The 112,395-nt window shown below is 70.3% G+C and carries 108 protein-coding genes (1 of these 108 running past the window's edge); 83 read left to right on the top strand and 25 right to left on the bottom strand.

What is annotated here, in order from left to right; translation table 11 throughout:
• Positions 1-30: 30 nt before the first annotated feature.
• The 5 genes from AB0O24_RS03860 to AB0O24_RS03840 all read left to right on the top strand — a co-directional run bounded on the left by AB0O24_RS03860 (position 31) and on the right by AB0O24_RS03840 (position 3,366).
• The gene (locus tag AB0O24_RS03860; protein ID WP_363372678.1) at positions 31-510 is read left to right on the top strand and encodes a hypothetical protein; all 480 of its coding nucleotides are present in this window, start codon (positions 31-33) and stop codon (positions 508-510) included.
• Positions 510-1,394, top strand: a complete 885-nt coding sequence (gene truB / locus AB0O24_RS03855) for a tRNA pseudouridine(55) synthase TruB (protein ID WP_363372676.1) — start codon at positions 510-512, stop codon at positions 1,392-1,394. The genes AB0O24_RS03860 and truB overlap by 1 nt, the downstream gene beginning before the upstream one ends.
• Positions 1,391-1,759: a hypothetical protein gene (locus AB0O24_RS03850; protein WP_307381957.1), complete on the top strand. Its 369-nt coding sequence runs from the start codon at positions 1,391-1,393 to the stop codon at positions 1,757-1,759. The genes truB and AB0O24_RS03850 overlap by 4 nt, the downstream gene beginning before the upstream one ends.
• A 246-nt stretch (positions 1,760-2,005) precedes the next feature.
• Positions 2,006-2,425: a hypothetical protein gene (locus tag AB0O24_RS03845; protein WP_307381955.1), complete on the top strand. Its 420-nt coding sequence runs from the start codon at positions 2,006-2,008 to the stop codon at positions 2,423-2,425.
• Positions 2,422-3,366: a bifunctional riboflavin kinase/FAD synthetase gene (locus tag AB0O24_RS03840; protein ID WP_363372744.1), complete on the top strand. Its 945-nt coding sequence runs from the start codon at positions 2,422-2,424 to the stop codon at positions 3,364-3,366. The genes AB0O24_RS03845 and AB0O24_RS03840 overlap by 4 nt, the downstream gene beginning before the upstream one ends.
• Before the next feature lie 30 nt (positions 3,367-3,396).
• On the opposite strand, the gene AB0O24_RS03835 is transcribed toward AB0O24_RS03840, so the two are convergent.
• The gene (locus tag AB0O24_RS03835) at positions 3,397-4,764 is read right to left on the bottom strand and encodes an MFS transporter (RefSeq protein ID WP_363372671.1); all 1,368 of its coding nucleotides are present in this window, start codon (positions 4,762-4,764) and stop codon (positions 3,397-3,399) included.
• 107 nt (positions 4,765-4,871) lie between these two features.
• Here AB0O24_RS03835 and AB0O24_RS03830 point away from each other — a divergent pair, with 107 nt between their 5' ends.
• From AB0O24_RS03830 to AB0O24_RS03815, 4 genes are all read left to right on the top strand, one after another.
• Positions 4,872-7,319: a heavy metal translocating P-type ATPase gene (locus AB0O24_RS03830; RefSeq protein ID WP_363372669.1), complete on the top strand. Its 2,448-nt coding sequence runs from the start codon at positions 4,872-4,874 to the stop codon at positions 7,317-7,319.
• Between the two features lie 321 nt (positions 7,320-7,640).
• Positions 7,641-9,800 (top strand): DEAD/DEAH box helicase, encoded by a 2,160-nt coding sequence (locus tag AB0O24_RS03825; RefSeq protein ID WP_363372666.1) that lies wholly within the window; start codon positions 7,641-7,643, stop codon positions 9,798-9,800.
• Positions 9,801-9,938: 138 nt separating this feature from the next.
• On the top strand, positions 9,939-10,994 hold the full coding sequence (locus tag AB0O24_RS03820) for a hypothetical protein (RefSeq protein WP_363372664.1): 1,056 nt from the start codon (positions 9,939-9,941) through the stop codon (positions 10,992-10,994).
• 151 nt (positions 10,995-11,145) lie between these two features.
• A complete protein-coding gene (locus AB0O24_RS03815; RefSeq protein WP_363372662.1) occupies positions 11,146-12,174 on the top strand; it encodes a 6-phosphofructokinase in 1,029 nt (342 codons plus the stop codon).
• Positions 12,175-12,446: 272 nt separating this feature from the next.
• Here the strand turns inward: AB0O24_RS03815 and AB0O24_RS03810 are convergent, their stop codons facing one another.
• Positions 12,447-13,340, bottom strand: coding sequence for a hypothetical protein (locus AB0O24_RS03810; protein ID WP_363372659.1), 894 nt, complete (start codon positions 13,338-13,340; stop codon positions 12,447-12,449).
• A gap of 267 nt (positions 13,341-13,607) precedes the next feature.
• Positions 13,608-15,722: a S9 family peptidase gene (locus AB0O24_RS03805; protein ID WP_363372658.1), complete on the bottom strand. Its 2,115-nt coding sequence runs from the start codon at positions 15,720-15,722 to the stop codon at positions 13,608-13,610.
• Between the two features lie 223 nt (positions 15,723-15,945).
• On the opposite strand from AB0O24_RS03805, the gene AB0O24_RS03800 reads away from it, so the two are divergent.
• From AB0O24_RS03800 to AB0O24_RS03785, 4 genes are all read left to right on the top strand, one after another.
• Positions 15,946-17,160 carry an inorganic phosphate transporter gene (locus AB0O24_RS03800; RefSeq protein ID WP_058597707.1) on the top strand — a complete coding sequence of 405 codons (1,215 nt, stop codon included), beginning with the start codon at positions 15,946-15,948 and terminating at the stop codon, positions 17,158-17,160.
• Positions 17,157-17,486 carry a peptidase gene (locus AB0O24_RS03795; RefSeq protein ID WP_275800051.1) on the top strand — a complete coding sequence of 110 codons (330 nt, stop codon included), beginning with the start codon at positions 17,157-17,159 and terminating at the stop codon, positions 17,484-17,486. Before AB0O24_RS03800 ends, AB0O24_RS03795 begins: the two co-directional genes overlap by 4 nt.
• 48 nt (positions 17,487-17,534) lie before the next feature.
• Entirely contained in the window at positions 17,535-18,434 is a 900-nt protein-coding gene (locus AB0O24_RS03790) for a phosphodiesterase (protein WP_275800049.1), read from the top strand.
• 253 nt (positions 18,435-18,687) lie between these two features.
• Positions 18,688-20,151, top strand: a complete 1,464-nt coding sequence (locus AB0O24_RS03785) for an aspartate ammonia-lyase (RefSeq protein ID WP_275800048.1) — start codon at positions 18,688-18,690, stop codon at positions 20,149-20,151.
• A gap of 55 nt (positions 20,152-20,206) precedes the next feature.
• On the opposite strand, the gene AB0O24_RS03780 is transcribed toward AB0O24_RS03785, so the two are convergent.
• Positions 20,207-21,073 carry a fumarylacetoacetate hydrolase family protein gene (locus tag AB0O24_RS03780; RefSeq protein WP_275800047.1) on the bottom strand — a complete coding sequence of 289 codons (867 nt, stop codon included), beginning with the start codon at positions 21,071-21,073 and terminating at the stop codon, positions 20,207-20,209.
• 83 nt (positions 21,074-21,156) lie between these two features.
• Here AB0O24_RS03780 and AB0O24_RS03775 point away from each other — a divergent pair, with 83 nt between their 5' ends.
• From AB0O24_RS03775 to AB0O24_RS03765, 3 genes are all read left to right on the top strand, one after another.
• Complete coding sequence (locus tag AB0O24_RS03775; protein WP_363372653.1) at positions 21,157-22,317, top strand: PrsW family intramembrane metalloprotease; 1,161 nt, start codon at positions 21,157-21,159, stop codon at positions 22,315-22,317.
• Positions 22,318-22,516: 199 nt separating this feature from the next.
• Entirely contained in the window at positions 22,517-22,882 is a 366-nt protein-coding gene (locus AB0O24_RS03770; RefSeq protein ID WP_013583439.1) for an FKBP-type peptidyl-prolyl cis-trans isomerase, read from the top strand.
• Positions 22,883-23,023: 141 nt separating this feature from the next.
• Entirely contained in the window at positions 23,024-23,584 is a 561-nt protein-coding gene (locus AB0O24_RS03765; RefSeq protein ID WP_307387015.1) for a YceI family protein, read from the top strand.
• 67 nt (positions 23,585-23,651) lie between these two features.
• Here the strand turns inward: AB0O24_RS03765 and AB0O24_RS03760 are convergent, their stop codons facing one another.
• The 3 genes from AB0O24_RS03760 to AB0O24_RS03750 all read right to left on the bottom strand — a co-directional run bounded on the left by AB0O24_RS03760 (position 23,652) and on the right by AB0O24_RS03750 (position 26,310).
• Positions 23,652-24,569, bottom strand: coding sequence for a DMT family transporter (locus AB0O24_RS03760; RefSeq protein WP_275799347.1), 918 nt, complete (start codon positions 24,567-24,569; stop codon positions 23,652-23,654).
• 218 nt (positions 24,570-24,787) lie between these two features.
• Positions 24,788-26,092 carry an MFS transporter gene (locus AB0O24_RS03755; protein WP_363372648.1) on the bottom strand — a complete coding sequence of 435 codons (1,305 nt, stop codon included), beginning with the start codon at positions 26,090-26,092 and terminating at the stop codon, positions 24,788-24,790.
• Entirely contained in the window at positions 26,089-26,310 is a 222-nt protein-coding gene (locus AB0O24_RS03750) for a DUF167 domain-containing protein (RefSeq protein ID WP_363372646.1), read from the bottom strand. The genes AB0O24_RS03755 and AB0O24_RS03750 overlap by 4 nt, the downstream gene beginning before the upstream one ends.
• A gap of 348 nt (positions 26,311-26,658) precedes the next feature.
• Here AB0O24_RS03750 and rpsO point away from each other — a divergent pair, with 348 nt between their 5' ends.
• Positions 26,659-26,928: a 30S ribosomal protein S15 gene (rpsO, locus tag AB0O24_RS03745; protein ID WP_013583433.1), complete on the top strand. Its 270-nt coding sequence runs from the start codon at positions 26,659-26,661 to the stop codon at positions 26,926-26,928.
• Positions 26,929-27,168: 240 nt separating this feature from the next.
• Here the strand turns inward: rpsO and AB0O24_RS03740 are convergent, their stop codons facing one another.
• Positions 27,169-28,185, bottom strand: coding sequence for a 2-oxoglutarate and iron-dependent oxygenase domain-containing protein (locus AB0O24_RS03740; protein WP_275797616.1), 1,017 nt, complete (start codon positions 28,183-28,185; stop codon positions 27,169-27,171).
• Between the two features lie 288 nt (positions 28,186-28,473).
• Here AB0O24_RS03740 and efeU point away from each other — a divergent pair, with 288 nt between their 5' ends.
• The 3 genes from efeU to efeB are packed head-to-tail and all read left to right on the top strand — an operon-like array spanning position 28,474 to position 32,071.
• A complete protein-coding gene (gene efeU / locus AB0O24_RS03735; RefSeq protein ID WP_275797614.1) occupies positions 28,474-29,505 on the top strand; it encodes an iron uptake transporter permease EfeU in 1,032 nt (343 codons plus the stop codon).
• Positions 29,502-30,731, top strand: coding sequence for an iron uptake system protein EfeO (gene efeO / locus AB0O24_RS03730; protein WP_363372642.1), 1,230 nt, complete (start codon positions 29,502-29,504; stop codon positions 30,729-30,731). Before efeU ends, efeO begins: the two co-directional genes overlap by 4 nt.
• Before the next feature lie 2 nt (positions 30,732-30,733).
• Positions 30,734-32,071: an iron uptake transporter deferrochelatase/peroxidase subunit gene (efeB, locus tag AB0O24_RS03725; protein ID WP_363372640.1), complete on the top strand. Its 1,338-nt coding sequence runs from the start codon at positions 30,734-30,736 to the stop codon at positions 32,069-32,071.
• Positions 32,072-32,377: 306 nt separating this feature from the next.
• Here the strand turns inward: efeB and AB0O24_RS03720 are convergent, their stop codons facing one another.
• On the bottom strand, positions 32,378-33,463 hold the full coding sequence (locus AB0O24_RS03720) for an acyltransferase family protein (RefSeq protein WP_363372638.1): 1,086 nt from the start codon (positions 33,461-33,463) through the stop codon (positions 32,378-32,380).
• A gap of 137 nt (positions 33,464-33,600) precedes the next feature.
• Here AB0O24_RS03720 and AB0O24_RS03715 point away from each other — a divergent pair, with 137 nt between their 5' ends.
• From AB0O24_RS03715 to AB0O24_RS03705, 3 genes are all read left to right on the top strand, one after another.
• On the top strand, positions 33,601-34,830 hold the full coding sequence (locus AB0O24_RS03715) for an LLM class flavin-dependent oxidoreductase (RefSeq protein ID WP_275798733.1): 1,230 nt from the start codon (positions 33,601-33,603) through the stop codon (positions 34,828-34,830).
• 1 nt (position 34,831) lies between these two features.
• Positions 34,832-35,476, top strand: coding sequence for a CE1759 family FMN reductase (locus AB0O24_RS03710; RefSeq protein ID WP_275798735.1), 645 nt, complete (start codon positions 34,832-34,834; stop codon positions 35,474-35,476).
• Between the two features lie 188 nt (positions 35,477-35,664).
• Entirely contained in the window at positions 35,665-36,267 is a 603-nt protein-coding gene (locus AB0O24_RS03705; RefSeq protein ID WP_275798737.1) for a class I SAM-dependent methyltransferase, read from the top strand.
• A gap of 180 nt (positions 36,268-36,447) precedes the next feature.
• Here AB0O24_RS03705 and AB0O24_RS03700 read toward each other — a convergent pair whose 3' ends face one another.
• Positions 36,448-37,230 (bottom strand): DNA/RNA non-specific endonuclease, encoded by a 783-nt coding sequence (locus tag AB0O24_RS03700; RefSeq protein ID WP_275796409.1) that lies wholly within the window; start codon positions 37,228-37,230, stop codon positions 36,448-36,450.
• A gap of 46 nt (positions 37,231-37,276) precedes the next feature.
• On the opposite strand from AB0O24_RS03700, the gene AB0O24_RS03695 reads away from it, so the two are divergent.
• The 4 genes from AB0O24_RS03695 to AB0O24_RS03680 are packed head-to-tail and all read left to right on the top strand — an operon-like array spanning position 37,277 to position 40,837.
• Entirely contained in the window at positions 37,277-38,038 is a 762-nt protein-coding gene (locus AB0O24_RS03695; RefSeq protein WP_275796407.1) for a fructosamine kinase family protein, read from the top strand.
• 41 nt (positions 38,039-38,079) lie between these two features.
• Positions 38,080-39,015: an AAA family ATPase gene (locus AB0O24_RS03690; protein ID WP_363372634.1), complete on the top strand. Its 936-nt coding sequence runs from the start codon at positions 38,080-38,082 to the stop codon at positions 39,013-39,015.
• A 46-nt stretch (positions 39,016-39,061) separates the two neighbouring features.
• A complete protein-coding gene (locus AB0O24_RS03685) occupies positions 39,062-40,360 on the top strand; it encodes a hypothetical protein (RefSeq protein ID WP_363372631.1) in 1,299 nt (432 codons plus the stop codon).
• Positions 40,361-40,363: 3 nt separating this feature from the next.
• Entirely contained in the window at positions 40,364-40,837 is a 474-nt protein-coding gene (locus AB0O24_RS03680) for a hypothetical protein (protein ID WP_363372630.1), read from the top strand.
• A 13-nt stretch (positions 40,838-40,850) separates the two neighbouring features.
• Here AB0O24_RS03680 and AB0O24_RS03675 read toward each other — a convergent pair whose 3' ends face one another.
• The gene (locus tag AB0O24_RS03675; RefSeq protein WP_307386996.1) at positions 40,851-41,489 is read right to left on the bottom strand and encodes a VTT domain-containing protein; all 639 of its coding nucleotides are present in this window, start codon (positions 41,487-41,489) and stop codon (positions 40,851-40,853) included.
• Between the two features lie 133 nt (positions 41,490-41,622).
• Between AB0O24_RS03675 and AB0O24_RS03670 the strand changes: the two genes are divergently transcribed.
• Positions 41,623-43,587, top strand: coding sequence for a glycosyltransferase (locus tag AB0O24_RS03670; protein WP_363372628.1), 1,965 nt, complete (start codon positions 41,623-41,625; stop codon positions 43,585-43,587).
• Positions 43,588-43,727: 140 nt separating this feature from the next.
• On the opposite strand, the gene AB0O24_RS03665 is transcribed toward AB0O24_RS03670, so the two are convergent.
• Complete coding sequence (locus AB0O24_RS03665) at positions 43,728-45,011, bottom strand: hypothetical protein (protein ID WP_275796397.1); 1,284 nt, start codon at positions 45,009-45,011, stop codon at positions 43,728-43,730.
• A 304-nt stretch (positions 45,012-45,315) separates the two neighbouring features.
• Between AB0O24_RS03665 and AB0O24_RS03660 the strand changes: the two genes are divergently transcribed.
• The 3 genes from AB0O24_RS03660 to AB0O24_RS03650 all read left to right on the top strand — a co-directional run bounded on the left by AB0O24_RS03660 (position 45,316) and on the right by AB0O24_RS03650 (position 49,533).
• Complete coding sequence (locus tag AB0O24_RS03660; protein ID WP_275796395.1) at positions 45,316-47,613, top strand: polyribonucleotide nucleotidyltransferase; 2,298 nt, start codon at positions 45,316-45,318, stop codon at positions 47,611-47,613.
• Positions 47,614-47,814: 201 nt separating this feature from the next.
• Positions 47,815-48,840: an aldo/keto reductase gene (locus AB0O24_RS03655; protein WP_275796393.1), complete on the top strand. Its 1,026-nt coding sequence runs from the start codon at positions 47,815-47,817 to the stop codon at positions 48,838-48,840.
• Positions 48,841-48,930: 90 nt separating this feature from the next.
• Complete coding sequence (locus AB0O24_RS03650) at positions 48,931-49,533, top strand: histidine phosphatase family protein (protein WP_058594935.1); 603 nt, start codon at positions 48,931-48,933, stop codon at positions 49,531-49,533.
• A gap of 40 nt (positions 49,534-49,573) precedes the next feature.
• Here AB0O24_RS03650 and AB0O24_RS03645 read toward each other — a convergent pair whose 3' ends face one another.
• Positions 49,574-50,209 carry a class I SAM-dependent methyltransferase gene (locus AB0O24_RS03645; protein ID WP_363372625.1) on the bottom strand — a complete coding sequence of 212 codons (636 nt, stop codon included), beginning with the start codon at positions 50,207-50,209 and terminating at the stop codon, positions 49,574-49,576.
• Positions 50,210-50,365: 156 nt separating this feature from the next.
• On the opposite strand from AB0O24_RS03645, the gene dapB reads away from it, so the two are divergent.
• Together dapB and AB0O24_RS03635 are read left to right on the top strand one after the other, a co-directional pair.
• Entirely contained in the window at positions 50,366-51,178 is an 813-nt protein-coding gene (gene dapB / locus AB0O24_RS03640; RefSeq protein ID WP_275796390.1) for a 4-hydroxy-tetrahydrodipicolinate reductase, read from the top strand.
• Positions 51,175-51,627, top strand: a complete 453-nt coding sequence (locus tag AB0O24_RS03635) for a hypothetical protein (protein WP_058613331.1) — start codon at positions 51,175-51,177, stop codon at positions 51,625-51,627. The genes dapB and AB0O24_RS03635 overlap by 4 nt, the downstream gene beginning before the upstream one ends.
• A 10-nt stretch (positions 51,628-51,637) precedes the next feature.
• On the opposite strand, the gene AB0O24_RS03630 is transcribed toward AB0O24_RS03635, so the two are convergent.
• The 4 genes from AB0O24_RS03630 to AB0O24_RS03615 all read right to left on the bottom strand — a co-directional run bounded on the left by AB0O24_RS03630 (position 51,638) and on the right by AB0O24_RS03615 (position 54,031).
• On the bottom strand, positions 51,638-52,552 hold the full coding sequence (locus AB0O24_RS03630; RefSeq protein ID WP_275796388.1) for a TIGR01777 family oxidoreductase: 915 nt from the start codon (positions 52,550-52,552) through the stop codon (positions 51,638-51,640).
• A complete protein-coding gene (locus AB0O24_RS03625; protein WP_058594930.1) occupies positions 52,545-52,970 on the bottom strand; it encodes an OsmC family peroxiredoxin in 426 nt (141 codons plus the stop codon). The genes AB0O24_RS03630 and AB0O24_RS03625 overlap by 8 nt, the downstream gene beginning before the upstream one ends.
• A gap of 133 nt (positions 52,971-53,103) precedes the next feature.
• Positions 53,104-53,601 (bottom strand): DUF4395 domain-containing protein, encoded by a 498-nt coding sequence (locus AB0O24_RS03620; RefSeq protein ID WP_275796386.1) that lies wholly within the window; start codon positions 53,599-53,601, stop codon positions 53,104-53,106.
• Positions 53,594-54,031 (bottom strand): thioredoxin family protein, encoded by a 438-nt coding sequence (locus AB0O24_RS03615; protein WP_058626618.1) that lies wholly within the window; start codon positions 54,029-54,031, stop codon positions 53,594-53,596. Before AB0O24_RS03615 ends, AB0O24_RS03620 begins: the two co-directional genes overlap by 8 nt.
• 155 nt (positions 54,032-54,186) lie before the next feature.
• Between AB0O24_RS03615 and AB0O24_RS03610 the strand changes: the two genes are divergently transcribed.
• From AB0O24_RS03610 to AB0O24_RS03600, 3 genes are read left to right on the top strand one after another with little or no spacing between them, the layout of a single operon-like run.
• The gene (locus AB0O24_RS03610) at positions 54,187-54,996 is read left to right on the top strand and encodes a thymidylate synthase (RefSeq protein ID WP_275796383.1); all 810 of its coding nucleotides are present in this window, start codon (positions 54,187-54,189) and stop codon (positions 54,994-54,996) included.
• Positions 54,993-55,490, top strand: coding sequence for a dihydrofolate reductase (locus tag AB0O24_RS03605; protein WP_363372619.1), 498 nt, complete (start codon positions 54,993-54,995; stop codon positions 55,488-55,490). Before AB0O24_RS03610 ends, AB0O24_RS03605 begins: the two co-directional genes overlap by 4 nt.
• Position 55,491: 1 nt before the next feature.
• Entirely contained in the window at positions 55,492-56,244 is a 753-nt protein-coding gene (locus tag AB0O24_RS03600; RefSeq protein WP_275796379.1) for an SDR family NAD(P)-dependent oxidoreductase, read from the top strand.
• Between the two features lie 6 nt (positions 56,245-56,250).
• Here the strand turns inward: AB0O24_RS03600 and AB0O24_RS03595 are convergent, their stop codons facing one another.
• Complete coding sequence (locus AB0O24_RS03595; RefSeq protein WP_275796377.1) at positions 56,251-56,787, bottom strand: NUDIX hydrolase; 537 nt, start codon at positions 56,785-56,787, stop codon at positions 56,251-56,253.
• Between the two features lie 83 nt (positions 56,788-56,870).
• Here AB0O24_RS03595 and dapA point away from each other — a divergent pair, with 83 nt between their 5' ends.
• From dapA to AB0O24_RS03545, 10 genes are all read left to right on the top strand, one after another.
• Complete coding sequence (gene dapA / locus AB0O24_RS03590; RefSeq protein WP_275796375.1) at positions 56,871-57,848, top strand: 4-hydroxy-tetrahydrodipicolinate synthase; 978 nt, start codon at positions 56,871-56,873, stop codon at positions 57,846-57,848.
• Positions 57,849-57,955: 107 nt separating this feature from the next.
• Positions 57,956-59,632, top strand: coding sequence for a ribonuclease J (locus AB0O24_RS03585; protein WP_275796373.1), 1,677 nt, complete (start codon positions 57,956-57,958; stop codon positions 59,630-59,632).
• Between the two features lie 62 nt (positions 59,633-59,694).
• Positions 59,695-60,186, top strand: coding sequence for a GNAT family N-acetyltransferase (locus AB0O24_RS03580; RefSeq protein ID WP_275796371.1), 492 nt, complete (start codon positions 59,695-59,697; stop codon positions 60,184-60,186).
• A gap of 50 nt (positions 60,187-60,236) precedes the next feature.
• Entirely contained in the window at positions 60,237-62,969 is a 2,733-nt protein-coding gene (locus AB0O24_RS03575; protein WP_363372615.1) for a DNA translocase FtsK, read from the top strand.
• Complete coding sequence (pgsA, locus tag AB0O24_RS03570) at positions 62,969-63,556, top strand: CDP-diacylglycerol--glycerol-3-phosphate 3-phosphatidyltransferase (protein ID WP_363372613.1); 588 nt, start codon at positions 62,969-62,971, stop codon at positions 63,554-63,556. Before AB0O24_RS03575 ends, pgsA begins: the two co-directional genes overlap by 1 nt.
• Entirely contained in the window at positions 63,553-64,080 is a 528-nt protein-coding gene (locus tag AB0O24_RS03565) for a nicotinamide-nucleotide amidohydrolase family protein (RefSeq protein WP_275796365.1), read from the top strand. Before pgsA ends, AB0O24_RS03565 begins: the two co-directional genes overlap by 4 nt.
• A 151-nt stretch (positions 64,081-64,231) precedes the next feature.
• Positions 64,232-64,540: a helix-turn-helix transcriptional regulator gene (locus AB0O24_RS03560; protein WP_058594918.1), complete on the top strand. Its 309-nt coding sequence runs from the start codon at positions 64,232-64,234 to the stop codon at positions 64,538-64,540.
• Between the two features lie 18 nt (positions 64,541-64,558).
• Positions 64,559-64,783, top strand: coding sequence for a DUF3046 domain-containing protein (locus tag AB0O24_RS03555; RefSeq protein WP_275796363.1), 225 nt, complete (start codon positions 64,559-64,561; stop codon positions 64,781-64,783).
• Positions 64,784-65,106: 323 nt separating this feature from the next.
• A complete protein-coding gene (gene recA, locus AB0O24_RS03550; RefSeq protein ID WP_058594916.1) occupies positions 65,107-66,162 on the top strand; it encodes a recombinase RecA in 1,056 nt (351 codons plus the stop codon).
• Complete coding sequence (locus tag AB0O24_RS03545) at positions 66,162-67,019, top strand: regulatory protein RecX (RefSeq protein WP_275796360.1); 858 nt, start codon at positions 66,162-66,164, stop codon at positions 67,017-67,019. Before recA ends, AB0O24_RS03545 begins: the two co-directional genes overlap by 1 nt.
• Positions 67,020-67,246: 227 nt before the next feature.
• Here AB0O24_RS03545 and AB0O24_RS03540 read toward each other — a convergent pair whose 3' ends face one another.
• On the bottom strand, positions 67,247-69,835 hold the full coding sequence (locus AB0O24_RS03540; RefSeq protein ID WP_363372608.1) for a helix-turn-helix transcriptional regulator: 2,589 nt from the start codon (positions 69,833-69,835) through the stop codon (positions 67,247-67,249).
• Between the two features lie 178 nt (positions 69,836-70,013).
• On the opposite strand from AB0O24_RS03540, the gene miaB reads away from it, so the two are divergent.
• The 4 genes from miaB to dapF are packed head-to-tail and all read left to right on the top strand — an operon-like array spanning position 70,014 to position 73,847.
• Positions 70,014-71,561, top strand: a complete 1,548-nt coding sequence (gene miaB, locus AB0O24_RS03535) for a tRNA (N6-isopentenyl adenosine(37)-C2)-methylthiotransferase MiaB (RefSeq protein ID WP_363372605.1) — start codon at positions 70,014-70,016, stop codon at positions 71,559-71,561.
• Positions 71,558-72,487 (top strand): tRNA (adenosine(37)-N6)-dimethylallyltransferase MiaA, encoded by a 930-nt coding sequence (gene miaA, locus AB0O24_RS03530; protein ID WP_275798657.1) that lies wholly within the window; start codon positions 71,558-71,560, stop codon positions 72,485-72,487. Before miaB ends, miaA begins: the two co-directional genes overlap by 4 nt.
• Positions 72,484-72,936, top strand: a complete 453-nt coding sequence (locus AB0O24_RS03525; protein WP_275798655.1) for a GNAT family acetyltransferase — start codon at positions 72,484-72,486, stop codon at positions 72,934-72,936. Before miaA ends, AB0O24_RS03525 begins: the two co-directional genes overlap by 4 nt.
• A 56-nt stretch (positions 72,937-72,992) precedes the next feature.
• Positions 72,993-73,847 (top strand): diaminopimelate epimerase, encoded by an 855-nt coding sequence (gene dapF / locus AB0O24_RS03520; protein ID WP_275798654.1) that lies wholly within the window; start codon positions 72,993-72,995, stop codon positions 73,845-73,847.
• A gap of 148 nt (positions 73,848-73,995) precedes the next feature.
• On the opposite strand, the gene AB0O24_RS03515 is transcribed toward dapF, so the two are convergent.
• Positions 73,996-74,640 carry a methyltransferase gene (locus tag AB0O24_RS03515; RefSeq protein WP_275798652.1) on the bottom strand — a complete coding sequence of 215 codons (645 nt, stop codon included), beginning with the start codon at positions 74,638-74,640 and terminating at the stop codon, positions 73,996-73,998.
• An 88-nt stretch (positions 74,641-74,728) separates the two neighbouring features.
• On the opposite strand from AB0O24_RS03515, the gene hflX reads away from it, so the two are divergent.
• Positions 74,729-76,246, top strand: coding sequence for a GTPase HflX (hflX, locus tag AB0O24_RS03510; protein ID WP_363372600.1), 1,518 nt, complete (start codon positions 74,729-74,731; stop codon positions 76,244-76,246).
• A gap of 224 nt (positions 76,247-76,470) precedes the next feature.
• Here hflX and AB0O24_RS03505 read toward each other — a convergent pair whose 3' ends face one another.
• The 4 genes from AB0O24_RS03505 to lexA all read right to left on the bottom strand — a co-directional run bounded on the left by AB0O24_RS03505 (position 76,471) and on the right by lexA (position 81,283).
• Positions 76,471-78,363, bottom strand: coding sequence for a prolyl oligopeptidase family serine peptidase (locus AB0O24_RS03505; protein ID WP_363372597.1), 1,893 nt, complete (start codon positions 78,361-78,363; stop codon positions 76,471-76,473).
• A 44-nt stretch (positions 78,364-78,407) separates the two neighbouring features.
• Positions 78,408-79,439 carry a hypothetical protein gene (locus tag AB0O24_RS03500; RefSeq protein WP_363372594.1) on the bottom strand — a complete coding sequence of 344 codons (1,032 nt, stop codon included), beginning with the start codon at positions 79,437-79,439 and terminating at the stop codon, positions 78,408-78,410.
• Positions 79,440-79,466: 27 nt separating this feature from the next.
• Positions 79,467-80,510, bottom strand: coding sequence for a hypothetical protein (locus tag AB0O24_RS03495; RefSeq protein ID WP_363372592.1), 1,044 nt, complete (start codon positions 80,508-80,510; stop codon positions 79,467-79,469).
• Positions 80,511-80,593: 83 nt separating this feature from the next.
• Entirely contained in the window at positions 80,594-81,283 is a 690-nt protein-coding gene (gene lexA, locus AB0O24_RS03490; RefSeq protein WP_013583385.1) for a transcriptional repressor LexA, read from the bottom strand.
• A gap of 258 nt (positions 81,284-81,541) precedes the next feature.
• Between lexA and AB0O24_RS03485 the strand changes: the two genes are divergently transcribed.
• From AB0O24_RS03485 to AB0O24_RS03460, 6 genes are read left to right on the top strand one after another with little or no spacing between them, the layout of a single operon-like run.
• Entirely contained in the window at positions 81,542-81,892 is a 351-nt protein-coding gene (locus AB0O24_RS03485; RefSeq protein WP_275799175.1) for a LysM peptidoglycan-binding domain-containing protein, read from the top strand.
• A gap of 39 nt (positions 81,893-81,931) precedes the next feature.
• A complete protein-coding gene (locus AB0O24_RS03480) occupies positions 81,932-83,017 on the top strand; it encodes a histidinol-phosphate transaminase (RefSeq protein WP_363372588.1) in 1,086 nt (361 codons plus the stop codon).
• Positions 83,014-83,628: an imidazoleglycerol-phosphate dehydratase HisB gene (gene hisB / locus AB0O24_RS03475; RefSeq protein ID WP_058594902.1), complete on the top strand. Its 615-nt coding sequence runs from the start codon at positions 83,014-83,016 to the stop codon at positions 83,626-83,628. Before AB0O24_RS03480 ends, hisB begins: the two co-directional genes overlap by 4 nt.
• Complete coding sequence (gene hisH, locus AB0O24_RS03470; RefSeq protein WP_058615274.1) at positions 83,625-84,275, top strand: imidazole glycerol phosphate synthase subunit HisH; 651 nt, start codon at positions 83,625-83,627, stop codon at positions 84,273-84,275. The genes hisB and hisH overlap by 4 nt, the downstream gene beginning before the upstream one ends.
• 46 nt (positions 84,276-84,321) lie before the next feature.
• Positions 84,322-85,068, top strand: coding sequence for a bifunctional 1-(5-phosphoribosyl)-5-((5-phosphoribosylamino)methylideneamino)imidazole-4-carboxamide isomerase/phosphoribosylanthranilate isomerase PriA (priA, locus tag AB0O24_RS03465; protein WP_058615273.1), 747 nt, complete (start codon positions 84,322-84,324; stop codon positions 85,066-85,068).
• Positions 85,052-85,870, top strand: a complete 819-nt coding sequence (locus AB0O24_RS03460; RefSeq protein ID WP_363372585.1) for an SseB family protein — start codon at positions 85,052-85,054, stop codon at positions 85,868-85,870. Before priA ends, AB0O24_RS03460 begins: the two co-directional genes overlap by 17 nt.
• A 257-nt stretch (positions 85,871-86,127) precedes the next feature.
• On the opposite strand, the gene AB0O24_RS03455 is transcribed toward AB0O24_RS03460, so the two are convergent.
• Entirely contained in the window at positions 86,128-86,544 is a 417-nt protein-coding gene (locus AB0O24_RS03455; RefSeq protein WP_275799195.1) for a DUF1844 domain-containing protein, read from the bottom strand.
• Positions 86,545-86,727: 183 nt separating this feature from the next.
• Between AB0O24_RS03455 and infC the strand changes: the two genes are divergently transcribed.
• From infC to cmk, 26 genes are all read left to right on the top strand, one after another.
• Positions 86,728-87,426: a translation initiation factor IF-3 gene (infC, locus tag AB0O24_RS03450; protein ID WP_275799185.1), complete on the top strand. Its 699-nt coding sequence runs from the start codon at positions 86,728-86,730 to the stop codon at positions 87,424-87,426.
• Between the two features lie 48 nt (positions 87,427-87,474).
• The gene (gene rpmI, locus AB0O24_RS03445; protein WP_058232311.1) at positions 87,475-87,669 is read left to right on the top strand and encodes a 50S ribosomal protein L35; all 195 of its coding nucleotides are present in this window, start codon (positions 87,475-87,477) and stop codon (positions 87,667-87,669) included.
• 29 nt (positions 87,670-87,698) lie between these two features.
• The gene (gene rplT, locus AB0O24_RS03440; protein WP_013583374.1) at positions 87,699-88,082 is read left to right on the top strand and encodes a 50S ribosomal protein L20; all 384 of its coding nucleotides are present in this window, start codon (positions 87,699-87,701) and stop codon (positions 88,080-88,082) included.
• Between the two features lie 103 nt (positions 88,083-88,185).
• Complete coding sequence (locus AB0O24_RS03435) at positions 88,186-88,983, top strand: RNA methyltransferase (RefSeq protein ID WP_275799187.1); 798 nt, start codon at positions 88,186-88,188, stop codon at positions 88,981-88,983.
• Between the two features lie 88 nt (positions 88,984-89,071).
• On the top strand, positions 89,072-89,833 hold the full coding sequence (locus AB0O24_RS03430; RefSeq protein ID WP_275799189.1) for an amino acid ABC transporter ATP-binding protein: 762 nt from the start codon (positions 89,072-89,074) through the stop codon (positions 89,831-89,833).
• A 124-nt stretch (positions 89,834-89,957) separates the two neighbouring features.
• Positions 89,958-90,878, top strand: coding sequence for a glutamate ABC transporter substrate-binding protein (locus tag AB0O24_RS03425; RefSeq protein ID WP_363372581.1), 921 nt, complete (start codon positions 89,958-89,960; stop codon positions 90,876-90,878).
• A gap of 82 nt (positions 90,879-90,960) precedes the next feature.
• Positions 90,961-91,611: an amino acid ABC transporter permease gene (locus AB0O24_RS03420; RefSeq protein ID WP_275797748.1), complete on the top strand. Its 651-nt coding sequence runs from the start codon at positions 90,961-90,963 to the stop codon at positions 91,609-91,611.
• Complete coding sequence (locus AB0O24_RS03415; protein WP_275797713.1) at positions 91,608-92,522, top strand: amino acid ABC transporter permease; 915 nt, start codon at positions 91,608-91,610, stop codon at positions 92,520-92,522. Before AB0O24_RS03420 ends, AB0O24_RS03415 begins: the two co-directional genes overlap by 4 nt.
• Positions 92,523-92,571: 49 nt before the next feature.
• The gene (gene pheS, locus AB0O24_RS03410; protein ID WP_307386939.1) at positions 92,572-93,612 is read left to right on the top strand and encodes a phenylalanine--tRNA ligase subunit alpha; all 1,041 of its coding nucleotides are present in this window, start codon (positions 92,572-92,574) and stop codon (positions 93,610-93,612) included.
• Positions 93,612-96,122, top strand: coding sequence for a phenylalanine--tRNA ligase subunit beta (gene pheT, locus AB0O24_RS03405; RefSeq protein WP_275797717.1), 2,511 nt, complete (start codon positions 93,612-93,614; stop codon positions 96,120-96,122). Before pheS ends, pheT begins: the two co-directional genes overlap by 1 nt.
• A 510-nt stretch (positions 96,123-96,632) precedes the next feature.
• Complete coding sequence (argC, locus tag AB0O24_RS03400; RefSeq protein WP_275797719.1) at positions 96,633-97,682, top strand: N-acetyl-gamma-glutamyl-phosphate reductase; 1,050 nt, start codon at positions 96,633-96,635, stop codon at positions 97,680-97,682.
• A complete protein-coding gene (argJ, locus tag AB0O24_RS03395; RefSeq protein WP_275797721.1) occupies positions 97,679-98,836 on the top strand; it encodes a bifunctional glutamate N-acetyltransferase/amino-acid acetyltransferase ArgJ in 1,158 nt (385 codons plus the stop codon). Before argC ends, argJ begins: the two co-directional genes overlap by 4 nt.
• Positions 98,833-99,735, top strand: coding sequence for an acetylglutamate kinase (gene argB / locus AB0O24_RS03390; RefSeq protein WP_058594888.1), 903 nt, complete (start codon positions 98,833-98,835; stop codon positions 99,733-99,735). Before argJ ends, argB begins: the two co-directional genes overlap by 4 nt.
• Complete coding sequence (locus AB0O24_RS03385; RefSeq protein WP_275797723.1) at positions 99,732-100,949, top strand: acetylornithine transaminase; 1,218 nt, start codon at positions 99,732-99,734, stop codon at positions 100,947-100,949. The genes argB and AB0O24_RS03385 overlap by 4 nt, the downstream gene beginning before the upstream one ends.
• Positions 100,946-101,869, top strand: a complete 924-nt coding sequence (argF, locus tag AB0O24_RS03380) for an ornithine carbamoyltransferase (protein WP_058594886.1) — start codon at positions 100,946-100,948, stop codon at positions 101,867-101,869. The genes AB0O24_RS03385 and argF overlap by 4 nt, the downstream gene beginning before the upstream one ends.
• Positions 101,848-102,969: a heparan-alpha-glucosaminide N-acetyltransferase domain-containing protein gene (locus AB0O24_RS03375; protein ID WP_363372575.1), complete on the top strand. Its 1,122-nt coding sequence runs from the start codon at positions 101,848-101,850 to the stop codon at positions 102,967-102,969. The genes argF and AB0O24_RS03375 overlap by 22 nt, the downstream gene beginning before the upstream one ends.
• A 254-nt stretch (positions 102,970-103,223) precedes the next feature.
• Entirely contained in the window at positions 103,224-104,654 is a 1,431-nt protein-coding gene (argH, locus tag AB0O24_RS03370) for an argininosuccinate lyase (protein ID WP_275797729.1), read from the top strand.
• A 77-nt stretch (positions 104,655-104,731) separates the two neighbouring features.
• Positions 104,732-105,235: a Pycsar system effector family protein gene (locus tag AB0O24_RS03365; protein WP_275797731.1), complete on the top strand. Its 504-nt coding sequence runs from the start codon at positions 104,732-104,734 to the stop codon at positions 105,233-105,235.
• A 90-nt stretch (positions 105,236-105,325) separates the two neighbouring features.
• Positions 105,326-106,639, top strand: coding sequence for a tyrosine--tRNA ligase (tyrS, locus tag AB0O24_RS03360; RefSeq protein ID WP_275797733.1), 1,314 nt, complete (start codon positions 105,326-105,328; stop codon positions 106,637-106,639).
• Position 106,640: 1 nt separating this feature from the next.
• Positions 106,641-107,435 (top strand): DUF4184 family protein, encoded by a 795-nt coding sequence (locus AB0O24_RS03355; protein ID WP_275797734.1) that lies wholly within the window; start codon positions 106,641-106,643, stop codon positions 107,433-107,435.
• 216 nt (positions 107,436-107,651) lie between these two features.
• On the top strand, positions 107,652-108,554 hold the full coding sequence (locus AB0O24_RS03350; RefSeq protein ID WP_275797736.1) for a ParA family protein: 903 nt from the start codon (positions 107,652-107,654) through the stop codon (positions 108,552-108,554).
• The gene (locus AB0O24_RS03345; protein ID WP_275797738.1) at positions 108,538-109,452 is read left to right on the top strand and encodes a ScpA family protein; all 915 of its coding nucleotides are present in this window, start codon (positions 108,538-108,540) and stop codon (positions 109,450-109,452) included. Before AB0O24_RS03350 ends, AB0O24_RS03345 begins: the two co-directional genes overlap by 17 nt.
• On the top strand, positions 109,442-110,047 hold the full coding sequence (scpB, locus tag AB0O24_RS03340; RefSeq protein WP_275797740.1) for an SMC-Scp complex subunit ScpB: 606 nt from the start codon (positions 109,442-109,444) through the stop codon (positions 110,045-110,047). The genes AB0O24_RS03345 and scpB overlap by 11 nt, the downstream gene beginning before the upstream one ends.
• Positions 110,044-110,847, top strand: a complete 804-nt coding sequence (locus AB0O24_RS03335; protein WP_363372571.1) for a pseudouridine synthase — start codon at positions 110,044-110,046, stop codon at positions 110,845-110,847. Before scpB ends, AB0O24_RS03335 begins: the two co-directional genes overlap by 4 nt.
• A 52-nt stretch (positions 110,848-110,899) precedes the next feature.
• The gene (locus AB0O24_RS03330; RefSeq protein ID WP_275797744.1) at positions 110,900-112,033 is read left to right on the top strand and encodes a prephenate dehydrogenase; all 1,134 of its coding nucleotides are present in this window, start codon (positions 110,900-110,902) and stop codon (positions 112,031-112,033) included.
• On the top strand, positions 112,026-112,395 hold the 5' portion of the coding sequence (gene cmk, locus AB0O24_RS03325; protein WP_275797745.1) for a (d)CMP kinase. The gene runs 368 nt beyond the window's last position; the window shows 370 of its 738 coding nt (coding positions 1-370); the start codon lies at positions 112,026-112,028; its stop codon lies beyond the right edge, outside the window. Before AB0O24_RS03330 ends, cmk begins: the two co-directional genes overlap by 8 nt.

Genomic DNA, 112,395 nt, shown 5'->3' with positions numbered 1-112,395 from the left:
GGGCACTCCGAGCGAACATAGGCTGGGAGCATGTCGTCGCCCGAGAACCCCGTCCAGACTCTGCAGCGGAGCCTGCGCGACCTGATGCGGCAGAACGCCCGCGCGGGCCGCGTCGTGGTGGCCGTCGACGGACTGGATGCCCACCAGACGCGGGCTTTCGCCAACGGGTTCGCCGCGGTGCTCGGCGAAGACGGCACACCCGTCGAGCGCGCGAGCGTCGGGGACTCCGAGCCCGACGTCCGTGAGAGAATCGTCGCGCCCTTCCGCGCGGGCGAAGGCGACGCCGTCCTCGTGGTCGACGGACGTTTCCTCCACGCGCCCGAGCGCCGGGGACTGTGGAACTACTCGGTCTGGCTCGAGAGCAATCCGCCGATCGGCTCGCCGCGCCCCGAGCTCCCCGATGCCGAGAAGCGCTACCTCGCGACCGCGCGGCCGAAGGCGGCCGCTTCGGCGATCGTCGAGAACTCCGACCCCGCGCACCCCGTGCAGGTCTTCGGGGACTTCTGCTGATGGTGCGTCCCGGCATCCTCCTGGTCGACAAACCCGGGGGCATCACCAGCCATGACGTCGTGTCGCGCGCCCGACGCGCGCTCGGGACCCGCAAGATCGGGCACGCCGGCACCCTCGACCCCATGGCGACGGGGCTGCTCGTGCTCGGTGTCGAGGGCGCGACCCGGCTGCTGACCTACATCGTCGGCGCTGACAAGACGTATGAGGCGACGATCCTGCTGGGCGTGTCGACCGACAGTGACGACGCCGACGGGGTCGAGACGTCGCGCACGGATGCCACGGCCGTCACCGACGACGCGATCGCCGCGGGCATCGCCGACCTCACCGGCGAGATCGAGCAGGTGCCGAGCACCGTGTCGGCGATCAAGGTGGCGGGGCGCCGTGCCTACGACCTCGCTCGCGCGGGCGAGGAGGTCGAGCTGAAGGCACGTCGCGTGACGGTGTCGCGGTTCGACGTCCGTGCCACTCGCCGGGGAGAGGCAACCATCGAGCTCGACGTCGTCGTCGACTGCACGAGCGGCACCTACATCCGCGCCCTCGCCCGCGATCTCGGCCGATCCCTCGGCGTGGGCGGGCACCTGACCATGCTGCGCCGGACGCGCATCGGCGCGTTCGACGTGGCCGCCGCGGCATCCGTCGACGACATCGCCGAAGAGCGGCTCGTGAATCCGGCGACGGCCGCCTCGGTCGTCGTGGGCGCCATCGCCGTCGGCGAAGACGAGGCCCGCGACCTGCGACACGGGAAGCGCATCGACGGGGGAGGGCGCCTCACCGGGCCCGTGGCCGCCGCGATCGATCCCGACGGGCAGCTCGTCGGCATCGTCGAGAAGCGGGGCGCACAGCTGAAGAGCGTCATGAACATGCCCGAGGAGGTCGCCCGATGATCCTGTGGTTCACGCTCGCGCAGGTGGGAATCGCCGTCCTCGCCGGGATCGTCGCGATCGTCGCGGGGCTCATCGGGCGCCGCCCGGGAGACGTCACCGTCGGCTCGCTCGCTCTTATCGAACTGCTGCTCATCGTGCAGATCGTGGTCGCGATCATCGCGCCGTTCGCGGGGAACCCACCCTCCGGCAGCCTGCTCGAGTTCTGGACGTACCTCGTCTCGGCCGCCCTCGTGCCGGTTGCGGGCGCCGCGTGGGCGCTCATCGAACGCAGCCGGTGGAGCACCGTGATCATGGGGGTCGCCGCCCTGGCGGTCGCCGTGATGGTCTGGCGCATGCACGTGATCTGGACGGTGCAGGTGGCCTGAGGACTCCGGATGCCGCGGCCCGAGGCTGCACGCCGGTATCGGTCCCTTCGACAGGCTCAGGGACCTGGGGCTCGACAGGCTCAGGGACCTGGGGCTCGACAGGCTCAGGGACCTGGGGCCCGACAGGCTCAGGGACCTGGGGCGAAGGTGGCCGAGCTCGTCGAAGCCATCGTTCGGGAGGTTCGACATCCGTCGACGGGGCCCCGCCGGGCGGAGACCGCGCGGGCCAACTAGAATCGTCGAGTCATGGCATCCACCACTCCCACCCGCACCCGGGGGATGACCGGCATCGGCCGTGTCCTCGTCGTCGTCTACGGCATCATGGCGCTCGCCGCCACCGGCCGTTCTTTCGTGCAGATCGCGCGCGAGTTCGACGACGCCCCGCTGGCGTACTCGCTGTCGGCGCTCGCGGCCGTCGTGTACATCCTCGCGACCCTCGCGCTCGTCTTTTCGGCGCGGCCGGCGTGGTACCGCGTGGCGTGGATCGCGATCGGCTTCGAACTCGTCGGCGTGCTCGTCGTGGGGACGCTGAGCCTCGTCGACCCCGCTCTGTTCCAGCATCCGACCGTCTGGTCGGTCTACGGCTACGGTTACCTCTTCATCCCGCTCGTCCTGCCCTTCCTCGGGCTCTGGTGGCTCATACGCCATCGCCGGGCGGCGTCGTGATCGTCTTCCGCGACGCGGCCGAGGTCCCCGCGGATTTCGGACCGTCGGTCGTCGCCATCGGCAAGTTCGACGGCGTGCACACCGGTCACCGCGCGGTGATCGATCGCGCCCGTGTCGACGCCTCCGACGGCGCGAAGGTCGTCGCGGTGACGTTCGACCGCAATCCGCTCAGCGTGCTTCGGCCCGACCGCTGCCCGCCGGATGTGATCGGCCCGCACCAGAAGCTCGACCTACTCGACCGGGCCGGAGTGGATGCCACACTCTTGCTGACCTTCGACGAAGCCCTCGCGGCGATCCCGGCTGAAGAGTTCGCGCGCCGCGTGATCGTCGACGCCCTGCAGGCGCGGACGGTGCTCGTCGGCCGGGACTTCCGCTTCGGCGCGGGGGGTGCGGGCGACCCGGACCTTCTGACCCGTATGGGAGCGGAGCACGGCTTCCGTGTCGACGTGGTCGACGATGTCCGTGCGGTGCACGCCGATCGGCGCGTGTCGTCGACGTGGATACGCGAGGCTCTCTCTGCCGGCGACGTCACCACGGCCGCGCGCCTGCTCGGCCGCGCCCCCTCCGTCTGGGGCGAGGTCGTGCACGGGCTCAAGCGCGGACGCGAACTCGGCTACCCCACGGCGAACCTCTCACCTGACCTCGAGGGATTCGTCCCCGCCGACGGCGTCTACGCCGGGGGGCTCGTCGACGTCGAGGGGGGACGCCGCATCAGCTATCCCGCCGCGATCAGCGTCGGCACCAATCCCACCTTCGATGACGTGCACGCGCGCCAGGTCGAGGCGTACGTCCTCGACGAGACCGGCCTCGACCTCTACGGCCATCACGTCGAGGTGCGTTTCGTGGAGCGCGTGCGCGGGATGGTCGCATTCGACGGCATCGACGCCCTGCTCGTGCAGATGGCCGACGACGTGGAGCGCACGCGGGCGATTCTGCGCTGACGCGCCGCGCCCTGACGGGCCGCGCGGGCGTCAGTCGCGACGCGACAGGTGATTCCGGATGCCGAGGAACGACGCCGCAGCACCGAGCAGCATCAACACGGCGGTGAACACCGCGGCCCGGTGGAATCCGTCCAGATCGAGCGAGCCGCCGACGACGGCCGAGACCGCCGCGATCGCGAGCAGTCCCGCGACGCGGGACACGGCGTTGTTCACCGCGGAGGCGATGCCGGACCGCTCGGTTTCGATCGCGCCGAGCACGGCGGCGGTGAGCGGTGACACGGTCGCCGTGAGGCCGAGACCGAACACGACGATGCCCGGAAGCACCTGCGTCCAGTAGTCGAAGTCCGTGCGCACGTTCAGCAGCAGGAGCGCTCCCGCCGCCATCACGAGCGGCCCGAAGGCCATGAACAGACGCGGGCCGTACCTGCCGGCGAGGGCGCCCATCCGCGAGCTCAGCAGGATCATCAGCACCGTGCTCGGGAGGGATGCGAGACCGGCGAGCGTCGCGGGCAGCCCCGCTCCCTGCTGCAGGTAGACGCTGACGACGAAGCCGTTGAGCGAGAGCGCGGCGTAGACGAAGACGGTGGCGAGATTACCGGCCCAGAAGTTGCGGGAGCGGAACAGGCCCAGCGGCATCATCGGTTGCCGAGCGAAGCGCTGGCGCACGAGGAACCCGGAGAACGACAGGATGCCGAGGGCGCCCGGCATCCAGATCGCGGGGGAGGACCACCCGAGGTCGGGCTGCTCGATGAGCGCGAAGACGATCCCGCCCAGGCCGGCGGCGCAGAGCACCGCGCCGAGGATGTCGACGCGTGCGTCCGGGCGCCGGTGGTCGGCGTGACCGAGGCGAAGCAGCAACCACAGCGTGACCGCGATCGGCAGCACGTTCACGAGGAACACCAATCGCCACGACAGCGTGTCGACGAAGAGGCCCCCCACGAGCGGACCTGCGAGCATCGCGATCGTGGTGGCACCGGTCCAGATGCCGATCGCCCGGGCCTGCGCGGTGCCGCGGAACGTCGAGGTGATCAGCGCGAGAGAGCTCGGCACGAGGAGAGCGCCGGCGACCCCCTGCAGGGCGCGCGCGACGATGAGGAACTCGGCGGTCGGTGCGGCTGCGATCGCGACGGAGGTGATCCCGAATCCGATCAGGCCGATCCGCAGGACGACCACCCGTCCCAGGACGTCGCTCAGCGAGCCCGCGACCAGGATGAACGCGCCGAGGGTCACGAGGTACGCGTCCACGACCCATTGCTGGGTGCTCAGCCCACCGCCGAGGTCGCGAGCGATAGCGGGCAGGGCGACATTGACGACGGTGCCGTCGAGGAACGACACGAACGACGCGAGCACCGCGATCGTCAGCACGACCCGTTGCTGCTTCGTCATCGTGTCGCTCATCCGTCCAGCGTAGGGTCGTGCGCCGCGGGAGCGTCCGATTTTCGTCCCGATCCTGGAATACCCCCAGGGGGTATCCTGTTCTGTGGGGGAGAACCCCGGGAGGAACCATGGACGGATCGAGGGATGCCACGACGTCGGGCGCCGATGTCGCGGAGGCGGTGCTCGACATCGAGGGCATGACCTGTGCGAGCTGCGTTGCGCGGGTCGAGAAGCGTCTCGGACGCGTCGAGGGAGTGCGAGCGGCGGTCAATCTCGCGACGGAGACGGCGCGGGTGCAGTACCCGGCCGGGCTCGACACCACGGCGCTCGTCGAGGCCGTGCGTGCCGCGGGGTACGACGCCACCGTGCGGACGCGGGCCGCCTCCCGAGCGACCGGCGAGCCCGTGGCATCCGTTCCGGTGCCCGCGCCCGGCGGAGAGATCGACGCCGTGACGGCGCAGAGCCTCGATGCACCCGACCACGGCACCGGTGCGCTCCCGCACGATGCCCACGGCGCCGACGGCGCTGGTCCCGTCCACGACCACGGCGCGCACGACCACGGCGCCCACGACCACGGCTCCGATCACGGGGGCCACGTCCACGACACCTCCGACGCGCCCGGGTCCACACCGCTGCGGACGCGTCTGCTCGCGTCGGCGGCGATGGCTATCCCGGTGGTCGCGCTGGGCATGGTGCCGGCGTGGCAGTTCCCCGGCTGGCAGTGGGTCTCGCTCGCGTTGACCACGCCCGTGGTGCTGTGGGGCGGGTGGCCGTTCCACCGTGCGACCCTCCGCAACGCCCGCCACGGTGCCGCGACGATGGACACCCTCATCACGCTCGGGACCTTCGCGGCCTACCTGTGGAGCGTCTGGGCGCTCGTCTTCGGAAACGCCGGGCGGATCGGCATCCGTCACGAGGTCATGCTCTTCGGGCCCGTGCACGACGCCAGCGCGGTGGTCTACTTCGAGGTCGCCGCGGCGGTGACGGTGCTCCTGCTGCTCGGTCGCTTCATCGAGCAGCGCTCGACCCGGCGGGCGGGCGCGGCGCTGCGCGCGCTCCTCGACCTCGGCGCGCGCGAGGCCGAACTCGCGGACGGCCGCCGCATCCCGGTGGACGAGCTCAGCGTGGGCGACGTGTTCGTCGTGCGTCCGGGTGCCGTGATCGCCACCGACGGTGTGGTCGTCGACGGGCGGGCCTCGGTCGACGAGAGCATGCTCACCGGTGAGTCCCTGCCGGTCGAGGCGGCCGCGGGATCCACGGTGACCGGCGGGACGATCACCGCCGGTGGCCGACTCACCGTCCGGGCGACCGGGGTCGGCGAAGAGACGCGGCTCGCCCGCATCGCGCGACTCGTCGAGGACGCGCAGCTCGGAAAGAGTCGCGTGCAGCGGCTGGCCGACCGCATCTCGGGCATCTTCGTGCCGGTCGTCATCGTGCTCGCCGTGCTGACTCTCGTCGCCTGGATCCTCGCGGGGCAACCGCTCGCCGCCGGCTTCACCGCTGCGGTGGCCGTGCTCATCATCGCCTGCCCGTGCGCGCTGGGTCTCGCCACGCCCATCGCGATCCTCGTCGGCACCGGGCGGGGAGCGCAGCTGGGCGTCCTCGTCACCGGACCCGAAGCCCTCGAGTCCGCCGAGCGCATCGACACGATCGTGCTCGACAAGACCGGTACCCTGACGAGCGGCCGCATGAGCGTCGCGAACGTCGTCCCCGCGGAGGGGGAGGATGCCACGGACGCGATCGCTCGCGCAGCCGCCGTCGAACGCGGCTCGGAGCACCCGGTGGCCGCGGCGATCGTCGCCGCCGCGGGGGAGGGGCGGACCGCGACCGATCTTGAGGCGATCGCCGGACGCGGGGTGATCGGCACGGTCGACGGTCTCCGCGTGTTCGCGGGGCGTCCGACGTGGATCGTCGAACGCGGTGGCGCGCTGACCCCCGAGCTGGAGGCGGCTGTCGACGCCGCCGAGGAGCGCGGCACGGTCGTGGTCGTGGGCTGGGCGGATGCCGACGGCGCACTCCGCGCCCGCGCCGTGATCGAGATCGCCGACACCGTGCGCGCGGAGAGCGCCGAGGCCGTCGCCCGCCTGCGCGAGATGGGTCTCGAGCCCGTGCTGCTGACGGGTGACAACGCGCGCATCGCGCGGTCCGTCGCGGCAGAGCTCGGCATCGAGCGAGTCCGCGCGGGGGTCCTCCCCGAGGGCAAGGTCGACGAGATCGCTGCTCTGCGGGCCGAGGGGCGCACCGTCGCCATGGTGGGTGACGGGGTCAACGACGCCGCCGCCCTGGCATCCGCGGATCTCGGGATCGCCATGGGCGGGGGAACGGACGCCGCGCTCCACGCGAGCGACATCGCGCTGATGCGCGACGATCCACGGGGCATCGTCACCGCGGTGGCGTTGAGCCGGCGCACGATGCGGATCATCCGCGGCAACCTGTTCTGGGCGTTCGCGTACAACGTCGCGGCGCTGCCGCTCGCCGCCCTGGGACTGCTGAACCCGATGATCGCGGGTGCCGCGATGGCGTTCTCGAGCGTGTTCGTCGTGCTGAACAGCCTGCGTCTGCGTCGGGCGTCCTGAGCAGGCGTCGCGGCGGGTCTGCTGTCCGGTTTGGGGCGCGTTCCGGCACTTGGGGCGGGGTATTTCGCGCCCCGAACGGCAGAACGCGCCCCGAACCACGTCGCGACCGGCTCAGCTCACGCGCTTCGGCTCTGCGCGCGCTAGAATGATGGCGACCCCGTCACCCGCTGTCTCGCGAGCCGTTCCGGTGTAGACGCGTCGCGGGTCGCCGGTACCGCCGCTCAGGCGGCGTGCCGAGCGACATTCTCCGGGGTCACCGATCCGCCGGCCTCGCGCCGGAACGTCCCGGACAGGTGTCCGGACGACACGCTCAGGAGGAGCATGCCGACCACGGCAACCGCGTCCCGAGGCTCGAGCCAGCGGCGCAGGAAGACCACGTCCTCGCGACGCGACGACGAAGCCCCCGTCATCCCGATCCTGGCGCGCAAGGTGCGCGAGGTCGAGGCCAAGGCCCAACGGGGCAAGCTCGGCCCGACCAACCGGGTGAAGTTCCAGGTGATCGCCTTCCTCGTCCGCGAGGAACGCGCGCGCGTGAAGGCCGACACCGAGATCACCGACGCCGCGCGCGCCGAGCTGCTCAAGCGCCTCGACGGGGTCGCGACGATCCTCGCGAAGACCGCCGCGCGCGACACCTCGCTCATCCAGTTGCTCGAAGTCGATGCGGCCACCTCGCCCGTCGCTCGACGCATGCGCCGGGATTGGCTGCTCGAGTCCGGCGCAGAGCTGCCGCCCGACGAGCTGATCATCACCGACACCGCTCCCCAGGTGGCGCCCGTCGTGCCCGCGGCCCTCGCCGAGAAGCAGGTCATCCCGCCGTCCATCGAGGCGCGGCAGATGGCGAACCCCTTCCTCGCGCCCGACCTCACCCCGCGCTCGACCGGTGACGCCCCGCGCCGCCGCCTCGACGGGTGGGAGCTCATGGGCCCGCTCTACAAGGCGTTCGAGACGGGCGCCGGTGGGTCGGCCGCCAGTATGGACCTCCCGCCCGTCCCCGAGTTCGATCGCGTCTCTCCCCGCGGGCTCGAGGTCATGCCGCACCAGTCGCGCTTCCTCGAGGCCGTGCGCCTGGGGCACCGTTCCTTCCTGCTCGCCGACGAGCCGGGCCTCGGCAAGACCGCCGAGTCGGTGCTCGCGGCCTCGGTCGCCGACGCGTACCCGCTGCTGGTCGTGGTGCCGAACGTCGTCAAGATGAACTGGGCCCGCGAGGTGCAGCGCTGGACGCCGCAGCGCCGCGCCACGGTGATCTCGGGCGGCGGTGCCGACATCGACGCCTTCGCCGATGTCTTCATCGTCAACTACGAGATCCTCGACCGGCACCTGTCGTGGCTCTCGTCGATCGGTCTCAAGGGCGTCGTCGTCGACGAGGCGCACTTCATCAAGAACCTCACGTCGCAGCGTTCGCAGAACGTGCTGGCTCTGGCATCCCGTGTCCGTCAGCAGACCCGTGACCCGCTCATGCTGGCCCTGACGGGTACTCCGCTGATCAACGACGTCGAGGATTTCGACGCGATCTGGCGCTTCCTCGGGTGGACCAACGGCGAGAAGCCCGGTCCCGAGCTGATGGAGAAACTGGATGCCACGGGCCTGACCCCCGCCGACAAGGCGTTCTACCCCGAGGCGCGCGAGGCCGTCATCTCGATGGGCATCGTCCGGCGGAAGAAGAAGGACGTCGCCGCCGATCTGCCCGACAAGCTCGTCGCCGACCTCCCCGTCGAGCTCGACGACGAGTACGGCCGGTCGATCCGGCAGGCCGAGCGCGAACTCGGCGCCCGCCTCGCGGCGAAGTACCGCCGTATCCTCGATGCGCGTGGCGACCGCGGCCTCGCCCCCGGCGAGATCGACGACGACATCGTCCGTCTCGTGGCGCACGGCGAGCTCGAAGAGAGCAAGGCCGCCGGCTCGGGCAGCGAGAACGTGTTCACGATGGTCCGCCGCATCGGTCAGGCCAAGGCGCACCTCGCGGCCGACTACGCCGTGCAGCTGCAGCGCTCGGTCGGCAAGGTCGTGTTCTTCGCCAAGCACATCGACGTGATGGATGCCGCGGAGGCCCACTTCAAGGCATCCGGGCTGAAGGCGGTGTCGGTGCGGGGCGAGCAGACCTCGACCGCGCGCCAGGCTGCGATCGACGCGTTCAACAGCGACCCCGACGTCGGGATCGCGGTGTGCTCGCTGACCGCCGCGGGCGTCGGCCTGAACATGCAGGCCGCCTCGAACGTCGTGCTCGCGGAGCTGTCGTGGACCGCCGCCGAGCAGACGCAGGCGATCGACCGCGTGCACCGCATCGGCCAGGAGGAGCCCGTCACCGCGTGGCGCATCATCGCCGCGCACACGATCGACACGAAGATCGCCGAGCTCATCGATTCGAAGGAGGGGCTCGCGGCGCGCGCCCTCGACGGCCAGGCGATCGAGCCCGGCTCCAGCGACTCGGTGCAGCTCTCGGCCCTCATGCACCTGCTGCGTCAGGCGCTCGGCACGGCCTGAGCCCGCTTCGACGGACGCCCCGGGGCTTCGGCCCCGGGGCATCCGCGCATTCGGCGTGGCCGCCATCGCGCCGCCATTGCCCCGCTGCGCTCGGGCGCGAGTCCGTTCGATGTCCGACGCCCTCGCTAAGGTCGGCAGATGACCCTCACCGCCGACACCCTGCTCGCGGGACCACGCGGACGCCGGCTGTGTCTAGAAGTCTTGCGGCTCGCCCCCGACGGGCCGGAGGCACGCGATGCGGCCTGGGCCGTGTCGTGGGCCGCGCAGGCCCTCGACGAGAATCCGGGGACGGTCGTCGCGATCGCCGGAGACGCCTCGTCGTTCACCGAACCCGAGGTGTCGCCCGCCGAGGCCGCCGCCGCGCTGGCACGGGTCGCGATCCCCGAGCTCACCGACGCGCTCCTCTTCACGGCCCTGTCTCTCGCTGTGGACCACGCCGCGTACTGGCAGCCGCCCTCCGGTGAGGACGTCCTGGCCGCGACCGAGGACCTGCAGCCCGTGCTCGAGCGTGTCGCCGCGGCGGTCGCCGGAGCTCCCGGAACCTCGTGGTGGGGGAGCGGGGTCGAGCGGGACACGCAGGCGATGGTGCGCTGGGAGAACTCTCCCGCGTCGATGGAGGCCCCCGAAGAGCTCTCGGCCCGGTGGCGAAGCGAGCAGGTCGAAGAAGAGGTGTCCTTCGCCCGACAGATTGACGACGTCCGTCTCTCCGGCTCGTGGTGGTCGACCCCCGCGTTCGCCCTTCCGCGCTCCACGCGTGTGCGCGGCACGGCGGGGCCGGTCGGCCTCACGCTCGTCGAAGACTCCTGGGGGTGGACCTCCGCACGCGTTCGACCTCTCGCCGCACCGGACGGCGAGGTCATCGAGATCGACGGCCCCGAAGCGTGGGCGGCGCTGTGTCGGCGGCATCCGTTCCCGGTCACCGCGAGCCGACGCAATGTGTGGGGGCGGACGACGGGGCGCGAAGGCATGTGGATGCAGCCCGACTGGGCGGCCGTCGCCGGTGAAGCCGCGGGGGTGCACCTGAGCGTGAGCGGGTACCTCGCCACGGCCGGTCGGGTCGTCGGCCTCGGCGACCTCGGTGCGAGCACCGTGGCCGGGTGGGGCCCCGACGAGACCTTCTGGTTCTCACCGGTCGAACAGTCGGCGCCCGAGCAGGAGTGGGTTCGCGACGGTGACACCTGGAACCGCGTGTGACGGTGGTCGCGTGCCTGCTCGAACAGGGCGGTCGGGCCGGGGTGCCGGCATCCGGGCCGCCGTGTGGCACCGTTCCCGCCCGCGGCGATAGGGTCGAAGACGGCAATGGCGCCTCCCTCCACCCGAACCACAGCACCAGAGGACTCTGCCCATGAAGATCGGCATCCTGACCAGCGGCGGCGACTGCCCCGGTCTCAACGCGGTCATCCGTGGCGTCGTGCTGAAGGGCACGACCAACTACGACATCGAGTTCGTCGGCATCCGTGACGGATGGCGAGGCGTGGTCGACGGCGACTTCTTCCCGCTGACCCGCCACGAGGTGAAGGGTCTGTCGAAGGTCGGAGGCACGATCCTCGGCACCAGCCGCACGAACCCCTACGAGGGCGTGCGCGGCGGTGCTGAGAACATCTCCAAGACGATGTACGGGCACCGGCTCGACGGCATCCTGGCGATCGGTGGCGAGGGCACCCTCGCCGCGGCCGACCGTCTGTCGAAGGACGGCATCAACGTGCTGGGTGTTCCCAAGACGATCGACAACGACCTTCGCGCCACCGACTACTCGTTCGGTTTCGACACGGCCGTGAACATCGCGACGGATGCCATGGACCGCCTCCGCACCACGGGTGACTCGCACCAGCGGTGCATGGTGGCCGAGGTCATGGGGCGTCACGTCGGCTGGATCGCCCTGCACGCCGGTATCGCGGCGGGCGCCCACGTGATCTGCATCCCCGAGGTACCGATGTCGATCGACGAGATCGTCGAACAGGTCACGCGCGCGCACGACCGCGGCCGCGCGCCCCTCGTCGTCGTGTCGGAGGGCTTCAAGCTCAAGGGCATGGACGAAGCGTTCAGCGACAAGGGCCTCGACGCCTTCAACCGCCCCCGCCTCGGCGGCATCGGCGAGCTGCTCGCCCCCGAGATCGAGCGTCTCACCGGCATCGAGACCCGCGCCACGGTCCTCGGGCACATCCAGCGCGGCGGCTCGCCCTCGGCGTTCGACCGTGTGCTCGCGACGCGCCTCGGCCTGCACGCCGCCGACGCCCTGCACGAGGGCGCCTGGGGCCAGATGGTCGCGATGCGCGGCACCGACATCGTGCGCGTGCCGTTCGCCGACGCGCTGGGTGAGCTCAACAGCGTTCCCCTGTACCGCTACGAAGAGGCTGCGGCGCTGTTCGGCTGAGCCTTTCGCCTCGACGCCCCGTCCCGCTTCGCGCGGGGCGGGGCGTCGCCGTTCGCGCAGCCGCCGGCCGCGACTGAGCGCCAACGCCCAGTCGTCGCTGCGCGGCGTCCCACCCGGGTGTCCCACTTTGTGCAGGTCTGATCGCAGATTCCTGCACAAAGTGGGACATCCCTGCGTGCGGGCTGCGGCGGCGGTGCACTCCCGCGCTCCACGCGTCCCACTTTGTGCGAGTTCGGGCGCAGGCTTCTGCGCAAAGTGGGACACCATGTGCGTCATGGCCGCCATCCGGCACGTGTGAGCGCCTCGCGCACCTTTCGGACCGCCACTGCGCCATCTCCTCGCGTGTGGTGGAACAGGATGCGGACGTGCTCCCAACCGCACTCCCGAATGGCATCCCAGCGGTCGGCGTCCCGAGCGAACTGGCGCATGTCCTCGGCATGGACGCGCCCGTCGTACTCGACGGCCACCCTCCACGAGGGATACGCGAGATCGAGCTCGGCGACGAAGGTCCCGCTCGCATCACGGAGAACCACGGAGATCTCGGGTTCCGGGAGAGAGTGACGGATCAGCAGCAACCGTAGCCGTGTCTCAGAGGCGGAGCGCGGACCGAAGCGACTGAGGCTGAGGGCCCGCGTGAGGAGGAGCTTCCGCGTGTCGCCCATGCGCGCGATCTCAGCGGCGAGTTCGTCCGCCTCGATTCGTGGCACGGCGTCCGTGAGGAGGAAATCCGCGGCTGCGACGAGGTCGTCGATTCTCCACAGCGTCCCGCATTGCCGCCACGCACGCACGGGATGCTCGACCGGCCAGCCACGCCGCGTCAGGAGCGTCGCGGCATCCCGTGCCTGCAGACGGTGTCCGAGGATGCCGTTCACGCGGGGCTCGCGAACTGGACGATGAGCCGACACGTGGATGCCGGGGACGAAAGGGAAAGGCGGAAGCGGCGCGCCGAGCAGCCCCAGCGCCGTTTCGTGGCTGAAGAACTGCCCGCTCCGGAGCAGAGGGACGTACTCCGCCGCGCGCGCCTCGAGGTCGTCCACTGCGGGCGGTGCAGCGGATGAGCGGACGCCACTGTACGGCGCCCTGACACCGACATGACGCAGCGCGAAGCGGGAGCGGCCCGAGGCCACGGCATCCCGAACGGAGAAGATTCGAGGTTCGTCGACCATCCGCCGAGCATGGCGGTGTTGCGCGTGCCGTTGCTCACCCGATCGCGTTATCCGTGGATGACCTCTTCTATCGCCGCGCGGGGGAGGAACAGCGGTTCCGACGGCTCATGTCCCACTTCGTGCAGAAAGGAGGCTCCGTATCTGCACAAAAGGGGACACGCTGAGCGCACTGTCAAAACCATGTCCCATTTTGTGCGGAAAGGAGGCTCCAGATCTGCACAAAGTGGGACATGCAGCCGCCGGACGCGGTCGCAGCGGTCGCCCCGCTTACTCGGCCAGCCCCAGCACGTCCAGCAGCCAGGCCAGCTCGAACGCGCGCTCGCGCCACGCGTTGTAGCGGCCGCTGACGCCGCCGTGGCCGGCGACCATCTCGCACTTCAGCAGGGCGTCGGCGCCGACCTCGCGCAGGCGCTGGACCCACTTCGCGGGCTCGACGTACAGCACGCGCGTGTCGTTGAGCGATGTGACCGCGAGGATGCGCGGGTACTCCACCCCCGAGCGCACGTTCTCGTACGGCGAGTACGACTTCATGTACGCGTACACGTCGGCGTCGTGCAGCGGGTCGCCCCACTCGTCCCACTCGATGACGGTGAGGGGGAGCGACGGGTCGAGGATCGTGGTCAGCGCGTCCACGAACGGCACGTCGGCGAGGATGCCGGCAAACAGCTCCGGCGCGAGGTTCGCCACCGCGCCCATGAGCAGGCCGCCGGCGCTGCCGCCCTCGGCGACGATGCGATCGGGGGTCGTGTAGCCCTCGGACACCAGATGGCGCCCCGCGGCGACGAAGTCGGTGAACGTGTTGCGCTTGGCGAGGAGCTTGCCGTCCTCGTACCACTGGCGCCCCATCTCTCCGCCGCCGCGCACATGCGCCACCGCGAAGATCACGCCACGGTCCAGCAGTGACAGGCGCGGCACCGAGAAGCCGGGCTCGATCGAGTGCTCGTACGAGCCGTACCCGTAGAGGTGCACCGGTCGCGGTGTCGAGCCGGGCTCGCCGAACGAGCGCTTCCACACGAGCGACACGGGCACTCGCGTGCCGTCGTCGGCGGGTGCCCAGACGCGGGCCTGCCCGTAGTCGGCGGGGTCGAAGCCGCCGAGGACCGGCTGCCGCTTGCGCAGGAGCAGTTCGCCGGTCGCGACCACGTAGTCGTACACGGTGCCGGGGGTCACGAACGAGCCGTAGCCCAGCCGCAGGACGGGCGGCGCCCACTCGGGGTTGCCCCCGCTTCCGACGCTGTAGAGCGGCTCGTCGAATGCGATCTCGTCGACGGCTCCGTCGGCGTACGAGAGCATGCCGAGGCGGGCGAGCCCGTCGCGCCGGTACGCGATGATGCCCCAGTCGCGGAAGGTGTCGACGCCGAGCAGGCGCTGGCCCACGCGATGCGGGACCACCGTCTCGCGCGGACCCTGGGGATCGGATGCCGGGACCCGGACGAGCTCGAAATCGAGCGCTCCGTCGTTATGGAGGATGTACAACACGTCCTCGCCGTCGACGACCGCGTGATCGACGGAGTACTCGACGCCCTCGCGCCGGGGCCAGACGATGCGGGCCTCGCCGCGCAGGTCGTCGGCGTCGATCAGACGGTCCTCCGACGTGATCGAGGAACCCACGCCGATCACGAGATAGCGGTCGCTGCGCGTGAAGTCGGCCCCGACCCAGTAGCGCTCATCGGGCTCGTGGAACAGCTTCTCGTCGGCATCCACCGCCGTACCGATCTCGTGCAGCCAGACGGTGTCGGGGCGCCATGCGTCGTCGACGGTGGTGTACACGATGAAGCGGCCGTCGGGAGAGAACGTCGCCCCCGAGAACGTGCCGGGGATCTCGTCGGGGAGCGTCTCGCCCGTGGTCAGGTCGCGCACGCGCACGGTGTACCGCTCGTCGCCGGCGACGTCGATGCCGTACAGCATGCGCGTGCCGTCGTTCGAGATCTCGAAGCTGCCGAGCGAGAAGAACTCGGTGCCCTCGGCCTCGACGTTGCCGTCGAAGAGCACCTGCTCGCCGGGGACGGGTTCGTCGGGCGAGAGCTGCGGCGGGGTCCAGTCGTCGGGCGAGGTCAGGGGAGCGCGGCACTGGATGCCGTACTGGGCGCCCGCTACGGTGCGTCCGTAGTACCACCAGTCGCCGCGACGAACGGGGACGGACAGGTCGGTCTCGAGCGTGCGTCCCTTGATCTCGCCGAAGATCTCGTCGCGGAGGGATGCCAGGTGCGCGGTGCGCGCGTCGGTGTAGGCGTTCTCGGCCTCGAGGTGCGCCACGACCTCGGCGTCGTCCTTCGCGCGCAGCCACTCGTAGGGATCGTCGAACGTGTCACCATGGTGCGAGCGGGGGACGGGACGACGGGCGGCGACGGGCGGAACGGACGAAACGTCGATATCGGTCACCCCTTTACGGTAGTCGGCCGCACCGACACTCCGCCTGGGCGTTCCCCAGCCGGGAAGAACCTGCGGATGCCGCGGCCTCGGGCCGCCCGGTTTGACCGTCGTGGTCGCCGGTGACATGATTTCCACGCGACCTCGGTGAACGGGTGTCGAACTCCAGGTGAACTCTTCGTTCGTCGCGCCGATCCCGTCGGCATCCCTTCTTCCTCCTCACGGAAAGCGAACGGTGGAGAGCGCAGCCCTCGTCATCGTGCTGGTCATCGGCCTGGCACTGTTCTTCGATTTCACCAACGGATTCCACGACACCGCGAACGCGATGGCCACGCCCATCGCCACCGGTGCGCTGAAACCGAAGGTCGCCGTCCTCCTCGCGGCCTGTCTGAACCTGGTCGGCGCTTTCCTGTCGACCGAGGTGGCGAAGACCATCTCGGGAGGCATGATCCGCGAGGATCAGCTCTCGCCCGAGATCTTCCCGCCGATCATCTTCGCGGGCCTGATCGGCGCGATCACCTGGAACATGCTGACGTGGCTGCTGGGGCTTCCCTCCAGCTCCTCGCACGCGCTGTTCGGCGGTCTCATCGGCGCGACCCTCGTGGGCGTCGGCGTCTCGGCCATCGACACGGGCGTCGTGCTCAGCAAGGTCATCCTCCCCGCCCTCATCGCGCCGCTCACGGCCGGCATCATCGCGTTCACGGTCACCAAGATCGCGTACGGCGTCACCCGCCGGTACGACACGAAGGCCGACGGCCGCGACGGCTTCCGCTGGGGGCAGATCTTCACCTCGTCGCTCGTGGCGCTGGCGCACGGCACCAACGACGCGCAGAAGACGATGGGCGTCATCACCCTCGCCCTCATCACGGTCGGGTGGCAGTCGGCATCCGATCCGGATCCGCACATCTGGGTCGTGTTCGCGTGCGCCATCACGATCGCCCTCGGCACCTACATGGGCGGCTGGCGCATCATCCGCACCCTCGGCAAGGGACTCACCGACGTCAAGCCGGCCCAGGGCTTCTCGGCCGAGACGTCGACGGCGGCGACCATCCTGGCATCCAGTGCTCTCGGCTTCGCCCTCTCGACCACGCAGGTCGCGTCCGGCTCGGTCATCGGCTCGGGCCTCGGGCGCCGCGGATCGACGGTGCGCTGGAACACCGTCGGCCGCATCATGATCGGCTGGGTCCTGACGCTCCCCGCCGCGGGTGCCGTGGGCGCCGCGGCCGCGCTCATCGTGGTGTGGCTGGGCGGCTGGGGTGTCGCGGTCGATGCGGTGATCGCCGTCGCGATCATCCTCGGCCTCTTCCTCCGCTCGCGCCGCGACTCGGTCACCTCGGCCAACGCGATGAGCGAGGTCGCCGACTCGGGAGCCGCCGTCAAGGTGCCGCGCAAGCCCGGCCCGACGCGTCGCCAACGCCGTCTCGAGCGCTCCGGGAAGGACGACGCGTGACCATCGACTGGGAAGCCTTCCTCCACGTCTTCGTCGCCGCCATCATCGGCGCCTCGATCGTGGTGACCTTCTACGCCCTCGGGCTGCGCCTGCTCGTGCGCGGCGGGCGCCCGCCCCTGGTCGCGCCGGTCGAGTTCACGGATGCCATCACCGTGCTCACCGACAAGCAGCGGCGCCGCGCCGAGAAGGCGGCGGCCAAGGCGGCGGCGCGCAATCCGCTCAGCGACGGGCAGAAGCGCATCGCTCTCGTCGGTGCGTACCTGTGTTTCGGGGTGTGCGCGGCGGCCGTCCTCGGCGCCCTGCTGCTGATCCTCTTCAACCACTGACGGTGCGCTCGCGGGTCGCGTGTCGGAGGCCTCTTCTAGGCTGAGCCCATGGCATCCGTGCAGTTCGGTCAGCACGCGCCCGCGCGGCGTGTGATCCTCCACCTCAGCGACACCCATCTGCTGGGCGGCGATCGCCTGCTCGGCGAGCGGTACGACACCGCCGCGAACCTCCGACGGACACTGGATGCCGCCGAGGCCACCGGCGTCCGTCCCGACGCCGTCGTGTTCACGGGTGACCTCACCGACCTCGGCGAGCCGGAGGCGTACCGGGCGCTGCGCGCGGCGGTCGAGCCGTGGGCCGAGCGTCTCGGAGCGCCGGTCGTCTGGGTCGCGGGAAACCACGATGAACGCCCCGCGCTGCGCGCCGGTCTCCTCGACGGAGAGCCGTCGCTCGAGCCCGTGACCGGCGTGTGGGACCTCGACGGACTCCGTATCATCGCGCTGGACTCGACCGTGCCGGGCTGGCACCACGGCGACCTCGACGCCGAGCAGCTGGAGTGGTTGCGCGGCGAGCTCGCGACCCCCGCACCCCTCGGCACGATCCTCGCCCTGCACCACCCGCCGCTCCCGACGCACATCCCCTTCTTCGACATCCTGGAGCTCCGCGACCAACCCCGACTCGCGGCGGCGATCGCGGGCAGCGACGTCCGTACGATCCTCGCCGGGCACCTGCACTACTCGACGTCGGGAACGTTCGCGGGCGTGCCCGTGAGTGTCGCGGCCGCGTCCTGCTACACGATGGATCTCGCCCGCCCGGCCGACGAGGTCAACGGCATGGATGCCGGCCAGTCCTTCCACCTCGTGCACGTCTGGGACGACACGATCACCCACGCCGTCGTCCCGGTGGTCGACGCCGACACCTCGGGCTACTTCACGCCCGCGTGGGTCGAGGAGATGGCTGCCCTCACCCCCGAGGGGCGGCTCGAGGCCTTCTCGCGCAAGCGCTGAGGGCGGTGCCGGTCACCGTTCCGCGCCGCGCCGGCCGCCACACCGCCGGCGCGCCCGCCGATGCCGAGCGCCGCGCCCGGCCGCCGCTGCCCACCGAGCCGACCGCTTCGCCCGCCATGTCCGAGCGCAGCGCCCGCAACCGACACCGCGGACGGTCCGAGGATGCCGACAGGCCGTCGCGTCCAGGGGTGCTCGTGGTTCCGGTGGTTAGGCTCGTGGCATCCCCTTTCACGTGACCCCACAAGGACGACACATGACTCTGGACGCAAAGACGCGTACCCGCACCGAGACCGACTCCCTGGGAACGCTCGAGATCCCCCTCGACGCGTATTGGGGCATCCACACCGCCCGCGCGCTGGAGAACTTCCCGATCGCCAAGCGACCGATCTCGGTGTATCCGGACCTCGTGCGCGCCCTCGCCATGGTCAAGCAGGCCTCGGCCCGCGCCAACCGCGAGATCGGCGTGCTCGACCCGGCGAAGGCCGACCTCATCGACCGCGCCGCGCAGCGAGTGATCGACGGCGAGTTCCACGACGAGTTCGCGGTGGGCGTCATCCAGGGCGGCGCCGGCACCTCGACCAACATGAACGCGAACGAGGTCATCACCAACATCGCGCTCGAGATGGCGGGGCGCGAGAAGGGCGATTACGCGTTCCTCTCGCCGATCGACGACACCAACCGCAGTCAGTCGACGAACGACGTCTACCCGACCGCGATCAAGATCGGGCTCGCCCTCACGCTGAAGAGCCTTCTCGAAGAGCTGGCGCTGCTGCGTCAGTCGTTCCTCGTCAAGGCCGACGAGTTCCACGACGTCCTCAAGGTCGGCCGTACGCAGCTGCAGGATGCCGTGCCCATGACGCTGGGGCAGGAGTTCCACGGCTTCGCCACCACGCTCGGCGAGGACTACAGCCGGCTCACCGAGAACGCGTACCTGCTGTACGAGATCAACATGGGCGCCACGGCCATCGGCACGGGCATCACCGCGCACGCGGGATACGGCAAGGCCGTGCTGCGGCACCTGCGCGAGATCACGGGTCTCGACCTCGAGACGGCGACCGACCTCGTCGAGTCGACGAGCGACACGGGCGCCTTCATGTCGTTCTCGTCGTCGCTGAAGCGCAACGCGATCAAGCTCTCGAAGATCTGCAACGACCTGCGCCTGCTCTCGAGCGGTCCGCAGGCGGGCCTGGGCGAGATCAACCTCCCGCCGCGCCAAGCGGGTTCGAGCATCATGCCCGGCAAGGTGAACCCCGTCATCCCCGAGGTCGTCAACCAGGTCGCGTTCTCTGTGGTCGGCGCCGACATGACCGTGACGATGGCGGTCGAGGGTGGCCAGCTGCAGCTCAACGCCTTCGAGCCGGTCATCGCGCACTCGATCTACCAGTCGATCACCTGGATGCGCCAGGCGATGTGGACGCTCCGCGTCAACTGCGTCGACGGAATCACGGCGAACCGCGAGCGTCTGGGTGCGATGGTCGGTTCCTCGGTCGGCGTCGTCACCGCCCTCACGCCGTTCATCGGCTACGCGGCGGCTGCGGCGCTCGCGAAGACGGCCCTGCTCACGCACCGCAACGTCGCCGACCTCGTCGTCGAGGCGGGGCTCATGTCTCGCGAAGAGGTCACCAAGCAATTGTCGCCCGCGCGGCTGTCGGGCCTGCACCCGATCACGCAGGCCATCCCGGTTCAGCGCGCCGCGGACAGCGTCGTCGAGGAGTGAGCGAACGCGAGAGGGGCGGGACCGCTCGGCCCCGCCCCTCTCGCGTGTCGTGCCGTCAGTCCAGGATGCGGCAGTGCGTCGTCAGCTCACCGATCCCGTCGATGCCGACGGTGACGGTCGAGCGGTCGCGGAGGAAGATCTGCGGGTCGCGCGAGTAGCCCGCGCCTCCGGGACTTCCCGTCGAGATGAGGGTTCCGGGCAGGAGAGTCGCCGACTCGGACAACTTGTGGATGAGCGTCGCGACCGACCGCACCATCTGGCCGGTGCTGGCATCCTGAACCGTGTGCCCGTCGACGACGGTCCAGATGTGCAGGTCCTGCGGGTCGGGGATCTCGTCGGCCGTCACGACGAACGGACCCGTCGGGGTGAAGCCGTCGAACGACTTGCAGCGCGACCACTGGGCTTCCGAGAACTGGATGTTGCGCGCCGTGATGTCGTTGACCACGGTGTAGCCCCAGACATGCTCGAGGGCGTCGGCCTCGGCGACGTCTCGGCCCGGGCGGCCGATGATGACGCCGAGCTCGGCCTCGTAGTCGACCGCCTCGCTGAGCGCGCGGGGCCACGACGTCGTCGCCTCGTGCGCGGTGAGCGAGTTCGGCCACAGGACGAACACGGTCGGGCCGGCGTCGGTCTTCAAGCCCAGTTCGCCCGAGTGCGCGGCGTAGTTCAAGCCGACCGCGAGGATCGACGGGGGAGCGAGCACCGCCGACGCGAAGGCGACACCGGACAGCGGATGCCGTGGCGCGGAGGGCGCGGCATCCCGAACCCGCTCGAGGAGCTCGTCGCCGCCGACGATGAGCTGCTCGAGAGTGCGGGGCGCACCGTCGAAGAACTCGTCGACGAAGGAGAACTCTTCGGCGTAGACGCTGACCAGTCGAGGGGACTCCGCCCCTTCCGGGGAACGGACGTGGGCGAAACGCATGCCTCCACGCTACCGGGCGCCCCGCGTCGACCGGTTCCACAACCCTCGAATCGAGTCTCCGGACGGCCCCTAGGCTGTGTCGCATGAGCTACCCCTCGCCGCTCTCTCAGCCCTCTCCCGGGCAGCCGGCCCGCATCTCGACGACCCCGCCCGTCGCCGTCTCGGCCGCTCCGCCCCGGCTGCGCGGAGGGGGAGTGGCGCTGTGGATCGTCGCGGCGCTGCTCGTTCCGGTGCTGGCGTTGCTGGTGCTGTACTTCACGCGGTTCCTCGGGCCCGCGGCATCCTTCACCGGGCTCGTGCTGGCGGCCATCCCGTTCGTCGTCGTCTGGTTCGTGGTGCGCTACATCGACCGGTGGGAACCCGAGCCGCGCCGCCTGCTGATCTTTGCGGCCGCGTGGGGCGCGGTGGCTTCGGTGGCGATCGCGCTGGGCGTCGACCTCCTGGTGACCGTGGTCACGGGAGGACTGCCGGATGCCGTGAGCTCGGTCGTTCAGGCGCCGATCGTCGAAGAGGTCGCCAAGGGTCTCGGCGTGCTGCTCCTCTACGCTTTCGCGCGTCGCTTCTTCGACGGGCCCGTCGACGGGATCGTGTACGGCGCCCTCATCGGCGCAGGATTCGCGCTGACCGAGAACGTGCAGTACTTCGCGATCGGATACCTCGAGGGGGGTCCGGGGGAGGTCGCGACGACGTTCTTCCTCCGCGCGGTCCTGTCGCCGTTCGCTCACGTCATGTTCACCAGCCTCACCGGCTTCGCCTTCGGGCTGGCGGCGCGGCGGTCGCTGCGGACGGGCCAGGCGCTGAGCTACGCCGTTCCCGGACTGATCGGGGCGATCGTGCTGCACGCGGTGTGGAACGGATCGGCCACGTTCTTCAACTTCTTCGAGGTGTACGCGACGCTGCAGGTGCCGTTGTTCGTGGCGTTCATCGTCGGCATCCTGCTGCTCCGCCGCGAGGAGTCCCGGCTCACCCGCGCCCGCCTCGGCGAATACGCCGACGCCGGGTGGTTCACCCCGCAAGAGGTCGAGATGCTCGCCACCGCCCCCGGACGCCGCTCGGCGGTGGCCTGGGCGCGCACGCTGCGCGGCGACCGCTCCGGCATCATGAACAGCTTCATCGTGGATGCCACCGCCCTCGCGGCCGCGCGACAGCGCGCGCTCTCGGGCCGGGATCCGCACGCGGTGGCGACCGAGCGTCAGCTGCTGGAGCGGACGACGGCGGCACGCGCGGCGTTGCTCGCGCCGTGAGGCGGGGTGACCCGTTGCTGCTTCCTGTGCCCCGCGCCGGCGTCCGCCGCACCGGGGTCTTGACAGCGCGGCGACGCGGGAGCACCATCGATGTAGGCCAACTCAGCGCCCGGGAGACACGCAGGCATCGCCGCGGCACCGGGCGCTGAGTCTTTGTCCAGGGGCTTTTCGAAGGGGCCGGGCGTGCTTGGATGGACCCATGACTGATCGCACCAAGCCGGAGTTCGACGCTCCCAGCGGCCCCGCCCCCTCCGACCTCGTCATCCGCGACATCATCGTCGGCGACGGTGACGAGGCCAAGCCCGGCGACACCGTCACCGTGCACTACGCCGGTGTCGAGTACGAGTCGGGCGAGGAGTTCGACTCCTCGTGGGGACGCGGCGAGAGCATCCAGTTCCCGCTCCGTGGCCTGATCCAGGGCTGGCAGGACGGCATCCCGGGCATGAAGGTCGGCGGACGCCGCGAACTCGTGATCCCGCCGCACCTGGCCTACGGCCCCGCCGGTGGCCACTTCCTCGGCGGCAAGACCCTGATCTTCATCATCGACCTGCTCAAGGTCGGCTGACGACATCCGATGTTCACGAACCCGAGGGGGCTGCGGCACCCTCGGGTTCGTCTTTTTTCACGATCGTGGAATACATTCGTGTGAATGGGAGTTTCCTCCCCGCAGGACGCCGATTCGGCTCCCCAGACCTTTAGGAGTGACATGACCGACGCAACGACCCTCGACATCCCCGGTTACAAGGCGGGCACCTGGGTGCTCGACCCCTCGCACAGCGAGGTGACCTTCACCGTGCGTCACATGATGATCTCCAAGGTGCGCGGCACCTTCGGCATGAAGAGCGCCACGCTCGTCGCCCCCGAGAACCCGCTCGAGGCCACCGTCGAGGCGTCCGTCGACGTCACCTCGGTCGACACCAAGGACGAGGGCCGCGACCAGCACCTCCGTTCGGCCGAGTTCTTCGACACCGAGACCTACCCGACCATGGACTTCCGCTCCACCGGCGTCCGCGTCGAGGACGGCGACTTCCTCGTCGACGGTGAGCTGACCATCCGCGGCGTCAGCAAGCCCGCCACCTTCTCCATCGACTTCGGCGGCTTCGGCACCGACCCGTGGGGCAACTACAAGGCCGGTGCGACCGCCAAGACGGTCATCAACCGTGAAGACTTCGGCCTCACCTGGAACGCCGCTCTCGAGACCGGCGGCGTCCTCGTCGGCAAGGACGTCACCATCGAGCTCGACCTGCAGTTCGCGCTCCAGGCGTGATCTCCTCGAAGGCCCGGATGCCACGGCATCCGGGCCTTCGTCGTTCGCGGGCGCGGTCTCGGACAGGTCAGACGCGGGCGCGCCGCGACAGGCGCAGCCGCTGCTGCACGAGCAGAATGCCGAGGAAGACCACGGCCGCGCCCACCGGCTCGTTCCACGAGATGCGCTCGCCGAGGATCAGGATGCCGAGAGCCACCCCGACCACCGGGGTGATGTAGGTCACGGTCGAGGCGCGGGTGGGACCCCAGGCGCGCAGGGTGTTCTGGTTCCAGACGTAGGCGATCCCCGTGCCGAGCACGCCGAGAGCGACGATGCTGCCCACGACCGGGAGTGTGAGGTGCATCGGTTCGGCGAGGATCAGCGGCGACAACAGCACCATGAACGCGGCGGCGGGGCCGATGTAGCCGAACGCGAAGGCGATGCCCGAGAGACCCGTGTCACCGAGGAAGCGGCGCATGTACGCGAGGCTGAAGCCGTAGCAGGCCGTCGCGCCGAGGAGGGCGAGCTGTGCGATCGTGCTGCCGCCGACATCGGCGATCGCCCCGGGCGCGATGATGACGACGACGCCGAGGATGCCGATCGCGATCCCGACGAGTTGGCCGACCTTGAGGCTCTCGACGCGGAACACCGCCCACGCCATGATCGCGGTCATGATCGGCGTGGTCGCGTTGAAGATGCTTGCCAGCCCCGATGACACGTGCTGCTCCGCCCACGCGAACAGCAGGAACGGCACGACGCAGAAGCTGAGCGAGAGCACGCTCAGGTGGCCCCAGACGCGACCGTCCCGCGGAAGGCGCTCGCGACGGATCGCGACGATCGCCGCCAGTGCGAGAGCGCCGAAGAGCAGGCGACCGCCCGCGACCTGCGCCGGGCTCATGCCGTCGAGCGCGATCGCGATGAAGAGGAAGCTCGAGCCCCACACGATGCCGGTGAGCACGAACTGCACGGCGATCGAGACGGGGGACGGGGAGGAAGAGGATGCCACGATCCCGACGATACGGCCGAGGTGCAGCGCCGCGCGCCGTCGGGGAGTGCGACGGCGGAAATCCGCTCAGATTCGGCAGACGCGGTGCCGGGTGCGTGCGCCCGGCGCCGGGCCCCGCCGGCCGCGCTGGTCCCGCCCATAAACGCTTCTGGCGCGCAGAAACACGAGCACACCGTGTTTCCGTGCGCGGATGGCGTTTATGCGTGGCGCAGCGCGGTTCAGGGCTGAGGGTCGAGCGCGTCGTACTGCCGGAATCGCGGCGAGAAGCGCACGAGCGTGCCGACGAGCGCCAGGATCAGGATGCCGCCGAACAGGGGCGGCACCCAGAGGGCGGTCAGGGTCGCGAGGGTCCCGGCGTAGAGCGCTCCGACACGGGGTCCACCGGCCACCACGACGATGAAGATGCCCTGGAGGCGCCCGCGCATGGCATCCGGGACCGCCGCCTGCATCATCGTCGAGCGGTAGATCGCGCTGACGTTGTCGGCCGCGCCGGAGACGGCGAGCGTGACCGCCGCCAGAACGATCAGCGCGACCGCGGCGTGGGTCTCGTCGACGACATCGGGACGGAGCCACCCGAGGCTGGCGGCGACGAGAACCAGGCCGAACAATCCGATGGACAGCCCGTAGACCTGGATGGCCCGCTCGATCCCGAGGCCCTGGCGGCGAACGCGCCCGATGGGGCCGGAGAAGAGGCTAGAGAGGAAGGCACCGGCGGCGACGGCCGCGGTGAGAACCCCGGTGGTGATCGCTCCGCCGCCGAGGAGCACGGCGCCGATCGCGGGGAAGAGCGTCACGGGCTGACCGAACGTCATCGCGATGATGTCGAGGATGTACTGCAGGCGGATGTTCGGGGCGCGGCGGAGGAAGCGGGCGCCGTCGCGGAGGGATTCGAGACCAGGGCGTACGACCTCACCCTCGGGACGCAGGCGCGGAAGCGACCAGAGCCCGAGGAACAGCGACGTCATCAGCAGCACGTCGAGCGAGTACGTCCAGGCATAGCCCGCGACGGCGACGAGAACACCGGCCAGCGCGGGGCCGGCCATGACCATGATCCCGACGGTGACGCCCTGCAGGGCTGCGGCCGCCGGCAGCAGCTCGCGCGGAATCAGCCGCGGGGTGATCGCCGACTTGGTCGCCATGACGATCGAGTTCGCCGCGGAGTTCACGACGCTCAGGACGAACAGCCACCCGACCGTCTCGAGGCCCGTCCAGGCGAGGGCCGCCAGCAGCGCGGTCGAGACGAACGTGACCACGGCCGCGAGGAGCGCCACGGTGCGCCGGTCGAACGCGTCGGCGAGCATGCCGCCGTACAGTCCGGCGAGGATCATCGGGAGCAGCCCCGCCACCGCGATCATCGACACGGCGAAGGTGCTCTGCGTCAGCTCGAACACGTGCAGCATGACCGCCACGACGGTGAGCTGCCCGCCGAGGCCCGCGAGGGTCGAACCGATCCACAGACGCGCGAACGCGGGGGAGGTGGTGAGCGGACGCAGGTCGATGAACGCGCTCCGGCGGGCCGTCACGCGTCGACCTCGACACGTTTGATGCGCGCTGTGTGTCCGCGGAGGATCTCGACATCGCGGGCCGGTACGCCGAAGTGAGCCGCGAGAGCCTTCACCACACCGGCGTTCGCCGCACCGTCGACCGCGCGCTCGCGCACGTGCACCACAAGACCCTCGGCGGTGTCTTCGACGAGGGGACCGCGTCGACTGCCGGGCTTGACGCGGACCGTGAGCTGCACGAATCGAGGCTACGCCAGGCCTCCGGCATCGGGGCGGTGGTGGTCCGGATGCATGACCGGTGGGGAAGGCGATTCCATGGGGCGCTGTCGAGACACCACCAGCCCCACCCGTCATGCATCTGAGCCACGGGCAGTGTGCGGCGGCGCCGGGCGCGCAGGGGGCCGGAAGTGGCGCCGCCGGGAGCGACGGTGCGTCACCCGGGTACGGCGGCGCCGGGCGCGGAGCGGTGCGGTGGCGGCATCCCGATGCTGGTAGACTCATGCGGTTGCCGTTCGATCGGCCGCGGATAAAGAGAGCCCACGCATCAGGCGTCGGGCGCCGCGCAACGAAGAGGAAGGGGATCACCTATGGCACTGGAAGCAGACGTCAAGAAGGCGATCATCGAAGAGTACGCGACGCACCCCGGTGACACCGGATCCCCCGAGGTGCAGGTCGCGATGATGACGCAGCGCATCAAGGACCTCACCGAGCACCTCAAGATCCACAAGCACGACCACCACTCGCGCCGTGGACTCTTCCTGCTCGTCGGTCAGCGCCGTCGCCTGCTGGGTTACCTGCAGGACGTCGACATCAACCGTTACCGCTCGCTCATCGAGCGTCTCGGTCTGCGTCGCTAATCGCACCAGCGTTCAATCGCGCAAAACATTCTTGGAAGGCCGCCCCACGGTGTGGGGCGGCCTTCGTCATTCCCGGATGCCGTGGACTGGCGCCCCGCCACGCATAAACGCGATCCGCTCACATAAACGCGCTGTGCACGTGTTTCTGTGAGTGGATCGCGTTTATGCGTGTGGCCGGGCCGTGATCCGCGGCCACGGCGGCGGACTCGGGCGCCGAGCTCGGACGTCGGCGCGGCGGGCTCAGGACGCGGCGCGCGCGGCCAGGAGGTCAGCGTGCCAGCGCTCGGCCACGTCGGGGTGGGCGCGCAGGCGCGACTTGAGGGCGTTCTCGCCGTACGTCGCGTGGATGGGGTTCGTCGGGTCGTCCGTGACGCCGCGGACCTCGGATGCCAATTCCTCGGGCAGCTCGATGATCGGCAGGCGCGCGTCGAGGGCGGGGTTGAAGAAGAACGGCACCGAGATGCGCTCATCGGGGTAGGTCGGGGAGATCACGCGGTGGTTCGTGGCCGTGAGGTAGCCCTGCGTGGCGTACTCGAGCAGCTCGCCGATGTTCACCACGAACGCGCCGGGCACCGGGGGAGCGTCGACCCACTCGCCGTCGCGCTCGACCTGCAGGCCGCCCTTGCCGGGCTCGACCCACAGCAGCGTCAGTACGCCCGAGTCCTTGTGCGCGCCCACGCCCTGCTGGGGCGTCGGGTCGTCCTTGCCGGGGTAGCGCACGATCTTGATGAGGGTCTGCGGGTCGCCGAAGTGGCGGTCGAAGTACTGCTCCTCGGCGCCCAGGGCGAGGGCCCACGCGCGCAGCAGCTTCCGGGCGACGCCGGTGAGGTGGTCGTGCCACTCGGTGACGACCTCCTTCAGCTCGGGCTGCGCGGCCGGCCAGAGGTTCGGGCCGACCAGTCGGTTGTACCCCGGGCCCTCGGGGTCGTCGATCGCCGCGCGCTCGGGTCCGATGTCGATCTGCTCTCGCCAGTCGACGCGGCCCTGCGTGCGCTCGCCGCCGACCCGCGTGTAGCCGCGGAAGTGGGGGCTCGTGACGTTTTCGATCGCGAGCTTCTCGGCCTCGGGCAGGGCGAAGAAGTCCTTCGCCGCCTGCAGGAGCTTCGCCTCCAGCTCGGGGCTGACTCCGGTGCCCGTCAGGTAGAAGAACCCGACGTCGTGGGTCGCGGCACGCAGCTCATCCCGGAAGCGGGCGGCGGCATCCGGCCCCTGATCGAGGAGCGAGAGGTCGAGGACGGGGAGATTCAGGTCGGACATGCGACGAGGCTAGGTCGATCCGCGCGGGATCGTGTGAATGTTGCCGATGGTTACCGTCCGCACCGGATGCAGCATCCGCGGAGGCCATCGAACAGGATGCCGTCCCCTCGGCGCCGCGAAAAGACGGGCGTGGAGCGTGTGTGACGTCCGTGATCGCAAACCCCGCCGATCGGCGGGGTGCGAACAGGCCATGGAATTGCGTATCGTTTCCAGGTCAGGTGAGGCTGCCCTTACCTTCCCGCAGTGCCGCGGCGCCCCACCCCGAAACCGAAAGTCGGAATCCCGCCCGTGCTCGCAAGCTTCTTCGCCACGTTCCTCATCGGCCTCCGTGAAGGCCTCGAAGCGGCACTCGTCGTCGGCATCCTCGTCGCGTACCTCACCCGCCTGGACCGTCGTGACGCTCTGCCCAAGCTGTGGACCGGTGTCGGCCTCGCGATCGCCCTGGCGCTGACCGTCGGCGCGATCTTCACCTTCGGTGCGTACATGCTCACTTTCGAGGCCCAGGAGCTCCTCGGCGGGGGGCTGTCGTTGCTCGCCGTCGCGATGGTCACCTGGATGATCTTCTGGATGCAGAAAGCCGGGCGCACGCTGAAGGCGGGCCTCGAGGGTGGCGTCGACAAGGCCCTGCGCGGCGGGGTCTGGGCGCTCGTCGCGATCGGCTTCGTCTCGGTCGCGCGCGAGGGGGTCGAGACGACGCTGCTGCTGTGGTCGATGGTCCAGTCGTTCGGCGACACGCCCTACGCCCTTCTCGGCGCGCTGCTCGGACTGGTCGCCGCGGTCGTCCTCGGTTGGCTCATCGCCCGCGGCATGCTCCGGCTCGACCTCGGTCGCTTCTTCACCTGGACCGGCGGCTTCCTCGTCGTCGTCGCGGCGGGAGTGCTCGCCTACGCGTTCCACGACCTGCAGGAGGCGGGTGCCCTCCCGGGCCCGTTCGGCGCGGGCGCCCCGATCGACCCCGCGACCGGGCTCGTCGCCACCGGTTGGGCCGGCTTCCCGTTCGGCTGGGCGTTCGACGTCTCGGATGCCATCTCGCCGGGCGGTCCGCTCGCCGCGCTGCTGCAGGCCACCGTCGGCTTCATGCCCGCGATGACGTGGCTGCAGGTGATCGCCTGGGTGGTCTACATCGCCGTGGTCGTGCCCCTCTTCGTGCGCGGCGTGCGAGCCAACCGGCGCCCGAAGGCGACCGCGAGCCCCGCAGCCGGAACCTCCGCGTCGCATCCCGCCGATGTCCCCGCGGCCCACGCCGCCCCGCAGCTCTCCGACGCCGCTCGCGTGCCCGACGCCGCGGCATCCGTCACCCATCCGAATGGAGCATCATGACCCCGACTCGCCTCCTCGCGGCTGCGGCCGTGGCCGGCGCGGCCGCCCTCGTCCTCTCCGGCTGCGTCGCCAAGACCGACGCGGCCGCCTCCGGAGCCCTGACGGTCACCTCGACCGACGACGGCTGCGCGGTCTCGTCCGCCTCGGCGCCCAGCGGCACCGTCGCGTTCGACGTGAGCAACAAGAGCGACCAGGTCACGGAGTTCTACCTGCTGGCATCCGACGGCCTCCGTATCGTGGGTGAGGTCGAGAACATCGCCCCCGGCGCGTCGCGCAACCTCACCGTCGTGGCTCAGCCCGGTGACTACTTCACCCTCTGCAAGCCCGGAATGGTCGGCGACGGCGTCGGCAAGGCGAGCTTCTCGGTCACCGGCGACGCCGTTGCCGTCGAGGGCCCGGATGCCGAGCAGAAGCAGAAGGCGGTCGACCTCTACGCCGCGTTCGTCAAGGACCAGGTCGGTCAGCTGCTCCCCGCCGTGAAGACCTTCACGGCCGCGTACGAGTCGGGAGACGACGCCGCCGCGAAGGAGCAGTTCCCCCGCGTCCGCGCGTACTACGAGCGGATCGAGCCGATCGCCGAGGCGCTCGGCGACCTCGACCCCCGCATCGACTACCGCGAGGTCGACGCGGTGGCCGAGGGGCTGGATTGGACCGGGTTCCACCGCATCGAGAAGGACCTCTGGGTCCCCGCGCAGGACGCGTTGAACGCCGACGGTGAGACGCCCGCCTGGAAGGACTGGACCCCGTCGACCCCCGACGAGCGCAAGACGCACGGCGACAAGCTCGTCTCGGACGTCCAGGAGCTGTACGACTACGTCCACGGCGACGAGTTCACGCAGGCTCTCGACGCGCAGGGCGTCGCGGGCATCTCGAACGGCGCGATCGCGCTGCTCGACGAGGTCGCGAGCGGCAAGATCAGCGGTGAAGAGGACTGGTGGTCGGGGACCGACCTCTACGACTTCGCGGCGAACGTCGAGGGGTCGAAGATGGCCTTCTCGCTCGTGCGCGACTTCGCCGAGTCGAAGGGCGACAAGGGTGCCGAGCTCGTCACGAAGATCGACAAGGGGTACGCCGACCTCGAGGCCGCTCTCGCGGCGCACGGATCTGCCGACGCGGGCTTCGTCCCCTACTCGCAGCTGACCGAGGCCGACAAGCGCCAGTTCACCGACCTCATCAACGCCCTGGCCGAGCCGCTCTCGCAGCTGACGGTCACGGTGCTGGAGTGAGCGTGAGCGACGAAGAACGCGACACCACGGCTGCCGTCGGACCCGCGGGTCCGGCGGCAGCCGCGTCGCCGTCCGGCCCCGACGCGTCGGCGGGTGTGTCCCGGCGCGACCTGATCGGGTTGGCCATCGGGGCGAGCGCGACCAGCCTCGTCGTCGGCGCGGGCGCGGGCCTGGTCGGGGGTGCGGCGTACGGCCAGGACCAGGCGCGACGGATCATGGATGCCGCGGCCCCGGCGTCTGGCATCCATCAGCCCGGGATCACCACCCCGGTGCAGGAGCACCTCCACTTCGCGGCCTACGACATGATGGCGCGCACCACGCGCGACGATCTGGCGGAGTTGCTGTCGGACTGGACGTATGCCGCGAACCGCATGATGCAGGGCCTCGATGTGAGCGCCACCGGCGCGCTCGGCGGATCGCCCGATGCGCCGCCGGACGACACGGGGGAGGCCGTGGGGCTGCCGGCGAGCAACCTCACGATCACCTTCGGGTTCGGGCCCTCGCTCTTCGACGCCCGGTTCGGGCTCGAGGGGCAGCGCCCGGCGGGACTCGAACGGCTCCCCGCGTTCTTGAACGACGACCTCGACCCGCTGCGCTCCGACGGCGACCTGTGCATCCAGGCGTGCGCCGACGACCCGCAGGTGGCCGTCCACGCGATCCGCAACCTCAGCCGCATCGCTTTCGGCCGCGCGACGATCCGCTGGTCGCAGCTCGGCTTCGGGCGCACGTCGAAGACCACCGCGTCTCAGACGACCCCGAGAAACCTCTTCGGCTTCAAGGACGGCACGGCGAACATCCTCGCCGACGACACGGCTGCACTGGAGGAGAACGTCTGGGTCTCGGCATCCGAGGGCCCGGCGTGGCTTACGGGCGGGTCGTACCTCGTCGCGCGACGCATCGCGATGCTGATCGAGACGTGGGACCGCACGCGTCTCGCGGAGCAGGATCGCGTGGTCGGTCGCGACAAGGGGGCGGGGGCGCCGCTCTCGGGCGGCGACGAGTTCACCGCTCCCGACTTCTCGGCGGTCGGTCCGACCGGGAAACCGGCGATCGACCCCCGCAGCCACGTCAGCCTCGCGCACCCCGACAACAACGGGGGCATCCGGATCCTGCGCCGCGGCTACAACTTCGTGGACGGCACGACCGATCTCGGTCGGCTCAACGCCGGGCTGTTCTTCCTGTCGTTCCAGAAGAGCCCCGACCGATTCATCACCCTGCAGAAGGCCCTGTCCACGGATGCCATGGGCGAGTACATCCGCCACGTCGGCTCGGGGCTGTGGGCCGTGCCCCCGGCTCCGGCCGCGGGCGCGTCGATCGGGGCGGGGCTGCTCGGCGCGTAGGGACCTCAACCCAGGCGCGGGCGGGGTGTCGCCGTGAGGTGGCTGAGCCTGTCGAAGCCATCGGTCGTGTGCGTGGGGTCCGGTCCCTTCGACAGGCTCAGGGACCTGGCTTCGAGGGGTGGCTGAGCCTGCCGAAGCCACCGGGCGTGCGCGTGGGGTCCGGTCCCTTCGACAGGCTCAGGGACCTGGCTTCGAGGGGTGGCTGAGCCTGCCGAAGCCATCGGGCGTGTGCGTGGGGTCCGGTCCCTTCGACAGGCTCAGGGACCTGGCTTCGAGGGGTGGCTGAGCCTGTCGGCGTCGACGCGCCTACCGCGCCCCGCGCCCCGCGCCGAGCTCGCGGTCGCGGAAGAGCCACGGCATCCGGGGTTCCGCCAGCGGGCGCGTGAGGCGCCGGATCGGGCGGCTCGACAGGGCTACCGCGATGACCACGCTCGCGACGGCGACCACCGCGATCCACAGCCACGACGGCTCGAGTCCCCGCAGCACGCCCGACTGGCGGAACGGATAGAGCACGAACGTGTGCAGCAGGTAGACGTACATCGTGTAGCGCCCGAGGTGCGTCCAGCGGGTCTCGCCGCGGGGGACGAGCAGCAGGAACGCCGTCATCAGGATGAGCGCCAGGGCGATGATCGCCAGCCGGATGCCGCCGGCCCACCACTGCGGGGCGTCGAGGTCGACATACGGATCGACGAAGAAGAACCACGTGCCCAGGCGCACGTCGCGCCACGTGTCGACGAACACGAGGGCGAGCGCGCCGACGCCGGCGAGCACCGCTCCCGCGGCTACGCGCAGCCACACCGGTCGGGCGGCGAGCAGCCCCGCGCGCGCGACCACGTCGTGCTCGCGCAGCCACCACCCGAGGGTGAAGAACGGCAGGAGGCCGAGGAAGCGCGACACGGAGAACGTCGAGTCGATGCTCGGCAGGTACCCGGCGACGACCGAGATCGCCAGGGCCCACACCACGGGTGCGCGAAGCAGCGCAAGGTACGGCAGCACGAGTCGGAACAACGCGAGGGCGAGCAGGAACCACAGGGTCCACGACGGTTGCGCCGGATCGAGATTCGTTCTCCCCGTCACGAGGAACTGCGTGATCGTCCACAGCGTCTCGAAAATCAGGTACGGCGCGATCAGGTCGGTGAACAGGCGCGCCATGCGGTGGCGGGTCGGCTCGGCGGACGATGAGAAATAGCCCGCGACCAGCGCGAACAGCGGCATGTGGAACGCGTACACGAGCAGGTACAGCGCCTCGGCGGCATCCGAGTCGTAGGTCAGGCGCTGGATCGCGTGGCCGAAGACGACCAGCACGATCGCGGCGAACCGGGCGTTGTCCCAGAACGGGGTGCGGGTTGTCGCGAGAGACGTCGCGTGGGGCGGGGTCATGGCATCCGTCATCCCCGGCGACGATAATCGCGGCGTGAGGGTGGGTCCACGGGGGTGGATTCGGGATGCCGATGAGGTACGGCGGAATAAACCTCGGCGTGGTGCGTTCCACCATGTATATTCAGATGCATACAAATAGGAGGCGCATCATGAGTGAGAACACCTGGTCCGGAATGCAGTTCGGCGTCATGACGGTGAGCGACATCACCCAAGACCCCACCACGGGCAAGACGCCGAGCGAGGCCCAGCGCATCAAGGACACCCTCACGATCGCCAAGCACACCGAAGAGGTGGGACTCGACGTCTTCGCCCTCGGGGAGCACCACAACCCGCCGTTCTGGTCGTCATCGCCCACGACGACGCTCGCGTACATCGCCGCTCAGACCGAGCGCCTCATCCTCACGACCTCGACCACGCTCATCACCACGAACGACCCGGTGAAGATCGCCGAGGACTTCGCGATGCTGCAGCACGTGTCGGGCGGCCGCGCCGACCTCATGCTCGGCCGCGGCAACACCGGCCCGGTCTACCCCTGGTTCGGCAAGGACATCCGTCAGGGCCTGCCGCTGACCATCGAGAACTACGACCTGCTGCACAAGCTGTGGCGCGAGGACGTCGTCGACTGGGAGGGCAAGTTCCGTACGCCGCTGCAGGGCTTCACCTCGACCCCGCGTCCGCTCGACGGCGTGCCGCCGTTCGTCTGGCACGGCTCGATCCGCACGCCCGAGATCGCCGAGCAGGCCGCCTACTACGGCAACGGCTTCTTCGCGAACAACATCTTCTGGCCCAAGGAGCACTACCAGCGCCTCATCACGCTGTACCGCGAGCGCTTCGCGCACTACGGTCACGGCACGCCCCAGCAGGCGATCGTTGGCCTCGGCGGGCAGGTGTTCATGCGGTCGAACTCGCAGGATGCCGTGAAGGAGTTCCGCCCCTACTTCGACAACGCCCCGGTGTACGGCCACGGCCCGAGCCTCGAGGACTTCAGCGAGATGACCCCGCTGACCGTCGGCTCGCCGCAGCAGGTCATCGACCGCTACGCCGCGATGCGTGAGACGTTCGGCGACTACCAGCGCCAGCTGTTCCTCATCGACCACGCCGGTCTCCCGACGAAGACGGTGCTCGAACAACTCGACATCCTCGGCTCCGAGGTCGTCCCGGTGCTGCGCAAGGAGCTGCAGGTGAACCGTCCGGCCGAGGTCCCCGACGCGCCCACGCACGCCAACCTGGTCGAGAAGATCTACGCCGGTGCCGCCCCGCGCCAGGCCGTTCCCGGCGCGAACCGCGGCGACAACATGGTCGCGGGCAGCCCGTACCAGGATGCCGCGCCTCGCTCGGGCAGCGCTTTCGGCGCGGCCGCGACGAAGGTGGGTGCCTGACATGTCCGCTCGCCGTATCGCGGTCGTGACCGCGGGCCTGTCGACCCCCTCGTCGACGCGCATGCTCGGTGACCGGCTCGCTCACGCGGCGCTCGCCGAGCTCCGCGCCCGCGGAATCGACGCGACCTCCGACGTGTTCGAGCTGCGCGACTACGCGCACGACCTCACCGACAATCTGCTCACCGGCTTCGCTCCGGCGCCGCTGGAGCAGATGATCAACACGGTCGTGTCGGCCGACGGCATCATCGCCGTCACGCCGATCTTCTCGACGAGCTACTCGGGACTGTTCAAGTCGTTCATCGACGTGCTCGACCCGCAGGCGCTCACCGGCACCCCGGTGCTGATCGGCGCGAACGCCGGTACCGCGCGTCACTCGCTCGCGATCGATTACGCGATACGTCCGCTGTTCACCTACCTGCACGCCAATCCCGTGCCGACCGGCGTGTTCGCGGCCTCCAGCGACTGGGGTGCGAACGCCGACGAGGTCGCCCCGCTCGGTTCGCGCGTCGAGCGCGGAGCCCGCGAGTTCGCGGATGCCATCGCCGCGCGTGAGCCCGTCCGCGACGCCGACCCGTTCGATCCCTCGTCGTACCTCGGCGAGGGCCGGTCGTTCGGCCACCTGCTGGGCGGTCTGTCGGGCGAGTGATCCCGTGATCGAAGCCCCGTCGCCCGTGTGGGCGGCGGGGCGTCATGCCGTGGGCCTATGTGCGTCGAATCGGATCGGTGCACCGGAATCGGACCACTCGGGCGCTGGCATCCGATTCCATTGCGTGGGTCCGAATCCGCTGTGCTCGGGCCGGTGACTCTAGGGTGGGGGCGACGAAAGGGAGCCGAATGGATGCCGCGCAGTGGGACGAGCGTTATCGCGCCTCCGCCGGGGGAGTCTGGGCCGCCGAGCCACCCGCCGCCGTACGGGAGATCCTCGCGGGCCTCGCGCCCTCGACGGCGATCGATGTGGCGACGGGTGACGGACGCACCGCCGTGTGGCTCGCCGAGCGAGGTTGGACCTGCACCGGCGTCGACTTCTCGGGCGAGGGCCTCGCGCTCGCCGCGGCCCGTCCCGGTGGCGACGCCGTGGCGTGGGTGCGCGCAGACGTGCACGAGTGGGAGCCCGCGGCATCCGTGGATCTCGTCGTGTCGTGCTACCTGCACCTGACCGACAGCGCGGCGGCCGTCGCGCGGATGGCGACGTGGGTGAAGCCCGGGGGTGCGCTCGTGGTCATCGGCCACGACGTCGAGAACATCGCGGCGGGCGGTCACGGACCGTCCGATCCCGCGATCCTGTACACGCCCGAGCTGCTGCGCGGCGCGCTCGACGAGAGGTTCCGCATCGAACGGTGCGAGCGCATCACCCGGACGAGTGCGGATGCCGAGCTGCGCGACGGGCACGCGGCCGCCGCGATCGACACGCTGCTGTATGCGGTGCGCGCGCGCTGATCGCTCGCGCGCTTCAGAGTGCCGCGCTCCAGAGTGTGGTGTCTGAGCCAGCGAGGTCCCTGAGCCGGCGCGAGGTTCCCGAGTCGGCGCGAGGTCCCTGAGCTTGTCGAAGGGACCGGGTCTCGTCGCGGCGGTGGCTTCGACGAGCTCAGCCACCGGAGCCGCGCGCGGCGCCCGTGCTCACAGCACGATGTCGTCGAGGCTCCGGAGCTCCCGCGCGGCCACCGGGCGCAGGCCCCGACGCACGAACGTGTCGGCCGCGACGAGCGGACCTACGTCGATCCGCGCCTCGGTCGCGATGGCGGCGATCGGAACCTGGAACGTGCGGAACGCCCCGAGCGGCGGCACCGTCAGCCCCTGCCGCGTGTCGACGAGCTCGGTCTGATCGAGCACGAATCCGGCCGCCGCCAGCGCGTCCCCGGCGCGCCACGCGGCGATCTTCCAGAAGCGGAGCGGAACGCGGATGCCGCGATACGGCGGGTCGGTCTCGCCGAGGACCGGGGCAGTGAACACCGCGAGGCGCTGGTCCGTGGTCTCGGCGTACGCGAGCACGTGGTCCTCGAGCCCCAGCCACAGCTCTTTCGACTGGTTGAACCCGGCCGCTTGCGGGGCGGCGTTCGTGTAGAAGAACGTGGCCTCGGTGGCATCCCGAGCCTCGTCCGCCGAGCCCCAGCCGGGATCGCGTCGACGCACGAGGTGCCCGCGGTCGAGATCGTTGCGGCTGTAGATCTCGGGGCCGGCCTGCACGTCGGCGGCCACACGCGGATCGAGACGCCAGTCGCCCGTGCGCGGCTGCTCGCGCAGGGAGGCGCCGTCGATCACGACGCCCGTGACGGCGGCGAATCGGCGTTGCTCGTCGAGCAGTACCGAGAAGCGCGGATAGTCGAGCCGGGTCGTCGGCGCGACCGGTGCGGGCAGCGGAAGAGGGATGCCGAGGAAGTTCGGGTCGTAGCCGTCGCTCATGCCTCCATCGTGCCGGGGACTTCCGACATCACGACAGACTGGGGCGATGGAACAGCTCGTGAAGACCCGAGCCGACGCTCCCGCCGGCTTCTTCGCCGCGGAGGCCGCGGGACTCCGGTGGCTCGCCGCGGCCGAGGGTGCGCGCATCGCGCGGGTTCTCGACGTCTGCGGCGACCGCATCGCCCTCGAGCGCATCGCCGAGGCCCCGCCGACGGCCGCTGCCGCGACGGCCTTCGGCGCCGCGCTCGCCGCAACCCACGCCGCAGGGGCGGACGCGTTCGGCTCCCCGCCGCCCGGGTGCGAGGGCGACATCTTCATCGGTCGGCGTTCGCAGCCCGCGCGTCCGACGGCGACCTGGGGTGCGTTCTACGCGCACCAGCGCGTCGAGCCGTTCGTGCCGATCGCGGTCGCGGCCGGGAACCTCTCGGCATCCGGAGCCGAGGTCGTCCGCCGCGCGTGCGAGGCGATCGCGGCGGGCGCCTTCGACGACGACGAGCCGCCCGCGCGCCTGCACGGCGATCTGTGGACGGGAAACGTGCTGTGGTCGCCCGAGGGTGTCGTGCTCATCGACCCGGCGGCGCATGGCGGCCACCGCGAGACCGATCTGGCGATGCTCGCGCTGTTCGGCTGCCCGTTCCTCAAGCGGATCCTCGGGGCCTACGACGCCGCTCGACCGCTGCGCGACGGGTGGCGCGAGCGCGTGCCCGTTCATCAGCTGCACCCGCTGGCGGTACACGCGGCGGGCCACGGTCCCTCGTACGGTCGGGCCCTCGTCGACGCGGCGGAACGGACGCTCGCGCTCGCGTAAGCACACCCTGCTTGAGAACTCTTCTCAATAAGATGGATGCCATGACCGCCCCCGTCTTCCCCTTCACCGCCGTCGTCGGTCAAGACGAACTCCGTCACGCGCTCACCCTGTGCGCGGTCGACCCGGCCGTCGGCGGTGTGCTCGCGCTCGGCGACCGGGGGACGGGAAAGTCGACGACCGTGCGGGGCCTCGCGCAGCTTCTCGCGCGGGAGGAACTCGAGATGCCCGTCGTCGACCTGCCACTCGGGGCGAGCGAGGATCGCGTCCTGGGCTCGCTCGACATCGACAAGGCGCTGCGCGGCGAGATCGCCTACGCCCCGGGGCTGCTCGCGGCGGCGCACGGCGGCATCCTGTACATCGACGAGGTCAATCTGCTCGACGACTACCTCGTCGACCTCCTGCTCGACGTGGCCGCATCCGGGGTGAACACCGTCGAGCGCGACGGTCTCAGCCATACTCACCAGGCGCGGTTCGTGCTCGTCGGGAGCGGCAACCCCGAAGAAGGGGAGCTGCGGCCGCAGCTCGAAGACCGGTTCGGCCTGTCGACCCCGGTCGCCACGATCCGCGACGTCGAACAGCGATGGGAGATCGTGCGTCGGCGCTTGGCGTTCGAGCGGGACCCCGAGGGGTTCACCGCCCAGTGGGCCGACCGCGAGGAACGCTTGGCGGTCCGCGTCCGTGCGGCCCGCGAGCGGTGCGCCGACATCGCGCTCGGCGACGACGTGCTCGAGGCTGCGGTGCGGATCTGCGTCGATGCGCGCGCCGTGGGTCATCGCGCCGAGCTCGTGCTCGTCCGTGCCGCTCGCGCCGCGGCGTCACTCGCAGGACGCCCCGCCGTGACGGTTCACGATCTCGCAGCCGTCGCCGTTCCCGCCCTGCAGCACCGCACGCCGCGGACCGCCCTCGAATCCATCGCCGTTGCCGCGTCCCGGGTGCGCGTCGCGGCGTCCTCGGTGCTGGGTCGACGGGTTGCCTGAGCGGAGCCGGGGGAGAGGGGCCGGGGCGGCGGTCTCCGCCCCCGCGTTGCCAGCCGGTGCCGCCGCCGAGGTCCGCGCGGCGCTCGACGGAGAGGTACCACTGCCGCCCAGCGTCCGCGCGGTGATCGCCGCGTGGCGCTCCGGTGCGCCGTTCGGCCTCGCGCTGACCGGCGACCCGCATCGCGCCGAGGAGGTCTTCCGTGCCCTGCGCCCGCACGCGGTGTGGGTCGCGCGCCACGCCGAGATCGACGAGCTTCCGCCGCGGAACCCCCGCGCGCTCGCCCTCTGCACCGATCCCGCCGCCCTGCCGCCCGCTGTCCTGCGTCGCTGCACGGCGGTCGTCGATATCGGCGCGGAGCCGGCGCGGGGGCGACGGCCCGCGGGGGAGAGCGAGACGCGGCTCTGGCTGCGCGTCGTCCGCGCGCTGGCCGCACACGGCGTGCACGACGGCGCCGTCGATGTCGCGGCGTGCACGCTGGCATCCGCTCTTGTCGAGACGGACGTGGAGGGCGATCGTGTCGCGCTGGTGAGGGCGTGGGTGGGCGAGCCGCGAGGGCGCGCATCCGCCGAGGGCGGGCGGCCGGAGGCGGGGGAGGCGGATCCTCTCGCAGGCGGGGATGACGAGGGGGACGAAGCGGCGGATGCCGTGGACGCGAGCGCGGCGGTCGAGAGCGACGTCGGCGACGCAGGCGACGCCGGCGACGCGGGTGACGAGGGGGATGGCGAGAACGTGGGCGGTGCGGCCGACGGGGCCGACGCGGGGGAGGGCCCCGGGGATCCCGCGGATTCCGGTTCTCCCGAGCGCGAGGCCGACGCGGGGGCCGACGCTCGCGCTGACGGCGACCGCGGAGGAGACGACGCGGACGCGCTGGAGCCGGCGTCCGAGGAGACCGTCTCGCCGTGGGACGATCGCCCGGCATCCGAGCTCGACGGGGGCGCGAGCCCCACACCGGCGGGCCCGGCCCCCGACGGTCCGACCGCGGAAGCGCCCGACGCGGGCTTCGCGATCGATGCAGAGCCCGACCCCGGCTCATCCCCTCGCGCCGTCGCTCTCGCCGCGCCGGAGGTCCTCGACGCCCTCGATCGTGCGAGCGTCCGCGCGGGCCGTCGCGCCCGCCGCGGACCGCACCGCGCGGGCGTCGGTCGGGGCCGCCCCGGCCGAGTCGTGGCACCCGAGCACGCGGGCGGGCGCATCGCGATGCTTCCCACGCTGCACCGCGCCCTGCGACGGCGCGCGATGACGGGGGCCGTCGAGGAGTTCGCCGTCACCCGCGACGATCTGCGCGGCCGGCTTCGCGCCGAGCCGACCGCCGCGCACACGGTCGTCGTTGTCGACGGGTCGTAGTCGATGGGCAGCGCCGGGGCTGCTCACGCGCGCCGCGTCGCCGACGTCGCTCTCGCGCACGTCTCCCACGATCGCGGAGAGGTGAGCGTCGTGCTCGCGGCCGGCTCGTGCGCCTCGGTCGTGCAGGAACGCACGCTCCGCGTTTCGCGCGCCCGCGCGGCCCTGCAGCGTGCCAGCGCCGGGGGAGGCGGCGGAACCCCGCTCGCGGATGCCGTGCGCCGTGCGCTCGACGAGTTGGGCGATGCCCCGCGCGAGCGCTGCCGACTGGTGATCGTCAGCGACGGGCAGGCCACCGTCGATCTCGCCGGGAGAGCCGATCCGCGCACGGCTGCTCGCGACCTGCGCGTTCAGCTCGATCGCGCCGCGTCGCGCACGGCGCGCTGCGTGTTCGTCCCGCTCGACGCACGCGGATACACCCCGCTGGAGCGTACGCTCGCGCCGTTCCGCGCCGCCGGCGTCGTGATCGCCGCCGATTGAGACGAGCCCGCGCTCACCCCGACGTCAGGTTCCCGGCATCCACCCTTCGCCGTTCTCCCCGCCGCTTCGCGCGCCGCGCCAGCACGAGGTCGATGCCGACGCCGATCCCCACCGCCACGACGATCGAGACGATGACCGCGACGACCGGTCCACCCGGCACGATCGCCGCGACCACCGCACCGATGACCGCCTGATACGCCGCCCACGCCAGCGCAGCCAGCGCCGCCACGCCGAGGTATCGCACCGGGTTGACCCGTGCCGCTCCCGCCGCGAGGTTGACGGCGAGACGGGCGAACGGCACGAATCGCGCGGTGAACAGCACCACGGCGGCGTTCCTTTCCAGCCGCGCCCGCGCCCAGTCGAGGGCAGCTCCCACGCGGGGTCCGCGCATCCACGCCCAGCGTTCCACCCCGACCGTCCGCCCCACGAGGTAGCACCCGGCGTCCCCGGCGAACGCGGCCGCTCCGGCGACGAGGATCACCCCGGCCAGCGGCGGCGTCCCGTGCGAGACGGCGAGAGCGCCGAAGGCGGTGACCGCCGCCTCGCCCGGGATCACCACCAGGAACGCATCGGCGAACACGAGAGCCGCCATGCCGAGCAGGGCCCAGGGGCTCGCCGCGATCGTCTGCAACCAGCCGTCGATCCCGTCCATTCGGTCACTCTCCGCCGTCGATCCAGACGCCCCGCCCACGCGCCGGTGACTCGCTGCGGAGCATTCGGTGAACATCGCGAACGTCGGGCGCGAAGCGCTCCCGAGACGCCGCGATGCGCCTCACCCTGGTCTCGTGAGAGTCGCGCTGCTGGCCGAGTCCTTCCTTCCGCACATGAACGGGGTCACCGGTTCCGTTCTGCACGTGCTGCGCCATCTCGCCGAGGCGGGGCACGAGACGCTGGTGATCGCTCCGAAGTCCGGCGACGTCACAGCCGATCTGCACGGCGCCCGCACCGAGCTGCTGCGGTCCGTCCCGCTGCCCTCGTACCCCGAGGTCCGCGTGGTGTTCGCGCGCGCGGCTCGCCTGGGGGCGCTGCTGCGTGACTTCGACCCCGACGTCGTGCACCTGGCATCCCCGTTCGTCCTCGGCTGGCAGGGGCTCGCCGCGGCCGACGCGCTGCGCATCCCCACCGTCGCCGTCTACCAGACCGACGTCGTCGCCTACGCGCAGAAGTACGGTCTCCCGCAGGCCACGGCGCTCGTCGAGGGGCACGTCACACGCTTGCACCGTCGCGCGACGCTCACGCTCGCCCCCTCGTCGGCGTCGATGCGACAGCTCGAGAGTCTCGGCGTCGACCGCCTGCGGCGATGGGGCAGGGGAGTGGATGCCACGCGCTTCGCGCCCGCCCACCGCGACGACGCGTGGCGGGCCGAGGTCGCGCCGAACGGTGAACGCATCGTCGGATACGTCGGTCGTCTCGCGCCCGAGAAGCAGGTCGACGACCTGAGGGCTCTCGCGGACCTGCCGAACACGCGCCTGGTGATCGTCGGCGACGGTCCCGCACGATCCTCGCTGCGCGAGGCGATTCCGGATGCCGTCTTCACCGGCCACCTGTCGGGCGAAACGCTCGCACGGGTGATGGCGGGCTTCGACGTGTTCGTTCACCCGGGGGAGAGCGAGACGTTCGGACAGACCATCCAGGAGGCTCTCGCGAGCGGCGTCCCCGTGGTGGCGACGGGCGTCGGCGGGCCTCTGGACCTCGTCCGCTCGAGCGTCGACGGGTGGCTGTACCGCCCGGGGGATCTGGACGATCTCCGCGCTCGCGTGGCCGACCTCGTCGGCGACGAAGCCAAGCGTCAGGCCTTCGCCCGTGCGGCGCGAGAGGCGGTCGCGGGGCGCACCTGGGCGGCGCTGACGAACGACCTCGTCGGGCACTACCGCGAAGCGCGCGAGCTCCGCGCGATCGACGACAACCTGCTCGTGCGCGGAGCCCGACGACCGGCTGCGGCCGTGGCATCCCGAACCCGGGGTCGGTGGACGCGCTTCGTCGCCCTGGGCGACTCGCTGACCGAGGGACTCTGCGACCAGTCGCGGATGCCGTCGGGCGCGTATCGCGGTTGGGCCGACCGCCTCGCCGAGCTGCTCGCGGGAACGAGCGAGGACGGACCGTTCCGGTACGCGAACCTCGCCGTGCGCAGTCGTCGCGTCCGCCATCTGATCGACGAGCAGGTGCCCGCGGCGCTGGCGATGAAGCCCGACCTGGTGTCGATCCTCATCGGAGCGAACGATCTCGTCGGCCCGCACCCGGTGATCCCCGCGATCGTCGCCGAGGTCGAGTCGGCCGTCCGCGCCGTGAGGCGAACGGGCGCGGACGTCCTCCTCGTCACGACCTTCCTGCCGCACCGCGCGGCCGCGCGGTTGTTCGCTCGGCGGTTCTCGACCTACAACGTCGAGCTCCGCCGCATCGCCGCCGAGCAGGGCGCGATCCTGCTCGATCTCGAGGCCGTGGCCGAACTCGGCGAGCTTCCGCTCTGGGCCGACGACCTCGTGCACCTGCGGTCGGCGGGGCACCGCCTCGTGGCGTACCGGGCGGCCGAGGCGCTCGGAGTGCCGGACGCGCGCGCCCTGCTCGGCCTCGACGAAGCCCTCCACGCCGACGACGAGCCCGCGCGCGGAGGGTGGATCACGCGCGATGCGCTGCCCTGGGTGTGGCGGCGCGTTCGCGGGCGCACGGCCGGTGACGGCCTGTCGGCGAAGCACTCCGGCTACGTCGAGCTCCCGACGCGCGGCGACCGGGAGCGCGCGCGGACGTCGTAGTTCGTCGGATGGCTTCGACGGGCTCAGCCACCTCGGGTCGAGCGTGCCATGCGGTGTGGGGGTTTCGGTGAGCCCGGCGGGCTGGTGTCAGGAAAGGTCCCTGAGCTCGTCGAAGGGACGGGCGCGGCTGCGGACGGGCCTCAGTACCAGCCGGTCTGCTCGGAGTGCCCCCACGCTCCGCACGGCGTCCCGTAGCGAGCGCTGATGTACGACAGACCCCACGCGATCTGGGTCGCCGCGTTCGTCCGCCAATCGGGACCCGCGGATGCCATCTTCTCGCCCGGGAGAGCCTGAGGGATGCCATAGGCACCACTCCACGGATTCAGGGCGTCGGCGCGCCAACCGGACTCGCGATTCCACAGCGACACGAGGCACGAGAACTGGTCGTCTCCCCATCCGTAGCCGTTGATCGCTCCTCGCGCGTAGTCACGTGCTTGGCCGGGGCTCATGATCGGGCCGGCCGGGGCCGTCGGGGGAGGAGTGGTGCCGCCGCCGCTTCCGCCGCCTGTGTTGCCGCCGCTTCCGCCGCCGGTGTTGCCGCCGCTTCCGTTGCCTCCGCTACCGCCGCCGTTCCCGCCGCCATTGTTGTTGCCGCCCCCGCCGGTGCCACCACCGCCGCCGCCCCCGGTGTTTCCACCGTTCCCGCTCCCGCCACCGGTGCTCCCGCCGCCGTTTCCGCCGGGCTCCTGCGCGTCCTGCTCGGCTTTCTCGCGCAGCCGCGCTTGGCGCTCCTGCTCGGCCGTCGTCCTACGCAGCTCCGCGAGTCGTGCGTAGAGGGCATCCAGCTGTGCCTGCGTCGCCGTGACCGTCTGCGCCTCGGCGTCGGCCTGCGTCTGTGCGGCTGCCGCCTCGGTGGCGGACTGCGCCGCGAGGCGCGCGGCCTCGGCCTGCGCCGCCTCTGCCTGCGCACGCAGCGAGGTGGCGACATCGGCCGCGCTCCGCGCTTCTCCCGCGTCCCGCGTGGTCAGCGTCGTGACGCGATCGAGAATTCCCAGGCGATCCAGCAACGAGTCAGGGTCCGCGCTCGTGAGCAGCTGCGCGACCAGTGGTCCGTTCCCCGTGGTGCGGTACAGGCGCGACGCGCTGGCTCCGGCACGCGCGTGGGCCGTGGCCATCGCGGCGTCGGCGGCCGAGCTCTGCGCCGCGAGGGCGGCGGCGCGTTCGGCGGTGGACTGCGCGAGCAGGCGGGTGCGCTCGGCTTCGGCAGAGGCGTCCAGCGCGCGACGGGATGCCTCGGCAGCAGACGCCTCGGCGGCGTCGAGTTCTTTCTTCACCTCGATGACGGCGGGGTCGCTGTCGTCGGCCGCGGCAGCCAGAACCCGCGCGGAGGACGGCGGGACCGCCCAGGCCGGCACCGGGGTGATCGCCGCGCCGATCAGCGCGCACGCGAGGAGCGTGTGACTGGTGCGACGGATGAGGCCCATGAGGCCACTGTATTCGCCGCGCCGTGTCGGAACCACCCGGAGTCCTGCGGCGCTGCTAGGCTCTTTCGGGGTGCCGTCTTGGCATCCGCTCAATTCCATATGAGCACACGGAGCAGGCCGGCAGACGCTGGTCCCCTGTGGTGGACTCCCCGTCGCGATCGCCGGGTGGTTTTCTACTGGTGGCCAGTCGCCGGGAATTCCGGGTCGATGAGTCGACGCGCCCTTTCTGCCTGTTCCTGCTCCTTCGCATGTCAGCTCGTCGCCCACACGGGGCGGCGAGCCTAAACAAAGAAGGAGGGACCTCTTGGAAGGTCCAGAAATCACCGCCGCCGAAGCCGTTCTCGACAACGGCCGGTTCGGCACCCGCACCATTCGCTTCGAGACCGGTCGCCTCGCTCAGCAGGCCCAGGGCGCCGTCGCCGCCTACCTCGACGAAGAGACCATGCTCCTGTCGGCCACCAGCGCCGGCAAGCACCCGCGTGAAGGCTTCGACTTCTTCCCGCTGACCGTCGACGTGGAAGAGCGGTCGTACGCCGCGGGCAAGATCCCCGGCTCGTTCTTCCGTCGCGAGGGTCGCCCCTCGACCGAGGCCATCCTCGTGTGCCGCCTCATCGACCGCCCGCTGCGTCCGTCGTTCGTCGACGGCCTCCGCAACGAGGTCCAGATCGTCGTCACCGTGCTCTCGATCGCTCCGGGCGAGTTCTATGACGCCCTCGCCATCAACGCGGCATCCATGTCGACCCAGATCTCGGGTCTGCCGTTCTCCGGCCCCATCGCCGGTGTGCGTCTCGCGCTCATCCCCGGCCACGGCGAGCACGCCGACCAGTGGGTCGCGTTCCCCAAGGCCGAGCAGCTCGAGGACGCCGTCTTCGACCTCATCGTCGCGGGCCGCGTGCTCGACGACGGCGACGTCGCCATCATGATGGTGGAGGCCGAAGCCACCGAGGGCAGCTGGAACCTCATCAAGGGCGGCGCGACCAAGCCGAACGAGCAGGTCGTCGCCGAGGGCCTCGAGGCCGCGAAGCCGTTCCTGCGTCAGCTCGTCGACGCGCAGAACGAGGTCGCCCGTACCGCGTCGAAGGAGATCCAGTCGTTCCCCGTCTTCCCGGCCTACAGCCAGGAGACCTACGACTTCGTCGCCGGTCGCGCCTACGACCGGCTGGTGCCGGTGTACCAGATCGCCGACAAGCAGGAGCGTCAGAACGCCGACGACGAGGTCAAGACCTCGGTCAAGGAGCAGCTCGTCGCCGCCGTCGAGGCGGGCGAGCTTCCCGCCGTGGCGACGCTCGAGTTCGCCGCCGCCTACAAGTCGGTCACCAAGACGATCGTGCGCGGCCGCATCCTCGCCGAGGGCGTCCGCATGGACGGCCGTGGCCTCGCCGACATCCGTCCGCTCGACGCCGAGGTGCAGGTCATCCCGCGCGTCCACGGCTCGGCGATCTTCCAGCGCGGCGAGACCCAGATCCTGGGTGTCACCACGCTGAACATGCTCAAGATGGAGCAGCAGATCGACTCGCTCTCGCCCATCACGAGCAAGCGCTACCTGCACCACTACAACTTCCCGCCCTACTCGACCGGTGAGACCGGCCGCGTCGGCAGCCCGAAGCGTCGCGAGATCGGCCACGGCTTCCTGGCCGAGCGCGCGCTCGTTCCGGTGCTCCCCAGCCGCGAGGAGTTCCCCTACGCGATCCGTCAGGTGTCCGAGGCTCTCGGCTCCAACGGCTCGACGTCGATGGGCTCGGTCTGCGCCTCGACCCTGTCGCTGCTGAACGCGGGTGTGCCCCTTCGCGCCCCCGTCGCCGGTATCGCCATGGGCCTGGTCACCGACGAGGTCGACGGCCAGACGCGCTACGCCGCGCTGACCGACATCCTCGGTGCCGAAGACGCCCTCGGTGACATGGACTTCAAGGTCGCCGGTACCAGCGAGTTCATCACGGCGATCCAGCTCGACACCAAGCTCGACGGCATCCCGTCGTCGGTACTCGCGGCCGCGCTGACCCAGGCGAAGGAGGCTCGTCTGACGATCCTCAACGTCCTGAACGCCGCGATCGACGCTCCCGACGAGATGGCGCCCACCGCGCCGCGCGTCATCAGCGTCCAGATCCCGGTCGACAAGATCGGTGAGCTCATCGGGCCCAAGGGCAAGACGATCAACTCCATCCAGGACGAGACCGGTGCCCAGATCTCGATCGAGGACGACGGCACCGTCTACATCGGCGCGACCGACGGCCCCTCGGCCGAGGCCGCCCGCGCCCAGGTGAACGCGATCGCCAACCCGACCAACCCCGAGGTGGGCGAGCAGTTCCTCGGAACCGTCGTCAAGATCGCGACCTTCGGCGCGTTCGTCTCGCTTCTCCCCGGCAAGGACGGCCTGCTGCACGTCAGCGAGGTCCGGAAGCTCGCCGGCGGCAAGCGCGTCGAGAACGTTGAAGACGTGCTCTCGGTCGGTCGCAAGATCCTCGTGCGCATCACGAAGATCGACGACCGCGGCAAGCTCTCGCTCGAGCCCGTGCTCGACGAGGAAGCCACCACGCCCGAGCCCGCCGACACGCAGAGCTCGGCCGCCGCGAGCGAGGGCCCCGAGGCTCCCGCCGAAGGCTGATCGACTCCTCTGAAGGATGCCCGTCCCGCGTCATGCGGGGCGGGCATCCGTGCGTTCGAGGCGAAGCGTTATTCAATGTTTATCGGAGCGGCGGGTGAATACGCGGCCTCTTCCTGGTGAGGCTCTACCCTCGAAGTACGCGTCGGGGGGCGTGGACGCCGTCGTACGGCGATCCCCCGACGCTTCGAGGGGGACCCCATCATGAGCGGCTCGGGCGTAGAGAACGTCCCGTCCGCGCGCCTTCGGCGCGACAGGCCGCCGCACCCCTCCGCTCCGGTCACCCTGCAGGGCCCGGGCCTCGGCTCACACGTGCGCGTTCCTCTCGGCGAGACCGGCTTCGACGTGTTCCCGCTGTTCCTCGGTGGCGGCGAGTTCGGGTGGAACGTCGACGCGCGATCGAGCCACGACATCCTCGACGCGTATGCCGAATTGGGCGGAAACGCTCTGCATACGGCCGACAGCTACGCGGCCGGGCGGAGCGAGTTCATCATCGGTGAGTGGATGCGGACCCGTCGCATGCGCGACGACGTCGTGCTCTCGGTGCGCGTCGGCCGCCACCCCGACAATCCCGGGCTGGACTCGGTCAACCTCGTGCGAGCCGTCGAAGGCTCGCTGCAGCGACTCGGCACCGACCGCATCGACGTGCTCTCTCTCGACGCCGCCCGTGGCGACGCCGCGATGCTGGAGGACACCCTCGCCACGAGTGAGTGGTTGGTCGAATCCGGAAAGGTGCGCGCGATCGGCGCGCACGGCTACACGGCCGCGCAGCTCGTCGAGGCCCGCATCCTCTCGTCGGCCGGGTATCCCCGCATCACGGTCCTCGACGTGCCGTACAACGTGCTGCGCCGCGACGAGTTCGACGGTGATCTCCGGCTCATCGCCGCGGCGCAGGGCATCGCGGTCACCCCCTCTCACCCCCTCGCGCACGGCTTCCTCGCGGGAGAGACCCGCACGCGCGACCAGCAGTCACGGTCGGTCCGCGGGTCCCAGCTCGCGATGCACCTCAACCGCCGAGGCTCGAAAGTGCTTCGAGCCCTGGATGCCGTGGGCACAGAGCTCGGTATCCCGGACGCGGCGGTGGCCCTCGCCTGGCTCCTCGCGCAGAAGATCGTCGTCGCCCCGATCGTGAACGCCTTCGCGCCACGCCACGTCGTGGAATGCATGCGCGCGGTGGGCGTGCGCCTCAGCCGCGCGCAGCTGTCCGACATCGCCCGCGCCGCCGAGTGACGGGCGCCCGACCGGGCGCCTCTTCCGAGCGTGACGTAGGGTGGGAGGTGTGCGGCGGGGGGCCGTGGGACTGACGACGAGGTGAGCTGAGTGACGCACTACATCTACCTGGTGCGCCACGGCGAGCATCAGGATGCCGAGCACGGCCTCGCCGACGGACCCCTGTCTCCGCGCGGTCAGCGCCAGGCTGCTCTGATCGCGGATCGACTGTCGGGGCTTCCTCTCGACGCCGTGTGGCACTCGCCCCTGGAGCGCGCCGCGCAGACCGCGCACGCCGTGGCCGAACGTCTTCCGTCCGTCTCGCCCGAGCCGTCGGCTCTGCTGTTCGACTGCGTGCCCACGGGCATGACGCCCGAGACCCCGGCCGCTTACGAGCCGTTCTTCGGTTCCGTCACCGAGGCCGAGATCGAGGCCGGTCGCGCGCAGATGGCGGATGCCACGGCCGAGTTCCTGGCCCGCAGGACCGGCGAGGTACACGAGCTGCTCATCACGCACAATTTCGTTATCTCGTGGTTCGTGCGCGAGGTGCTGCAGGCGCCCGACTGGCGATGGATGACCATCAATCAGGCGAACTGCGGCCTCACGGTGATCGCGCAGAAGAAGGGTCGCCCGTGGACGCTCCTCTCGCACAACGACCTCGCGCACCTGCCGGTCGAGCTTCGCACCGGGCTCGTCGACCCGCTCCCGGTCTGACCGGCTCCCGGTCTGCCCGGCTCCCGGTCTGCCCGCGACCTCAGCGGCGCCGCGCGAGGACGAGGCCCTGTGCGTGCTTCTCGCTGCCTCTCGCCGCGCGTTCGGCCACCGCGGTGACCTCGAATCCCGCCGCCGTCAGGGCGTCGGCGATCGCCGTCGGCTCGTGCAGGATCGCGGTCAGCGCGACGTCGTGGCCGTATGCGCGCTCGACCCGTCGTTCCCCGGTGCCGGACTGGAAGCCGACGAGAAGGACACCGCCCGGACCCAGCACGCGACGGGCCTCCCGGAAGATCCTCGCGACATCGTCGGCGTCGCTGTGGATGATGGCGTACCAGCACAGGATGCCGCGGACACCGGCATCCGGAAACGGCAGAGCCGTCAGCTCGGCGACCTCGATCGGCACGGCGGGGTGTGCCGCGCGCGCGTGCGACACCATGGCGGGGGAGAGGTCGACGCCCGCCACCGGCGCCACACCGAGCGCCCCGAGGTGGGTAAGCATGCGCCCGGTCCCGCACCCCGCGTCCACGACGACTTTCTCACCGGTCGGGAGGTCGGCGATGAACTGGGCGATCATTCCGAGATCGAGGGGTGCTTCCGCGCGGGTGTCGGGCAGAAGGTCGGCGTAGCTGTCGGCGACGACGTCATAGAAACGTCGGGTGCGGTCGGTGTCGCTCACTCCGCCATCATGCCGTGACCCGGGCGTGGGACCACGGCCCTCGGGTAAGCGCTTGAGCTACCGGGCGCCACGAGTGTGGGTATCGAGCACCTGAGCGCGCGGCGCGCCTGTGGACAACGTGGCGACCTGGTTCGCCGCGCCGCCTAGGGTGGAACCATGACGACGCGCGTGGCCATCGTGGGCGGAACCGGCAAGCTGGGCGGGGTGATCCGCGAGGTCGTGGACGCCGAGGACGGGTACGAGGTGTCGGCGGTACTCACGTCGAAGTCCGACATGAGCGAGCTCGACGGAGCCGACCTCGTCATCGACGCGTCGACCCCCGCGGTGTCGATCGACATCGTCCGCGCGGCGATCGAGCGGGGCATCAACGTGCTCGTGGGCACCTCGGGCTGGTCGAACGAGCGCATCGCCCTCGTCCGGCCTCTCGTGGATGCCAGTGGCACCGGGGCCGTCTTCATTCCCAACTTCTCGCTAGGTTCGGTCATCGGAACAGCGTTGGCCGCTGCCGCTGCGCCGTTCTTCCCCTCGATCGAGATCATCGAGGCCCACCGCGAGACGAAGGTGGATTCCCCCAGCGGCACCGCGGTGCGCACGGCCGAGCTCATCGCCGCCGCCCGCGCCGAGGTCGGCCCCGTCGAGTCCCCGCACGTCGACCAGCGTGCTCGCGGTCAGCGGGTGGCATCCGTGCCCATCCACTCGCTGCGTCGCCCGGGAGTGATCGCCCGTCAAGAGACGGTGCTGTCCGGCCCCGGTGAGTCGCTCACGATCGTGCACGACACGATCGACCCGGCAACCGCCTATGCCCCGGGGATCCGAATCGCGCTCGCGGCCGCCCGTGAGGCGACGGGCGTCGTGATCGGTCTCGACAGCTTCATCGACATCGGCGTGCGCACGCGACCGGTTCCTGCCGAGGCGCCCATCGCCGACGGCGACGTTTCGGGCCAGGTGGCGGGCGCGACGAGCGCATGAGAGTCCGCCTCGCCGTCGCTCTGATGACGGTGTTGCTCCTGCTCTACGTCTTCCTCGCGGGGCAGCGCGCGATCGTCCTGCTGGCAAGCGGAGAGCCGATCGGCGTGACGATGGGCGTGGCTCTGATCGTGCTGCCGCTCCTCGCCCTGTGGGCCATCGGCCGTGAGCTGTGGTTCGGTGTGCGGGCGCAACGGCTGGGGGAGCGGTTGGATGCCGAGGGCGGGCTCCCCGACGAAGACCTTCCGGTCCGCCCCAGCGGGCGCATCGAGCGCGAAGACGGCGACGCGCTCTTCCCGCGGTATCGCGCCGATGTGGAAGCGCATCCCGATGACTGGCGAGCGCGATACCGTCTCGGCCTCGCCTACGACGCCGCGGGTGACCGTCGTCGGGCCCGTGAGGCGATCCGCACGGCGATCCGGCTCGAGAGCGCGGAGCGCCGCGCGGTCTGAGGCGCGTCGATCAGTTCGGTGCCGGAACGGCGGAGGCCACAGCCTCTTCGACCGTGCGGTGCGTGAAGGCGAAGCCGCTGTCCTCGAGGACTCGAGGCCGCACGTCGGCGTCGGTCAGGAGCAGCGCCTCCGTCGCATCCGAGCCCAGCGCGAGCCTGACGCCCCAGATCGGGGCGCGCAGCACGTAGGGGCGGTTCATACGGCGAGCGAGGGCGAAGCCCAGGTCGTTCGCCGTCGCCCGCGTCGGTCCCGTGAGATTGACCGGTCCGTCGATGTCGGAGTCGATGACGTGTCGGATGGCGCGTACCTCGTCGTCGAGCGTGATCCAGGGCCACACCTGCGTTCCACGGCCGATGGGACCCGCCGCGCCGAGCTTCGTCAGAAGCAGCAACGGCTTGAGGACACCCTGCTCATGGACGATCGGAGCCGTGCGGAGCAGGGCGACGCGTGCGCGGCTGCCGGCGTCGCGCGCAGCGGCCTCCCAGTCGATGCAGATGTCGACGAGGAAGCCCTCTCCGTGCGGGGAGTCCTCGGTGAGAAGCGCTCCGGGCTGCGATCCGTAGAAGCCCGTCGCACTGGCGTTGATGAGGGCGGGAGCGTCTTCGCCGAGCGCGCGGATCGCGGTGGCGAGGGTGCGCGTCGGGGTGATGCGCGACCACAGCAGCGTGCTCTTGTAGGACGGCGTCCAGGGGAAATGACCGATCGAGGCGCCGTTGAGGCAGACCACGGCGTCGGCTCCGGCGAGGACATCGGGGTCCAGGGGAGCGGGATCCTGCAACCACTGCACCTCGTGTGCGGCGCGGGGCTCGTGCCGAACGAGTGAGGTCACCTCGACGCCGTCAGCGCGGAGCGAGTCCGCGAGAGCTTTGCCGATGAGGCCCGACGCGCCGGCGAGGACGACGCGTCGGGCCGGAGTCTCAGGCAAGCGTCGCCTCGAGGGTGATGTCGATGCCGGCGAGCGCCTGCGACACGGGGCAGTTCGCCTTGGCGTCGTTGGCGATCTTCTCGAACGTCGCGGCGTCGAGGCCGGGGACGACGGCGTTGACATTCAGGTGGCTGCCGGTGATGCCGGTGCCGGGCTTGAAGGTGACGGACGCGGTCGCGTCGACCGACTCGGGCGGGGTGCCGTTCTCGGCCAGCGCGTTCGACAGCGCCATGCTGAAGCACGCGGAGTGCGCTCCGGCGAGGAGTTCCTCGGGCGTGGTGACCGAGTTCGAACCCTCGCTGCGCGCCTTCCAGTTGACGTCGAACGTGCCGATGCCCGAGGAGGTGAACGTGACCTCACCCGATCCCTCGAACAGGCTGCCCTTCCAGGCGGTGGCGGCTTCGCTCGTGACGGCCATGGGAACCTCCGTGGTGTCTGCGCGGTTCGCGACCGCGACGTGGTGTCCGCGGTCCGGGTGACCGCGACGCGGCCAGCCTAACGAGGGCGACCGACACCGTTCAGGTCTTGACAGCCCATCCCTAGCGAACCGATCACGCGGATGCCGGACCCCGACGCCCCACGATCCCCGCCCGCTGCAGCACGAGGTAGAGCTGGCATCCGAGGCACAGTCCGAAGACGGCGTTGAGGAACGCGGCGACGAACGCCATGGCGGCGGCGATGGGGAGCGCCCACGGCACGCCCGCGAGGTGGAGGATCAGTCCGACCGCCGTGACGAAGAGTCCGACGCCCTGGGCGAAGCGCGGTGGTCGCGGGTCTTCGAACTCGGTGGGCGGCGCGAGTCGCGGCTGAACGACCTTGCGGTAGAGGACGCCCCAGGGAGCGGTCCGCGGGGAGGCCACGCCCCAGACGAAGAGGAGCGCGACGACGAGGATCACCAGGAAGCCCGGATCGGTCGCGCGGTCCAGGGTCGCCTCGGGCCCCGTCGAGACGCCGAGCAGACTCAGCAGCGTGCCGACGAGGAGGAGCACGGCGGTGATGGATGCCGCGAAGCGCGGTCCGCGGGCATCGATGCGGGCGGGTTCAGCCATGGGCGTTCTCTTTCGTGAGGAGGTCGAGTTCGCGTTCGACGTCGGCGCGTGCCGGCGGACCCCCGAAACGACGGACGGTCTGCCCCGACGCGTCGACGAGGAGGGTCGTCGGTGTCTGCAGGACGCGGAATCGCTTCGCGAGATCCGGGCGGTGGGTCAGATCGACGTCGATGTGGCGCACTCCCGAGCGATCGTCCGCCACGGCGGAGAGCATGCGGTGCACACCGGGGCAGCGCGTGCACATCTCGGTGCTGAACTGCACCAGGGTGGCCGCCTCACCGAGGGGGCCCGCCTCGAGCACGCGAGGGTCGATCGTTTCGCCCGAGTCGACCGAGCGCGCTCGCCCCTGTCCACGACGCCACACCAGGCCCAGCACGACGGTGGCCGCGAGCAGAGCGGCGACGATCACGAGTGCGAGAGCGAGGTCCACGGTCGACAACGCTAGCCGCCGTATCCGACGTCGGGGCCGATGAGTCGGAACGTGACGCCGCCACCTCTCCTCCCCAGCCGAACCGGACCGCGAACCGTCCACGCGACCGCTCCCTGGATGCCGGTGGGGAACGCATCGCGGGTATCGTGAGGGCCGTGACCGCCGACATCCCCACCCCGTACGAAGACCTGCTGCGCGACGTGCTCGAGACGGGCACGCACAAGTCGGATCGCACCGGCACCGGCACCACGAGCGTCTTCGGTCGACAGATCCGCTTCGACCTCGCCGAGGGCTTCCCCCTCATCACGACCAAGCGCGTCCACCTCAAGTCGATCGTGTACGAGCTGCTGTGGTTCCTGCGCGGAGAATCCAATGTCGGGTGGCTGAAGGACAACGGCGTCACCATCTGGGACGAGTGGGCCGACGCCGACGGCGAGCTCGGACCGGTCTACGGGGTGCAGTGGCGTTCCTGGCCGACGGCCGACGGGGGGACGATCGACCAGATCGCCCAGGTGATCGAGCAGATCCGTCGTGATCCCGACTCGCGGCGCCTGATCGTCTCGGCGTGGAACCCCGCCGACATCCCCGAGATGGCGCTCGCCCCGTGCCACGCGCTCTTCCAGTTCTATGTCGCCGACGGCAAGCTGTCGTGCCAGCTCTACCAGCGCAGCGCCGACATGTTCCTCGGCGTCCCCTTCAACATCGCCTCCTACGCGCTCCTGACGCTGATGGTCGCGCAGCAGACCGGTCTCGAGCCCGGGGAGTTCGTCTGGACCGGCGGCGATTGCCACGTGTACGACAACCATCGGGAGCAGGTGCGGGAGCAGCTCACGCGCGAGCCGTACCCGTACCCGACGCTGCGCTTCGCCCGGACCCCCGAGTCGGTTTTCGACTACACCTACGACGACATCGTCGTCGACGACTACCAGCACCACCCGGCCATCCGCGGGGCCGTCGCGGTATGACCTCCGTTGGGCTCGTCTGGGCCGAGGCCCACGGCGGTGTCATCGGTGCCGACGGCGGAATGCCCTGGCACGTTCCCGAAGACCTCGCGCACTTCCGCGCCGTGACCGGGTCGTCCGACGTCATCATGGGGCGGCGCACGTGGGAGTCGCTCCCACCGCGCTTCCGCCCTCTGCCCGGGCGACGCAACATCGTCGTGACGCGATCCGACACCTGGGGCGGAGGGGCCGAGAAGGCCGCCTCCCTCGACGAGGCGCTCGCCCTCGCCGGGAGCGACGAGGTCTGGGTGATCGGCGGCGGGCGGCTCTACGCCGAGGCCATCGATCGCGCTGACGTCGTCGAGGTGACCCGTCTCGACGTCTCCGTCGACGGTGACACCTTCGCGCCGTCGATCGATGGCTGGCGTCGCGACGCCGCCGACCCCGAAGACGGATGGCACCTCTCGAAGGGCGGCATCCGGTACCGCTTCGAGACGTATCGTCGACCGGAGGCCTGACATGCCCACCGCCCTCATCACGGGAGCAAGCTCCGGACTCGGGGCGGAGTTCGCCCGCCAGCTCGCGGGGCGCGGAGCGGACCTGGTTCTCGTGGCGCGTGACCGGACGGCTCTGGAGGGGCTCTCGGCCGAGATCAGGGGCCGTCTCGACGTCCGCGTCGAGGTTCTCGTCGCGGACCTCCTCGAGGCCGACGCGCTCGCCGCCGTCGAGGACCGCCTGGCCGACGGCGTCGACGTGCTCGTCAACAACGCGGGTTTCGGCCTCGACCTCGCCTTCGAGAAGAACCCCGTCGATGACGAGGTGCGACATCTGCGGCTTCACGTCGAGGCTGCGCTGCGTCTCACGCACGCAGCTCTCGGCCCCATGCTGGCGCGGGGGAGCGGGCGTATCGTCAACGTCGCGTCGGTCGCCGGTTTCGTACCGCGCGGAACCTACGGCGCGGTGAAGGGGTGGCTCATCTCGTTCAGCCGGTGGGCGAACGTCGTGTACGGACCGCGGGGCGTCACGGTCACCGCCGTGTGCCCGGGCTTCGTCCACACGAACTTCCACGAGCGACTCGGCCTACCGCCGGGACAGGAAGGGGTCGCCCCCGGCCTCTGGCTCGATGCCGAGACGGTCGTGCGCGAGGGCTTGCGAGACGCGGCCCGCGGTGGCGCGGTGTCGATTCCCTCCTGGCGCTACAAAGTCATCGTCGCGGCGTCACGACTGCTGCCCGATTCGGTGGTCGTGCGCGCGGCGGCGCGAGGCCGCTGAGTACCGCTAGCGGAATCGCCCCAGCCGGATTCCGGCGAAAGCGAGCGCCGCGATGGTCTCGCCGTCGGTGATCTCGCCGTCGGCGACGAGCGTCAGCGCCTCCGCGAAAGGAACCCATCGCACCGCGTCGATGCCTTCCTCGTGCTGCGAGGCAGCGGCATCCGTCATCGAGAGCCCCCGCGCGAGGTAGACGTGCTCGGGCGCGTCCGCGATGCCGTTGAGCGCGTTCATCCGCCCCAGGTGCTGCCAGTCGGATGCCACGACCCCGGTCTCTTCGAGCAGCTCGCGCTGAGCGGCGACGAGGGGATCCTCTCCGTCGGACCCTCCCGCCGGGACCTCGATCGAACGGCCCGTCGTGTAGCGCTCGAGCTCCACCAGGCAGACGCGTTCCTCGTCGTCGAGCGCGATGACGAAGACGGCGGGGTGCTGCATCCGGACGACGCCGTAGATGCCGTCGCCGTGCGGGCCGGTGACCTGGTCCTCGCGCACGTGGATCCAGGGGTTCTCGTAGACGGTGCGGGTCGCGCGGGTGGTCCAGCTCATTCCGCCACCCTAGGCTCCGGGGCCGTCACGTATTGTTCACCAGTGCCACGAGGTGGACCCCGTCGAACCGATACCCTGGGAGCATGACGCACTCCGGCAATCCCTTCGGTCAGGTGCTCGTCGCGCTCATCACCCCGATGACCGCCGACGGCGAAGTCGATTGGCCCGCCACCGAGAAGCACATCGACGACGTCATCAGCGCGGGAGCCGACGGCATCGTCGTCACCGGCACCACGGGTGAGACCTCGACCCTCACCGACCCCGAGAAGCTGCGTCTGGTGGAGGTCGGCAAGAGCGTCTCGGCCGGACGCGCCAAGATCATCACGGGCGGCGGCTCGAACGAGACCGCGCACGCGATCGAGCTCTACAAAGCGAGCGAGAAGGCCGGCGCCGACGGCATCATGATCGTCACGCCGTACTACAACAAGCCCACGCAGGCCGGCATCCTGACGCACTTCCGCCTCGTCGCCGACGCGACCGATCTGCCGGTCATCCTCTACGACATCCCCGGCCGCACGGGTGTGCCCATCAAGTACGAGACGATCCTCCGTCTCGCCAAGCACCCGAACATCCTCGCCATCAAAGACGCCAAGGGCGACTTCAGCGAGGTCAGCCGGGTCCTGAACCAGACCGACCTCATGTACTTCTCCGGCGACGACGCGAACGTGCTCCCGCACCTCTCGATCGGTGCGAGCGGCCTCATCGGTGTGACGGCGAACATCACCGCCACGCCCTACCGGACGATCGTGGATGCCGTGAACGCGGGCGATCTCGCGTCGGCCACCGCCGCGCACCAGAGCCTCGAACCGCTCGTCCGCGCCGTGATGACGCACGTTCCCGGCACGGTCGCGGCGAAGTACATCCTGCACGGCCTCGGCCGCATCGGCAGCCCGCGCGTGCGCCTTCCCCTCGTCGGCCCCGAAGAGTGGGAAGCCGCCGTCATCGAAGACGAACTGGCCCTCGTGAAGAACGTGGCCGGCGCCGACTTCTCCAACTTCCGCCCTGACCGCAACGCGGCCGCCGGCGGTGCCCTGCCGAAGGTGCACGGCACGACGCGATAGACATCGGCGTCCGCCGATCCGCGGCTGGGGACGTGACAAGAAGGATGCCGCCGGCCGGCATCCGAAAAGAAGAGGGATGCCACGCGGTGGCATCCGAGGAGGCACATATGCCCACGACCGTTTACGATCCGCCGGAGCTCGCCCCCGGCACACTCCGCGTCTTCCCGCTCGGCGGACTCGGCGAGGTCGGACGCAACATGACGGTGTTCGAGTACGAGGGCAAACTCCTCGTCGTGGACTGCGGCGTGCTGTTCCCCGAGGAGCACCAGCCCGGCGTCGACCTGATCCTGCCGGACTTCGAGCCCATCAAGCACCGACTCGACGACATCGTCGGCGTCGTGCTCACGCACGGCCACGAAGACCACATCGGCGCGGTCCCGTACCTGCTGAAGTTGAAGGCCGACATCCCCCTCATCGGCTCGGGACTCACGCTCGCCCTGATCGAGGCGAAGCTCAAGGAGCACCGCATCCGGCCGTTCACGCTGACGGTGGAGGAGGGCCAGCGCGAACAGGTGGGTCCCTTCGACCTCGAGTTCATCGCGGTGAACCACTCGATCCCGGATGCCTTGGCCGTCGCGATCCGCACGCCCGCGGGCCTCGCGCTGGCCACCGGCGACTTCAAGATGGACCAGCTGCCGCTCGACGGCCGCATCACCGACCTGCGCGCGTTTGCCCGCCTCGGCGAAGAGGGCGTCGATCTCTTCCTGGTCGACTCCACGAACGCCGACGTGCCCGGCTTCACCCCGACGGAGCGGGGCATCGGCCCCGTGCTCGACCAGGTGATCGCCAAGGCGCCTCGCCGCGTGGTCGTGGCGAGCTTCTCCAGCCACGTGCACCGCGTGCAGCAGGTGCTTGACGCCGCGCACGCCAACGGTCGTCGCGTCGCGCTGCTCGGGCGCAGCATGGTGCGCAACATGGGCATCGCCGCCGATCTCGGCTACCTGAACGTCCCCGACGGCGTGCTCATCGACTACAAGAAGGCTCGCGACCTTCCCGACGACAGAATCGTCTACATGTCGACCGGTTCGCAGGGCGAGCCGATGGCGGTGCTCAGCCGCATGGCCAACCTCGACCACGCGATCGAGCCGGGCGAGGGCGACACGATCATCCTGGCATCCAGCCAGATCCCCGGAAACGAGAACGCGATCTACCGCGTGATCGACGGCCTCACCAAGCTCGGTGCGACCGTGGTGCACAAGGGCAACGCCAAGGTGCACGTGTCGGGTCACGCCGCCGCGGGCGAGCTGCTGTACTGCTACAACATCCTCCAGCCCAAGAACGTGCTGCCCGTGCACGGCGAGTACCGGCATCTGATGGCCAACGCGAAGCTGGCCCAGGAGACCGGGATCCCCGAACAGAACACGATCCTCGGTGAGAACGGGACAGTCGTCGACCTGCGCGACGGCGTCGCGACGGTCGTCGGTCAGCTCGACATCGGTTTCGTCTACGTGGACGGGTCGTCGGTGGGTGCCATCACGGATGCCGATCTCAAGGACCGTCGCATCCTCGGTGAAGAGGGCTTCATCTCGGTGATCGTGGTCGTCGACTCGGCAACCGGCAAGATCGTGTCCGGACCCGACATCCACGCGCGTGGCGTCGCCGAGAACGACTCGGTCTTCGAGAGCGTCAAGCCCAAGATCGCGGCGGCCCTCACCGAGGCCGCGCAGTCCGGCGTGCGTGACAACCACGCCCTGTCGCAGGTCGTGCGCCGTACCATCGGGCGTTGGGTGAATCAGTCGTTGCGTCGGCGCCCCATGATCGTGCCGCTGATCATCGAGGCCTGATCCCCTCCGGAGCGTCACGGGTTCGCCCGTGGCGCTCCGTCGTTCCCCGCTATCATGCGGGCATGCCCGCTCTCCCGATCCGCGCGGCGCTCCCATCCGACGGCGCCTTCCTCGCCGACATGACGGTCGAGGCTGCGACCTGGCGCGCCGGCGCGGTGCGCCCGCGTCACGAGATCCTGAGCAGCGCCGAGTACCGCCGATACATCGCGGGATGGCTGCGACCCGGCGACGCCGGTTTCGTCGCCGAATCGCCGGGAGGCGAACCCATCGGAGCCGCGTGGTACCGCATGCTGCCGCGCGACGAGCCCGGCTTCGGCTGGGTCGGAACCGGTGTACCTGAGCTCATCATCGGCGTGCGGCCGGTCTGGCGCGCGCACGGGGTCGGACGCGCTCTCCTTCAGCGGCTCGTCGACCACGCGCGGGCGCAGGGGTACGCCCGTATCAGCCTCAGCGTCGAGCGCGACAACTACGCCGTCTCGCTGTATCGGTCCGAGGGATTCGCCGTGGTGCGCAAAGGAATCGGGCGTGACGTCATGGTGAAGCGACTGCGCTGAAGCCCGCGTCGGTACGCCCGAATGTCGGTGGTCCCGCCTACCGTGGAACCATGGCTCGTACCTCGTCCCCCTCCGGCGGTCGCGCCCCCGCGAAGGGGACGCCGCGATCCAAAGCCGCGGCGCCCGCGGCCAAGCGCTCGGCGCCCGCGCCAAAGCGCTATGTCGATGAGCCCGAGAAGCCGTCCATCGTCGTGCGCGCCTGGATGGCGGTCGCCCACGGCGTGGGAGGGATGTTCCGGGCCTTCGGCTTCGAGAACCTCGAGCGCGATCAGCGGCGCGACGGTTTCCCGTTCTTCCTGGTGGTGCTCGCTGCGCTCGGCGCGGTGGTCGAGTGGTTCTTCATCGGTACGGATGCGGCAGCTCTCATCAGCGCCTACAGCTTCGGCATGCTCTTCGGACGAGTTGCTTTTGTGCTTCCCGTTCTGTTGTTGCTGCTCGCGGGCTGGCTGTTTCGGCATCCCTCATCGGTCCATGACAACGGCCGCGTAGGAATAGGATTCGGGCTCTTCGTCATCGTTCTCGCCGGGTTCTGCCACGTCGCGGGCGGGCGTCCCGCGCCAAGCAACGGCGGGCCGCCTGTCCTGAGCCCCGCGGGCGGCATTGCCGGGTGGATCGTGGGTGAACCCCTCGCACTGCTCCTAACGGAAGTTGGGGCATTCATCGCGCTGTCGCTGCTCGCGGTGTTGAGTGTGTTGATCCTGACCAAGACGCCGCCGAACCGCATCGGACGCCGCCTCGGCGAGCTTTACGCCTGGCTGTTCGGAGCAGAGCGGGCAGAACTCGAGGCGCGCGACGGTACGGCCACGACAAAGGCGCTCCCCGCTGATGACTCCGACGACGAGCCGGTCGAGAAGTCACTGCCCTGGTGGCGTCGGAACAAGTCCGGTCGCGAAGAAGACGTCGACGGGTCCCTTGGCTCCGACGACCTCACCGAGCTGCTCACCCCGGGAACGCCGCAAGGGGGCTTCGAATCGCCCGTCGTCGCTCCGGAGCAGGTCACCGCGCCCGTACGTCCGCCGTCGCCGCCTGTCCCCACCCCCGACGCCCTGACGGAGGTCTTTGACGCCGCCACTCTGGCGAAGGCGGCGAGTGGCCGCGGTCTTCACGACGATTCGCCCGTCGACGATCTCCCCGACGACGACATGCCCGGCATCTCGGGACTCGGGGGCGACAACGCCGGTGCTCCACCGTCGGCCAACTACCGGCTGCCTGCCGTCACCGCCCTTGCCACGGGCACACCCCCCAAGGCCCGTTCCGCTGCCAATGACGCCGTCGTGAAGGCGATCGAGAGCGTCATGGAGCAGTTCAAGGTCGACGCGCGGGTGACCGGCTTCTCGCGTGGTCCGACCGTGACGCAGTACGAGATCGAGGTCGGTCCGGGTGTCAAGGTCGAACGCATCACGGCGCTGACCAACAACATCGCCTACGCGGTCGCCTCCAACGAGGTGCGCATCCTCGCGCCGATCCCCGGCAAGAGCGCGATCGGTGTCGAGATTCCCAACGCGGATCGCGAGATCGTGACGCTCGGCGACATCCTGCGCTCCGATGCGGCGACCTTGTCGACGCACCCGATGACGATCGGCGTCGGCAAGGACGTCGGTGGTGGCTTCGTCGTCGCGAACCTCGCGAAGATGCCCCACCTTCTCGTCGCGGGGTCCACCGGCTCGGGAAAGTCGAGCTTCGTCAACTCGATGATCACGAGCCTGCTCATGCGGGCGAAGCCGTCGGACGTGCGCATGGTGCTCATCGACCCGAAGCGCGTGGAGCTCACCTCCTATGCCGGTGTTCCGCACCTCATCACCCCGATCATCACGAACCCCAAGAAGGCCGCCGAGGCTCTCCAATGGGTCGTGAAAGAGATGGACATGCGGTACGACGACCTCGCGTCGTTCGGATTCCGCCACATCGACGACTTCAACAAGGCGGTCGTCGCCGGCGAGATCCAGCTGCCCGCGGGGAGCGAGCGCGTTCTCAAGCCCTACCCCTACCTGCTGGTCGTCGTCGACGAGCTCGCGGACCTCATGATGGTCGCGCCGCGCGACGTCGAGGATTCGATCGTCCGCATCACTCAGCTCGCCCGAGCCAGTGGCATCCACCTCGTCCTGGCGACCCAGCGTCCTTCCGTCGACGTCGTGACGGGTCTGATCAAGGCCAACGTCCCCTCGCGACTCGCGTTCGCGGTGACCAGCGTCACCGACTCCCGCGTCATCCTCGATCAGCCCGGCGCGGATCGTCTCATCGGCCAGGGCGACGGGCTCTTCCTACCGATGGGGGCGTCGAAGGCGCTGCGCGTGCAGGGGGCATGGGTCAGTGAACAGGAGATCGAGAAGGTCGTCGCTCACGTCACCCAGCAGGCGCGCCCGGAGTATCGCTCCGATGTCCAGGCTGCGGCCGAGAAGAAGGAGATCGATGCCGACATCGGCGACGACCTCGAACTCCTGCTCGCGGCGGCCGAGCTTGTCGTCTCGACCCAGTTCGGCTCGACGTCGATGCTCCAGCGAAAGCTCCGCGTCGGATTCGCGAAAGCGGGCCGGCTGATGGACCTTCTCGAATCGCGCGAGATCGTCGGGCCGTCCGAAGGATCGAAGGCCCGAGACGTTCTCGTGACGAATGAGCAGCTCCCCGCGGTTCTCGCGCGTCTGCGAGGCGACGAGGCTCCCGAGCCCGCGGCATCCGACGATCGCTACGGATCCGACCCGATCGAAGCCCAGTTCGAGGGTGTTCCGGTGGCCGACGACGATGAGGGGTCGGAAGACGCCTGGCAGCTGACGGGCCGCGACTGATGGCCGTTCACCCGCAGCTGCCGAACGCGATCACGATCGCGCGCATCCTGTGCGCACCGGTCTTCCTGTGGATGCTTCTCGCAGACGGCGGGGCGGGCGGGGCGCTGCGCTGGGCGGCCGGCATCGTCTTCATCGTCGCGATCGCCACGGATGGGATCGACGGGTACATCGCCCGCAAGTACGACATCGTCAGCGACCTCGGCAAGCTCCTCGACCCGATCGCCGACAAGGCGCTCACGGGCGTGGCGTTCGTGGGACTCTCGATCCTCGGAGAGCTGGACTGGTGGGTCACCATCGTCGTCCTCGTCCGCGAGGTGGGAATCACGGTCTACCGCTTCATGGTCGTCAGCGACCACGTGCTCGCGGCGGCGTGGATGGGCAAGCTCAAGACCGTGGCTCAGGCCGTTGCGATCTCGATCGCGCTCCTTCCCTTCGCCAGCCTCTCGGATGCCGCGGCCTGGCGCTCCACCGTGTGGTGGGCCGGAGTGGTGACGATGACGGTCGCGGTGATCCTCACGATCGCCTCCGGGATCGACTACGTCGTGACGGAGGTTCGAGCAGCGCGCACAGCACGGAGGTCGCGATGAGCCACGGCATCCCCGAGGACTTCGACGAGACGCTGATCACGGATCCGCGGGGAAGCGCTGCGTTGCTGCTCGAGCGCCTCGCCGAGCTCGGCTGGACCATCGCGGTCGCGGAGTCGCTCACGGGTGGGCTCGTCGTGTCGTCACTCGTCGACGTCCCCGGGGCGTCGCGTGTGGTACGCGGGGGAGTCGTGGCGTACGCGACTGACGTGAAACAGAGCGTTCTCGGGGTCGATGCGGCGCTTCTCGACGCGCACGGCGCCGTGCATCCTCGCGTCGCCCGGCAGATGGCGCGCGGCGTCCGAGACGTTCTGGGGCGCGACGGGGTGCCCGCCGACGTCGGAGTGGCGACGACCGGAGTAGCGGGTCCTGAGACGCAGGACGGTCACGTGGTGGGCACGGTGCACATCGGCGTCTCGACCCCGCTGGGGACCAGCGTCGACTCCCTCGTCATCGCGGGGGATCGGGATCGGATCCGTCGAGAAGCCGCCCGAATCGCGGTGCGGCGTACGCTCGCGGCCCTCTGACCGCGCCGAGCGGGAACAAATGATGACAGAGATGGGTTTTGATCAGCGATTCCCATCCACTGCCCAGCGCGCGGCATTAGGGTGACCACATGGTGTTGTACGGTTGTCCACTCCGGACAGCGTCGGAATCAGCAGTGAGGAGGGGCCCGAAATGATCCTGGTTCGTCAAGAGATCGGCGAAGTCCTGCGTGACCTCCGCCAGCAGAAGGGGCGTACCCTCCGCCAGGTCGCCAGCCGCGCGAGCGTGGCTCTCGGCTACCTCAGTGAGGTGGAGCGCGGCCAGAAAGAAGCGTCGAGCGAGATCCTCGCGTCGGTCGCCGAGGCGCTCGACGTTCCCATTTCGTCGATCATGCGCGAGGTCGGCGACCGCCTTTCGGTGCTCGAGGGGCTCCAGACCTTCCCCGACATCGTTCCCGACGACCTCGTCGCCGAGGTCGAGCCCGAACTCTCGTTGCGCTGATCGGTCCCAGCCGACCGCATGCGTCGTAGCGAATTCGACCGTGCCGTCGCCGATGAGTTCGGCGCGCGCGGTGGCTCTTTGATGACCGACCTCGTGCTGTCGGCGGTCGGTGGCCGAACACCTGCGGAGGCGCTCGCAGCGGGCGTCGACCCGCGCGAGGTGTGGCTCGCCCTTTGCGCCGAGACGGATGTGCCGCCCGAGCGGAGATACGGCGTGGGGCGGCTCGACCCCCGTCGCCGCTAGGGGTACACATCGGGCACAGCTCTCTCGCGGGCGCACCTGCCGCGAAAGTGCAGCCGCTTCCGTCGGCGGTCGCGGTTTCGGTACTCGCGTTCGATGTTGCGGCGTGTCATCGAATTTTCGTTCGATAGGAGCGTAGGCTCCTTCACATCGGAGTGATCGGCCGATCCATCCCCATCGAGGGGTTCTCTCGACACCAATGTCGGAGGCCCTCTCTAACGTGGACGACGTCGAACGACACTCTGAACGCCTTGTCGGGCATCCTCACCGTCGGTGCGGAGCGCGACAGCCTATAGGCGACGGAACGCGAGCAGAAAGAAGACGTCATGCCCTCACCCGCAGAGCGCGAAAAGGCCCTCGAGTCGGCCCTTGCGCAGATCGACCGGCAGTTCGGAAAGGGCTCGGTCATGCGACTGGGCAGCGACGACCGCGCCCCGATCGAGACCATTCCCACCGGTTCGGTCGCCCTCGACGTGGCCCTCGGCATCGGCGGTCTTCCCCGCGGCCGCATCATCGAGATCTACGGACCCGAGTCGTCCGGTAAGACCACCCTCACCCTTCACGCCATCGCCAACGCGCAGCGCGCCGGCGGTATCGCCGCGTTCATCGACGCCGAGCACGCTCTCGACCCCGAGTACGCGAAGAAGCTCGGTGTCGACATCGACGCCCTGCTCGTGTCGCAGCCCGACACCGGTGAGCAGGCGCTCGAGATCGCCGACATGCTGATCCGGTCGGGCGCGATCGACCTCGTCGTGATCGACTCGGTCGCCGCTCTCGTGCCGGAGGCCGAGATCAAGGGTGAGATGGGTGACTCGCACGTCGGTCTGCAGGCGCGCCTGATGTCGCAGGCGCTGCGCAAGCTGACCGGTGGACTCAACACGACCAAGACCACGGCCATCTTCATCAACCAGCTGCGCGAGAAGATCGGTGTCTTCTTCGGTTCCCCCGAGACGACGGCCGGAGGTAAGGCGCTCAAGTTCTACGCGTCGGTGCGACTCGACATCCGCCGTATCGAGACGCTGAAGGACGGCACGGAAGCTGTGGGTAACCGTACGCGCGTCAAGGTTGTGAAGAACAAGATGGCCCCCCCCTTCAAGCAGGCGGAATTCGACATCCTGTACGGCGTGGGGATCTCGCGCGAGGGCAGCCTGATCGACTTCGGTGTCGAGCACGGCATCGTGAAGAAGTCGGGTGCCTGGTACACCTACGAGGGCGAGCAGCTCGGCCAGGGCAAAGAGAACGCGCGCAACTTCCTCATCAAGAATGCCGACGTCGCGGCCGAGATCGAGTCGAAGATCAAGAACAAGCTCGGCATCGGTGGTGCCCCGGCGGCGTCGGCCGAGCCCGCGGCCGACGAGCTCGCGGCCCGCCGCCCGGCCTGATGGTCGACGGTCAGCGCCCGGGTCGCCGCGGCGGACTCTCGTCCGTCGACGGTGGCCCGGGCCCGACGACCGGTGGCCCCGGCGCGGACGGCGCGGCCTACGCGCCCGGCGGTCTCGGTGCCCCCGAGGATCACGGGGACGAGTCTCTCGCGCCCGTGATCCCGCTCTTCGGTGGCAGCCGTTCATCCGCTCACCCGGCGGGAGGTCACGCGAGTTGCAGCTCCGCTCCCGCGCGGGACACCGACTCGCGATTCGGTCTCGGTCTCGCGGGCCATCCGGTCGAGCCCGACGTCGACCGTGTCGACAGCGGAGGACGCGACGATCCGCAAGGCGACGACGTACGCGAACGTGCAGAGGCGCTCCTCCTGCGCAAGCTGCGATCTCGGTCACTGTCGATCTCGGAGGCCCGGACCGCCGTCCGTGAAGTGCCGGGCGCCGACGAGGTCGTGATCACTGAGCTGATCGAGCGTTTCATCGACCTCGGCTACCTCAACGACGCGGTGTTCGCCGAACAGCTCGTGCTCTCGGCTGTCGAGCGTCGAGGCGAGGGCCGTCGGGCGGTGGCGACCACGCTGATGAAGCGCGGAATCCCTCGTGACATCGCGGACGCTGCCATCGCGGAGATGCCCGATGACGACGCGGAGCGCGCTCTCGATTTCGCGCGGAGCAAGGCACGAAGCGTCGGCGGCAAAGACGATGATGCTGCGCTCCGTCGGCTGGCGGGCCAGCTCGCGCGCCGAGGCTACCCGTCATCGGTAGCGCTGAGTGCTGCGCGTCAAGCGCTGCGCGAGGTGGGTGTGGGGCGTTCGCGCCCGTCCCGACCGACCGCGGGGGTCCGCTTCACCCCTGACGAGTAAGCCGACTCCGCGGCGGCGTCTCGCCCCACACTCGCCCGGCAACGGGGAGCCGAGAAGAGGGGTCGGGAGGTGCATTCGTGACGTGGAGCCGGGTCGCGGGGCCGGACGTGGAGCCGGGACGAGGGACCGGACGTGGGGTCGGGACGTGAAGTCGTGACGTGGAGCCGAGACGCGGAGCCGCGACGGACGCGGCGATCGTTCGGGTCCTCGAGAGGTCGAGCGCCGTCTCACGCGCGGGACTGCTGGTTCTCCCACTGCGCCACGAGACGCCCGAGCTCGCCGCGGGTGGCGGCGCCGATCTTCGTCCGTGCCTGGTACACGTGCGATTCGATTGTTCGCACCGACAGGTAGAGGATCGCGGCGATCTCGCGGTTCGTGTGTCCCTGCTCGACGAGCAGAGCGATCTCGCGCTCCCGCCGCGTCAGGTCGCGAAGCGGCGAGGGGTCCGCGGATAGCGCCGGGATGGGGAACCTCGAGATCGTCCCGAGCACCGTGCCGTGGCCGCCTTCCTCCGCGGACCAGAAGGGGTGCAGGCGCAGCCCTTCCGCGACGTCGTGTACCTCGCCGTGCTCCCACGCCTCGAGCCGACGGGTCAGGTCGGTGGCGAGGGGGAGATCGGTCGTTTGCAGAAGCGTGCGAAGCTCGGCGGTCTCCGACGTCGCGATGTCACCCAGCACGAGCAGTCGGAACAGATCGCGCATCCGGACAGGGGGCACCTCGCGCTCGGCCGACAAAGCGGCGGCGATTCGCGCGGTGGCTCGTGCCTCATCCGCGCGACCTTCGGCCATGAGCACCGTGGTCTCCACAGCCGCGCGAGCGTGACGGACGTGCAGCTCGTCGCCCGTCTCGATCCGCGACAGCAGCACGCGTGCCTCAGTGACGCGACCGCTTGCGGCGAGGGCCTCGGCGAGACCGAGCTCAGCCAGGTCGGCGTCGGGTCCGGAGAGCGAGCCTGCCGACTTGGAGCGCACGGCCTCCCATTCGCGCAGGGCGTCGGCCGGTCGTCCGAGGTTGGTGTGGGAAATGGATGCCGCGATACCGGCGAGGAGAAGGGCGACGACGTCGTGTTCCCGCGCGGCCGCCGTCCTCTCGCCGCTGAGTCGCGCGGAGACCGGACCGCCGTCGGCACCGGCGAGCTGGTAGCTCGCGAGCATGACGAGGATCGCGCTGAGCCGATGCGTCGCGCTCACATCTGAGGGTCGCTGGCGCGCGTCGAGAATGCGCAAGACGTCGTCGAAGTGCCCTCGCGCGCGACTCCACCGACCGCGGAACGTCTCCGCCATGCCGGCGCTCAGAAGCGCGCGCAGGTGGGTGGCGCTCCGTTCGGGCGACAGCGCGAGGGCCTTCTCGGCGGAGTGCGCGGCGCGAGACCATTCGAAGTCCGCCCCGGCGCGCGCCGAATCGTCGAGGTGCCGTTCGATCTCGGCATCCGCATCGCCCTTCGTCGCGGCGTACAGCGGCAACGCGAGTCCCCGGTCCGCGACGACGGTTCGGAGGCGCGCGAGACGTCTCCGGCCCTCCTCGTCGAGATCGCCGGGATCGATGTCGTCGATCGCGTCGGCGTCTGTTCCCGTTCCGAGCAGGGCGACGGCGAAGGCGGCCTCCAAGCGCAGCTCGGGGGAGTCGAGCGATCGGAGTCCTCGTGCCGCGTGCGCGGCGGCGTGTGCGGCGTCACCGCGATCGTTCGCTTCGCGCGCGGCATCGAGCGCGATCCGCGCGCGAAGCGCGGGCGATCGCGTCACCTCCGTCACGGCGGCGTCGTCACCGCGGTGCCAGCGTTCGGCGATCGACACGGCCAGGGGGGCGCACCACCATTCGGCCTCGTCATCGAGCATGCGGGATCCGGCTGCCGCAACGAGTGCGTCGATGCGCGCTGTGCCCAGTTGTCGCTCCGCTTCGCGCGCGATCGCCTCATTCGCGGTCAATCGTCGGGCCGGGCTCCGGTCCGAGTGCACCAGTCCTGCGGTGATGAGAGCTTCGAGCCTCGTCGGGGACACGAACCGCGTGGCGACCGAGAACTCGACGTGAGGCAGCCGATTGAGGAATGCGAGGCACTCCTGGTCGCCCTCGGCGAGATCCCCGGTGTGAAGCTTCAGGGCGACGGACAGACGGCTGTGAGGTGGGGTGTCGCGGATGGCGGCGAAGGGGTCCCGACCCGCGGCGACCGCGCCCACCGCTTCGGCGACGAGTTCGCGGAGCAGCGTTCGAGAGCCGTCCGCGCGCCAGAGGATGGCGCCGCAGATCGTGGCATCCAGAGTCGAGGCTCCCGGCAGCACCGCGAGCAGCTGCTCGCTGTCGGTCGGGGTGAGTTCCGAGAGGTCCAGACGCTCGGCGAGCCCGTCGAGCCACAGACTCAGCATGGTCTGACCGACACCAGAGGCATCGAGGTCGACGCGCCGAGCCCGGGCGCGGGGAATGAGGAGCGTCGCGAGCAGGGTGACACGACCGTCCGCCACGCAGCGGGCGAGGAATCGCGCGGAATCGACGTCGAGAGTGTGCACATCGTCCACAAGGACGACGACGCCACCGTCCGGCACACGCCCGCGTCTCAGTTCGACGATGCGCGGGTCGCCGACGGCGTCGAGCGCGCCGAAGGGCACGTCCGAGAGCACGGTCGAGGGGCGGACGACGGCGGCGGCGACTCCGTGTGCGGCGAGGTCGCCGGCGACCGCGCGCAAGAGGTGGCTGCGGCCGCTTCCGCGCGCACCGGCCACGATGACCGACGTCCCCGCGAGCAGAGATCCGGCCAGTGCCGTCGCGTCGCGGTCAGCCCCGATGAGGGGCTCGGACCACGTCCACGATCGGCCTTCCCGCACGACTTCTCCTTCAGGGCGCGTCCGCGCACACACGGACGGACGCGAGGCGACCCGCGTCGAGCCCACGCTATCGAGGCACCGTTTTCCCGTCCGTCCCGCGAACGCAGAGTTGCGCCCGATTCGCGAGGCGGGCCGTCACGGCTGTGGGGGAGTCGCGGCGTTTAGACTTGCTCCCATCATGACCACCCCCGTTTCGACCCCGACGCTGATCGCGCCGTCCCCCGCCGCGCAGGGCAGCGACGGACCGCGCACGTACGAAGTCCGCACCTTCGGCTGCCAGATGAACGTGCACGACTCCGAGCGCCTCTCCGGCTCGCTCGAGAGCGCCGGCTACGTCAGGGCCGAAGCCGGATCAGAAGCCGACGTGGTCGTCATCAACACCTGCGCCGTCCGTGACAATGCGGCGGGCAAGTTGTACGGCACGCTGGGCCACTTGAAGTCGCGCAAGGACGCCCACGCGGGCATGCAGATCGCCGTCGGCGGGTGCCTCGCCCAGATGGACAAGGACGCCGTGCAGCAGAAGGCCCCCTGGGTCGACGTCGTGTTCGGCACCCACAACATGGGGTCGCTCCCCGGCATGCTCGAGCGTGCACGCCACAACGGCGAAGCCGAGCTCGAGATCCTCGAGTCCCTCGAGATCTTCCCCTCCACCCTGCCCACCAAGCGCGACTCCGTCCACAGCGGCTGGGTCTCGATCTCGGTCGGATGCAACAACACGTGCACGTTCTGCATCGTGCCGAGCCTGCGCGGCAAAGAGAAGGACCGTCGCCCCGGTGGCATCCTGAACGAGATCCGCCTGCTCGTCGATGACGGTGCGATCGAGGTCACACTGCTCGGCCAGAACGTGAACTCCTACGGCGTGGAGTTCGGTGACCGCCTCGCGTTCGGCAAGCTCCTGCGTGCCGCGGGCGAGATCGAGGGGCTCGAGCGCATCCGCTTCACGAGCCCTCACCCGGCTGCCTTCACCGACGACGTCATCGCCGCGATGGCCGAGACCCCGGCGGTCATGCCGCAGCTGCACATGCCCCTGCAGTCCGGTTCCGACCGCATTCTCAAGGCCATGAGGCGCTCGTACCGCAGCGAGAAGTTCCTCGGCATCCTGGACCGCGTGCGGGAGCGCATCCCGCACGCCGCGATCACCACGGACATCATCGTGGGTTTCCCCGGCGAGACCGAAGAAGACTTCCAAGAGACCCTGCGGGTCGTCGAGGCGGCGCGCTTCTCCAGTGCGTTCACCTTCCAGTACTCGATCCGCGAGGGCACACCGGCGGCGACCATGGCCGACCAGGTGCCGAAGGCCGTCGTGCAGGAGCGCTACGAGCGTCTCATCGCCCTGCAGGATCGCATCAGCGCCGAAGAGAACCAGAAGCAGCTCGGCCGCACCCTCGAGGTGCTCGTCTCCACGGGCGAGGGGAAGAAAGACGCCGAGACGCACCGCCTGACCGGCCGCGCCGAAGACAATCGGCTCGTGCACTTCGAGCTGCCCGCGGGCTCGCCCGTTCCTCGTCCCGGCGACGTCGTGTCGGTCACAGTGACCCACGCCGCGCCCTTCCACCTCCTCGCCGACGCCCCCGACGGCGCCCCGCTGAGGATCCGTCGCACGCGCGCCGGCGATGCGTGGGACCGCTCGCAGGCCGAGTCGTGCGGGGTCCCGGCACCCGCGGGCGAAAGCGGAGCCCCGCGCGCGGTGTCGCTCGGCCTTCCCACCCTTCGCGTCGGCGTGTGACCGCCCCGGCCCTGTGGGCCGTCGTCGGTGCCACCGGGACCGGCAAGACGGGGCTCTCTCTCGATCTCGCGGAGGCGCTCGCGGCCCGCGGCCGTCCGGCCGAGATCGTCAACGCCGACGCGATGCAGCTGTATCGCGGCATGGACATCGGTACCGCCAAGCTTCCCGAGGCGGAGCGCCGTGGCATCCCTCATCATCTCTTCGACGCGCTCGCGGTGACCGACGAGGCCGCGGTGGCGTGGTACCAGGATGCCGCGCGCGCGGCGATCCGCGAGATTCACACCCGTGGTGCCGACGCGATTCTCGTGGGGGGATCGGGCCTGTACGTCTCGGGGGTGCTGTGGGACTTCCGCTTCCCCCCGCGCGACGAGGCCCTCCGCGCCGCGCTCGAGGACGAGCTGGAACGTCACGGTTCCGGAGTCCTCTATGCGCGCTTGCGCGAAGCGGATCCGGTCGCCGCCGAGCGCATCGATCCCCGCAACGGACGCCGTGTCGTGCGTGCACTCGAGGTGCTCGCTCAGGGCGGTGAGACGCACGGCGGTGCTCTTCCGGAGGCGCCGGAGTTCTGGCATCCGGAGACCCGCATCGTCGCCACCTCGATCGTCCGCGAGGAGCTCGTGGCGCTCCTCGATGCGCGCGTCGAGGGGATGTGGGCCGCGGGTCTCGTCGATGAGGTCGAGGCGCTGCGAGCGGAAGGCCTCGAGCGAGGAGTGACCGCCGGGCGCGCGATCGGTTACGCCCAGGCCCTCGCTCAGCTGCGCGGTGATCTCACCCGCGACGAGGCGATCGCCGAGACGCAGGCGCTCACCCGCCGCTATGCCCGTCGCCAGGTGTCGTGGTTCCGCCGTTACGACGGCGCGTGGTGGGTCGACGCCCGAACCGTGGATGCCACGGCCCTGGCCGCCGACCGAGAGGAACGATCGTGACCGTCGAGATCCGCGCGTTCGACATCGCCGACGAGGACGCCGTCGTCGCGCTGTGGGAGGAAGCCGGTCTGACCCGGCCCTGGAACGATCCGCACGCTGACATCCGGCGCAAGCTCACCGTCCAGCCCGAGCTCTTCCTCGTCGCGGTCGACGGGGATGCGGTCGTGGGGAGCGTCATGGCCGGGTACGACGGGCATCGCGGGTGGCTGTACTACCTCGCCACGGCCGGTACGCACCGGGGTCAGCGCCTCGGGGCGGCGCTGGTCGCCGAGGCGGAGCGTCTGCTTGAGGCGATGGGGTGCCCGAAGGTGCAGCTCATGGTGCGGCCCGACAACAGCGGCGCCCGGGGGTTCTACCACGCCCTGGGATACGAGCCCTTCGACACCTGGGCCACGGGCAAGCGGCTCATCGTCGACGGTCCGGGCGGTCCGCCCGCGCCGACGGCGTGACTCTGCCGCGTCCCAGAAAGCCGCGTCCCAGAGAGCCGCGTCCCTAGACTGGAGTCATGTCGACCATCGCGTTCACCAAGGGCCACGGCACGGGCAACGACTTCGTGATCATCTCCGACCCCGACGGCGAACTCGAGCTGCGCGACGAGCAGGTCGCGGTGCTGTGCGACCGCCACTTCGGCATCGGAGCCGATGGCCTGCTGCGCGTCGTCCGCGCGGCCGCGATCGACGAGGGCGCGGAGGCGGTGGCATCCGGTGTCGAGTGGTTCATGGACTACCGCAACGCCGACGGGTCCAAGGCCGAGATGTGCGGCAACGGCACGCGGGTCTTCGCCCGGTACCTGAGCGACACGGGGCTCGCGACCCTCGACGGGGGATTGCGCATCGGCACGCGCGCGGGCGTGAAGACCCTCACGCGCAGCGAACGCGGTTACGAGGTCGATCTCGGCGCTTTCGCGATCGAGGCCGACGACACCCTCGTCCGTGCGAAGGGACTTCCCGTCGCGCGTCCCGGTGTGGGCATCGACGTCGGCAACCCGCACGTGGTGGTGGCGGTGGCATCGGATGCCGAGCTCGAGGCGTTGGACCTCACCTACCAACCCGTGCTCGACCCGGCCCCGCGCCACGGAGCGAACGTCGAGTTCGTCGTCCCCGCCGATCCGCTCGTCCAGGAGGGCGTCGGAGCGATCCGTCTTCGCGTGTTCGAGCGGGGCGTCGGCGAGACGCTGAGCTGCGGCACCGGGGTCGCCGCGGCCGCGCTCGCCGTGCGGCACTGGGCAGGCTCGGCCGCGCCCGACGTCTGGACGGTCGACACTCCGGGTGGCACCCTGGGCGTCCGGGTGGCCGGGGGGCACGTGTTCCTCTCGGGTCCCGCGTCACTGGTCTTCACGGGTGAGGTCGCGCTGGCCTGAGCGCAGCGCGCGGGCGTTCCGCGCTCGCGGAGACCGCGTGGCGGCACCGCGTTGCGAGACCGCGTCGCGAGACCGCGTCGCGACACCGGGCGAGGTCTCGGGTCGCGGCCGATCGCCGCGGCATCCGGCCGCGCCGACAGACGCCGCGTCAGGCGATGACGTCGATCGGCTCGCTCGGCGGCGAGCCGTGGCGGCGCACGCGCAGCACGCGGAAGCCGCGTCCGGTCGCCGCACGCTGAACGCTGTAGCCCGGCGCGAAGGTCGCGGCGAGCCACCGCTGCAGCGAGTCCGAACCCAGGTTGCGCTGCACGACGAACCACCCGTCCGACCGCTCGGACAGGCGCGGAATCCAGTGTTCGAGCATGTTGTGCAGCTCGCTCTTGCCCACGCGGATCGGCGGATTCGAGCGGATGGTGCGGAACGAGACGTCCTCGGGAACATCCTCGGGACGCACGGCGTTGATGTTCGTGAGGCCGAGTGACTCGGCATTGCGCCTCACGAGATCGAGAGCACGCTCGTTGACGTCGACCGCCCACACGGTCGCGTGCGGTGACGCGAGCGCGAGCGACAGCGAGATCGGACCCCACCCGCACCCCAGGTCGAGGAAGTGCCCACCGGCGGGAGGGGGTGGCGTGTTGGCGAGGAGCACCGAGGTCCCGGCATCCACATGGTCGGGACTGAAGACTCCGCCTGCCGTGACGACCTCGAGGTCACGACCGGCAAGCGTCACACGGATGCGGCGGAGCTGTTCGGGACTCGACGGCGACGCGCTGAAATAGTGCTCGCTGCCCATTCCGACAGAGTAACGGACCCGGCTCTCCGACGCCGGGGACGACTAAAGTGCGAGAACGAGCGGGAGAGCCCGCCCACGAAAGGAACACATGACCGAACAGACCACACCCCCGAGCACGGACGCGGCCCCGGTGGACCCGGTGGACCGCGTGCTGTCGCGCGCCGAAGCGCACCGCGGGGTCCGGGTCTTCGGTGCAGCACAGGCCCTGCAGGACGCCGCAACGGCGTACGGGGGCAACACCGACGGCGATCAATGGGATCGCGAGGAGCGCGCCGCGCTGCGTCGTGTTCCCGGCCTGTCGACCGAGCTCGAAGACGTCACCGAGGTCGAGTACCGCCAACTGCGGCTCGAGAACGTGGTGCTCGTCGGCGTCCACCCGCAGGGGTATCAGGCGGATGCCGAGAACTCCCTCCGCGAGCTCGCCGCGCTCGCCGAGACGGCCGGCGCGGTCGTGCTCGACGGTGTGCTCCAGCGCCGACCGCATCCCGATCCGGCGACGTACGTCGGCCGAGGAAAAGCCGAGGAGCTGCGCGACATCGTCGCTGCCGTGGGCGCCGACACCGTCATCGCCGACACCGAACTGGCGCCCAGTCAGCGCCGTGCGCTCGAAGACGTGGTGAAGGTCAAGGTCATCGACCGCACGACGGTCATCCTCGACATCTTCAGCCAGCACGCGAAGAGTCGAGAGGGCAAGGCCCAGGTCGAGCTCGCGCAGCTCGAGTACCTGCTTCCGCGCCTGCGCGGGTGGGGTGAGTCGATGTCTCGGCAGGCCGGTGGACAGGTCGGCGCCGGCGGCGCGGGCATGGGATCGCGCGGTCCGGGTGAGACGAAGATCGAGCTCGATCGCCGTCGCATCCGCACCAAGATGGCGCTGCTGCGCAAGCAGTTGCGCGACTTCGCTCCCGCGCGGGCGGCCAAGCGTGCCGAGCGCAAGCGCCACACGATCCCGTCCGTCGCCATCGCCGGGTACACCAACGCCGGCAAGTCGAGCCTGCTCAACCGCCTCACGAGCGCCGGTGTGCTCGTCGAGAACGCGCTGTTCGCCACCCTGGATGCCACGGTCCGCCGCTCCGAGACGACCGACGGTCGCGTGTACACGCTGACCGACACGGTCGGTTTCGTGCGCGACCTGCCGCACCAGCTCGTCGAGGCCTTCCGCTCGACGCTGGAAGAGGTGGGCGACGCCGACGTGATCCTGCACGTCGTGGACGCCTCGCACCCCGACCCGGCCGCGCAGCTCGCGACGGTTCGTGACGTGATGGGCGACGTCGAGGCCGACTTCGGCCACGAGATCGTCGTGTTCAACAAGGCCGACCTCGTCAGCGACGATGATCGCCTCGTGCTGCGCGGGCTCGCCCCGAGAGCGCACTTCGTCTCGTCGCGCACGGGAGAGGGCATCGATGAGCTTCGCGCCGCGATCGAGGAGGCCCTCCCGCTTCCCGCCGTCGAGGTGCAGGCCGTCGTTCCGTACGACCGCGGCGACCTCGTGTCGGCGGTGCACGAGAGCGGCTTGATCGTGGCGCAGGAGCACCGCGAGACCGGAACCTTCCTCCACGCGCACGTGGGTGCGCGACTGGCGGCCGAACTCGAGCCGTACGCGGCCTGATCCCGGGATCCCCGTGCTTCGGCGCGGGGGTCCCGGCCCTCACGGGGCCTCTCGACGGTGGAGCATCGGGGCCGCGCGCGCCCGCGGGACGTGCCACGCTTCGAAGGTGTCATCACCCGACCCGCTGCTCTTCGCGGTCGAGTCGCGCGCCCGTCGGGACGGCTGAGCCTTCCGGCACGTCGAGGTGCGATGCCCGGCGGGGATGCCGGCGAGCCCCGGTGGTCTCAGCCGAGATCGAGTGCGGGGACCCCCGGTGTCTCGAAACCGAACACGGCGCCCAGGAACCCGAGTTCGCGCTCGAGCGAGTCGATCACGGTCTCCGCGCGGCGGAAACCGTGTCCCTCGCCCTCGTAGAGCACGTACGCGTACGGCACGCTGTGGGCCGCCAGGGCGTCTCGGATCGCCTCGGCCTGCGAGGGAGGGACGACCCGGTCTTCTGAGCCCTGCAGGATGAGCAAGGGAACACGGAACCGCTCGGGATGGGTGAGCGGGGATCGTTCGATGTAGACGTTCTCGGCGTCGGGGAGAGCGCCGATGAGCCCGTCGAGGTAGCGCGCCTCGAAGTCGTGGGTGTCTTCGGCCAGCGCGCGTGCGTCGCCCACGCCGTAGCGCGAGATCCCGGCCGCGAACACGTCGGTGTTCGTCACCGCGGCGAGCACGGTCCAGCCCCCGGCCGAGCCGCCGGCGATGGCGAGGCGATCAGGGTCGGCGAGTCCCGCGTCGGCGAGAGCGGACGCTGCGGCCGCGACATCATCGACGTCGACGACACCCCACTGCCCCTTCAGACGATCCCGATAGGCGCGGCCGTAACCGGTGGAACCTCCGTAGTTCACGTCGAGGACGCCGATCCCGCGGCTTGTGAAGAACGCCGTCTTCGCCGAGGGAGCCGGTCCGACGTGCGAGGTGGGACCCCCGTGCACGAGAACGACGTACGGCGGGCGCTCGTCGTCCGGGGCAGTGACCTCGGGATTGGTCGGCGCGTAGGCGAAGGCGTGCACGGTACCGTGCGGCCCCTCGGTTTCGAGGGCGCGGGCCGTCGGCATCCATTCGTCTCCCCATGAGCCCGCTCCGCCCGTGACGAGATCGACGCTGCCGGCGGCGAGGTCGACGAGCCAGAGACCCGAGCGGCCGCCCGCGTCGGACCCCGACACCAGCACCCGCGTACCGCGTGCGTCGTCGACCGCGGCGCCCGACACGGCGGGGACCTCCAGCGGACGGACCCCGGACGGGGCGATCTCGACGACCTCGTCGCCGCCGTCGGTCCGCACGGCGACGATGCGGCCGTCGTCGGTGGCGCCGAACCACCGTGTCCCGAGCACCCAGAGCCCACCGCCGGTGTCGGCGTCGGCGGGGGCGACCGCCTGGGCGTCGCCGTCGAGGGGGTGGCGGAACAGGTTCCACCGACCGTCGGGGTCATCGGCGTAGAGCAGTTCGTCGTCGCCGATCCAGACCGGTTGCAGGGGAGCGCGGTTCGCGCCCCCGGCGATGTCGCGCACCGTGCCCGTGTCGAGGTCGGCGACGCGTATGATCGTGGCGTCCCACGGCATGTCGGGGTGGTTCCACGCTACCCAGGCGAGGCGTCGTCCGTCGGGCGACAGCGCGGGCTGGGCGAGGAAGTCGCTCCCGGCGGCGAGGACCTCGCCGGCCCCCTCGCCATCGACGGCGATGCGGACGATCGCGCGCGCGGGGACGCGGTCGGAACCGTGGGTCTCGCGCACGGCGAGGAGGACGCCGTGCTCGAACCGGAGGCCGCCGTGACGCACGGCCTCGTCGGCGGGGGTGAGGGGGCGCGCCGTGCCGCCCGGTCGGAGCGCGTACACGCGCTGGTCGGTCTTCTCGACGTAGAACAGCTCGCCGTCGTCGGATGCCGTCCACGCGCCTCCGCCGTACTCGTGCACCGCCGAGCGGGCGTTGGCGGGAGCGGGGAGCACGGTCTCGATGGTTCCGTCGGCGCGGCGCCGTTTCACCGCGACGCGCCCCGCTTCGGCGGGCACGGACTCGCCCCACCACACCTCGTCAGCCACCAGCCGTGCGCCGTCGATACGCGGCGAGGACTGCGCCACCGACTCGGGCGTGATCGGTGACGGCCAGGAACCGTAGGGGAGGGTGTCTGCCATGCATCCACTCTAAGGAGGGGCGCCGACACCCGTCTCGCCCGTCCTCACTGCGAGACGGTGCGCTTCTGCAGGCCCAGACTTCCCACCCAGTCGCGGATGACCTGGCGCTGCGCATCATCGCACGTGTAGCCGTAGCCCACGCTCACTTCCCAGTAGGAGGAGCTGTCGATGGGCACCACGTGGTCCAACGTCCATCCGTCGAGGAAGGTCAGCGCGTAGCAGTCCGCCATCGTCTCCGCATTCCCTCCGAAGGCGGTGAGCGCGGATGCCGTGGCTTCGGGGTTGGTGAACTGCAGCACGTGCGAGTACTCGTGGTACGCGACCCCGGTGCGCATCCAGTCCGTCAGTGTCGAGGTGTTGCGGGTGTCGCTGCTGACGTGGACGACGAAGGGATCCGCGCTCGAGACGCAGGCCATCGCCTCGAGGCCGCACGGGCGGTTGCTCTCGTCGTACGCCATGGTCACCCACCCGTGACCGAGCGAGTCGAGCGCGGCTTCCCACGGGCTCCCCGTCGCGTTCGTCGAGCCCACGGAGCGCGCGGCCTCCACGCGGTTGGCCAGCTTCGTCGTGAACATCTTGACGTCGGTGATGTCACGTTCCATCGTCACGACGCTCTCGCGGTGCGCCCAGGCGCTGTGGGCGAACCCCTCGACCTCGCTCCAGGACACGAGCGACGCGTACGGGAGGCCCACGAGCGGATCGATCGTCGCGTAGAGCTCCTGCATGGCCGCGCCGAACTGCTCCTTGCGATCGAGCTGCGCCCGCTGCTCCTCGAGCTCACGCTGCTGGTCGTTTATCTGCTGCTGTTGGTCCAGGATCTGCTGCTGGGATGCGGCGAGTTGCGCGCTGAGCCAGAAGAACCCCGCACTTGCGGCGACGACGAGCAGTGCGAGGCCCGAACCGAGGATGACGGTGCTCCGGCGGGGCCGCGACCGGGGGGGGGCGGGCGGGTGGTCCTCGCCGGGAGCGCGCGTCTCGGTGGGTGCCGGTGCCGGCTCGGCGGCACCGAGGGCGGTGGGTGCCGGGGCGTCACCCTCGGCGGAAGAAGGGTCGCCAGGGGCGGGGTTGGTAGACACGGGGCTCGCTTCCGATTGCGCTTTCGGTCATGGTAACGGCCGGATGCGGCCATCCGTCGTCGCCGCAAGATCGCCGGGCGTCGGCTTCGGATGCGCAGCTGTTCGGCCCGTGCGCCGTGCGACGATGACGCCCACCGCGAGGAGGAGGGCCCCCGCGCCGAAGACCACGCCGGACGACCCGACGAGTGACGTCAACAGTTGGCGGACGATGGCGGCGACGCCCGCGGGATCGAGACCGCCGGCGGCGGCCGTCCTGGCGACGACGGTGGGCGCCGCAGCCGCACCGATCAGAAGGACTCCGGAACCGACGACGATCGCCAGTCCGGTGCCGATGATCGCACGTCCCCGTCTCTGTTCGACGAGGGCCCCGCCCGCGAGGAGGACGACCGCCAAGGCGGGTAGCAGCACGCCCGCCGCGGTGGCGAGGGCGTAGCCGGCGCGCAACATGCGCAACGGCGCGCCGTCGCCGACGATGACCACGTGATCGACCCTCGGGATGAGAGCCGCCACGGGGGAGCCCTGCAGACTCAGTTCGTCGGTGATCGCCGACACCACCCCGCCGACCTGTACCCCGAGGTCGTCCGGAGTCAGCACGATGATGCCGCCGCCGTCCGACGTCGCTCCGAACACGAGAGCGCGGTGGGAGGTGTGCACCACCGCGGCCCAGACGCTCGAGAAGCGGTCCGAGTGGACCACTTCCGTCACGGCGCGCTCCGTGAGCGAACGCGCCGCCGCCGCGGTCGGGCGGCCGAGCAGCTCCAGCGCCCGCGCCGCAGCCGGTGGCGCTGCGGCGTCGGGCACGGACGCGTCCAGGGATGCCGTGATCGCGCTCGTCGCCTCGTCGATCACGAGGCTCTGCACTCGTGGGTCGGCGGCCAGGGGGGTGAGCGTCGCCGCGAAGGCATCCTCGTCGACGAGCTGAAGTCGCGCCCACGCCGCGACGAGGGCCAGAGGCACCGTGAGGACCGCGAAAGCCAGGAGAACGACGGATGCGACGGCACGGATCCTCAGCCGGGTCTTCGGTGTGGCGCTGCCGAGGATCGGCGCGAGGGAGAGGTGTCCGTCAGGCATGGCGTCATTGTGGCGGGTCGGGCCTTGCCGCGGAGACATCAAGGCGCACCGGACTCGCCACCGGGAGGCGCTGACGGAGGCTGTCAGACCGCGCGCAGCACCGCCACGACACGGCCGAGGACGACGGCTTCGTCGCCCAGGATCGGCTCGAACGCGCTGTTGCGGGGGAGGAGCCACGTGTGGCCGTCACGGCGGCGGAAGGTCTTGACCGTCGCCTCGCCGTCGAGCATCGCCGCGACGATCTCGCCGTTCTCGGCGGTCGCCTGCGAGCGCACGACCACCCAGTCGCCGTCGCAGATCGCGGCGTCGATCATCGAGTCCCCCGACACCTTGAGCATGAAGAGCTCCCCCTTGCCCACGAGCTGGCGGGGGAGGGGGAAGATCTCCTCCACCTGCTGGTCGGCCGTGATGGGAACCCCGGCGGCGATGCGTCCGACGAGAGGGACGAGGGCCGCGTCACCGAGCGCCGGCGCGGTGTCGGCCGGGTTCTCGGCGGCGGCACCGGGCAGGTCGATGAGCACCTCCATCGCGCGCGTCTTGCCCGGGTCGCGGCGCAGGTAGCCGCTGAGCTCGAGCTGATTCAGCTGGTGGGTGACGCTCGAGAGCGACTTCAGTCCGACCGCGTCGCCGATCTCGCGCATGCTCGGCGGGTAGCCGTGCCGCGCGATGGAGCGCTGGATCACCTCGAGGATCGCGAGCTGCTTGTCGCTGAGGTTCTTGCGCCGCCGGGTTTGCGGCCGTTCGCGGCCGGCGGCGGTCGTCGCGTCGGTCATCTGAGCTCCCCTCGCGCCGCGCATTCTGCGGCGGAAATTCGAATGTCGGAGGTTGGTGATGAGGTCTCCGTGTCGAAACCGTATCCGGTGGACGACCCGAATGACACGGAGCCTCACGCGTGTCGCGTTCGATTCGTCTGCGATCACAGCCGGTGTTGACACTCGAAAGTATCGAAGATAGATTCGGAATACAGATTCGCACCACCGCCCTCCCGGCCGAGGGTGGGGTGCGAATCTCTCCCCACCAAGGAGCACACCATGAGCAGCATCACCTTCACCGCCCCCACCACTCGCCTGCGTCTGACCGCACGTGGTCGCCGTGTCGTGGCGTTCCTCGCCGCGCTGCCCGTGGTGGTCGCTCTCGCCATCGCCGTCGTCGGAGGTGGGTCCGCGCTCGCGTCGAGCGAGAGCGGTGCCCCGAGCGGCTCGTTCGCCGAGATCACCGTGATGAGCGGCGAGACCCTCTGGTCGATCGCCGAAGACGTGGCTCCCGAGGCTGATCCCCGCGATGTCGTGGCGCAGATTTCGCGCCTGAACGCCCTCGACGGCGGAGCGGTCTCGGCGGGCCAGCGCATCGCCATCCCCACCGAGTACCTCGCCGCGCCCTGAGGCGTCGGCTGATCGTCGCGGCGGCCTACCATTGGTGGGGTGACTGTGCGCCTCGACGACCTCCCTCTTCGCGATGATCTCCGCGGGATGACGCCCTACGGCGCTCCGCAAGCGGCTCTGCCCGTGGCCCTCAACGTGAACGAGAACACGCACCCCGTTCCGGCGGAAGTGGCCGACGACATCCTGGATGCCGTCGCCCGGGCGCTGCGTGACGTCAACCGGTATCCCGACCGGGAGTTCACCGGGCTCCGTGAGGCCTTCGCCGGCTACCTCGGTCACGGCTTGACGCCCGAACAGATCTGGGCGGCCAACGGCTCGAACGAGGTGCTTCAACACGTCCTGCAAGCCTTCGGCGGGCCCGGACGGACGGCCATGGGCTTCGCGCCGACCTACTCGATGTACCCGATCCTCACGCGCGCGACCGGGGCGCGCTGGATCGCGGGAGAGCGCGCGCACGACTTCACGCTCAGCCCCGAGTCGGCCGCGGCCCAGGTACGGGAGCAGCGTCCCGACATCGTGTTCCTGTGCGCGCCGAACAACCCCACGGGGACGCCGCTTCGACTGGACGTCGTCGAGGCGGTCTACGACGCGACCGACGGGATCGTCATCGTCGATGAGGCGTACCAGGAGTTCGCGCCCCGCGACGAGCCGTCCGCCGTCACTCTGCTGCCCGGCCGTCCTCGACTCGTCATCTCGCGCACGATGAGCAAGGCCTTCGCCTTCGCCGGTGCACGCGTGGGTTACCTCGCCGCCGATCCGGCCTTCGTCGACGCCCTGCGCCTCGTGCGGCTCCCGTACCACCTGAGCGCCCTCACCCAGGCCGCGGCGACGGCGGCGCTCGGCCACGCCGACACCATGCTGTCGATGGTCGACGAGATCGTCGCTCAACGCGACCGGATCTCGGCCACGGTGTCGGCGCTCGGCTACTCGGCGCACGAATCGTGGACCAACTTCGTGCTCTTCGGCGGTGTCGACGACCCCGCCGCCACCTGGAAGGCGTTGTACGACCGCGGCGTCCTCATCCGCGACGTCGGCATCGCGCACCACCTGCGCGTCACGGCGGGCACGGCCGACGAGACCACCGCGTTCCTCGATGCCCTCGCCTCGGTAGGATCGCGGTCATGACCGGCCCCGCCACGCCCCGCACCGCTTCTCTCACACGCGAGACGAGCGAGTCGCACATCGAGCTCGAGCTCGACCTCGACGGACGCGGTGCCAGTGACATCCAGACCACGGTCCCGTTCTTCGATCACATGCTGACGGCGTTCGCCAAGCACTCGCTGACCGACCTCCGCGTGCGCGCCACCGGCGACACGCACATCGACGCACACCACACCGTCGAAGACACCTCGATCGTGCTCGGTCAGGCGATCCGTCAGGCACTCGGCGACAAGTCGGGCATCGCGCGGTACGGCGACGCCCTGGTTCCCCTGGACGAGGCGCTCGCTCAGGCGGTCGTCGACATCAGTGGCCGCCCCTACCTCGTGCACACGGGTGAGCCCGCGGGCTTCGAGCACCACCTGATCGGTGGTCACTTCACGGGCTCGCTGGTTCGGCACTCGTTCGAGGCGATCTCGATCCACGCGGGTCTCACGGTGCACGTGCGTGTCCTCGGGGGGCGTGATCCGCACCACATCGCCGAGGCCGAGTACAAGGCACTCGCGCGCGCGTTCCGCCAGGCGAAGGCGCTCGACCCGCTGGTCGACGGCATCCCGAGCACCAAGGGAGCACTGTGACATCCAGGCCGCTCGTCGCTGTCCTCGACTACGGTTCCGGCAACGTCCACTCCGCTGTCAAAGCCCTGATCGAGGCCGGTGCCGATGCGCGACTGACCTCCGACCGCTCTCTGCTCCTGGATGCCGACGGTTTGCTCGTCCCTGGTGTCGGCGCGTACAGCGCCGTGATGGGCGCGCTGAACGAGAGCCGCGGCGGCGAGATCATCGACCGCCGTCTCGCCGGCGGTCGCCCGGTGCTCGGTATCTGCGTGGGCATGCAGGTCATGTTCGAGCGCGGCATCGAGCGCGGGGCCGACACCGAGGGCCTGGGGGAGTGGCCGGGTACCGTGGCCGAGCTCGAGGCCCCGGTGCTCCCGCACATGGGGTGGAACACCGTGGCATCCGGAGCCGGTTCCCGCCTGTTCGACGGGATCGAGAACGAGCGCTTCTACTTCGTGCACTCCTACGCGGCGCAGGAGTGGTCGCTCGAGGTGACCCCGCCGTTCCCCGAGCCCGTTCTGACCTGGTGCACCTACGGGGCGCCGTTCCTCGCGGCGGTCGAGAACGGGCCGCTGTCGGCGACGCAGTTCCATCCCGAGAAGTCGGGCGAGGCCGGCATCCGGCTCCTTGCCAATTGGATCGACGGGCTGCGCACGACTACTGTGTGACCTCGTGCCCAGGCTCGGCGAGATGCGCCGACGGGCCCGAGGAGCCATGAACGATTTCGCGTCCACGCCCGAACTTGTGCTGCTTCCGGCGGTCGATGTCGCCGACGGCAAGGCCGTCCGCCTCACCCAGGGAGAGGCCGGTACCGAGACCAGCTACGGCGACCCCGTCGACGCCGCGGCGGACTTCGCACGCCAGGGCGCGCAGTGGATCCACCTCGTCGACCTCGACGCGGCTTTCGGTCGAGGCAGCAACGCGAACGTCATGCGCAAGGTCATCAAGCAGGTCAAGGGCGTGCAGGTCGAGCTCTCCGGCGGCATCCGCGACGACCGTTCGCTCGAAGCGGCACTCGAGAGCGGCGCGAGCCGCATCAACCTCGGCACCGCGGCGCTCGAGAACCCCGAGTGGGCAGCCGACGTCATCAACCGCTACGGCGAAGCGATCGCCGTCGGTCTCGACGTCCGCGGGACCACGCTCGCGGCGCGCGGCTGGACCCGCGACGGCGGCGACCTCTGGACCGTCCTCGACCGCCTCGAGGACGCCGGCTGCAGCCGCTACGTGGTCACCGACGTCACAAAGGACGGCACGCTCCGCGGCCCCAACATCGAGCTGCTGCGCGAGATGACGCAGCGCACGCCGAAGCCGATCGTCGCTTCGGGCGGCGTGTCGAGCCTCGACGACATCGCGGCGCTCCGCGAGCTCGTGCCGCTGGGCGTCGAGGGCGCGATCGTCGGCAAGGCGCTCTACGCGGGCCAGTTCACGCTGGCCGAGGCACTGGATGTCGCCGGACACTGACGATCCCCACGGCGCCCACGCGCACGGTGCCCACGCGCACGGCGCCCACGCGGATTCGGCCGGTGTCCCATGGGAGGGGCGCAGCTTCCAGGCCAATCCCCACTCGGGCGACGACGGCTCGGCCGACCCCGCGTTGTTGGCGGCCCTGCTCGCGTTCCGCGCGGGGGAGGGCGACGCACGCGCGGTGGTCGACGCCTACCGCGAAGCGCGCCTGCTGATCCCCCTCGTCGCCGAGAAAGGCGATCACGGCGTCGGGGCGCACGGACTCGCGGTCGACAAGACCCAAGAGCTGTCGATCGTGACGGTGGCGGCTCCCGACGGTCGCAAGGTGCTACCCGTGTTCACGTCCGTCGCGGCTCTTCAGACATGGGATGCCACGGCCCGCCCCGTCCCCGCGGACGGCCGCCGCACGGCCCTGGCCGCGGCGTCCGAGGACACCGAGCTCATCGTGGTCGACCCGGCCTCCGAAACGGAGTTCGTCCTGCGCCGCCCCGCGGTCTGGGCCATCGCGCAGGGCGAGCCGTGGGAGCCGGCGCACACGTCGCCGACGATCTTCACCGGACTGCAGGAGAGCATCTCGGGGGAGCTCGCTGTGCTCGATCTCGCGGTCGAATCGGGCGATCCAACGGGCCGCCTGCGCGGCCCCGAGCTGGTGGTGCATCTGCAGCTGATGTCGGGCCTCGAACAGGAGGAGCTGGATGCCGTGCTGGCGCGCATCGCGCGCCGCTGGTCGGCCGACGATCGCATCGCCGTGCTCGTCGACTCCCTCACGGTCAAGTTGCACCGCAGCTCCGACGCCTGACCCGCATAGCACTCCGACGGTGTGAGGGTCGCCCTCCGCGGTCCCGGTCCCTTCGACAGGCTCAGGGACCTCGGCTCCGGCAGACCACCCCACGGTCCACCGAGCCGCCCCTCTTCCCGCGGATGTCAGGGAGGAGCTGTCCTGCGGTGGCGCAGGGCGAAGGGATGCCATTCTCCCGAGGCAATCGGGGTAGGGGCCCTGCTCTTGCCTCGGGAGGATGGCATCCCGGAGTCCGGTACCTCCCCAGAACGAGCGACCTACGTGACGGGACCCGTCCACTTCTCGCCCGGACCCTTACCGATCGGGTCCTGAATGGTCGACGCCTCGCGGAACGCGAGCTGCAGCGACCGCAGCCCGTCGCGCAGGGAGCGCGCGTGCATGTCGCTGATCTCGGGGGCGCCGGCGGTGATGAGGCCGGCGAGGGCGTTGATGAGCTTGCGGGCCTCGTCGAGGTCGAGCTGCTGCGTCGGATCGTCGGCCAGGCCGGTCTTCACCGCCGCGGCGCTCATGAGGTGGACGGCGGCGGTCGTGATGACCTCGACGGCGGGGACGTCGGCGATGTCGCGGGTGGCCGAGGCCGCGGCGCGCTCCTGTTCCTCCCAGCGGGCGAGACGCTCGTCTTCGGCTCCGTGGCGGTGCGCGGAGTGGTCGTCGGCGGGCTGGTCGGAGGGGATCGTGTCCACGTGAATCTCTCTGCTAGACTATGGCGGGCTTCGGAGTGTCTCACTCCGTACGAAAGAGGATCACATCCCACCCGCGCTTGCCGCTCCAGGCTACCGGGTTCCCGCACTCCGCTCCGTTTCGCACGGGGTCGTCTGGGTGCAGAAGCCGGTGCTGACAGCGCCGTGCCGGGTGGCGTGTGTACTCCTCTTCGCCCGCGATTCGATCGGATCGCGGCGGCCACCACCCGCACACAAGAGGAGTTCCGCATCAGCGATCCCCGCACCAACGAGCGCATCCGAGTCCCGGAGGTCCGTCTCGTCGGACCCAACGGCGAGCAGGTCGGCATCGTCCGAATCGAAGCTGCGCTGCGCCTGGCCCAGGAAGCGGACCTCGACCTGGTCGAGGTTGCGCCGAGCTCGAAGCCTCCCGTGGTCAAGATCATGGATTACGGCAAGTTCAAGTACGAGGCCGCGCAGAAGGCCAAGGAAACGCGTCGTAACCAGGCCAACACGGTCCTCAAAGAGGTCCGGTTCCGCCTCAAGATCGAGGCTCACGACTACATCACCAAGCTCAAGCGCGCCGAGGGCTTCCTTCAGGCGGGCGACAAGGTGAAGGCGATGATCCTGTTCCGCGGTCGCGAGCAGTCGCGTCCCGAGCAGGGTGTGCGCCTGCTCCGCAAGTTCGCGGAAGATGTCGCCGAGTTCGGCACCGTCGAGTCCAACCCCACGATCGACGGCCGCAACATGGTGATGGTGGTCGCCCCGCACAAGAACAAGTCCGAGGTCAAGACCGAGCAGAACGCGCAGCGCGCGGCGAACCGCGAGGCGGCGCGCAGCGCTGCCCGTGGCGACTCGGCCCCGGAAGAAACGCCCAGCTCGGCCCCCGCCGAGTAAAGCTCCCCAGACTCCCGCTCCGTCGGGAACACCAACGAAGGAAGACAGATGCCGAAGCAGAAGACCCACTCGGGCGCCAAGAAGCGCTTCAAGCTGACCGGTAGCGGCAAGCTCATGAAGCAGCAGGCCGGCATGCGCCACAACCTCGAAGGCAAGGCCTCGAAGCGCACCCGCCGCCTGAACCAGGAGCAGGTCCTGGCCGCCGGTGACTCGAAGGTCGCCAAGAAGCTCCTCGGTCTCTGAGCGCCGACGCACGTTAGGAAGAAACAGAAATGGCTAGAGTCAAGCGGGCAGTAAACGCCCACAAGAAGCGTCGCGTCATCCTCGAGCGCGCCTCCGGTTACCGCGGTCAGCGTTCGCGCCTGTACCGCAAGGCCAAGGAGCAGGTCACCCACTCCCTGGTGTACGCGTACCGTGACCGTCGCAAGCGCAAGGGCGACTTCCGTCGTCTGTGGATCCAGCGCATCAACGCTGCGTCCCGCCAGAACGGCCTCACGTACAACCGCTTCATCCAGGGCCTCGGCCTCGCGGGTGTCCAGGTCGACCGTCGTATGCTCGCCGAGCTCGCCGTGAACGAGCCCGCCGTGTTCGCCTCGCTGGTTCAGACCGCGAAGGCGGCGCTGCCCAGCGACGTCAACGCTCCGAAGACCGCGTAAGACGCGTCCTCGCACCGAACGGGCGTCCTCTGCGGAGGGCGCCCGTTCGTCGTTTCCGCGCGGCATCCGGGGGTCTATGCCGCCCACGTCATACACTGAGGACGTGCTTGAGAACCCCCGTTCGCCGCGGGTGCGCGCCGTGGCCAAGCTCAGCAAGCGCGCCGCCCGTCAAGAGACCGGCCTCTTCCTCCTCGAGGGTCCGCAGGCCGCGCGCGAAGCCCTCGCGTGGGCTCCCGAGACCATGCTCGAGCTCTACGCGACCCCGACGGCTCTCGAGAAGCACACCGATGTGCGCGATGCCGCCGAGCGAGCGGGCGTCGACCTGCAGTACACGACCGAGGCGGTCCTGGATGCCATGGCCGACACGGTCACGCCCCAGGGCATCGTCGCGGTGGCCCGGCAGACTCCGACGGCGTTGAAGGACGTGCTCGCGGGCAACCCGCGCCTCATCGCGATCTGCGAGGAGGTGCGCGATCCCGGCAATCTCGGCACGATCATCCGCGCCGCGGACGCCGCTGGTGCCGATGCCGTCGTCCTCACGGGACGCACCGTCGATCCGTACAACCCGAAGGTCGTGCGATCGACCACCGGTTCGCTGTTCCACCTTCCCGTCGCGGTCGACCTCGATCTCGCCGACGTCGTGGCGCGAGCGCACGAGGCCGGGTTGCGCGTGGTCGCCGCCGATGTCGACGGCGACGACTTCCTGGCATCCCGAGACCTCCTGTCGGAGCCGACGGCATGGCTGTTCGGCAACGAGGCGCGGGGACTGGACGACACGGCGCTCGCTCACGCGGACCTGTCGTTGCGCCTGCCGATCTACGGCCGTGCCGAGTCTCTGAACCTCGCGACGGCCGCGAGCGTGTGCCTGTACGAGACCGCCTTCGCTCAGCGCGCGCGGTGACCCCGCGGGACGTTCCCGGCTGTTACAGAACGGTTAAGGCGTGCGCCAGAGGCTGGTCGGACGCACATCATCCTCATAGGGTGAACGCATGGCATCCGTTCCCCCGGCGGGCCCTGAGCCCCTTGTCGTCGTCTCCGATGTGCAGAAGCACTACGGCCAGTTTCAGGCGCTGAAAGACATCAATCTCACCGTCGACCGTGGTGAGGTCGTCGTCGTCATCGGTCCCTCCGGATCGGGTAAGTCGACGCTCTGCCGCACGATCAACCGCCTCGAGACGATCACGAGCGGGTCGATCACCATCGACGGTGCGCGCCTGCCCGAAGAGGGCAAGGCGCTCGCGAAGCTGCGTGCCGATGTCGGCATGGTCTTCCAGTCGTTCAACCTCTTCTCGCACCTGACGATCCTCGAGAACGTCACGCTCGGTCCCATCAAGGTCCGCAAGCTCAAGAAGGCGGATGCCGAGAAAGAGGCGCGGGCATTCCTGGAACGTGTGGGCGTCGGTCACCAGGCCGACAAGCTCCCCGCCCAGCTCTCGGGCGGTCAGCAGCAGCGTGTCGCGATCGCTCGCGCACTGGCGATGAAGCCGAAGGTCATGCTGTTCGACGAGCCGACTTCGGCCCTCGACCCCGAGATGATCAACGAAGTGCTTGACGTCATGGTCGGTCTCGCCAAGGACGGCATGACCATGATCGTCGTCACCCACGAGATGGGCTTCGCGCGAAAGGCCGCGAACCGGGTGGTCTTCATGGCCGACGGGCAGATCGTAGAGCAGGCGGCTCCCGAGCAGTTCTTCACGAACCCGCAGTCCGACCGTGCGAAGGACTTCCTCTCGAAGCTCATCACGCACTGATCGAAAAGGCGACGAACAAGGAGGTTCTCTCGCCCCAACTCGTGTCACCTTTCCCCCCCGGCCGACCCGAACGCGCCGTCACCGACCCCTTTCCGCACAGCACACGTAACCAAGGAGACATCACATGCGTAGAACTCGTACTCTCACGGGCCTCGGCGTCCTCGCCGCGAGCCTGCTCGCCCTGACGGCTTGCAACAGCGGCACCCCCGGCTCGCCCGATGCCGGATCCGACGGCGGCAGCAGCGACGCCCCGGTCTACGGCGCGGTCGCCACCGACGTCACCATCGAGAACAGCCCGACGTTCGACAAGATCAAGGCGGCCGACAAGGTCGTCATCGGCGTCAAGGAAGACCAGCCCGGCCTCGGCTACCTCGACCCCGTCACGGGCGAGCGCAAGGGCTTCGATGTCGACATCGCGCGGTGGATCGCCGCGTCGCTCGGATACGACCCGGCCGACAGTGCCAAGGTCGAGTACAAGGCGATCGCCTCGGCGAACCGCGAGCAGGCGATCATCAACGGTGACATCGACTACTACGTCGGCACCTACTCGATCACCGACAAGCGCAAGGAGCAGATCGCCTTCGCCGGGCCCTACTTCCTCACGGGCCAGGGCCTGCTCGTCGCCGCCGACAACGACACCATCACCGGCAAGGACTCGCTGACCGCCGACACCACGGTGTGCTCGGTCACCGGCTCGACGCCGATCCAGCGCATCCGCGAAGAGACACCCGCCAAGGTCGTCGAGTTCGACACCTACTCGCAGTGCGTCGAGAAGCTGAAGAACGGCGAGGTCGACGCGGTGACGACCGACGAGGCCATCCTTCTCGGCTACGCCGCTCAGGACCCCGACAACCTCAAGATCGCGGGCGAGCCCTTCAGCGAGGAGCGCTACGGCGTCGGCCTCGCCAAGGGCGACACCGCGTTCCAGGAGTTCGTGAACACCATGTTCACCGACGGCGGCTCCACCTGGGAGGCCATCTTCGAGAAGAACCTCGGCGCCTCGGGTGTCAAGGGCGAGCAGCCGGCGGTCGACCCCGTCAGCTGAGCCCCTCGTGCGGGCGGCGAGTGATCGCCGCCCGCACGCACTCCGCTCGATCGAACGACGAAAACAGAACGGACACCCTTCGGTGAATCAGATCTTCGACTACCCCGACCTGTGGGCGCAGGCGTTGTGGGGGACCGTCGTGCTCTTCCTGGGCGGCGGTCTGATCGCTCTCGTGTTGGGCTTCATCGTCGGGGCGATGCGGGTGTCGCCGATTCCGATCGCCCGCGCCGTGGGTGCGGTCTACGTGAACTGGATCCGCAACACCCCGCTGACGCTCGTGCTGTTCTTCTTCGCCTTCTGCGTCCCGCTGCTGATCGAGGTGCCGCGCGGGAGCTTTCTCGCCCTCGCCGTCTGCGGCCTCGGCATCTACACGGCGACGTACGTCGCCGAGACGATCCGCTCCGGCATCAACACCGTCCCCGTCGGACAGGCCGAAGCCGCCCGCGCCCTCGGCCTCGGTTTCGGCCAGGTCATGTCGCTCGTCGTCCTCCCGCAGGCGACGCGTTCGGTCATCCCGCCGATGATGAGCGTCTTCATCGCCCTGTTGAAGAACACCACCGTCGCGTCCGGCTTCTCGGTGGTCAACCTCGGCAACATCCGCGCCGTGATGAGTGAGAACGGCGAGAACCAGCTCATGACGATCATCCTGGTCATGGCCGTCTTCGTCCTCCTGGTGCTCGTGCTCTCGGCCCTGCAGCGCGCCGCCGAGAAGAAGTGGAAGGTCGCCCGATGAGCTCCTCCGTCCTCTACGACCTTCCGGGCCCCCGCGCCCGGATGCGCAACCGCATCCTCGGTGCGGCCACTCTGCTGCTCGTCGTCGCCGTCATCGGCTTCGTCGTCTGGCGCTTCCTCGACACCGGCCAGTTCTCGGCCACCAAGTGGAACGTCTTCACCTACACGGCGATCTGGGTGCGTTTCGGCGAGGCGACGCTGGCCACCCTCGCGGCCTTCGCGGCTGCCGCGGTCGGCGCCGTCGTGCTCGGGTTCATCCTCGCGATCGGGCGCATGTCCGATCACGCCTGGGTCCGGATGCCGGTCGGCTGGATCGTCGAACTGCTCCGGGCTGTCCCGGTGCTGATCTTCATGCTGCTGCTCTATTACGGTCTGCCCGTCATCGGGCTGAAGGTGTCGCCGTACTGGGCCGTCGTGATCGCGCTCATCGCCTACAACGGCTCGGTGCTCTCCGAGGTCATCCGCGCCGGTGTCGAGTCGCTCCCGCGCGGACAGAGCGAGGCCGGTTACGCCATCGGTCTCCGCAAGGCCGGAGTCATGCGGCTCGTCCTGCTGCCTCAGGCCATTCGCGCCATGCTGCCCGTGATCATCGCGCAGCTGGTCGTCACGCTGAAGGACACTGCGCTCGGCTTCATCATCACCTATCCCGAGCTGCTCTACTTCGCGCGTCAGCTCGGGTCGAACGGCGAGTACGGGTCGCCGCTCATCCCCGCCGCGATGGTGGCCAGCGTGATCTACGTCGCCATGTGCCTCGCGCTGTCGTACGCCGCCCACCGCGTCGAGATCGGTCTGCGCCGCTCGCCCAAGGCGACGCGCGTCGCCGGCGCCGAGCCTCCCGGGCAGACCGGAACCGACACCGAGCTGATCGTCGCGCAGCGCGGCCTCGGCAAGTACGACGCCTCCGGGCTCTGAGCATCGACGGGCGGGGGAGTGTCCCCGCCCGTCGGTAGACTCTCATCTCGTGTCCGACGCACCCGAGATCACCCCCGAGGCCGTCGCCTCCGCCGTCGATGCCGCGCTCGCGGCCATCGCCGCGGCCGCGACCACGGCCGACCTGAAAGCCGCCCGCTCCGCGCACACCGGTGAGCAGTCCGCCCTGGCGCGGCTGAACGCCCAGATGCGCCACGTCGCCCCCGACCAGAAGGCCGCGTTCGGCAAGCTCGTCGGCCAGGCCCGCGGCCAGGTCAACCAGGCGCTCGCCGCCCGTGAGACCGCGCTCGCCGAGGCCGAGACGGCCGCGAAGCTCGAGGCCGAGCGCATCGACGTCACCGCGCTGCCGCAGCGCGCGCGCGTCGGGGCACGGCATCCGATCTCGCTCCTGCAGGAGCAGGTCTCCGACATCTTCGTCGGCATGGGGTGGGAGATCGCCGAGGGTCCCGAGCTCGAGCACGAGTGGTTCAACTTCGACGCGCTGAACGTCGACCCCGATCACCCGGCGCGCACGATGCAGGACACCTTCTACGTCGATCCGGTCGCGCGGCACCTGGTGTTGCGTACCCAGACGTCACCCGTGCAGATGCGTTCGATGCTCGAGCGCGACATTCCGATCTATGTGCTGTCCCCGGGCCGCGTCTACCGCACCGACGAGTTCGACGCGACGCACCTCCCCGTCTTCACGCAGTTCGAGGGGCTCGTCATCGACAAGGGCATCACGATGGCCCACCTCAAGGGCACGCTCGACCACGCCGCGCGCGTGCTGTTCGGCCCCGAGGCGAAGACGCGTTTCCGCGCCAACTTCTTCCCCTTCACCGAGCCGAGCGCCGAGCTCGACCTGTGGCACCCCACCTTCAAGGGCGGGGCGCGCTGGATCGAGTGGGGCGGCTGCGGCATGGTGAACCCCAACGTCCTGCGCGCCGCCGGCATCGATCCCGAGGAGTACTCGGGCTTCGCGTTCGGCATGGGCATCGAGCGCACGCTCATGTTCCGCAGCGACGTGCAAGACATGCGCGACATGGCCGAGGGCGATGTCCGTTTCAGCGAGCAGTTCGGAATGGTGGTCTGATGCGCGTCCCGCTCTCCTGGTTGCGCGAGTACGTCGACGTGCCCGCGGATGCCACGGCCGACGATGTCCTCGCGGCTCTGGTCTCCGTCGGCTTCGAAGAAGAAGACGTTCACCGCTTCGAGCTCGCAGGCCCCATCGTCGTCGGCGAAGTGATCGAGTTCACGCCCGAGCCGCAGTCGAACGGCAAGACCATCCGCTGGTGCCAGGTCGACGTGGGCGACGAGCACGGCGGGGTGCGCGGCATCGTCTGCGGCGCGGGCAACTTCTTCCCCGGCGACAAGGTCGTGGTGACCCTTCCCGGCTCGGTGCTGCCCGGGCCGTTCCCGATCGCCGCACGCAAGACGTACGGCCACGTGTCCGACGGCATGATCGCCTCGGCGAAGGAGCTGGGGCTCGGCAGCGAGCACAGCGGCATCCTGCGTCTGGTCGACCTCGGGATCGACGCGCCGGTGGGGACGGATGCCATCGCCCTGCTGGGTCTGGACGACATCGCCGTCGAGATCAACGTGACGCCCGACCGCGGGTACGCGCTGTCGTTGCGCGGGGTGGCGCGCGAGTACTCGCACGCCACCGGCGCGGACTTCCGCGACCCGGGGACGGGGCACGACGACGCCGTCGCGCGGATTCCCTCGGGCTTCCCGATCGCGGTGGACGACCGCGCGCCGATCCGCGGACGTCAGGGCGCGACCGAGTTCGTCGCCCGCATCGTGCGCGACGTCGACCCGTCGCGTCCGACGCCGCCGTGGATGATCACGCGCCTGTCGCTCGCCGGCATCCGCTCGCTCGGTGTGCTGATCGACATCACCAACTACGTCATGCTCGAGCTCGGCCAGCCGATCCACGGCTACGACCTCGACCGTCTGCAGGGCGGCATCACGGTGCGCCGCGCTGAAGAGGGCGAGAAGCTCGAGACGCTCGACGGGCAGGTGCGCACCCTCAGTGCGGAAGACCTCCTCATCACCGACGAATCGGGACCGATCGGTCTCGCCGGCGTCATGGGCGGCGGCCCGACCGAGATGAGCGACGCGACCCGCAACGTGCTCATCGAGGCCGCGACCTTCGACCAGGTCTCGATCGCCCGCACCGCGCGTCGGCACAAGCTGCCCTCCGAAGCTTCGCGGCGTTTCGAGCGCGGTGTCGACCCGCTCGTTCCCTACGTCGCGGCCGAGCGTGTGGCCTCGCTGATGGTCGAGCTCGCGGGCGGCACGCTCGATACGGAGCTCGGGGGGGCGCTCGGCGCGCCCTACCGCCGTGACCCGATCACCCTCCCCGCGGGCTTCGTGTCGGGCCTGATCGGTGTCGAGTACACCGACGACGAGATCGTGTCGGCGCTGCGGCTCATCGGGTGCACGGTCGACGAGCGCGACGGCGGCTGGTCGGTGACGGCTCCCTCGTGGCGCCACGACCTCTCCGACAAGTGGACGCTGGCCGAAGAGGTGGCGCGCATCGAGGGCTACGACCGCATCCCGTCGGTGCTGCCCACGCCGCCCTCGGGTCGCGGCCTCACGTCCGCGCAGCAGGGGCGTCGCCGCGTGGCGAACGCGCTCGCGGCCGCCGGTTTCGTCGAGACGCCGTCGTTCCCCTTCACGACCGAGGAGCAGAACGCCCTCCACGGCTCGCCCTCGGGAGAGAAGCTGCCGAGCGTCAAGCTCGCGAACCCGCTCGACGGCCTCGCGCCGTTCCTGCGCCGGTCGCTCGTCCCGGCGATGCTGCAGGTCGCGCACCGCAACGTCTCGCGCGGCATCGTCGACCTGGCGCTGTTCGAGATCGGCACGGTGTTCCTCCCGAAACCCGGCGTGCAGTACGGCACTCCGTCTGTCCCGCCGCTCGCGGTGCGTCCGGACGCCGCGACGCTGACGGCTCTGGATGCCTCGATCCCTCCGCAGCGGCGGCACGTCGCCGTCCTGCTGACGGGACACACCGTCGCGAAGCAACCCGGCCAGGCGGCCGTCGCGGCCGACCTCGCCGACGCGGTCGACGCCGTGCGCGTGCTGGCCGGCGCGGCCGGGCTCGACATCGAGCTCGTCCAGGCGCAGCGCGCGGCCCTTCACCCCGGGCGCACCGCGCGTGTGCTGGCCGGCGGTGTCGACATCGGCTACGTCGGAGAGGTCCTGCCCACGGTCTCGGCGGACGCCGACCTGCCGGGGCGCGTGCTGGTCGCCGAGCTGGACCTCGACGCGATGCTCGATCTCGCTCAGTCGCGCGTCGTCGCGGCCTCCCTGTCGGGCTTCCCGGCGGCGACGCAGGACGTGTCGCTCGTGGTCCCCGTCGATGTCGCGGCCGGCGCCGTCCGTGCCGCGCTGCTCGAGGGGGGCGCTCCGCTCCTCGAGGGCACGCGTCTGGTCGACGACTACCGGGGTCCGGGCCTGGCCGAGGGAACGAAGAGCCTGACCTTCGCGCTGCGCTTCCGTGCCGACGATCGCACCCTCACCGCGGCGGAGGCCACCGAGGCCAAGCTCGCGGGGGTCGCGGTGGCCGCCGAGCGGTTCGGGGCGACGATCCGCGACTGACAGACGTCGAGACCGACGACGGGGCGGGGTGTCCGCGGCGGAGGCCGTGGCATCCCGCCCCTCGCGTACGCGGCCGTCCGTTCGCGCGTCGAGGCGCGCTTATGCTGAACGATGCGCAGGTTCACCTGCGACGTGGGCCTGCCCTCACCGCCGGTATAGGGGGCAGTCGGAAGCAACCAGCGATGAGGGCAGGACTCACAGCATATCCCCCTCTTGTCCCCCAAATGGGGGACAAGAGGGGGATTGCATGCCGTTCTCCCAGCGGAGCCCGCGCGGACCCGCATCCGCACGTGATTTGCCCTGGCCCCGACCGGGCCGATACCCTCGCCAGATGTCGTCGATCGCCGCGTTCAGCTCGGAGCTCTCCGTGAGCACCGCTGCGCTGCGCCGACGTCGGGTCGCACGCCGAGTTTCGGCGACCTCGTAGCCCGCCGGTTGTCGGGCTTGCGGGCGTCGCCGCCCCGGTACGCGCTGAATTTCAGCACCCGCCCCGACTCCTAAGGTAGATACATGACCCTCTCGGTCGCCGTCTCCGGCGCTTCCGGCTATGCGGGCGGCGAGATCCTCCGCCTCCTCGCCGATCATCCCGATGTCGAGATCCGCACCGTCACCGCGCACTCCAGCGCGGGTCAGCCGCTTCTCGCCCACCAGCCTCACCTCCGGTCGCTCGCGCACCTCGAGCTGCAGGCGACGACCCCCGAGATCCTCGCGGGCCATGACGTCGTCTTCCTCGCGCTGCCGCACGGCCAGTCCGCGCAGTACACCGACGCCCTCGCCGACACCCCGCTCGTGATCGACGCGGGGGCCGACCACCGCCTCACCTCGTCGGACGATTGGGCCGCGTTCTACGGCGGCACGCACGCCGAGCCCTGGGCGTACGGCGTGCCGGAGCTGCCCGTCGCGGGCGGCAAGCAGCGCGACAACCTGCGCGGCGTGACGCGTATCGCGGCCCCGGGCTGCAACGCGTCCACCGTGGCGCTCTCGCTCGCGCCGGGCGTCGCCGCGGGTGTCATCGACCCGGGCGACATCGTCTCGGTCCTCGCCGTCGGGCCGAGCGGGGCGGGGAAGGCCGCGAAGACGAACCTCCTCGCCAGCGAGATCCTCGGCACCGCCAATCCCTACGCGGTGGGCGGGACGCACCGGCACATCCCCGAGATCCGGCAGGCGCTCGCCGCGGCCGGAGCGGTGGCCGACGGCATCCGGATCTCGTTCACCCCGGTCCTCGTCCCCATGGCGCGGGGGATCCTCGCGACCTCGTCGGCACCCATTCGGGAAGGGGCGACGGATGCCGAGATCCGCGCCGCGTGGGAGAACGCCTACGCCGATGAGCCCTTCGTCGAGCTCCTTCCGGAGGGCGTCTTCCCGCGGACGGCCGACGTGCTCGGCGCCAACGTCGCCTCGATCGGGCTCGCGATCGATCGGGCGGCGAACCGTGTGATCTCGGTCGCCGCGGTCGACAATCTCGTCAAGGGCACGGCCGGAGCCGCCGTGCAGTCCATGAACATCGCCCTGGGTCTCGCCGAGACCACGGCCCTTCCCCTGAACGGAGTCGCCCCGTGAGCGTGACCGCCCCCGCCGGATTCGAGGCGGCCGGAGTCGCCGTCGGCCTGAAGTCGACGCACGCGCGCGACGTCGCCGTCGTGGTCAATCGCGGCCCTCTCAAGGTGGGCGCCGCCGTCTTCACCTCGAACCGGGCGAAGGCCAACCCGATCCTGTGGTCGGAGCAGGTCGTGAAGGACGGCGTCGTCGAGGCCATCGTGCTCAACTCGGGCGGAGCGAACTGCTTCACCGGGTCGTTCGGCTTCCAGACCACGCACCAGACCGCCGAGCGCGCGGCCGAGCTGCTCGGTGTCGGCGCGGGCGATGTGCTCGTGTGCTCGACCGGCCTCATCGGCACCGGTGACGAGGTCTTCCGCGCGAAGGTTCTCGCGGGCGTCGACCAGGGGATCGCGACGCTCTCGCCCGAGGGCGGCGAGGACGCGTCGCTCGCGATCATGACCACCGACTCGAAGCCCAAGCGGGCCGTGCACGTGGGCGAGGGGTGGTCGATCGGCGCGATGGCGAAGGGCGCGGGGATGCTGGCGCCGGGCCTGGCGACCATGCTCGTCGTGATCACCACCGACGTCGTCCTCGACGCGGCCGAGGCGGACGCGGCGCTCCGCGCCGCGACGCGCGTGAGTTTCGACCGGCTCGACTCGGACGGCTGCATGTCGACGAACGACCAGGTCACTTTGATGGCGAGCGGGGCCAGTGGCATCCGGGTTCCCGCCGAGGAGTTCGCCGAGGCTCTCACCGCGGTATGCGACGATCTCGCGGCACAGCTGCAAGGCGATGCCGAGGGCGCCAGCCATGACATCACCATCCGGGTCGTGAACGCCGCGAGCGAGGACGACGCCGTCGTGGTGGGCCGCTCGATCGCCCGGAACAACCTCTTCAAGGCCGCGGTCTTCGGCAACGACCCTAACTGGGGTCGGGTGCTCGCCGCGATCGGGACGACCGACGCCGCCTTCGACCCGTACGACGTCGACGTCTGGATGAACGGCGTGCGCGTGTGCACCGCCGGCGGTCCGGACCGTCCGCGTGAGGACGTCGACCTGACCCCCCGCGCGACCGACCTCGTCGTCGACCTGCGCGTCGGCGAGGCCGCGGCCACGATCCGCACCAACGACCTCACGCACGATTACGTCCACGAGAACAGCGCCTACTCCTCATGACCCACGTCGACCTCCAAGACACCGATCCCGCCGAAGCCAGCGATCGGGCGGTCACGCTCGTCGAATCGCTGCCGTGGGTGCGTAAGTACCGCGACCAGGTCGTCGTGGTGAAGTACGGCGGAAACGCCATGGTCAGCGACGAGCTGCAGGACGCCTTCGCCGCCGACATCGCGTACCTGCGCTACGTGGGCGTGAAGCCCGTCGTCGTGCACGGCGGCGGTCCGCAGATCTCGTCGATGCTGAATCGCCTCGAGATCCCGAGCGAGTTCCGCGGCGGCTATCGCGTCACCTCGACCGAGGCCATCGGCGTGGTCCGGATGGTGCTCACCGGACAGATCAACCCGCAGCTCGTGGCGAAGGTCAACGCGCACGGACCTCTCGCGACCGGTCTCAGCGGAGAGGACGCCGGCCTGTTCGGCGGTCGTCGCCGCGGCGTGGTCGTGGACGGGGTCGAGCACGACCTGGGCCGCGTCGGCGACGTCGTCACGGTCGACCCGCAGCCCGTGCTCGACCACCTGGCCGCGGGCCGCGTGCCGATCGTCTCGAGCATCGCGCCCGATCTCGACCACCCCGGCAACTCGCTGAACGTGAACGCGGATGCCGCGGCCGCGGCGCTCGCGGTCGCGTTGAACGCGAAGAAGCTCGTCGTCCTCACCGACGTGCCCGGGCTCTACGCCGACTGGCCGAACCGCGACTCGCTCGTGTCGCACCTCACCTCGACGGAGCTGCGCGCGATGGTGCCGAAGCTCGAGTCGGGCATGATCCCGAAGATGCAGGCGTGCCTCGACGCCGTCGACGGGGGAGTGCCCACCGCGGCCATCATCGACGGACGCGTGCCGCACTCGGTGCTCGTCGAACTGTTCACCAGCAAGGGAATCGGAACGGAGGTGGTCGCATGACCACGGCAACCTGGCAGGAAGACGCCGGACGCGACCTCGTCCGGAGCTTCGGCGACCGCATGGCGATGTTCGTGCGCGGCGAGGGCGCCTACCTCTGGGACGCCGACGGGACGAAGTATCTCGACTTCCTCGCCGGTATCGCGGTCAACGCCCTCGGTCACGCGCACCCGGTGTTCGTCGAGGCGATCACCGCGCAGGCGTCGACCCTCGCGCACGTCTCGAACTACTTCGCCACGCCGCCGCAGCTCGCGATGGCCGCGCGCCTGAAGCGGCTCGCCGGCACGGGAGAGTCGGGCCGCGTGTACTTCGGCAACTCCGGGGCCGAGGCCAACGAGGCGGCGTTCAAGCTCGCGCGCCTGCACGGCCGCGGCACCGACCGCACGCGCATCCTGACGCTCAAGGGCGGTTTCCACGGCCGCACGATGGGCTCGCTCGCCCTCACCGGCAAGCCCGCGCTGCAGGCCGACTTCCTGCCGATGGTCCCCGGCGTCGAGCACATCGACGCCACGATCGAGGCCCTCGAGGCCGCGGTCGACGAACGTGTCGCCGCTCTGCTGGTCGAGCCGATCCAGGGCGAGGCGGGCGTCGTCGAGCTCCCCGAGGGGTACCTGCAGGCCGCGCGCGAGATCACCGCGCGCCACGGCGCCCTGCTGATCATCGACGAGATCCAGACCGGTGCCGGGCGCACCGGCGCCTGGTTCGGGTTCCAGCACGCCGGCATCGTGCCCGACGCGATCACCGTCGCGAAGGGCATCGGCGGCGGTTTCCCGATCGGCGCGCTCATCACGTTCGGCGCGGCCAGTGACCTGTTCTTCCCCGGCACGCACGGCTCGACCTTCGGCGGCAACGCGCTGGGCACCGCGGTCGGGGGAGCGGTGCTGCAGGAGATCGAGGCATCCGGTCTCGTCGAGAACGCCGCCCGCCGCGAGGGGGAGATCCGCAACGGCATCGCCGCGCTCGGCTCGCCGCTCGTCGCGGGCGTCCGCGGCCGGGGCCTGCTGCTCGGCATCGGCCTCACGAGCCCCGTCGCCAAGGCCGTGGTCGCCGCGGCCCAGCAGCACGGGCTCGTCGTGAATGCCGCCAACGACGACACCATCCGCATCGCGCCGCCCCTCACGATCGGGGATGCCGAGATCGCGCAGTTCCTCGAGTTGTTCGCGGCCGCGCTCTCCACCGTGTCCGATGCCTTGATCCTCGAAGGAGCTCCCGCGTGACCCGCCACCTGCTGCGCGACGACGACCTGACCCCGGCCGAACAGGCCGAGATCCTCGACCTGGCGATCGAGCTGAAGAAGGACCGCTGGGCGCAGAAGCCGCTCGCGGGCCCGCAGACCGTCGCGGTGATCTTCGACAAGTCCTCGACCCGCACGCGCGTCTCGTTCGCCGTCGGCATCGCCGATCTCGGCGGGTCGCCGCTGATCATCTCGACCGCGAACAGCCAGCTCGGCGGCAAGGAGACGCCCTCCGACACGGCCCGGGTGCTGGAGCGTCAGGTCGCCGCGATCGTGTGGCGCACCTACGCGCAGTCGGGGCTCGAAGAGATGGCGCGCGGGACGCGCGTCCCGGTCGTCAACGCCCTCAGCGACGACTTCCACCCCTGCCAGCTCCTCGCCGACCTGCTCACGATCCGCGAGCACAAGGGCGAGCTGAAGGGGCTGACGCTGTCGTTCTTCGGCGACGGGCAGAGCAACATGGCCCACTCGTACGTGCTCGCGGGCGTCACCGCCGGCATGCACGTCCGCGTCGCGGCTCCCGCGGACTATGCGCCGCGCGCCGACGTGATCGCGGATGCCGAGCGGATCGCCGCCGAGACCGGCGGATCGATCACCCTCAGCGACGACCCCGAGGCCGCGGCATCCGGGGCCGACGTCATCGTCACCGACACGTGGGTGTCGATGGGCAAGGAAGAGGAGAAGCTCGCGCGGATCCGCGATCTGGGCGGATTCAAGGTCACGAGCGAGCTCATGGCCCTCGCCGACGACGAGGCGATCTTCATCCACTGCCTTCCCGCCGACCGCGGCTACGAGGTCGACGCCGAGGTCATCGACGGCCCCCAGAGCGTCGTGTGGGACGAGGCCGAGAACCGGCTCCACGCCCAGAAGGCGCTGTTGGTGTGGCTTCTGCGCCAGAACTGACGTCCCGGCCACGCCGGCTCTGGACCCGTTTCGACGGGCCGGGCCGGCTGGCCGGCGTCGACCTCGCCCGGGGTCTCGCGGTCGTGGGCATGCTGGCCGCGCATCTGCTCGACACCGAGGACTTCGTCGCGGGAGACCCCTCGTCGTGGCTCGACATCGTCAACGGGCGCTCCTCGATCCTGTTCGCGGTCCTCGCGGGCGTGTCGATCTCGCTCGTCACCGGCGGGACGCGACCGGTCGAGGGCTATCGCCAGGTCCGCGCCTCGGCGCGGCTGGCGATGCGGGGCGCGTTGCTCTGGGTCATCGGCATCCTGCTCGTGATGACCGGCGTGCCGGTCTACGTGATCCTGCCCGCGTACGCCCTGCTGTTCGTGCTGTCACTGCCGTTCCTCGGGATGCGCCCTCGGGCGCTCTTCCTCACCGCGGGGGCGCTGGCGCTCGTGATGCCGTGGATCCAGCCCGTGCTCGACGCCGCCCCGATCTGGTCGGGCCGCGGGGGCGACGAGCTGGCAGCGGCTCTCGGCTGGCACTACCCCTTCCCCGTGTGGATCGCCTTCCTGCTCGCCGGGATGGGCCTCGGACGCCTGGACCTCGGGCTGCTGCCCGAGCAGGCGCTGATCGTGCTCTCGGGCTCCGCGCTCACGCTGGCGGGATACGGGCTCGCCCTCGCGACGGCGCCCCTCGTGGCGGGGAACGCCTATCTCTCGACGGTCCTGACCGCCGAGGACCACTCGGCGGGGCTTGGTGAGGTCATCGGCTCGGGCGGCTTCGCGATCGCGGTGATCAGCCTGTGCCTGCTGCTGTGCCGCACGCCGCTGCGCGGGGTCGCGGTCCCGCTCCGCGCCGTCGGCTCGATGCCGCTGACCGCCTACGTCGTGCAGCTGCTGGTGTGGGCCGTCGTCGCTCTGGCCGTGCTCGGTGACACCTCGGATCTGTGGGGGATCCGCGCGCTCGAGCTCTTCGGTCCGCTGACCCTCGGTCTGATCGTCGGGTGCACCGCGTGGGTTCTGACGGTCGGCCGGGGACCGCTCGAAGCGCTCGTCGACGCGATCGTGCGTCTCGTCGTGGGACGGGATGCCGCGGTCTCGAGCGAGCGCTGAGAGTCGGGCCTCGCTGGGCTGGGTCGGTGCTGTCAGTGGCGGGGAGGCGTCCCCGGGCCGTGGGCCGTGCCAAACTCCGGAGGATTTGGGGGTTCGTCCGGTTTTGAGGCCCCGAGGGGGCGGGGAATCGTCGATTGTTCCGGAGTTCGGCACGCGCGGCGGGCCGGCTCGGGGCGGGGCCGCCGGCGGCCGCGTGGCGGGCCGGCCCTCGTCACGGCGACGGCGGCGTCGGCGGCCCTCGGTAGGCTGGGGGCATGAGCAGCGAGACCGGCCAGGCGACGAACGAGGGAGCCCTGTGGGGCGCCCGTTTCTCGGGCGGACCCTCTCCCGAACTGGCGGCGCTCAGCCGTTCGACGCACTTCGACTGGGACCTCGCCCTCTACGACATCGCCGGCTCGCACGCGCACGCCGCGGCCCTCGAGGCTGCCGGATATCTCGACGCGGCAGAGGCCGCGGCCATGCACGCGGGACTCGACGAGCTCGCCGCCCGCGTGAAGGACGGCACGCTGGTCGCCGCCCCCGGCGACGAAGACGTCCACGGCGCTCTCGAGCGCGTGCTCATCGAGACTGTGGGGCCCGCGCTCGGCGGCAAGCTGCGCGCCGGCCGCAGCCGCAACGACCAGATCGCGACGCTCGTGCGTCTCTACCTGCTCGACCACGCGCGCACCCTGACCCGCGAGGTCCTGCGCCTGATCGACGCGCTCGTCGCCCAGGCCGAGGCGAACGACGGAGCCATCATGCCCGGGCGCACGCACCTCCAGCACGCGCAGCCCGTCCTCCTCGCGCACCACCTGCAGGCCTACGGCTGGGCGTTCACGCGCGGCATCGAGCGCCTGCGCGACTGGTCGGTGCGGGCCTCGGTCTCGCCCTACGGCGGGGGAGCGCTCGCCGGAGCGACCCTGGGCCTCGACCCGCAGCTCGTCGCCGACCGATTGGGACTCGCGCGCCCGGCCGAGAACTCGCTCGACGGCACCGCCTCGCGCGACGTCGTGGCCGAGTTCGCGTTCATCACCGCGATGATCGGCGTCGACCTCTCGCGTCTGGCCGAAGACGTCATCCTCTGGAACACCCGCGAGTTCGGCTTCGTCACGCTCGACGACTCCTACTCCACGGGCTCGAGCATCATGCCGCAGAAGAAGAACCCCGACATCGCCGAGCTCGCGCGCGGCAAGGCCGGCCGTCTGATCGGCAACCTCTCCGGCCTGCTCGCCACGCTGAAGGGTCTGCCGCTGGCGTACAACCGCGACCTGCAGGAAGACAAAGAGCCGGTCTTCGACTCGGTGCGCACGCTCGAGCTCGTGCTGCCGGCGTTCTCGGGCATGATCGCGACGCTCCGCTTCCACACCGACCGCATGGCGGAGCTCGCCCCGCAGGGCTTCTCGCTCGCCACCGATGTGGCCGAGTGGCTCGTCCGTCAGGGCGTGGCGTTCCGCGACGCGCACGAGATCTCGGGCGCGCTGGTGCGCGCGTGCGAGGAGCGCGAGATCGGTCTCGAAGACGCCGACGACGCCCTGTTGGCATCCGTCTCTCCGTCGCTCACGCCCGCGGTGCGCGAGGTGCTGACCATCGAGGGGTCGGTGTCGAGCCGCACCGGTGTCGGTGGGACGGCTCCCGAGCGCGTGCGTGAGCAGCGCGAAGAGCTCGTGTCGCGGGCTCAGTCGGCCGCGCGCACGCTGATCGACTGATCAGCTTTTGGCTTATCAAATCCGAACGATAAGCCATAGCCTTATCAGGTGATCTATCGGACTCCCGTGGTGCCCGTGTGAGGCGTCGAGCGACAGACCTGCCGCGTCTGGAAGTCCTTTGGCGGCAACTCGAGAACGTCAACGCGTTGATTCGGCACGCCGACACGAAGCTGACCACGTTGATCGCTTTCGCGGGGGTGGCGGGGGGTGGGCTGTTCGTTGTGTCGGACAGAGCCGACCCCGCATGGGTTGTCTTCTTCTCGGCCCTTTGCGGGCTCCTGATCGCCGCTTCGGGGGTACTCGCCCTCGCCGCTCTTCTCCCGCGTCGACCCTACCGACCCGGGCGTGCGACGGAACACATCTACTTTCGAGCCATCGCGAAAGAGTACGAGGGTCCGGATGCCTATACGGCTAGTGTTCTGAAAGACGGCGTTGACCTGAGCGTCAACCTTGCTCGCCAGATCCAGATCAATGCCGTTATCGCGGACCGGAAGTTCGCATTGAGCAGTGGGGCGACGTTGTGTCTGATGGCCGCGGGACTCCTCCTCGCCGTCGTGGCGGGGCATCAGATGTTTGGGTGAGGCGATGATGAGGGCGCGGCGGCGTTTCCCTGCGGTCGCGGTCGCGCCCTGGCATCCGGGGTCCGATACCCCCGCTGGTAGCCTGAACGGGTGTCTGCACCGATCGATGCGGCGCCCGTGAGCGCCCTCCAGCCCGCCAATGACCCGACTTTCGACAATGTCTGGGACGAGCTGGTCTATCGCGGACTCATCCACGTGTCGACCGACGAGACCGAGCTGCGCGAGCTCCTCGGCGGCGACCCGATCGTCTTCTACTGCGGCTTCGACCCGACCGCGCCGAGCCTGCACCTGGGCAACCTCGTGCAGCTGCTCACCATGCGTCGCCTGCAGCTCGCCGGACACCGCCCGCTCGGGCTCGTCGGCGGCTCGACCGGTCTGGTCGGCGACCCCCGCCCCACGGCCGAGCGCACGCTCAACACGCGCGAGACGGTGGCCGAGTGGGTGTCGCGCCTGCGAGCCCAGGTCGAGCGCTTCCTGAGCTTCGAGGGCGACAGTGCCGCCCGCATGGTGAACAACCTCGATTGGACGGCGCCCCTGAGCGCGATCGACTTCCTGCGTGAGATCGGTAAGCACTTCCGCGTCGGCACGATGCTGAAGAAAGACGCCGTCAGCGCGCGCCTGAACTCCGAGGCCGGCATCAGCTACACCGAGTTCAGCTACCAGATCCTGCAGGGACTCGACTACCTCGAGCTGTACCGCCAGTACGGCTGCGTGCTGCAGACCGGCGGCAGCGACCAGTGGGGCAACCTCACCAGCGGCACCGACCTGGTCCGCAAGGTCGAGGGCGCGTCGGTCCACGCCATCGGCACCCCCCTCATCACCAACAGCGACGGCACGAAGTTCGGCAAGAGCGAGGGCAACGCCATCTGGCTGGATGCCGACATGTGCAGCCCGTGGGCCATGTACCAGTTCTGGCTCAACACCGACGACCGCGACGTGATCGAGCGCCTCAAGGTGTTCACGTTCCTCACGCGCACCGAGATCGAAGAGTACGCGGGACTCGTCGAGAGCGAGCCGTTCCGCCGCGCCGCGCAGAAGCGCCTCGCACGCGAGGTTGTCACGACCGTGCACGGAGCGGAGGCGACCGAAGCCGTCATCGCCGCGACCGAGGCGCTGTTCGGCCAGGGCGACGTGAAGGCTTTGGATGCCGCCGTGCTCCGCACGGCACTCGAGGAACTGCCGAACGCGACGATCGCCCGCGGAACCACCGTCGTCGAGGCGCTGACTGCCACCGAATTGTCGTCGAGCCTCAGCGACGCGCGCCGCGCGATCGCGCAGGGCGGCGTCTCGCTGGACGGCGAGAAGGTGACGAGCGACGACGCCGTGGTGCAGGGGACTCTCCCGGGCGGCGTCTCGGTGCTGCGCCGCGGCAAGAAGACGCTCGCGGGACTCTTCCTCAGCTGACATGCCGTTCACCGTCAGCCACGCGGTCGTCGCCCTGCCCTTCGTGCGGACGCCGCTGGTGCCGGCGGCGATCGCGATCGGCGCGATGACCCCCGACCTTCCGCTGTTCCTGCGCGGAATCGTGCCCCCGTACTCCGTGACCCACGATCTCGCGTGGCTGCCGGTGACGGTCGTCCTGGCGTTCGTGCTGCTTCTCGTGTGGCGCTGCGTCCTGCGCCCCGCGACGCGCGAGCTGCTGCCGCGGCGCATCGCCGAGCGCCTGCCCGACGGATGGGATGCCGGTGCCCCCACGGTCGCGCGCGAGACCGTGCGCGGGGGAGTCGTCGGCATCCTGTGGCTCGTCGTCTCGCTCGCGCTCGGGGTGGTCACGCACGTCGCGTGGGACTTCTTCACGCACGAGGGGCGAGCGGGCGATGCCCTGTTCCCCGCGCTCGAGCAGCAGTGGGGGCCGCTCCTGGGCGTGAAGTGGCTGCAGTACGGCTCGGGGGCGTTCGGGCTGGCGGGGCTGGCGGTCTTCGGGTTGTGGTGGCTGTCGAAGCGCACGGCGGTGCCCGTGCGGCGTGTGGTTCAGGATGCCGTGCGCGCGGTGTGGTGGCTCTCGCTTCCGGTCGCGCTGGTCGGGGCGACACTCGTGGCGCTCGCGGTCGAGGGAGGGTTCGGGGCGGAGTACACCCCGACCCACCTGATCTACGGCGTGCTCGTGAAGGTCGCCGCCGTGTGGGGTATCGCGACCGTGCTCCTCGCCGTTCTCGTGCAGGCGCGGCGTGCGCGGCTCGCGCGGACGGCACGCGGCTGACCCGCGGCGCGCGGCGCGCGCCTCGCGGTGCGCGGCCCGGGGTGCGCGGCTCACGGCGCGGGATGGGCGAGACTGCACACGGCTGACAAATCCACTGCAGCCTGCAGTGGGGATGTCAGCGCGTTGCAGTCTCGCGGAGCCTGGAGCCTGGAGCCCGGCTCCTGCCCGCGGGTCACGCGGGCCGCGGGGCGGGCGGCGGCTAGACTCGACGACGTTATGACGAAGGCGGGAGACTCGGTGTCGGCGAGCACGAAGGGCAGCAAGACGGGCGAAGACGAGGTCATCCTCGGCCCCACCGGTCGTCCCTACCAGGGGTTCCCCACCCCGCCGGCTCTCGACAGCCACGGTCCCGCGCGGATCATCGCGCTGTGCAACCAGAAGGGCGGCGTCGGCAAGACGACGACGACCATCAACCTCGCCGCCTCGCTCGCCGGCTACGGCCGCCGCGTGCTCGCGATCGACTTCGACCCGCAGGGTGCGCTGTCGGCGGGTCTCGGCATCCAGACCCATGACGTGCCGACGATCTACGACCTGCTGCTCGACACCAAGCGCGACCCGCGCGAGGTCATCGTGCAGACGCGTGTCGAGGGTCTCGACGTGCTGCCGGCCAACATCGACCTGTCGGCCGCCGAGGTGCACCTCGTCAACGAGGTCGCCCGCGAGACGATCCTCGCGCGCGTGCTGCGTAAGGTCGCGGCCGACTACGACGTCATCCTCATCGACTGCCAGCCCTCGCTGGGCCTGCTCACCGTGAACGCGCTCACCGCCGCACACGGCGTGCTCATCCCGCTCGAGTGCGAGTTCTTCGCCCTGCGCGGTGTCGCGCTGCTGGTCGAGACCATCGACAAGGTGCGCGACCGGCTGAACCCGGCGATCCAGCTCGACGGCGTGCTGGCCACGATGTACGACCCCCGCACGCTGCACTCGCGCGAGGTGCTCGAGCGTGTCGTCGAGGCATTCGGCGACGACGTGCTCGAGACGGTCATCGGTCGCACGGTGAAGTTCCCGGATGCCTCGGTCTCGGGCATGCCGATCACGGAGTTCGCGCCCGAGCACGCCGCCGCCCAGGCCTACCTGCGGTTGGCGCGGGAGCTGGTCGCGCGTGGCGCCGTCGCCTGACGACACCCGCGTCGCGGCGGCATCCGCCCCCGGTGGCTTCGACGAGCTCAGCCACCTCTCGCGCGAGACTGGTGATCCCGCGACCGAGGTCCCTGAGCCCGTCGAAGGGACCGACGCCGCCGGCTTCCGCGTCACCCTCCCCGTCTTCGACGGACCGTTCGACCTGCTCCTCACCCTCATCTCGCGCGCCGAGCTCGACATCACCGAGGTCGCCCTCAGCCGTGTGACCGACGAGTTCATCGCGTACCTCCGCGACCTCGGTCCCGAGCAGGACCTCGATGAGGCATCCGAGTTCCTCGTGGTCGCGGCGACGCTGCTCGACATGAAGATCGTGGGTCTTCTGCCCCAGGGTGAGCTCGTGGATGCCGAATCCGTGGCGCTGCTCGAAGCGCGCGACCTGCTGTTCGCCCGACTCCTTCAGTACCGGGCGTTCAAGGAGGTGTCGGCGTGGTTCGCGCGGTGCCTGCAGCGCGAGGACCGCCGTCACACCCGGGACGTGCGACTCGACGAGAAGTACCGCGCAGCCGTGCCGGAGCTCGTGTGGACGCTCAGCCTCGACGACTTCGCGGCCCTCGCCGTCGTCGCGATGGCGCCCAAGCAGATCCCCACCGTCGGGCTCGACCACCTGCACGCGCCGCTCGTGAGCATCCGCGAGCAGGCCGCGATCGTCGTGACGCTGCTCCGTTCGGCGGGCACCCTGAACTTCCGCGACCTCGTCGCCGGCGTCACCGAGACCGGCGTCGTCGTCGCGCGGTTCCTCTCGATCCTCGAGCTGTACCGCCACGCGGCGCTGTCGTTCGAGCAGCTCGAGCCGCTGGGGGAGCTGACGCTGCGCTGGACCGCCGAGAGGTGGTCGGAAGAGAACCTCGCCGCCCTGGGAGCCGACTATGACCGCTGACCCGCAGGCCCCGATCCCGGCTCCGCGCGCGAGCGATCCGGCATCCGTCGCCCGTCGTCTGGAGGCGATCCTGCTCGTCGTCGACGAGCCGCAGAGCCTCGTGAGCCTTGCCGCCGCGGTGGGCGCGCCCGTGCCGGCCGTGCGACAGGCGGTCGAGGCGCTCGTCGCGGACTACAACGGCGAGATCGGTGGGCCGGTCCGTGGCTTCGAGCTGCGCGAGGTCGGCGGCGGATGGCGGTTGTACGTCCGCGAGGAGTACGACGACGTCGTGGGCGAGTTCGTGAACACCCAGGCGCCCTCGCGGCTGTCGCAGGCGGCGCTCGAGACCCTGGCCGTCATCGCGTACAAGCAGCCCGTGACGCGGGGGCAAATGGCATCCATCCGCGCCGTGAACGTCGACTCGGTCGTCCGGACGCTGCTCGCCCGCGGGCTCATCACCGAGGTGTTCACCGACCCCGACACGGGGGCGATCCACTATGGGACGACCGACCAGCTGCTGGTCAATCTGGGCATCAACTCGCTCGACGAGCTGCCCCACATCTCGCCGTTGCTCGACGACGGCGCCGACGGATTCGACGGAGAGGTTCTGAAATGACTGACGCTTCGACAGGCTCAGCGACCGGGTGCTCGCGCTCGGCGAGCGGGGGCGAAGAGGGTGTCCGCCTGCAGAAGGTGCTGGCCAATGCGGGAGTGGCCTCGCGGCGCGTCTCGGAAGAGATGATCGTCGCGGGCCGCGTGCGTGTGAACGGCGTGGTCGTGACGGAGCTCGGCTCGCGCATCGACCCCGAGGCCGATCTCGTCGACGTCGATGGCACGGCGATCCAGCTCGACGCGTCGAAGCGCTACGTCATCCTGAACAAGCCCACGGGCGTCGTCAGCTCCATGAGCGACGACCGCGGGCGCCCCGACCTGCGGCGCTACACGAAGGACTGGGACGAGCGTCTGTTCAACGTCGGACGACTGGATGCCGACACCTCGGGCCTTCTCGTCCTGACCAACGACGGCGACCTCGCCCACGTGCTCGCACACCCCTCGTTCGGCGTGACGAAGGTGTACATCGCGAAGGTCGAGGGGCAGGTGCTGCCCCAGACGATCCAGCGGCTGATCAAAGGCGTCGAGCTCGAGGACGGACGGATCGCGGCCGACAAGGCGCGCCTGCTCGACGCGTCGCGCGGCGAGAGCCTTGTCGAACTCACGCTGCACTCGGGCAAGAACCGGATCGTCCGGCGCATGATGGCCGAGGTCGGCCACCCCGTCGTCGAGCTGGTCCGTCGGCAGTTCGGGCCGCTGCACCTGGGAACACTCCCGGTGGGCAAGGCGCGCGAGTTGACTACAGTAGAACGCGGCGCCCTGCTCACGCTGTCCCGTCGGGACGGCGACACTCCCGCGGAGTGAGCCTCCGGGGCGTCTCGCGGTGCGAGGGGCGCCGCCCAGGGCAGGAGACCCGATGAGCGAACCGAACGGAACGTCCGCGCGCGCGGCCGGGCCTTTGGCGACCCGCACGAGCGGCACCGTCCGCGTCGTCGGCTCGGGCCTGCTGGGTGCGAGCATCGGCCACGCGCTCACCGCGCGCGGGGTCGACGTCGTGCTCGTCGACGCCTCTCCCTCGCAGCTGCGCCTCGCGATCGACTACGGCGCGGGCCGCGCCGAGCGCCCCGACGACCGACCGTCACTCATCGTGGTCGCCACGCCGCCCGACGTGATCGCCGATGTCGTGCAGCGTGAGCTGGAGGCGTTCCCGGATGCCGTCGTCACCGACGTCGCGAGCGTGAAGCTCGAGCCGCTGCGGACGCTTCGCGAGCGCGGCGTCGACCTCAGACACTACATCGGCTCGCATCCCATGGCCGGACGCGAGCGCGGGGGAGCGATCTCGGCCCGCGCCGACATCTTCATCGGCCGTCCGTGGGTCGTGTGCCGGGACGCCGAGACCTCCGCGCACGACCTCTCGCTCGTCGAGGGGCTCGCGCTCGATCTCGGCGCGACGCTCATCGAGATGACGCCCGAGGAGCACGACGAGTCCGTCGCGCTCATGTCGCACGTGCCCCAGCTGGTCGCGAGCCTGCTCGCCGGTCGTTTCGTCGAGGCGCCCGACGGATCCCTGCGCCTCGCGGGTCAGGGCGTGCGCGACACGACGCGCATCGCGGCATCCGCTCCCGAACTGTGGGTGCAGATCCTCGGCGCGAACTCGGCACCCGTGGTCGAGGTGCTCGACCAGCTCGCCGCCGACCTGTCCGAGGTCGCCGAGGCGCTGCGCGACCCCGACGTGCCCGGTGCGCGGCGCGCGATCGCCGACACCATCCGCCGCGGTAATGAGGGCGTGGAGCGCCTGCCCGGCAAGCACGGCCAGAACCGCCGTTTCGATACCTTCGTCGTCATGGTCGACGACACCTCCGGCCAGCTGGGTCGCCTCTTCGGCGAACTCGGCGACCTCGACGTCAACGTCGAAGACCTACGCCTCGAGCACTCGCCCGGAGCACCGTTCGGTCTGGCGGAGATCAGCGTCGTCCCCGACGCGGTCCGCCGGGCGGTCGACGGGCTCCAGCAGCGCGGTTGGCGGATTGCGAGCACCACCCATGACTGAATCCCTCCTCAAGCCCGCTCTCGGCGGCCCCGTCGAGGGCTCGTCGGCGGGAGCCCCGGTCGTCGTCGCGATCGACGGCCCCGCCGGCAGCGGAAAGTCGAGCGTGTCGAAGGCCGCGGCCGCGCGCCTCGGCTACGGCTTCCTCGACACCGGAGCCGCCTACCGGGCCCTCGCCTGGCACGCGCTCGAGCACGGCGTCGACACCTCCGACGCCACGGCCGTCCTCGAGGTCTTCGGCGACTTCGACTACGCCATCTCGCTCGACACGACCGACCGCTGGGTGCGCGTCGGTTCCGTCGACGTGACCGCCGCGATCCGCGAGCCCCGGGTCACCGACGCCGTGAGCGGGGTCGCGCGTGTCG

The organism is Microbacterium sp. NPDC086615, from assembly GCF_040686055.1.
Classification (GTDB): Bacteria; Actinomycetota; Actinomycetes; order Actinomycetales; family Microbacteriaceae; genus Microbacterium.
The sequence above is the reverse complement of the archived record's forward strand: the minus strand, read 5'-3'. Positions and strand labels throughout refer to the sequence as shown.

Excerpts from the sequence above, each read along its gene's own strand:
- AB0O24_RS03860 (WP_363372678.1), top strand. The coding sequence starts at position 31 with ATGTCGTCGCCCGAGAACCCCGTCCAGACTCTGCAGCGGAGCCTGCGC.
- truB (WP_363372676.1), top strand. The coding sequence starts at position 510 with ATGGTGCGTCCCGGCATCCTCCTGGTCGACAAACCCGGGGGCATCACC.
- AB0O24_RS03850 (WP_307381957.1), top strand. The coding sequence starts at position 1,391 with ATGATCCTGTGGTTCACGCTCGCGCAGGTGGGAATCGCCGTCCTCGCC.
- AB0O24_RS03845 (WP_307381955.1), top strand. The coding sequence starts at position 2,006 with ATGGCATCCACCACTCCCACCCGCACCCGGGGGATGACCGGCATCGGC.
- AB0O24_RS03835 (WP_363372671.1), bottom strand. The coding sequence starts at position 4,764 with ATGAGCGACACGATGACGAAGCAGCAACGGGTCGTGCTGACGATCGCG.
- AB0O24_RS03830 (WP_363372669.1), top strand. The coding sequence starts at position 4,872 with ATGGACGGATCGAGGGATGCCACGACGTCGGGCGCCGATGTCGCGGAG.
- AB0O24_RS03825 (WP_363372666.1), top strand. The coding sequence starts at position 7,641 with ATGCCGACCACGGCAACCGCGTCCCGAGGCTCGAGCCAGCGGCGCAGG.
- AB0O24_RS03820 (WP_363372664.1), top strand. The coding sequence starts at position 9,939 with ATGACCCTCACCGCCGACACCCTGCTCGCGGGACCACGCGGACGCCGG.
- AB0O24_RS03815 (WP_363372662.1), top strand. The coding sequence starts at position 11,146 with ATGAAGATCGGCATCCTGACCAGCGGCGGCGACTGCCCCGGTCTCAAC.
- AB0O24_RS03810 (WP_363372659.1), bottom strand. The coding sequence starts at position 13,340 with ATGGTCGACGAACCTCGAATCTTCTCCGTTCGGGATGCCGTGGCCTCG.
- AB0O24_RS03790 (WP_275800049.1), top strand. The coding sequence starts at position 17,535 with ATGGCATCCGTGCAGTTCGGTCAGCACGCGCCCGCGCGGCGTGTGATC.
- AB0O24_RS03785 (WP_275800048.1), top strand. The coding sequence starts at position 18,688 with ATGACTCTGGACGCAAAGACGCGTACCCGCACCGAGACCGACTCCCTG.
- AB0O24_RS03780 (WP_275800047.1), bottom strand. The coding sequence starts at position 21,073 with ATGCGTTTCGCCCACGTCCGTTCCCCGGAAGGGGCGGAGTCCCCTCGA.
- AB0O24_RS03775 (WP_363372653.1), top strand. The coding sequence starts at position 21,157 with ATGAGCTACCCCTCGCCGCTCTCTCAGCCCTCTCCCGGGCAGCCGGCC.
- AB0O24_RS03770 (WP_013583439.1), top strand. The coding sequence starts at position 22,517 with ATGACTGATCGCACCAAGCCGGAGTTCGACGCTCCCAGCGGCCCCGCC.
- AB0O24_RS03765 (WP_307387015.1), top strand. The coding sequence starts at position 23,024 with ATGACCGACGCAACGACCCTCGACATCCCCGGTTACAAGGCGGGCACC.
- rpsO (WP_013583433.1), top strand. The coding sequence starts at position 26,659 with ATGGCACTGGAAGCAGACGTCAAGAAGGCGATCATCGAAGAGTACGCG.
- AB0O24_RS03740 (WP_275797616.1), bottom strand. The coding sequence starts at position 28,185 with ATGTCCGACCTGAATCTCCCCGTCCTCGACCTCTCGCTCCTCGATCAG.
- efeO (WP_363372642.1), top strand. The coding sequence starts at position 29,502 with ATGACCCCGACTCGCCTCCTCGCGGCTGCGGCCGTGGCCGGCGCGGCC.
- AB0O24_RS03720 (WP_363372638.1), bottom strand. The coding sequence starts at position 33,463 with ATGACGGATGCCATGACCCCGCCCCACGCGACGTCTCTCGCGACAACC.
- AB0O24_RS03715 (WP_275798733.1), top strand. The coding sequence starts at position 33,601 with ATGAGTGAGAACACCTGGTCCGGAATGCAGTTCGGCGTCATGACGGTG.
- AB0O24_RS03710 (WP_275798735.1), top strand. The coding sequence starts at position 34,832 with ATGTCCGCTCGCCGTATCGCGGTCGTGACCGCGGGCCTGTCGACCCCC.
- AB0O24_RS03705 (WP_275798737.1), top strand. The coding sequence starts at position 35,665 with ATGGATGCCGCGCAGTGGGACGAGCGTTATCGCGCCTCCGCCGGGGGA.
- AB0O24_RS03700 (WP_275796409.1), bottom strand. The coding sequence starts at position 37,230 with ATGAGCGACGGCTACGACCCGAACTTCCTCGGCATCCCTCTTCCGCTG.
- AB0O24_RS03695 (WP_275796407.1), top strand. The coding sequence starts at position 37,277 with ATGGAACAGCTCGTGAAGACCCGAGCCGACGCTCCCGCCGGCTTCTTC.
- AB0O24_RS03690 (WP_363372634.1), top strand. The coding sequence starts at position 38,080 with ATGACCGCCCCCGTCTTCCCCTTCACCGCCGTCGTCGGTCAAGACGAA.
- AB0O24_RS03680 (WP_363372630.1), top strand. The coding sequence starts at position 40,364 with ATGGGCAGCGCCGGGGCTGCTCACGCGCGCCGCGTCGCCGACGTCGCT.
- AB0O24_RS03675 (WP_307386996.1), bottom strand. The coding sequence starts at position 41,489 with ATGGACGGGATCGACGGCTGGTTGCAGACGATCGCGGCGAGCCCCTGG.
- AB0O24_RS03665 (WP_275796397.1), bottom strand. The coding sequence starts at position 45,011 with ATGGGCCTCATCCGTCGCACCAGTCACACGCTCCTCGCGTGCGCGCTG.
- AB0O24_RS03655 (WP_275796393.1), top strand. The coding sequence starts at position 47,815 with ATGAGCGGCTCGGGCGTAGAGAACGTCCCGTCCGCGCGCCTTCGGCGC.
- dapB (WP_275796390.1), top strand. The coding sequence starts at position 50,366 with ATGACGACGCGCGTGGCCATCGTGGGCGGAACCGGCAAGCTGGGCGGG.
- AB0O24_RS03635 (WP_058613331.1), top strand. The coding sequence starts at position 51,175 with ATGAGAGTCCGCCTCGCCGTCGCTCTGATGACGGTGTTGCTCCTGCTC.
- AB0O24_RS03625 (WP_058594930.1), bottom strand. The coding sequence starts at position 52,970 with ATGGCCGTCACGAGCGAAGCCGCCACCGCCTGGAAGGGCAGCCTGTTC.
- AB0O24_RS03620 (WP_275796386.1), bottom strand. The coding sequence starts at position 53,601 with ATGGCTGAACCCGCCCGCATCGATGCCCGCGGACCGCGCTTCGCGGCA.
- AB0O24_RS03605 (WP_363372619.1), top strand. The coding sequence starts at position 54,993 with ATGACCTCCGTTGGGCTCGTCTGGGCCGAGGCCCACGGCGGTGTCATC.
- AB0O24_RS03600 (WP_275796379.1), top strand. The coding sequence starts at position 55,492 with ATGCCCACCGCCCTCATCACGGGAGCAAGCTCCGGACTCGGGGCGGAG.
- AB0O24_RS03595 (WP_275796377.1), bottom strand. The coding sequence starts at position 56,787 with ATGAGCTGGACCACCCGCGCGACCCGCACCGTCTACGAGAACCCCTGG.
- dapA (WP_275796375.1), top strand. The coding sequence starts at position 56,871 with ATGACGCACTCCGGCAATCCCTTCGGTCAGGTGCTCGTCGCGCTCATC.
- AB0O24_RS03585 (WP_275796373.1), top strand. The coding sequence starts at position 57,956 with ATGCCCACGACCGTTTACGATCCGCCGGAGCTCGCCCCCGGCACACTC.
- AB0O24_RS03580 (WP_275796371.1), top strand. The coding sequence starts at position 59,695 with ATGCCCGCTCTCCCGATCCGCGCGGCGCTCCCATCCGACGGCGCCTTC.
- AB0O24_RS03575 (WP_363372615.1), top strand. The coding sequence starts at position 60,237 with ATGGCTCGTACCTCGTCCCCCTCCGGCGGTCGCGCCCCCGCGAAGGGG.
- pgsA (WP_363372613.1), top strand. The coding sequence starts at position 62,969 with ATGGCCGTTCACCCGCAGCTGCCGAACGCGATCACGATCGCGCGCATC.
- AB0O24_RS03565 (WP_275796365.1), top strand. The coding sequence starts at position 63,553 with ATGAGCCACGGCATCCCCGAGGACTTCGACGAGACGCTGATCACGGAT.
- AB0O24_RS03560 (WP_058594918.1), top strand. The coding sequence starts at position 64,232 with ATGATCCTGGTTCGTCAAGAGATCGGCGAAGTCCTGCGTGACCTCCGC.
- AB0O24_RS03555 (WP_275796363.1), top strand. The coding sequence starts at position 64,559 with ATGCGTCGTAGCGAATTCGACCGTGCCGTCGCCGATGAGTTCGGCGCG.
- recA (WP_058594916.1), top strand. The coding sequence starts at position 65,107 with ATGCCCTCACCCGCAGAGCGCGAAAAGGCCCTCGAGTCGGCCCTTGCG.
- AB0O24_RS03545 (WP_275796360.1), top strand. The coding sequence starts at position 66,162 with ATGGTCGACGGTCAGCGCCCGGGTCGCCGCGGCGGACTCTCGTCCGTC.
- miaB (WP_363372605.1), top strand. The coding sequence starts at position 70,014 with ATGACCACCCCCGTTTCGACCCCGACGCTGATCGCGCCGTCCCCCGCC.
- dapF (WP_275798654.1), top strand. The coding sequence starts at position 72,993 with ATGTCGACCATCGCGTTCACCAAGGGCCACGGCACGGGCAACGACTTC.
- AB0O24_RS03515 (WP_275798652.1), bottom strand. The coding sequence starts at position 74,640 with ATGGGCAGCGAGCACTATTTCAGCGCGTCGCCGTCGAGTCCCGAACAG.
- hflX (WP_363372600.1), top strand. The coding sequence starts at position 74,729 with ATGACCGAACAGACCACACCCCCGAGCACGGACGCGGCCCCGGTGGAC.
- AB0O24_RS03505 (WP_363372597.1), bottom strand. The coding sequence starts at position 78,363 with ATGGCAGACACCCTCCCCTACGGTTCCTGGCCGTCACCGATCACGCCC.
- AB0O24_RS03495 (WP_363372592.1), bottom strand. The coding sequence starts at position 80,510 with ATGCCTGACGGACACCTCTCCCTCGCGCCGATCCTCGGCAGCGCCACA.
- lexA (WP_013583385.1), bottom strand. The coding sequence starts at position 81,283 with ATGACCGACGCGACGACCGCCGCCGGCCGCGAACGGCCGCAAACCCGG.
- AB0O24_RS03485 (WP_275799175.1), top strand. The coding sequence starts at position 81,542 with ATGAGCAGCATCACCTTCACCGCCCCCACCACTCGCCTGCGTCTGACC.
- hisB (WP_058594902.1), top strand. The coding sequence starts at position 83,014 with ATGACCGGCCCCGCCACGCCCCGCACCGCTTCTCTCACACGCGAGACG.
- priA (WP_058615273.1), top strand. The coding sequence starts at position 84,322 with ATGAACGATTTCGCGTCCACGCCCGAACTTGTGCTGCTTCCGGCGGTC.
- AB0O24_RS03460 (WP_363372585.1), top strand. The coding sequence starts at position 85,052 with ATGTCGCCGGACACTGACGATCCCCACGGCGCCCACGCGCACGGTGCC.
- rpmI (WP_058232311.1), top strand. The coding sequence starts at position 87,475 with ATGCCGAAGCAGAAGACCCACTCGGGCGCCAAGAAGCGCTTCAAGCTG.
- rplT (WP_013583374.1), top strand. The coding sequence starts at position 87,699 with ATGGCTAGAGTCAAGCGGGCAGTAAACGCCCACAAGAAGCGTCGCGTC.
- AB0O24_RS03430 (WP_275799189.1), top strand. The coding sequence starts at position 89,072 with ATGGCATCCGTTCCCCCGGCGGGCCCTGAGCCCCTTGTCGTCGTCTCC.
- AB0O24_RS03425 (WP_363372581.1), top strand. The coding sequence starts at position 89,958 with ATGCGTAGAACTCGTACTCTCACGGGCCTCGGCGTCCTCGCCGCGAGC.
- AB0O24_RS03415 (WP_275797713.1), top strand. The coding sequence starts at position 91,608 with ATGAGCTCCTCCGTCCTCTACGACCTTCCGGGCCCCCGCGCCCGGATG.
- pheT (WP_275797717.1), top strand. The coding sequence starts at position 93,612 with ATGCGCGTCCCGCTCTCCTGGTTGCGCGAGTACGTCGACGTGCCCGCG.
- argC (WP_275797719.1), top strand. The coding sequence starts at position 96,633 with ATGACCCTCTCGGTCGCCGTCTCCGGCGCTTCCGGCTATGCGGGCGGC.
- argB (WP_058594888.1), top strand. The coding sequence starts at position 98,833 with ATGACCCACGTCGACCTCCAAGACACCGATCCCGCCGAAGCCAGCGAT.
- AB0O24_RS03385 (WP_275797723.1), top strand. The coding sequence starts at position 99,732 with ATGACCACGGCAACCTGGCAGGAAGACGCCGGACGCGACCTCGTCCGG.
- argH (WP_275797729.1), top strand. The coding sequence starts at position 103,224 with ATGAGCAGCGAGACCGGCCAGGCGACGAACGAGGGAGCCCTGTGGGGC.
- AB0O24_RS03355 (WP_275797734.1), top strand. The coding sequence starts at position 106,641 with ATGCCGTTCACCGTCAGCCACGCGGTCGTCGCCCTGCCCTTCGTGCGG.
- AB0O24_RS03350 (WP_275797736.1), top strand. The coding sequence starts at position 107,652 with ATGACGAAGGCGGGAGACTCGGTGTCGGCGAGCACGAAGGGCAGCAAG.
- scpB (WP_275797740.1), top strand. The coding sequence starts at position 109,442 with ATGACCGCTGACCCGCAGGCCCCGATCCCGGCTCCGCGCGCGAGCGAT.
- AB0O24_RS03335 (WP_363372571.1), top strand. The coding sequence starts at position 110,044 with ATGACTGACGCTTCGACAGGCTCAGCGACCGGGTGCTCGCGCTCGGCG.
- AB0O24_RS03330 (WP_275797744.1), top strand. The coding sequence starts at position 110,900 with ATGAGCGAACCGAACGGAACGTCCGCGCGCGCGGCCGGGCCTTTGGCG.